This window comes from Bradyrhizobium sp. 14AA (assembly GCF_054185205.1).
Map to the genome: position 1 here is coordinate 113,311 of NZ_JAVAYM010000006.1, position 111,754 is coordinate 225,064.

The window sequence follows — 111,754 nt, forward strand, 5'->3', positions numbered from 1 at the left end:
TTCATCGCCCTGGCGACGGCCTGGCCCGAGGGCAGGCCGAGCCGCCAGCCGCGTTCGAGATTGCGCAGCGCCAGCGAGGCCGGATTGGACGCGACTTCCGGCGGCAGCTTGCGCAGCGGGTCCACCAGCGAGGAATCGATGCGGTAGGCGAACTGAAGCCTCCGCTTGTTGTCCGAATTGGTGTCGTCGTCCTCGATGCCATAGGGCCGCGTGTCGAGATCGATGAAGCGGCCCCAGTCCATCGCGCGTCCCGGACCCATCGCGCGGAATCCGGTCAGCGCATTGTGGTCGGGATTGTTCGGATCGGGGAAGATCTGCAACAGCATGTTGGCCGCATCGTTCAGCCGGTAGCCGGGGCGGATCATGGAGTGCCCGAGCCGATAGGCTGCGACCGAGAACTCGACCGGCATGAACGGATAGGTCTTCCAGTGGTAGTGAGCGAGCTTGCTGCGATCGTAGCGGCCAGCGGTCTTCAGCTCGTCCAGCACGCTGGCATGGACGATGCGCGGCAGGAAGTCGTTCAGCACGACGTATTGATAGTGGAAGCGGACGCGCTGCTGCACGTCCTCGAACGACAGGCTGTCATTGTCGTCGACCATGCGGTTGTGAAAGCGCAGCATCAGGGCCTGGAACTGCGAGACGATGCTGTTCTCGTCGTTGCGGGGATCGCCGATCAGCGCGCGGCCCTTGAAGCGCGGCAGGTCATGCGTATCCGGCACTCCGGTGCCGCTCAGCTTCTCGCCGAGGCGGAACTTGACGCCGTCATACATGTAGGGCTGATCGTTCGGCCCGCGGCCGTAGACATTGTCCAGATCGAACGACGGCGTGCGGAAGTCGACGAGCCCGTCGGGATCCTGCTGCTTGGTCAGCGAGCTGACCGGATCGAAGGTGACGTCGTGATCGATGAACTGGCCGAAATAGGTGTAGAGCGCGGGAATGCCGCTCTCCTCGGCGTCCGGTCCATCCTTCGGCGCATCGAACTTGCCCACCATCTTGTCGGCCAGCGCCGACAGATTCGCGATATTGCCGGCATCGTTCGCGCCGAATGTCGCCGGTGTGAGCTTGCGGAACATGCGGCCGAAGCGGCCTTGCGAAAGCGGCGAACGGGTTGCGTTGAGACCGCGCGGAATAACGGCGTGACGACTGCTCATCGAAATCACCTCCCTGAAAAGTCACGGTGGAAACGAATAAAGCTAAAGTTGTTCGCAATAGAATATGCATGCAAAGCTAGATCAGGGATTTGCGCGCGCCACAAGGCGCTGCTTCACACGGTGCGCGACATCGACGTTGTTCCGGAGGGGAGCGTTGCGAACAAGCTGCGGCCGGGCTTTGCAAATTCTTCCCGGAGCGATGACGGATAACATTCTCGTCATCGACGCGCGCAAGCAGCTTCGTGCCGTGTCAATTCGCCGGACTGTCGGCGAAGCGGATCGTCTTCACGCAAAAATTGTGGCGGCGCGCGCGTGATGCGCGCACGCCGCAACGTCGTCAGTAGCGCTGCTGCGAGTACGCGTAGCGCGGATTGATGCCGCAATAGGCCGACGTGCCGGACGCCGTGGCGGCGCATTGCTGGTAGCTCGCGAACTGGCAGTTGCCGGGATAGCCCCACATGCGGCCCTGCAGGCAATATCGATCGTTCGAAGGATGCGCCTGGGCCGCCGGGGATGCTACGGCGATCAGGGCTGCGAACGATGCGAGAGTGAGGATGGTGCGACGCATTTCAATCTCCTTCGAGAATAATGGTTGGGATGGTCAGCCGGGTGTTGGTTCTCCAGGGAACCCGTCTGATGCGTGGTCGTGCCTGTGTTGGTGTCGGCACGATGTCTTGCGTTCGCGACGAGGCACATCATGACGCACCCGGCGGCCCGCTATGTGATCTCGGCCACAGTTTGCGATGGGGTTCCGGCCTATCGTGAGCAGACTTGCACGCGTCGATCCCGGAGAATTACGCTTCTCTCATTCGGATCAGGTATTTTGGAGGTTCTGATGCAAAGGTCATATTTGCTGGCTGCGACAGCAGCGCTGGCGCTTCTCGTGCAAACACCGCTCGCGCTGGCCCAGACCGCGCCGGCTGCCGGTGGAACCGCGGCGCCTGCGGCGACAACCACTGCGCCGGCCGCGACAACCACAACGCCGAGCGCAACCACCGACACCTCGAGCCAGCCGACCGACTCCAAGAAGAGCGCGTCGAAGAAGCCGGCCAAGAAGAAGATGACGCGGCAGCAGGAGATCGATCATTCGGTCGACAGCGGCACCGTGCCCGCGCGCTATCGCAGTTCCGTGCCCAAGCAGTACCAGCAATATATTCCGTTCGAGAAGCAGTAGTGGATTGCACGGCGGCATGGCGCGATCGGGTGTCGCGCCGCTGTGCCAAAATACCGCCCTGGTCAGGCGGATTTTGACAACACATCCCCAGTGGCGGTCCGCGAGTGTGGTGCTAGAGTAGGCCGAGGCACCGGGGGGACGTAATGAGCGACGACGTGAAGGATGCTGGCCTTGTGGCCATGATCAGCAGCATCCTGGGAGGCAACAAGCGCGCAGACAGCGTTGCGCCGCCGCCGCTCGCCGAGGGTCCGCCGACAGCGCCGACCAATGGATTCGAATCGGTCGCGGTGGCCACCCCGGAAGCGACATCGACCAGGCCGGAGGATGCGCCCAACGCGGCGCAGGCGGCCGCGAAGCCGGTCGAGCCGCCGCCGAAGATCGTCACGACGCGGGATGGCAAACAGCTGCTGCCGGCGGAGGCGATCGCCGATCTCGTGCTCGGCGAACTCCGCAAGATCGAGGATTTTCCGGCGACCGGCGCCTCGGTCACGGTCTATGGCTACCGCCACTGGAACGCCATGATCACCTTCGCGCCGTTCTCGACCAGTTTCCAGAACGCCACGCGGTTCCGCCAGGCCATGCCGGATCTCGTCTTCAAGCTCCGTCGTTTCGTCGAACTTGAGATATAGTCCGGGGCAATCGGCGCACGGCGCCGGTCCCCGAAACAGTTCGACAGGATTTTCGAATTGAGCGTCGCCTTTACCAAGGAAGAAAGCGCCGAAACCGCGTCCGAGACGCTGTTGCCGGACCGCCCGATCTCGCCGCATCCGAACCTCGTGACGGAGGCAGGCCTGCAGGCCTTGCAGTCGCAGCTTCAAGACGCGCGCGAGGCCTATGAAGCCGCGCAAGCCATCGAGGACGTCAACGAGAAGCGCCGGCAGTCGGCGGTGCCGTTGCGTGACGCCCGCTATCTGACGGAGCGGCTGCGCACGGCGCAGGTCGTTGCCGATCCGTCCTCGACCGATAGCGTCGCCTTCGGCAGCACGGTAACCTTCAGCCGCGCCGACGGCCGCGTGCAGACCTATCGCATCGTCGGCGAGGACGAAGCCGATCCGAAGGCCGGATCGATCTCGTTCGTAGCCCCGGTCGCGAAGTCGCTGATGGGGAAGGCGGTTGGCGACGTCGTGGGTTCAGGTGCGCAGGAGATCGAGATTCTGTCGATCGCGTAGGGTGGGGCGCGTATGTCGGTCTGCTTTAGACCTGCGGAAGCTCAACTCCGGTCAGCCTGCTCAATTTTTCGATCAGTTCGTCCTGAAAAACCGGATTGGCTGCCTCTCTGGCCGGCTGCTGCTGCTGGAGATGATGCCAGTAGCGCCCGCTGACCAGGGCAGTGGGATCCTCGCTCGCCGCCAGCCAGGTCTGGGTCCGTTGTCCGGTGTCGACATCGACCGGGGCGCCCGATCCACCCATCTTCGTGCGGACCCAGCCGGGATCGACGGCGTTGCTCAGGACTTTTGGCCAGCGTCTTGCCAGCGCGAACGCCAGCGCGACGACGTGCAGCTTGCTCTCGGCGTAGGCCTTGGCCGAATCCCAGGCCCTCCTCGTCCAGTCGAGGTCGTCGAGCGAGCCCTCTCCACCCCTGTGCAATCCGCTGCTGAGATACACCAATCGGTCGGGCCGCTCGATCAGCGCCGTCAGCATGTACGGCGCAAGCGTGTTGATGGCGAGGGTTTCGGCATGTCCCTCCGGCGTCGAGCCACGGCTGAGCCGCGTGTAAACGCCGGCGTTGTGGATGACCGCATCCATGCGCCCGATCGTATTGACCTGATCTGCGATGCCTCTTGCATCTGCGGCACTTTTGAGATCGCCGACCGCGATCCCGGCGCAACGCGACGCGAACTCGCCGATTGCAGCAGCGCGATCCGCCGATCGCGCGTGCAGCACCACGCGGTGACCTTGATCAAGGAGCGATTGTGCCGCGGCCCGGCCGAGACCGTCCGTGCTGCCGGTGATGAATACGATCGCCATACGCTGCGTCTCCGGATGTTTCGGGCCGCACTCTACAGCGCCCGCGCGTCACTTCCGATACTGTTCGTCGCTCACCTTCTCCATCCAGTCCACGGTCTTGCCGCCGGAGGATTCCTGGATGGCAATATGGGTCATCGCCGTCGTCGGCGAGGCGCCATGCCAGTGCTTCAGTCCCGGCGGAAACCACACGACGTCGCCGGGCCGGATCTCCTCGACGGGGCCACCTTCGCGCTGAACCCATCCCAATCCCGCGGTGACGATCAGCGTCTGCCCGAGCGGATGCGTGTGCCAGGCGGTGCGGGCCCCCGGCTCGAAGGTGACCTGGCCCGCGGCCACCCGAGCCGGGTCAGGGGCCTGGAACAGCGGATCGATGCGCACCGTGCCAGTGAACCAGTCTTGCGGTCCCTTCTGGGAAGGCCGCGATCCGTTTCGCTTGATGTCGAGGTCCAAGTCCATGGTCATGTGAGTCTCCTGTGCTTCCGGCGCGCGCGCCTGCGCCCGGCGAGTTCCGATGGTGACGGCTGCGCCGCCAATGAGGACGCTCCTGCGCGTGATCACGGCATGTCTCCGCTCAGCGCGGTCGCTTTTCGATGACATCCTTGACGACTGGCGCTGCGGAGAACGCATTGGGCCAGCCGGCATAGAAGGCGAGGTGGCCGAGCACCTCACCGGCTTCCTCCCGCGTCAACCCGTTGTCCATCGCGCGGTTCAAATGATAGGTGATCTGCGCGACCTGACCGGTCGCGATGAGAGCGCTCACGGTGACCAGACTGCGGTCGCGTGGCGCCAGCGCCGGCCTCAGCCAGAGATCGCGGAACAGCACGTCGGTGGTGTACTGGACGAGGCTTGGCGTGATTGGCCCGAACTGCTCGCCGACGCGTGTGGCCCGCTGCTTCTCCGCGGCTTCGTCGAGCGGCAGTTGCGGTCCCGAGGCCGGCGGAAGCTGGTCGGCCCCGATCTTGCGGCTCTTGAAGACGTCGCGGGCCGCCGGGATCGCATCCATCGCGTTCGCCCAGCCGGTGTAGAAGGCGAGGTGCGTGATGATCTCCGATATCTCCGACGGCTTGACGCCGTTGTCGAGTGCGCGTGCGAGATAGTCCGGCAGCTCCACGGTCTGGTTGCGCGCGATCAGCGCCGCGATCGTGACGATGCTGCGGTCTCGCGGCGAGAGACCAGGTCGCTTCCAGAGATCGCCGATGACGAATTTTTGCGCGTAGAATTCGAGCGCAGGCGCGACGGCGCGGATGTCTTCCGATGTCGACATGGGATTTGCTCCTTTGACGGCTGCCTGGTCCGCGGCGGCCGGGCCGGCGGCGACCAGACAGAATGACAACAAGGTGGTTGCGAGCGTTCTCATTGCGGATGTCCTTCGACGGTGAACGGGTGCGCCAGCAGCCACCAGGCGACCAGCGCGGCGCAGAGCACGGTGACGGCGCTCGCGAGAAACAGGAGGTTCAGCCTCGCGCCCGTCGCGATCAATCCAAGCGCGGGGCTGGCGATCCCTTGGGCCAGGTCGAGAAAGGCGGTGTAGGCGCCCATGGCCAGGCCGCGGTTCTGCACGGGAACGCGGCGCACCGCCTCGACGCCGAAGCCGGGATAGATCAGCGAGAAGCCGAATCCGGTGAGCGCGGCGCCGGCCAGCGCCATCTCGGGTCGCGCCGCCAGCCAGATCAGGGCCTGTCCGGCGGCTTCGATCAGGGCACAGAGGAGCGCAACCCTGGCGCCGCCGATCGCATCGGCCAGATGACTGAAGAACACGCGTGCCAGAATGAAGGCGACGGCATAAGCCGTATAAGCCAGCCATCCATTGTCCCATCCCCGGCTCGCAAACAGCAAGGCGACGAACGTCGTCACCGCGCCGAAGCCGACGCTGCCGAGCGCCGATCCGACGCCCGGCACCCATACGGCGCCGAGCACCTTGGCGAACGACAAGCGCGCCTGCTGCACCGGCGCCACCGCGGGAAGCTGCACGACGAACAGCAGGGCCAGCAACGGCGCCGCAATCGTCGCGAGCGCGATCGCGGCGAAGCCGTAGGCGGCATAGAGCGCGGAGCCTGCCGGCGCACCGATGGCGAAGGCAGCGAACATCGCCGAACCGACCCAGGCGATGACCTTGCCGGTGTTGCCGCTCTCGACGAGGACCAGACCCCAGCTGACTGCGGCCGTGATGATGAAGCTCTCCGCGGCGCCGAGCAGGCCGCGGCCCAGCAGCAGAAGGGTCACCGAGGCCAGCGGAACATCAGTGAAGTCGAGCGAGAGCAGGTACAACAGGCCGGATGCCGCAGCCGCGACGAGGCCGGCGACGACACCGCGCTTCGCCCCGCGTCGATCCGAGACGTGACCGGCCCACGGCCGCGAGACCAGCGAAGCTGCGAACTGGCTGCCGGCGACCAGGCCGACCACGAACGTGCCGAACCCCAATCCGTCGTGCACGTGGAGCGGAAGCACGGGCATCGCCACGCCGATGACGAGGAAGGCGAGGAAAACCACCGCCATGATCGGCAGCAAATTCGCCGTGACGCGAAGCGAGGCGGCGGGCTGCATGGCTGTGTCAGGCATGCTGATTCAGGGCTCCCAATGGCTGCCCCGAACCTAGGACCTTCGCCGATCCGTGATTAGATGATAGATTTCGCATGCGGTTATTAGGGCTGCTAATCAATGCATCGGGACGACGCGAGCGACCTACTTGCCTTCCTGGCCGTCGCGCGGGAGCGCAACTTCACGCGCGCCGCCGCGAAGCTCGGCATGACGCAGTCCGCGCTGAGCCAGATCATCCGGAATCTGGAGGAGCGGCTCGGTGTCCGGCTGCTCAATCGAACGACGCGGAGCGTCACGCCGACCCAGGCCGGCGAGCGGCTGTTCCAGAGCATCGGCCCCAAGTTCACCGAGATGGACAGCGATCTTGCTGCACTCGGCGAGTTCCGCGAAAAGCCCGCCGGAACCGTTCGGCTGACGGCGACGGAATATGCCGCCAGCGAAATCCTGATGCCTGCGCTCGGAAAGGTCCTGCCGAAATACCCCGATATCCACGTCGAGATCATCATCGACTATGGGCTCACCAACATCGTCGCACAGCAGGTTGATGCGGGCATCCGTCCCGGCGAACTCGTCGCCAGGGACATGATCGCCGTGCGCGTCAGCCCCGATCTCCGGATGGCGGTCGTCGGGTCTCCGTCCTACTTCGCCGAACGCAAGCGACCGAAGACGCCGCAGGATCTGACCAACCACAATTGTCTCAATCTGCGCCTGCCGACGCACGGCGGCAGTCTCTATGCTTGGGAATTCGAAAAGAACGGGCGGGAGCTCAATGTGCGGGTGGAGGGCCAGCTCGTATTCAACAGCGCGGGGCTTCTCCTGGAGGGAGCGCTGAAGGGGCTCGGCCTCGCCTACCTCACCGAGGGACATGTGCAGCCTTATTTGTCCCAGGGACGTCTGGTCCGCGTGCTCTCGGATTGGTGTCCGCCGTTCTCGGGATACCATCTCTACTATGCCAGCCGGCGCCAGCCGTCTCCGGCGTTCTCGCTGCTGGTGGAGGCGCTGCGATACCGCGGCAAGTAGAACGGTCGGCCGGCGTTGAGGATTGCGTGGCAAAGAGCGCTATCGACAGGAGCAATCTCATTCGCCTAAAGCATCTGCCATGCCTTTCCGTTGTCTTGTCCTGATATCGATGGTCTCCGCTGTGTCTGCGCAACAAAGATCGATGGTTGGATGAGACGATTTCTCTCGGGAGCGTTGCCGTTCTACGCGCTGGCGGGCCTCGCCATGTGCATGTACCTCGTCATGTACAAGGCAAACCTGTTCGACCTGAACGCCGTCGTCCAAAGTGCGACCGGGTCATGGTGGTTTCCGGCCTTCATGTTCCTCTGCGTGCTGCTGGAGTCGGTGTTCCCGTATTTCGGCTATTTTCCCGGCACCGCCCTCATCCTGATGTCCGTGGCGCTCAATCCGAAGCCCGCGGATGCCCCCGTTTTCATCCTGGCGTGGCTGGCCATCATCGTTGGTGCCGTCTTGAGTTACGGACAGGCGCGCTTTTTCAGGCCGTTCTTGCAGCGGGTGGCCTCGAAAGCGGCACTGAGCCGATGTGAGTCGCTGTTCGACGCCTACGGTCCTTACGCGCGCATTGCCCTGTTCGTTCATCCCAACGCTTGCGCGATGTATTTCACGGCGCTCGGACTTCTCGGCCGGAACCTGACGCGAGAGCTCGCCTATCTCTGCGCGGGTGCAGCGGCCGCTGTGGCCATTCTGTTCGTCATCGTGACCAGGTTAGTATCGTCCGTCGGCGCCACCGACGACGGGGAGCTGCAGGTGCTGCTCGCGGCAGCGCTGGTCGCCATCGGCACCCTCGTCGGTCTCTACGCGGCCTTGCGACCGGCTCGGGCCGCCTAAACCTTGAGGTCGCGTGCGTCTGAACCGGCGCGGTCTCGCCCCTTGCTCCGTCATTGCGAGCGCAGCGAAGCAATCCCGGCTTTGTCCGCGGAGGCAGACTGGATTGCTTCGCTGCGCTCGCAATAGCAATGGGAGATCATGAAAGGTCGGACCGCTCAGCCGTGAGACATTTCCCGAATGCCAGGCTTGGGTGGATCGTCCGCGACCGGCAGCAGGAGGATGGATGGTGGGCGCACAAGGGATCGAACCTTGGACCTTTCCCGTGTGAAGGCCGAACCAGCCATTGAAGTGTAACGAGTTTTCCACCCGGGAGCGTCATTCCCCGGGTATTCCCCGGGTATCAGGCTTCTTGCCGACAACCCATCTCACAATTGGCCACCCCACGACGAACGCCGAAGCAGCGGTGCCGACGACTTGTGTCATGAGGGCGCCGAGGTCGTCCTGGCTGAAGTAGGGGTGCCTGTTGTAGAAGATGAGCACAAGGATGGTGCTGAGCGCACAGCAAAGGGCAACCAACAACCGATGAAGTTGCCCTTCCAGGTGAGCAACACGAGTCTCGAGATTTGTATTATCCACTGTCCGAAATCTCTCAAATTAACTGCGTTTGCGTTATCAGGCTCTCCTGCGCTTCTGCGCCGACTTCGGCGCCGGCAGCCGATCGGCCTGGCGCGCTTCCCAGCTCGCCTGGGTGTGATTGTAGCGGTCGGCGGAATCCGGGTCCTTCCAGCGGCCGGTCCTCGTCAGCCCGTCGCCCCGCCGACCAGAAGCGCATGGAGAAGTCGTCGGGCATGGGGCCATTGATGCCACAGAACGCAGCGAACAGCACGCGAACAAAGTCCCCGGATTTTCCCCGCGTGTTGCTGCTTGGTTCTGCCCAAAACTGCGCACAGCTGCCGAACGGTCGCGCGGCGCGGCTAGCAGAAAACCCTATGATTCAAGCTGTTTTGGTGGTGGGCGCACAAGGGATCGAACCTTGGACCTCTCCCGTGTGAACCACAATCTGTAGATCCAGCCGGGCCCCACGTGGCCATAGTTATGTCGAAATAATGCGTTTTATTACAGTGTCTTATGGCTGTTTAAGCCTCAGTGAGCCATAAGCGGCCATACTGCATTTTGTGTGCCCCTGTTGTGCCCCCTCAGATTTTTCCCTTGGGGCACAAAAATGAGGAAGGGTCCGAGCTACGGTCTCTCGGTCCCTCCTTTTTAGGGCACACAGGGAAGCTTGGAGGGCCGGTTCTGATAGGGCGCGATTTTCCCCTCGCGGGGTACACCGGGGCACAAAAGGCGGGGAAAGAGTCATGCCAGAGCCGACCAACCAGCTAACACTCACCGATGCAGTGATCCGCAACGCCACGTTGCCGCTCGGCAAGACTCAGCATTATCTCCACGACGACAAGCTGCCCGGCCTCGCCCTGCGCATGCGCGCCACCGGCGGCCGGACCTGGGTCTACCTCTTCACCAAGCCGGGGGTGAGGGGGACCCAGCGTAAGACCCTCGGCCCGTGGCCCAAGTACAATGAGAAGGCCGCGCGCAAGGCTGCCACCATCGCCGCCGGCGAGGTGGTCAAGGGCACAGACCCCAACGATGCGAAACGCGAGGCGCGACGACAACAGGCAGCCGAGAAGCAACACACCAAACTGGCGGACCTCATTGTCGAAGATGGTCCCTACCAGACGTCCTTGACCGGACGTCAGGTCGTGAACTGGAAGCCCGCCATGTCAGCATTGCGACGCGGGCTTAAGCAGCACGCCGAAAGCGGCGTGGGCGACCTGACGCGGCGGCAAATCATGGCGGCAGTCGATCGCGTCGCCAAGACCGGCAAGCGCGGCGCGGCCAGGGACCTACGCAAGCACACTCACACGTTCCTCGAATGGTGCGTCGGCGAGGGCTATGTCGATCACAATGTGCTCGCTGGCTATCGCGAGCCCAAGGAAACTCGCGCGCAGAGAGTGGGACGCCGAACGAAGGGCCGCGCGCTGAGCGATGAAGAAATCATTCAGGTCTGGCATGCATCCGGCAAGCTCGGCACTTTTGGGCTCCTGACAAGGATGTGCTTGCTCGGCGGCGCGCGCCGGAGCGAGCCGACCATCATCGAGTGGCAAAAGCACATCATGGACGACCGCATCACCTTCGATGCGGCATGGACCAAGATGGGCTTACACCACGATGTGCCGCGCACTCACCTCGTTGACGAGGTGCTCGCAGCAGCGAAACATTTCCAGCGGGCAACCTCCGACTATGTCTTCCCGTCACCGAAGACCGGCGGCCAGATGTCCGGCTTCACCAAGATGGTCAACCGCATGGTCAAGGAAGCGAGCGTCGCCAAATTCACCATGCATGACTTAAGGCGCAGCTTGCGCACCATCATGTCACGCTGTGGCTACGACAACGAAATCCAGCGGCTGTGCGTTGGGCAAAAGCCCAGCGGAATCGATCAGGTCTACAATCACGACGAACAGTGGATCATCCGCAAGATGGCGTTCGAAGCGGCTCACGACTACATTGCAGAGTTGGTTGGCGCGAAACGGGTCGGCAAGATTGTGCGCCTGCAGCGGACGAATCCGCTTGACCCGATCAAGGCCGAGCTCCTCGGCCGTCTCCGTGAGCATTATGCGGCTGAGGCGTCCTAGTGCTCTTATCGCACTTGGCTAGATAGTCCCGCACCGCATCGACACGATAGAAGGGCCACCATCGACGTAGCGCCATTTCAGCGGGTGGTTCGGATGTCTCCGCCACTGCTCAGCGCGCCGGGCGTGCGCCGGATAACCGCTGCTACTTCCAATGCTGTTAGATTAGAGCTGGCCGGTAGCGTGTCGATATCAAAGGTTGCCGGAGGCGGCATGCCGTGGTTTTTACGACGGCGTTTCACATCACGCGACATTTTCCCAATACCAGGCAATCTAAATACCTCGATCGGAGTGGTTTCGTCCTTGCCGCCCTGCCTTCGCCGGAACTATGATCGGTCCGAGGCAATGAGATCGTACCCTTCTTCGGCTAGGATGGAATGTCGGGCGCAGGCATGGCTGCTGGGTGGCTGTGGCGTACAAACAGGACGAATCGCAGTCTCGAGTGCAGGTCGGTCGGCCCAAAACTTCGCGACAGAACACCACGGCAGGATGCCGCATAACGATCGATTGTGCATCGGCTTGGGATCCGATCGCGATCTTTGCTGCGTCGGCCACTACTGTCTTAGCATTAAACTACGAATCTTACGGTCGGACGTTCGAATCGTTCCGGGCGCGCCACTTGCGAACAAAAACTGGGCATTAAAGCCTTCTTCCGGCCAATGATCCGGATTTCGGCATCATCGACTTCGACCTGGTCGATGACGGAGCGGATACGGGCGGACGAGAGATGATCCATGAAGGAAGGAAAGCGCCCTTGAAATTGGTATAGATGGAAGCTTAGGCAACTTGCCTCATGGCTAGGCCGCCGATTGCCGCGCGGATTTCGGAAGGCTTGGGCATTTCGCTGCCCATTCAGGGCCGATGAGGCCCGTAACCGAAAGAACGAGCTGGGGCGGCACGCGCATTCTTGCGACCGTGAGCGCTTTCACCAAGGCATCGGCCTGTCCGTCCGTTCCCAGGCCGTCGGCAATCAGATCGTGGATCAGAAGCTCTGCGGTGCACAGCACCGGAAGTTTGGGAAAGGAGCTTCGGCAGATCGCTCTTGCCTTCCGCTCGTCAATGAGAGCGACTCCTGATATTTCATAGGCACAAGCTATCGTGGCGGCCTCTCCGTCGTCGAGCGTAGCGGCGGTCGAACCTTCGATAAGGGATTCGTAAATCCGGAGCCCGGCAGAATGCACCGATAGCTTTCGGATAAATCCAGCATCAGCGAGTTCTAGAAGGCGGTCATAGTCGCGGTGCCCCTTTGTCGATCCGTTCGCTAACTCGGAAGATGCGTTCTCCGTCACAAAGAAGGGCCTTCCAAGTGCTTTGATGATGTCAGCAGCGCGGCCCGTCGCATTCAGATTAATGACAACACTTGCGTCGGCGACGAGTGCTATGTGCGGACTAAGGGGAAAGCTTGACGAGTTCATTCGCTTCGCCTTCTTCAGTTTCCACACCGTCAAGAAGTACTCTCACCTCGTGACGATCCAGATGGAGTAGGCGCGCGAGCTGCCCCTCACTGTATATTTCCTTCTTCGATGCCTCTCGCGCGAGCAGGGTTAGCCTGGGCGGCACAGCCCCCTGCGCGCGAGCGGAATAGGTCTTCCGGTCCGGTAAGTCGCCTAGTACCTGACGGACCTGATCGTCGGTAATCCCGCCATTGGTCGTGAACCAGTCCCAGGTGCCCTCACGCGCGAGTTTCAGCTCCTCCAGCCGCCGGACGATAGCTTCTCGTGAGACATGCAACGCGTGAGCGAGAAGGATGATGTGACGCCGCGTCAAATGAGACTGACCTGCCGTAATCTCCGCGAAACGTTGTCGGACGGTCCGGGCGGGCATCGTAAAGGAACGCTGGAAACAATTAGCGTATCGCTCCTCCCGCGACGTGAACCGCTCGTCTTCGGTAAGCACTTCCGGCTGACGCCTCGTCGAGATTAGATGCGCGGCCTCATGCGCTCCGGTTTGGTTCAGGCGTTCCGGGGGATGGTTGGAGTTGAGTAGAATGCAGGCGCCCGCCGAGTCGTCAAAGGCAAACAAGCCAGAAACCTTACCATCCAAAGGTCGCACGTAGACGCGAACGCCCAGTTGCAAGTCGAGGATGGAAACAATGTCGATGATGGAACCGGGGCCAAGTCCCAGCCAGTCTCGTAACTCCTGAGCATCCTGCTCCGCCTGTGCGCGCACGTCTCCGGGCAATATGGGGCGCTCAGGCGGATAGTTTCGGGTTCGGGTCACACCGAGCGCGTTTTCCAGCTCCAGTTCCGCGCGGACCAGGTCGTTCAATAGCCGGGTCGCCCGTTCGACCGTACTGTCTTCATTTTCTGCAAGTTTGCGGAAGCGAGGTATCATATCGAGATGAACGGCTTCGCGGCGCAACAGCGCATTGGCCGAAGTGCCGTAGATGTTCGCAAGCTTTTGAAGTTCATCGATCTGGACGCGCCGCTTGCCTTGCTCAATTGCTACAAGGGTGGTTCGCACCACGCCGATCTGCGCAGCCGCGCCTGCCTGAGTAAGCTTTGCGCTTTCACGCGCGACCCGCAGCCGCTCGCCGATTTCCACATCCGTTAGCCGTTCACCGCTCATTTACTTGCCCGCGTCCACTTCCTGACAAAGGAGCGCGCTCCCAGATCATTCACAAAGCCGTTCCACTCTGCAGCATGCCGTTCGAGCATACCTACAAGCTTTTCTTCAGCATCCTTGGCTGAGAGCCCAAGCGCCATTCCTGTCAGCACTGAGTGACGACGCACGGCTGGACGAGCGTCGTCCTCGGCCATATCTGCCATGTGATCAAGATGAAGCGTTCCTGCGATGGCGTACTGCTCGAAGGCCGCGCTCTTTCGTTGAAACTCCGGATGGATTGCTTCGGCGAAGGTAGGCGCCCGCAAGTCTTCGCAGATATATCTTCCCGGATCCTCGCACAGGCCCGCCGCGTAGACGCTCATGCGCCTTAACATGCAGGCCGCGCATACGCCACATTGAAGTTTCGTCCCGTTGAGCGTGCTCCAACGGCTATCCCTCCAGCACGATTTCGTGTCTTTCCAAGAATCACCCTCGGGCAGAGCTGCAAATGCGCGCAGCGTCTCTCCCTTAGTATTCCAGAGGCGAGGAAACTTGAATTCCACTGCATGGCCCGTGAGCGCTTTCAAGAATCGGCTCATCAGTCGCGTGAACCTGGGATGGTTGCGGTAGTCCGGATAGCCATGACTTACGGTCAGCAGCGCCGGGCCAATTGCACCTTGCCCGCTCTCGGGAACAAGAATGTCGCTTGCGTTCGTCAGATAAGCCGCAAGGCCGCTGATCAGCGCAAACTTGAAGCCGCGGCTTCTTGCCGTCGTTTCTCCGTTCGTCAGAACCGATTTAAATTTGTACGGTACTTTCGTGAAAGGCTGCAATCTTCCGTCGACAACGGGCTTGCCCGAAGCCTTAGCACCAACGCGCACGCGAACGAGTTCTTCACCAAGCGTCTTTCCGAGAAGCCCGGCCACAGCTCGCGAGTCCATGCCGTCGCTGTATGCGATAACGGCTTTCGTCGGTCGCGGGATCTGCAGGCATTCCTGCACGGGAGAGGATTCGATTTCAGCCCTTTTGACGAACTCAATCTCCCACAGATCGCCGGTCAGGAATCCCAACACTTCATGCAACGAGCCCGAAACGGAGGGATCGCTCCAGCGCATCGGGTCGTGAACGGGAATTCGTACTTCGATTTTCCGGGTCCAGCCTCGCGACGGGCGCTTGATGGCGCGATCAGAAAACTCGACCGCGGCGGCGACGACCATTGCGTCGTAAATCATCGGCTCCCATCGTGCGAACGCGTAGGATCGCAAGGCGTCGGTGCTGAATTCAAGATCACGATTGAGCTTAAGTCCGATACGGCCTTTCCGAGGGCGGCGATCCGCCTCGACCACATCAACCGCTCTCTCACTGATCTTCGGCTTGTATGACGTAATGGTCATAGTGGCGGTCCTTCATCTATCCCCGACTGGCGAGGCCGCGTGACTGACCGCTGGGAGGGCAGTTTGCTAAACGATAAGAGCTCTCGGGCGAGGCTGCCGCAGTCGAGCTGCTGTCGGGCCCCGTCCAAGCGGACCCGAACGAATCCGGCGCTGCGGGAAGAAGCCTCGCGTTGATAGTGCTCTTCAATGCCGCGAATGTGGTCGCGCGCCGCGCCTTCCAGCGCATTCGCCAAGGCAGCTTCGGTTGCGGTATCGCCGCTCATTCCGACGGCGACACTTTCAATTGCGCAGTCGATAAGTTGATGCGTCGCTGCAGCGCCATAGTGGCCTTGCCTTAGCAGCTCCAGTCTCTCGATCGTCATGTCTGGAAAGAGGGTGCCGCCACCCAGGATGTCTCGGACCTCGGCGATTGGTGCGCTCAGAATGTCCTTCTTGAGCGCATAAGGCATGCCTTCCGCAACCTGATCCGACGAGAACGCCGCTTTCGCAGCTCGCTCGGCAAGGTCCTTCCAATGTCTCCTCATGGGGAGACTTCTGTGCGGTCCATCGCTCATCATTGGCTCCGATGTCAGCATCATACGACAAAAATAATGACAATGTCAAATCCCTTTTCTGGTGAATACTTTTCGTGATCTTACAATTGAGAGATCGTTTTTCACGTGTTAAGATCAATTTTCGAAATCTAGCGGCTCCCGTGAAGAAAAATCGGGGTGGAAATTGTTTTTCAGAGGAAAAGCAGTGAGCGTTGAATTTTCAGGATCGGTGAGCGTTTTTCACGATAGGCGATTGCCTGAGCCCGCTGTCCCAGCGGGTTATGCGGCGCTTATTGGCGCTTACAAGCTCTCCGTCCCAGTACCCCGCATCCTTTCAGCCATCGGCACCAAGCACCGCATCTTTGAACAGGATGGTTGGCGCATCTACACGCCGCGCCATGCGCCTGAGGCCTCGCTTGAAGGCCACCTAACTTTTGCTCTCAAGAATGAAGGCCTCGACCTTGCCATCCTGAAGCGGCTTTTCCTCGCGGTTAGAGAAGGAGATATCGCGGAGCTTGTTCGGCAGAAGCCGACCGGAATTTACACACGCCGTATCTGGTTTCTGTACGAGTGGTTGCTTGGTCGCGAGCTGAAGCTGACGCTTACAGACAAGGTTTCATATGTCGACGCCATCGACACCGACCTCCAATTCGGAGGGGGCGGCACGAATTCTGCCCGGCATCGCGTTCGCAACAATCTTCCCGGCACTCCGGAATTTTGCCCGCTCGTCTTCAAGACGCCTGTGCTGAACCAATTCATCGCGCAGGACTGGAAGGAACGCGCGCGCGCAGTCGTAAGCGAGGTTCCGAAGGATTTGCTCGCGCGCACGGCTGCTTTCCTGCTGCTGAAAGATTCAAAGTCCAGCTACGTAATCGAAGGAGAAAGACCGCCCCAGGACCGCATTCAGAGATGGGGACGCGCCATCGGCGAGGCGGGACGTGCGCCGCTCGACGAGCAGGAATTCCTGCGCCTGCAGGGGATCGTTATCGGAGATGAGCGTTTCGTGAAGCTTGGCTTCCGTCAGGAAGGCGGCTTTGTCGGTGAGCACGACCGCGACACGCAGCGGCCTATCCCGGACCATATCAGCGCGCGGCATGAAGACATCGCCTCTCTTATGGCAGGATTGATTGCGTTCGATCACACTGCAGAAAACGAGATCGATCCCGTTATCGCAGCGGCAGTGCTCGCATTCGGTTTTGTCTATATCCATCCGTTTGAGGACGGCAACGGACGTATTCACCGCTATCTGATGCACCACGTTCTCGGGAGGCGCGGGTTCAATCCGGCTGGTGTTCATTTTCCTGTGTCGTCGGCAATTCTTGACCGGATCATGGAGTACAAGGGCGTGCTGGAAAGCTATTCCAGCAGGCTACTTCCCTGCGTTCAATGGGAAGCGACCCCAAAGAACAATGTGAAGGTTTTGAACGCCACAGGGGATTTTTACCGTTTCTTCGACGCGACCCCTCATGCAGAATTCCTGTACGAATGCGTGCGGCAGACAATCGAGCAGGACCTCCCGAACGAGACGAGCTTCCTTCGCAACTTCGATCTTTTCCGGTCCGGGGTCGAAAGCATCATCGACATGCCGGAGCGAACGCTGAACAATCTGTTTGGCTTTCTGCGGCAGAATCAAGGGAGGCTTTCAAAAAGAGCACGCGAGAACGAATTCGCCGAGCTAACCCAAGATGAAGTTGCCAAGGTTGAGCAATTGTACGCAGACTCCTTTGGCCAAAGCGGAGCCGCAAGTGACTGACGGAGTATCTTATTCAAAGATCGGAACATCCCCTCCCTCCGGCGGAGACTCGTCCCTTGAAGAATTCGATTCTTGATTGGACAAGTGATGAAACGCATCAAGATCGACAGCGTAGAGCCAGGAGATATTCTTCTTACAGCACGCCCAGGGAAGGTCAGTAAAGCCATCCGCTTCACGACCGGGGCCGTCGTATCTCACGCGATGATATGCGTCCAGCACGGTTCATTTATCGATTCGACTTCAACCGGAGTGCAGGCGCGTAATCTGCAGCGCGAACTATTTGAGGACGATGAAAAGGCGTTTCACTTCCGTCTGAAGGATGCGCCTGATCGCAAGGTGCTAGAGCAGATTGTTGACTATGCACGATCCGAAATCGGTGCACGCTATTCCAAAAGCGAAGCCGCACGATCAGTCGCTGCAGTTCGCAGGCCAAGATCAAAACGACAATTCTGCTCCCGTCTGGCAGCGCGAGTATACAAGATGGCCGGCATAGAGCTCGTGCCGGATGCGGATTACTGCTCACCGGAAGATCTGCGCATCAGCCCGCTCTTAAAAGAGCTTCCGGTCGAGTTTGAGCCTGTATCCGCCGACGAACTTGCATGGACATCCGGTCGCCCGAACCCGATCCAGGCCATGCATGACGCACAGAACGCTGTGCTGGATGCCGCGCGCTCTGTTGACCCTGAAGTAGAGAATTTCAATCATATGTATGATTTGCTCGAAAGACGCCCTGAATCTGATCAAGTGATCGCGGCTGCACTCAAGGACACTGGCTACCTCGATCTTTGGAAGATGGAAGTCGAGGAGCATCCATGGCGCTACACCCATGGGCTGATAGACCAACTTTCCACTTCGCCCGGCGCCCTGTGTGACTATTGCATAGGCACCGTACAAGAGGCCTACACTGGCGGGATTCGCTTTGCGATCAATCTCGTGCAGCTTCAGGCGATCCAGCGGCAGCATCCACGGGAGTCTTTCCGCCTTCAGATTGCACTGTTCGAAACGCTAGTGCGCAACGACCAGAGCCGTAGGGAAGTGGCTTACGGTTGGCTGCGAAAGCATTACCCCAGTTTACTTGAACAACACATGGAGCAGATCGAGCCTCATACTGAATATTGGTGGTCGTTGATCGATCGCGTCGAACCGAAGCTTGCAGCTTTATCCCGTCATGCCGTCTCCGCAGAGGGGCGTACCGATATCTGCTCCTCATGCGGAGATCATCCTGCCAATGCATACCGTGTGGTCAACGGCGCGGAGACCATGCCCGGAGTGCCATCCTTGCGTCTCTGCGATGAGTGCCTCGAAATTCGGCGTGGTATCATGGGCAACCTATTGATGCCTTTTTTTTCGAGGCTTCGAAAGACGTGATGGAAGGCGGAACTTTAACGGCGCGCCTTCTTGGTGGGCGGAGGTCTTTTTCTTGACCCAAGCGGCACATGGGAGGGGCAACGTCTTGGATCCGGCACAGCTTGTCCGGATCGAGGCTGTGCATCGCGGTTTCCTTTTCCAGCATCTATATACCGTACAATGTCTGCTATCGGCGGTCGCGTTGTCGATGGAGAGCGTTGAGGTCGAGAGCGACGAAGATGTCGAAGTGCAGTTCGATGGGCGGCGTATCTACGTCCAGGTGAAACACCGGAAAGAACCGCTCGCCTGGAACGATATCGAGGAAGCTTTGGCGCGCTTCGGAGAATTGCGCGCCGCTCACAAGCGTGGTGAGCGCTACGGAGAACCTGATTTTCTCATTGTTAGCAACGCAGCTCCCAACGGCCCTCTTGCCGCTCGGCTCAAAACGGCCGACTGGCCGGGCGATGTGCAGGTTGATTGGCCATTGGCCGATCCAGAAAAACGAATCCTTCCGGCTCCCCAATCGTCGCTTGTCGAAGCGGCGGAAGCGGCCAGCAGGATGGCCGGAGAGTTACCGTTCGCGACCCTCGCGCCGGAAACTCTAGTTTGGAAGCTGGCTGGCCTCGTATCTCTTGCGGCAACGGGAGAGGACGAGAACCTGGATCACACCTTCCGGGCTGGAGAGCTTCCCAGACTTTTTGAGCAGCTCGTAATACAGTTGCAGGACCTGCCACTGCCTCCGTCTCCCTATCGGGTGCAGGAGCAGGAGCCCAACCTGTTGACGGGAGAAAGGGTCAGGCTGATTGTTGGCTATTCGGGTGCCGGAAAAACATCGTGGCTGGCACAGTCTGCTCAACATGCGCCGGGCACTTTGATCTATCTCGATGTCGCCGATACACCCGGCGCCGCCCTTGCCAACGCCGTTGCCCGGGAAGTAGCTGGTCGGCTGTTTCAGACGGGGGGCGGCCTTGGGCAGATACTTCTGCCTGGCGCGTCCGGGCGAGAAATACTCCAGCTTTTATCCCGCCGTCTGGCGGAGCGCGGAGAGGTTGTCACAGTTGCACTCGACAACGTTCACCAATTGCCTGCTGACGACTTGATGGGGGTGGTTCAATCTGGGAGAGAGATCCGTTTTGTGCTTTTGGGGCGCCCCGAAGGCGAAGTCTCCGGTCTTGAGGCGATTCTCGGCGTCACTCGAGAGGCTCTGCTTGGATGGGCATCAGATACAGTAGCGGCGGCGGCCCATGATCAGGAGTGCCAGAGCGATGCCGCCACTTGCCAGCGGTTGATCGATCTAACCGGCGGCCTTCCGCTTTTCATTCTGAATGCAATCTCCGTTGCAAAAGCCGACTATGATGGTTCGCTAAAGCAGCTCTGTGCTGACCTTGCGCAATCGGCACACGCCCGGGAAGTCGCCCAGGATTTCATCCTCGGTCGGGTTTTTGACCGGTTGCCGAAGGCTGTGGCTGACGTTGCCGAACTGCTGAGCCTTTGCGATGCACCACTGAGGCGCACAGAAATACAGGCCTATATTTCGATGGCCGGCGGGTCCGATCAGGCTAACGCCGACCGGGCTCTTCGCCAATTGATGAGTCAGGGTCTGCTCCAGGTGTTTGCCGACGACCGGATCAAGCTACACAATGCGGCACGCGCAGTAGGCAAGGGACGATTACTTCTCCGGGGCGCTGCGAGTATAAAAGCGTCACGGGAAGCTCTTCGAGCTGTCGTACAGAAGAGCCTTTTAGAGAGCTGGCACCCGGCAAAGCTATCGCTGTTCCTCCGGCTGAGCGGAGAGGTCGGTCGCCTCGATGTTTTGGTCGAAATGGCTACAGACGAGCTCTTCCATGAAATGGGTGTCTGGCCCGAGGTTGAAGCTTTCCTCGAACACGGCGCGCTGGATGAGACTGTTCCCCCTGATCAGCGAATAAAGGCACTCGACGGACTGGCATTTGCCGACCTTAAATCTGGTTCTGATCGCGCCGCTTTATGGCTCGATCAAATGGACGCTCTGATCACAGCCCACAATCTTGGCGCTGAGGAACGGCTGCGCGTCGGCATGAAGCGAATGAACTTTCTTGCCGGTGGAGGCGACCAACGCGGCGCTATGCGTCTGGTGGCGGACCTTACGCCGATCATCAACAAACTCCCTCCCGGTCATCAGCGTGTGTTTTGGTACAATGTTGCATGCGCAGAGCTCGCATTGGGAGACGCGGAAGCTGCAGAAAAGCGTGTTCAGCCTCTAATCCGGGATTATTATGAGCTGATCGGACTGACTCCAGATAGGGTGATGGGAAATAATGCTCCCGAATTGAAGCGGATGCTTAAGAATGGGGCTAACATCGACGACATCAAGCATCTCGCGGATTCGCTCGACGTTCTCGCCAAGGCGCTTGACGCTCAGGGCCAATTTTCTCCGCTCGCAAGGATTCACGCTCTGAAATTCTACGATCTGGCACACGCCCCAGACTCCTTATTTCGGGTCGGGCAGGACCTTGTGGATCAGTTCGTACGCAATCGCGACTTCGATGGCGCACTAAACATGATGGAAACCATCGTTTTGCCCCAGCTTCGCCAGTGGAAGCTCGCTGATTATCTAATCGCTGTCCGCTCACAGTATGCCGTCGTTCTTGCTTATTGCGAACGGTTTTCCGACGCTGAGGCCGAGATGGAGCGTCTGGGGCGCTACAAGAGCGGTCTTTCCCCTCTAGCGCACAGAGAGCTCGAGAAGCAGCGGGAGCTAATCTCAACGATTCGGGAGTTTGGACCGCCACCAAAATGGGTGCCGCCTCCAGGTTTGCTTGAAGGACTTGCGCGCCGCTTTGCCAAACCGGAGCGGGAGCGGATTCGAGAGACCCCAGCGCGGGCAGCAAAGCGCCAGGTCGGACGAAATGAGCGTTGTTTCTGTGGGTCAGGTAAGAAATTCAAACATTGCCACGGTCGCGGGGACTGACGCTCGCCCTGACGTCCGGCAGGTTGACGCGGCCACGCCTGGACAGACTGACTTGGGTCAGAAGCCCATACGCATCGGACGTTTGGTAGCTCGGCCGTCCTGCTGCTGCTTAGTCGTCCGTTAAGAAGGCGAATTGAGCGGGGTGGGAGAGCCGAACGTGCGCCAGAGCAACCCGTGTGAATCGGCGCCATGGAATGACCCCGCCTAGGTCAATGCTGTCAGGGGCTTATCGTGCCGGTCGGCGTCGGGACCCCATGCCGATTCACACTCAGGCGCAGCTTGCGCACCATCATGTCGCGCTGTGGCTACGACAACGAGATTCAGCGGCTGTGTGTTGGGCAAAAGCCAAGCGGAATCGATCAGGTATACAATCACGACGAACAGTGGATCATCCGCAAGATGGCGTTCGAAGCGGCTCACGACTACATTGCGGAGTTGGTTGGCGCCAAACGGGGCGGCAAAATCGTGCGCCTGCAGCGGACGAACCCGCTTGACCCGATCAAGGCCGAGCTGCTCGGCCGTCTCCGTGAGCATTATGCGGCCGAGGAGTCCTAGTCGTCTTATCGCGCTTGGACAGATAGTCGCGCACCGCGTCGACACGATAGAGCGGGCGGCCATCGACGTAACGCCATTTCAGCGGGTGGTCCGGATGTCTCCGCCACTGCTCCAGCGCGCCGGGCGTGCGCCGGAGAACGGCCGCTGCCTCCAACGCCGTCAAATTAGAGCTCCCGGGAAGAGTATCGATATCGAACCGCGCGGGCGGCGGCATGCCACGGTTCTTGCGACCGCGCTTCGTGGGCCGGGGCGTTTCCGTGCGATCTGGCGACCCTAACGCCTCGACCCGAGTTCTCTCGTCCTTGCCGTCCATGTCTCCCACCGAACCTCGACCGGCCTGGGTAATAGGATCGCAAATCTTGCCAGCAAAAAAGAAATCTAGAGCGCCAGTGCGGCTGCTGGATGCCGTAGCGTACGAATCGGACGGACGATGCGAAGTGTCGCTCACCCTACCCGGGCAGATGAAGGGCGGGGGGGAATCAAGCGTTGCACATTAGGCAGCCGAGAGCACGCCATGGCGCATTTTGCCCCCGCGGTGTCGTTGGCAGGTCGCCCAGTCTGCCCCTACATCGGTCAGATTACTTCAAGTTCGAATTGGCCACCAGGAATTGCTAAAACAATTCAATAGTTGGGCAAATCCCCGCAATACTGCCGTCGAGAGAGTTCACGGCTGCACTAACACATAGAGTCAGCCGATGGAGAGTTGCGCCTCAACGCGGCTGTGCTAGTACGCCACTCTCGAATCGAGGGGGACTCGGCCTACCTGCGGTTCATCCTGAGCGTCCCGATCTTCAAGGGTTCGGCTGCGAGGGCGAAGGTCAGGTTACGCTGCGATGTCTTTTCATGTCCGCGCAACACCTTGATAATCGACGCGTGATCCGTGGTGAAGAGCAGTTTCTCGTCCAAGCAAGCCTCCACGTCGCCCTTCGGCCGCTTTTCCGAGACGAGACCGAAGGCCAGGATCGGGCGGATTGTCGGATGAACATTGATGCCCGGCGTGGTCGCCTGCGTTTCCCCAAGCAGAGGGTCCGTTTCCCAATACTTGTCACCGTCGAAGAAAATCATCGGCGTCACTTCCTCGAGGGTCTTGGCGTAGTAGTTGCGCTCCACATCCTGATAAATCTCCCGCATCGTTCCGCCCCCGCCGCGGCCATAAATGATGCCCGCCCGCGAATTGTTGACGAGGGCTTCCTCGCGCAAGCTGTTTTGGAAATATTTCGCGTAGTGCGTTGCGAACGGCATCGTAGGCTCCGCGCCATAGAGCCACGTCGGGATCGCCAAACTAACGGGTAGGATAGCAGGTGCTTTAGCGCGAACCTCAAGAGCCGTCTTCAACCATTTGCGTGCTTCGTCGATCGCCCCGAGCTTATCTTTTTTGATCGTCCAATCATCATTAAAGAGATCGTCGAGGAAGGGGGCTTTTGGCGCGGCGCTTATGAGCCCAATTGCTTCGTCGAGCGGCCCAACGCTGTCGAACGAGGAAAACGCCACCCCCAGATGCGCGGCCTCCATCACGCCCGGCCCGCCGCCCGTGACAAGCAGAAAATGCTGCCGGGCGAGATCGCGCGCGAGGTGGGCAATGGCTGCGTAAGCCTTGTGATTGCGCGGAAGGCTGTGGCCGCCCATGACTCCCACGAGCGGACGTTGAACCGTCTTCAGAAAGACCCGCAGCGCATCGGCGATCGCGGCGTCATGCGCGGCCTCCGCCGCGCGGATGGCCAGCGACGCCGGCAACGGTCCCCCGTCGCTGGCGAACTCACGGTAGATCGCGAAGTCTCGTGACAGCGTGAAGCCCATCGGGTCCCACGGGTTAAAGCCTCCCAACAAATCTTCGGCGGTGTAGAGCTGGTCGGGCACGGTGGCAGGCATCGCAATGCTCCGGAGGAAAATGACAAGAATATAAAGGCGGAAAGCGTCTGGACGGGCGTTATACACCTCCTGCACGTATTGCGCGAGCGGTCTATTCGTGCATGATATCCCGCCGAGCGGGGGAACGAGCGGGGGAAGCGGTCATGGTCACTCCAGTGACAATCAAAACCTATGCGAGTCCAGGCTGCGTACTTTTGACGTTCAATTGGGAGGACGGCGTCGACCATCCGGATTTTCTGGGCTTCGCCATCGAGCGTACCCCGGGTTACGGGCGCGACAGAAAACCGCAGTTCTTGTTCAACAAGCTCGATTTTGTGCCGCTTGCTGATGACGCCCGCCCGAAGGGAAGCGACCGCGCGCCGATCCAGAAATTTAACTGGTGGGATGGTGGCATCAATACCGACGACCAGGGAAAGACCTTCGAATACACCGTCATTCCGGTCCTGGGCACAGGCCCAAACGACTTGAAATTACAAAAGGGGGCTGCCGGCAAGCGAAAGGTCGCTGTGCCAAAGCCGCTCCAGGGACAGATCGCCACCTATTTCAACCGGGCTGTTGTGAGCGCGCAGAGTTTTGCCAAGCAAAAGGTCAAGCCGCTCGAGAAGCAAATGGATTGGCTGGCCAACGGCCTTCAAAATGCGATCCCGGACATCCTTGAGGAGAGCGACGCGTTCGAATGCGCCATCTACCATCTGACCGACAACCGATGGGTCATCCCCGCTTTTACCAGCTTCGAGGGGCGCGGCTCGATCGTCTATTTCGACAAGGCGGACGATTCTAAATCCCGCAGCGCGGCCCATCTGATCGCGGACGAGCGCCACAACATCTCGATCCACAAGCGCGACGCCATCTCAAAGCTGATGCACGACAAGTTCATTGTTTCTTACAAGAAGAAGCATGAGCAGGCCGTGCTGATGGGCTCGACAAATTTCACGCCCGAAGCCCAGACGGTGCAGGCTAACCTTCTCCACATCATCCATTCGCGCGAACTCGCCGCGCTCTATGCTGAGCGCGCCAACCTCCTCGCCAAAAACATCGGCAAGAAGGATATGGAGGCGCCAGCCTGGAGTGATGTAACAGACGTTGAAGATACCAAGATCCGCGTTTTCTTTCTGCCGGAACCCGGCACGCAGCGTAAATTTTTGGACACGGTCACGGAGGCTGTAAGCAAAGCCAAATCGTCGGTGTTGTTCTGTATGTTCACAGCGTCCGACAAAGCCCTCATGGAAGCCATCTTTGCCAAGGGCGATTCACCAAAGCATCTGATCTATGGCTTGTTGAACAGTATTGATGATCCCGACAAGCCGACCAAAAAGGGCGAAAAGCGAAAGCTTCCGGAGATCGCAAGCACGATCTTCCACCGCTCGCAGACGAACCCGGACACGCTTCCCTATTCGGCCTTTGGCGCCAATGCTCCGCGTGGCTTCCTGCCTGAACTGAGGACGATCGACACAACGGGGTACGACGCGTCGGTTACCAAGAGCAAGGCCAAGGCCGCAAAAAAGAAGTCGAGCGTTCCGCCGATCCATGTGCACCACAAGTTCATCGTGATCGACGGCGACACCGCGGCGCCGACCATCTACACCGGCTCTCCCAATTTCAGCAAAGCCTCAGAGAATTCCAACGACGAGAATGTCTTGGAGATAAAGGGCAATGTTGAGCTTGCTCACGCCTATGTCGCGGAATTCATGCGCCTCTACAACCACTATCGGGCTCGCGCCATTTGGAACAAGACCCATGAGAAAAAGGGAGCGAAACCGAAGCCGGGCTCTGAGGCCGACCCGCTTGTGCTCAAGCAAACGCGCGATGAGTGGGTAAAGGGTGCTTATAAGAAAGGAACGAAAGCATCGCTCGCCAGGGAGCGTGGTCTATAGGCCGAACGCCCGAAAGGGCGGCACGGTCGGCTTGCTTTCTGACTTTGCGCATTTTGATTGACGTTAAACGTATGCTGTTCGCAACCGATTAAAACCAAGCGATTGCAACCATGGCCCAGACTGCACGATCACCGGCCCTTCTCCGCCTTTCCAAACGCGATATGGTGATCACCGTCGCGCGGCTGGCTTGTCCATCCGTCAACGTCAGGAGCGTCTCATGAGAATTCACCGAATGATCGTGCTGGCCGCTCTCATCCTGCTTGATGCAGCGCAGGGTGTGCAGGCGCGCGACGTCAAGATCGCAACGTGGAATCTCGGCTGGCATCTGAGTCAGGCTGAAGCAAAGGATTGGATCCGTGATTGCAGCCAGCCTTTCGCACTCAATCCCGCCAGCGGGTTGTTCGAACCATCAACAACCGGGGCAACAAAGCCAGGCTGGGAACTCAAATGGGGGCGTAACGCAAAAATCAAATGGGACATCGCCGCAAAACCCCCGTGCGACGTCTATCAAGCGAACTTCAAGATCGTCCCGGTGACGGAAGCGGCCTATCTGAAGCGCTCTCAGCAGCTCCAAGACTTCATCGCCAGGAACCTCGATCCGGACATCATGGCGTTCCAGGAGGTGAGCGGCGCCACCGCCGTGCGCGAAGTTCTGCCGAACAACGGTGCTGATTACGAGATCTGCTCGTTTGACAATTTCAAGGTCCAGCGGCTTGCCATCGCCTGGAAGAAAAACCTCGGTACGGGCTCGGACTGCGCTGTCGTCGCGACCTTGTCCCTGCCGGATCTCGCTGCGACGGATCAGGTGCGCCCCGGGTTATCGCTGACGCTTCACATCGACGGTAGACCACTGCGGGTCATGACCGTGCATCTAAAGTCGTCTTGTGTTAGCCCGCTCGAAGATCGAGGTAAGCTTGATGGCGGCGGCGCTGCTTGCCCGATCCTCCAGCGACAGGTTCGTCCGCTCGAGGATTGGCTAGAGACAAGCTCCTCAGGCATGCCGGTCATCCTGATGGGGGATTTCAACCGCAATCTCTCGCACGAGAAAACCTCTATCGCGAAATCGGCCATCCGTTCCGACGGAAGCGACCCAGCGACATCCCTTCCAACCGGCGTTCTAGTTCGGAGCTTATACGGCGAGGTCAATGATGATGCCCCGGCTTCCAGCGCCCTTGCGCACCTGGAACCTGAATGCCCTGTCAATGCTGTCGCCAAGCAACTCTGCGAGCGCTCTAAACGGGAGCTGTTCGATCAGGATGCGCTGAAGCCGCTAACACGCGGAGATAGCCTTGGCTGCCGCAACCCGATCGGATTAGACCAAATGCTCGTGAGCTCGAGCCTTTCGGTGCCAAATCCAGCCACCAAGGTCGCCATTGGCCGCTTCGGAGGGACGCGGCCGGCCGGGCAAGGCCATCCCGATCCGTTGCTGGCTATCTCGGATCATTGTCCGTCGACGGCAACCCTGAGCTTCTAGCGTGGCAGTGACCGGATAACTTTCGACGCCCGTCTTCGACATCTCACCATCATGAAGGTACGACATGTCTTCATTCGTAATCTACGCCCTAGATGCAGCGTCGGACAGCATTCAAAAACCTCCGTGTGATCGTGTCCAGCGAGCAGGATGCGCGAAACACGGCAACGGGATTGGACGCCCTCGTGTTCAAAGATGGAGTGCCATGGAAGTATTTCGATAGTCATGGCGCATCGTTCAATATCAGCGAGGAATAAGGCGCCATACGCTGCCGCCTCAGCCCTCACAACGCTCTGGGAGACCACTCATGCCTTTAGGCGAGAACCAGACCACCGATGAAGCTCTTGATGGACAGAAGCCGGGCGACAAGGGAAGCGGCGTTTTTGCCGTTCCGGACCCTACAAGCCCCGAGCAGGGTGCATTCAAGAAAGTAATCGTGTCCGATATCACCTATCCGGATTGCGTCCAGCGCGGCCAGAACTGCATGGTCTACAAATGGCTGCCCAAGAAGCTGAGCCAAGGGACAACCGAATGTCCGACCAAGGGCGTTCTTTGCAACAAATCATGCGCGCATGATCTCTGCCTTTGCATCAATGGCACCTGTCAGTGATGCTATGTGGAGGCTCTTTCTCTTCTTTCTGATCACGTTTGTGATCTTTGCCGGTGTCGTCGGCGGCCTCCTGTACACCGCCGATCAATGGATTCCGATCGTAACGGCGCGGCTCGGCAAGACGGAGGAGGCCAACAAGCTCCTGGTCGTTCTGCCGGCTGCCATCGCGACGTTGCTCGCCGCACTTACGAGCGGCGTCAGCGCCCTGATGCAGATGGGTGCCCAGCGGGCGATGAACCGGGAGCTTGCGGCTCAAAAAGCCGCGATCGACGAGGATCTCGACCGGAAACGCAATACGCTTCTTGAACAACTCGACAACAAGAAGACGGATAACATGAAGGTTTTGGAGGATCACAAGACCTCGCTTGCCAAGGAGCTTGATGAGCATCGCGATGAGATCAGTCGTAAGCGGGCCGAGGTTGGCGAAGAGATAGAGTACCTAAAGGAAGCCCGGGACATTGCGACCTACTATCGTTTCTTTGTTGGACAGCTGCGCGTTGGAGCGTTTTCAAACAGGGAGACGAAGCCTTACCAAGCAAAGCTGGTCATCGCGCGTGACAGGCTGCCCCGGGAGAGCGATCTTTACCTGGAATGGTGCGCGTTTATGCAATGGGGCCGTCTTCTGGAAGAAAATGCCGGGAAACGAAAGTCCGCTGGACAAGTGGAAGTCTGGGAGGAGCCTCTCCCGGAGCATGGCGACCGCGAGCTTGGCGTTATTTTTGCCGACAGCGGTGAGCGCGTCCTGGCATTGATCGAAGAAGCAATTACCCAACTGCGCACGACGCGTTGAGAGAAGGGACTGCGGACACTTTCACGGTGGTCGCCAAACAACGCTATTGATCTTTGTAACGGACCACAAGCGCGTCTAAGGCGATTCAGCCTTTCTGCGTGGAGCCTTCCGCACCGTGGCGCTTGAGTTCTTGCGCTTCGTATTGTGCCTTGAGCGCCGGGTCGCTCGTCTCGCCCGCGACCGCATCCGCGTTGCTGCCATCAAGGCCCGGCGCGGCTTTAATGGCATCCCCGACGTCCTTCATCTCTGAGCCGTTGCGGATGAATGGCTTCAGATAAGCATCGAGCTTGCCCTTGCCAGGTTCTTCGAGCTCCTGCGTCAGGGCGGCGAGGTATTGATCTTTATCGGTGGCGGCCCAATCGATACCGAAGCCCGCGCGGCGTGCAAGCTCCGCATGGAGCAGCATGATCGTGCGGCCGTTGCCGTCGAGGAAGGGATGACCATAAGCAAGGTAGCCCATGACTTCGCCCGGCTTCTCCGCCATGAACGCCTTGTCCTGTCCCTTCTCAAGCGCGTAGTCGATGGCTTTGCGAATATCGTTGGGATGGGCGAAGATAACGAAGCCCTTCTTCACAAAGATATGGGACGCGTTTGCGTGGCGATCCTCTCCGGCCCACGGGAACACCGCCTCGAAGAGCGTTTTGTGCGTTTGCAGAACGTCGGCGTAGCTTAGGGATTTCTGCGCCTTGAGATGAGCCAACGCGGCATCGATACCGGTCAGGAAGGAGTTATGCAGGAGGCGCTGAACGATTTCCGGATCTTTGGCCTTGGCGACGTTGCGCAAATAGCCGCGCGTCGCAAAATCCCCGAACGGATCGAACGTCACGGGCGGTTTTCGCGCAGATAGCGCGCCTGCAGGCGCACGGCCTGGACGCGGCTTAGGATGCCCGCCCGCTGCAAGGCCACGATGGTATTTTCGACATCGTCAAACGTGACATCATCGCCGGAGAGCCGGGTGACATGTTGAGCAAACATATCGTTTGATGACACAACGACTCCCACATTATTGGCGCTCGCCAGCCCCCGGATCACACGGGCCGTAAAATGCGGGCGGTTGGAACGTGGGACAGACATCGGCTCACTCCTCAACGTCAATATAATATGCCAAGGCCTGAAAATCCATTAACTTGCGCCCTTACAAGCAAAATAAGCCTTTGAAAAGACTTGGAATCAGGCCTCCTTGAGGAATCTTGCAGCCGGCTTGGCTTAGTCTTTCCGGCCAGAATATCCGGGGAGGTTACGCACGACTGGTTCCCCGATCTGGTGCGCCGCACGAAGGAGATTCCCGCCGACGCCAAGTTCGATCCGCGCAATGCTAGCCGCCAAGTGGCAGCAATCTGGCTCGTGAACCGGGGCTTTGGGACGAGAAGCGACTTTTATAGGTTCGCCGCATGTCCATTCATATCGAACGAACCGGCGGCCCGCCCGATCTGCCCGCCGCTTTCGCGCATTTTGTCGTCCACCATCTTCGCGGGCGATCCTTGGACGACAATAAAGACGAAGAAGCCAGGCGCGGAAAGTTTCCGGACTTTGCATGCTATCGCGATCTCGTGCTGATCGAGATGAAGCATCTTGAGACCGAGCAGAATGAAAGGATCAATGAGACCTACAAAAGTCGAGTGGCCGCGAATGAGGTGCCTTTCTACTATGGAAAGAGACGGCTCGACCTCAACCAATTCAGCAACGGCAGAGAAATCGCGTCGGCTATTCTCAGCAAGCTTGCGCGAACTCTGGAAACGCATCTCAGCAAGGCGAATGATCAATTCGATGATTATCGCAAGCGCAATATCCAGAAGAATTCCCTTTCGATATGTCTGCTTCTCAACTCCCAGATTGATGAATTCAGCCCCGATGTCGTGATCTACGCCGTTCAGCAGAAATTCCGGCGGCCTGGTTCTGCAGGCCAGCGCTTTCCTCATATCGACGCGGTGGTCTACATCTCGGAAAAGCACGCGCAAAAGCTTCCTGACGGTAGAATTGCCTTCGCCATCGCGCACATCGTATGCGCGCCGGCTATCGAGCAACACTGGAAGATAGAGATCGTTGAGCGCATCCTGCAGCGCTGGTCCGAATTCAGAACCGGCAGTGCGGCCGCCTCACGCCGCCCCGACGGATTTGCGAGCGTTGTCGATGTTCCGCCCGAGATGCCGCGCCACGAAGCCTGGAAACTCGCTTATAGGCGTAATCCGCATCTGCGCCCGCTTACAAATCGGCAGTTGATGGTTCACTTCCACCGCTGTGTCGGCTTCAGCGCCTTGCTCTCCCATGGCAGTTGGACGATGCCATCGCAGGAAGAGCACTTGGGTTATGTGAGAAGTTTCGGCGATGCCATCGAAGAAATAAACCATCGTGGCATCGACTTGCGACAGTTTGCGCCCGAGGGGCTAACGCCACAGGAGCGCGCACAAGCCTATGCCGGGCTGCCCCAAGAACTCATTGACCGGCTCTCGCGCAAAGCGAAGTGACGAGGCCTTCCACTCCTTGCTCGCCACCTATTCAGGAAATTCACCCCTTTAGCAGCATTAAGCCGTCCTTAGCGGCGCCCGGGCGATAATAAGCGGAAGGGTGCGCCACTATCGCTAGCCCGCTGATTTCCATCTCGTCTGACTTTTCCGATCTCGGCGGATATCGCGCGCCGCTGCCCGATGCGGCCCCTTCCGCCGATGTCGCTTCGATGGTGCGCTACCTCGCCGGACTCAAGAACGTCTTACCCAACGCCAAACAGGCGGGCCTTGTCACGGATTGGGCCATGCGATGCCTCGTCGATATTGGGTCGATTGCCGGCCATCACGACGAGCTGAAATCCAATCCATCCTTATCGGTGCAAATATTCGAAGATTGCGCCTCGCGCACGACATGACCCAAGCCGAGCTTGGCGCCTATTTCTCGGTGACGTTCCAGCAAATCCAAAAACACGAGAAAGGCATCAATGGCATATCGGCCGCTGATCTCGCTCGGGTGCGGGAAAATAACTTTCACTCAGTTAGAAGCTAGCCAGCAGCGCCCGCATTAGTGAACAGGTGACGCAGGGGAGGGGAGCTTGAAAAGAACACCGCTCGGTAGCCGCTTCATCAAGCAGCTTATCCGCGTCAATGACCAAGTATGCTTTACTGCGCTTCAGCAATGGGAATTCACGCAGCATCTCGATCTCTTGGTCTCTGCGAGTCCAAAGGAGTTCACGACCGCCGCGTTCACGACGAACCCTTTCGCGAAGAACATCTACCGGAGACTTGGGGAGCTTTCCGAATTCGCAAAGGAGGCGGAAGGGGTTGCCTTGCAGATGGGCATTATTGCGGCCGTTGAATATGTCCTTGCCTACATGGAAGAAGTGCAGCAACTCCGCGAAGAACTGGTGACTGACCCCGGAGACCTGATCACGGATGACGCCGAGGAGGAGCAGCTGCGGCTCAAAATTACGCGGTGGCAAGGTGACGCCCCGGTCGCATGGTACTTCCGGACCGTCGGTTTTTTCCGCTTGCTGCGGAACCACTACGCGCATGTGAACGAAACACCGTCGTCTGCATTCAAGACTTACGCGCGATCGTATGGCACGCCCCTGAGCAAATTCTGGGACAATGGTGTCACGGACATCCATGGGATCGATTTTGCGACGCTTGCGACGACAACCCTCACGCCGGATCTCGCCTTTGGCGCGATGAACCTGCTGCGGATTTGCGTTCAGCATATCGACGCGATGGTCGCCGATACCGTGTCGTCCACGGCTATCGTTAAATGGATGGTGTCGCGATCGCCACCGCACGAGCGTAACCTGACAAATGAGCGGCTGTCTTTAAAGGTGACCGGCAGGCTTCGCGCTGACTGGAACGTCGAAGAGCCGTTGCCGGTTGTGATGACGCATGTGGAAGACGCTATCGCCGCCGCCGCCAGCTCATGATGGCCTGTATGGGTTGGAAACGGGGCGACATCGCGTGCGACCTCGCATAAGGCGCAGGTCCTCATTGGCGCCCCAGAGTTTTGATCTCTAAGCTGCGGCGATCGCGGTCGAATCGAGGCGCGACCAATCCCGCACGCTTCAAAGATGTGTTCATGCTGCCTGGCCTGTCGCGACCACGCGCTGGGTAACAACATTCAAGAACCCGGTGCCGTGAGGCTCGCGCGCGGTCACACACTCAATGCGAAAATGTCGGTTTTTCGAGACGAAGCCTAGAATCCATGCAAACGCGTCAAGGAAGAATGCGATACTGGCGCGCGGACAATCGTATGAAGGATACGACGTAATATCTTTTGCGGAACGTAATGGTGATCGCGAGGCTCATTGATCTCGCCCGTCGTCCTACGGCGACAAGATAGGTTGGCGTCTCCAAAAGAGCGAGCAAGCGAATACGAACTGCAACGACATCCTCCGACGGGCCTTGATGAACGAGTAGAGCCAACTCGTGAAGTCCTGCGTGAACGAGATCACAGCCGGTCATCCGGGTGTGACGTAACGGTTGGAAGGGCGAACAGCACTAATGCAGCGCCGGTCGATCCGGCGATCAGGACAACCCACATGGGCCATGGCATCTTCGAATGCGTGCTTTTGATCGGGACCTGATCCGCGGAGGGCATTATGGCCAGCGGTCATGAGTACCGCAAAAGAAGGAAGAACACATGGCTGCTCCGACCAATGCTGCAAAGTGCGGATTCTTCTTGCCAACCCGGAGCCGTCCACACATGACCCCAGTGAACACCGGCGGCTTTGGATCGCAGCGGAACTTCTCGCAAGCATGCGAGCAAGCTCGCACATCGGGAACGTCGCTCAATCCCAGCTGAGTGGGCCACCGTTTCAGCGCCTTTTCGCAGATCTCCGGAGAGCGGGGTGGGGTGATGCTTCGGGACCATCGTCGCCGTCTGGCCGGCGACGGTCAGGCTACGTCGTAGCTCGGCCAGCAGCCATCTTCCTCGAGCCGGCCGGCACGCGCCGTGCGGGTATCGTCGAGGAGCCGCTGTCCGACGTTCTTCCATGCCGAGTCCGGACCGTACAAACGCACGGCATCGGCTTTCTGAATTTCGACGATAAGCCCGTAGCGGCTGCAGGAGACACGCGCAGCACGTGCCGCCCGATTTCCGACCAGCTTAAGGAGATCGGACGATTGGCTTGTTTAGCGTCCGCGCCCCGCCGCAGTTACTGCGTCCCAATATTCGGGTGGCATCTGGTCCATCGGACCGCGCGTGGGCGTCGCAGAGCGGCAGCGTCCGCCGACGCCTGCGCGGGCCATCTTTTTCATTTGCTCTCGGGTGGGCATTCGCCAGCTTGCGGTTGAACGGTCGCCATACGGCAATAGAACAGAATAGGAACAAAAGAGTCCTAGCCCCGGACGCAGGAGGGTTGGAACCCTACATTTGCAGTCCTGAGATCGCGGCATGCTATGGCTTTCTGCAAAAACCCTAATTATAAATGGGAAATCCCACACTTAACTTGGCTTTTTATGAAGCGCAGCGATCTCAGCCACACCCTCCGGGAGACCCTGAAACGGTTGCCGCCGCCATACGATTCCCACTACGGAATCGTCCCCCCGGCTCCGCCAGAAGAGGGCGTATCGGTAGCAGGAGCCATGAAAGCCCTGGATGCCGCCCAAGCGGCCTTCGGCAAGGTCGATGCCATCGCCGCCCAGATGAAGGACCCCTACATCGTCAGCCGTGTGCTGACCAGGCGCGAGGCGGTGAGTTCGTCGTCGATCGAAGGTACCCAGAGCACCCTCGACGAACTGCTGTCCGTCGAGGAGACGGGCGACGAGGGTGCCAGGGATGAAGCGCGTCAGGTGAGAAACTACGCCGTGGCGCTCGATGGATTCATTCCGCTCGCGGCGAAGGAGGGGTATGGCGTCTTCACGATGGACCTGATCAAGGATCTCCACCGCGCAGTGATGAAGGACGATCCGGACTACAAGGACGTTCCTGGCGACCTTCGCACGCGCGTCGTGTGGATCGGCGGAAACAAGGACATAGCGTATTCGAGTTTGAACCCTCCGCCTCCCGCGGACGTTCACAGCTGCCTCGCTCAAACCGTCGACTTTCTACGGAACGAGGGAATGCAGCAGATGACTCAAGGGTTCATCACGCGCATGGCGATTGCGCACACTCATTTCGAGGCGGTCCATCCCTTCCGCGATGGCAACGGGCGCGTCGGTCGTCTCCTCCTTCCGCTCATGATGGCGGCCGAGAAGCACGTCCCGTTGTACCTCTCGCCATATATCGAGAGCAAAAAGGGTGTGTACTATGCTTCGCTCAAGGATGCTCAACAGCGGCTGGACTGGCAGCCGATCATTACGTTCATGGCTGACGCCGTGACCGGCACGGTCGACGAGCTGATCCGGACCCGTGGGGCGTTGTCCGAACTGTCCGATGTCTGGAGGGAGCGCCGCAAATTCCGCAAGGGGTCGGCGGCCGCACGCGCGCTTGACGAGCTTCACAACTATCCGGTCGTGACAGCCAAGCGGCTCGGTGAACTTCTGGACATCAGTCCTCCGCAGGTCCACCAGGCAATCGCTCAACTGGAAGAGGCGGGAATTCTGGAAGAGCGCACTGGTTACTCGCGCAATCGCGTGTACGCCGCTACCGAAGCTCTCGGCATCATTAACCGGCCGTTCGGCGAAGAGCCTCTCCTTCCCGATCAGATGGATCCGGACGAGGTGCCGGCCGGTCCCAAGGGGCCATGACCGGCATTAGATTCGTGCACCCGGCAGCCGCGCTTCCGAGCGCTCTCTGCTTTGTTCACCGAAGGCTACTCCCGCGATGGCCATGTCGAAGATGCTTCGATCGTGTCGCAGTCCCACGCTAGGCTGTCGCGGTCGAACACTAAGGCCGCGCGGACCGGTCATCGTAGTGCCGATACCAGCACCATGATGATGCCGGCGCTCATGCGCCGGTCACCCCACAAGCAGGGATGTGCCGTTGCTTCGGGGTTGGCACGCTCTCGTCCATCAGGATCTTGCGTCCGTCGGGAAGCCAAACCGCGTTCAAACTCAAGGATCTCGATGCTGCGATCGCTTCGCCGGAGTCTGCCGAAAGCGGGCCAATCGCGCTGGAGTTGCAAGCTTAACTGGAGCCTTAGAGGCGTGTTCAGGAGAACCTTGATCGGACCCATACCGTCGCGCCGGCATCATCCGCGCTCGAGGCGCCTCAGGTGACAAGCGCGGGTATCTCAACGCTCCTGTTAGCATCGCGCCGCCGCCCTAGTTAACTTGGTCCACGGGCGCGTATGAAGATTTGCGCTGAGAGCGCAGCCAACCCGGATCGGATTTCTCTGATGATGGCGATCACGTTCCTTCCGGGTGGGGTATTAGGCGCCACTGCCCAGATGTTGCGAGCGGTTAGCCGTCTCGTGCACAATCCGAGAGGTCTGAGACCTCGTCCGCAATCAGTAGTTAAACAAAAAGATTATTGCACGCTTAGTTCCGAATGTTGTACACGGGGCGAGCGGCATTCGAACGCCAGGGGATTTCACGTCCTGCTTACGTGCGGTTGCTGCGACGCAGTGCGTTTAGGCTGCGGTTTTTACTGGTTCACTGCCTGAGCTTTCAAGCGACCTTGATCGGTCAGATTTGACCAAGGTCAAGCGGTAGCTTACACCTCCGTCTTGCCGGCGGTGGGAGGGAATCGTCGGTTTTTTTGATCAAGGGATTCGAATGGCGACTTTTACGATGCATATGCGCGTCGCCTCTGACCACGCCAGCTTCTAATGTATAAGTGGATTTCTCTGGCGACGAGCGCCGACCTCGCACAGCTGCCCAATCACATCACCTCCGAGTACAATCCGGACCGGGTCGCAAAGATTCTGAGCCAGGAGATCTCGGATGCGGTGAAGGGCGTGCTCATCGAATACAATTACATCGATAAGGACTATCGCAGCACCTACTATAATTTCTACTCGAAGAAGGGGCAGTATTATCGCAGCGACTGCGTGCGGCTGCATTTTTTCGACCAGACGGTGAAGTTCGATGATGCCAATGCTGCTCTAGTCTGTCCCGATCGCGAGCTCAACGATCATTACTTCGGCTACATGGTATTGCGACCGACTGGCATTGCGACAATCGGCAGGACTGTGCTCACTCCGGACATCCGCAAGGGTGCGGGTCGTTTCATCATCACTGCCGATCATAAGGTGCATTTGCTTGGCTACAAGCTTGTGATACGCGGCTTTCCGTCGATGGACCAGCATGTCGATATTTCGGTGTGCGCGCATGCTGCTTGTTGGTCTATCCTGCGTCACTACAGCGAGCGCTACAACGTTCATCGAGAATATTTGGTCCATGAGATCACGATGATGGCGCATGAATACAATCCAGGCGGTTTGGTGCCGTCAAAAGGATTGCAGATCGCTCATGCCGAACGCGTGTTTCAAGAAGCGGGCACGTTCCCTATCCATATCGCTCGCAATGCGACGACAGGTACTCAGGACCATCCATTCTATCGGCAACTGATTGCCTACATAGAATCAGGCTTCCCTCTTTTCGCCGCGATGCATTCGCGGCGCCATGCGGTTGCGCTTGTGGGATATGAGTGGCGTCAACCGGTGAAGGGTCATTCCGGGCTCCGGTATGCTTGGGATGAAGTCGAAACGCTTGCTGTTGTCGATGACAACTATCTGCCGTACATGTCCATTCCGAAGTCGAGCGGAAGTCCCTACGCGGCGGAGGCGATTGACGCCTTTATCGTGGCGCTTCCCGAGAAGGTCTACTATCCGGCAGATGCCGTTGATCGGTTGGCTCCTGCCTTGTTAAAACTTGGTCCCGCCATTGGTCTCCCGGCCACGAACGACACCATCATCCGCTACTTCATCACCACGGGCTCCTCTTATCGCCATTTCGCGCGAGAGCATGCCTCGGAATTTGATCCGAAGCTCGTGCAGTGCATCATGACCCTGCCGTACGCCCAATTTATCTGGGTGGTGGAGTTTTCGACGGAGGAACAGTGGGCTAATGGAAGGGTTGAGGCGCGGGCGGTAATCGACGCCACCGCCAGCTTGCGCGAGCCAATGCCCCTCTGGTTGTTCCACAGCCGCACCGGTGCTCTGATTTTCGACCGCGAGAAGGTTGGCCAGACCGCTGCCGGCATGGGTGGCCTGAAACTTGCCAATACCGGTCATGCAGGGTTCTCGCGGATGGACCGCAACTTGCGACCAACTCAGACGAAATAGGCGTTATCGACGGACGAGAGGCTCGTTCTAGACTTTAGGGAGGTCACGATGGCTGACGATGCACACGACAAGACCAATGAAAGACCTGAAGTGCTTCAAGGGCTTGCGCCCGTCGATGCCAAGCTACTGCAGGAGTTCCTCAAGGAGATGGATGAGCACGTGATTCCCGACATCGTTAAAGTCGTGGAGGAGAGGCGTTTGCAAGCGGCTGAAAGCCGTCAATGGCAGCTAAAATGCTGAAAGAGCGGCTTATTTGAGTGGTTTCTTCAGCCGCTCGTAAGCCGCGCGTACGATTGCTTCCACTGCTTCTGCGGCGTCAGCATCCAAGGCCGGATCGGCGCGCAAAAGGCTAGAAATTTGGACCATGGGCTCTGGCTGGCTTGCGCGATAGGGCGCGTTGACAAAATCCGAGGGATTAAGCCCCGCCCAGGCGGAAAGCGCGGCCAAGCTGGCCGCGTCAGGACGCCGTCCCTGCGCCATCCGCGTTAGGGTCGAAGCGCTAACGCCCGTTGCTTCTGACACCTCTTTCCAGCTTACATCACGGGCTTGAACCGTTGTCTCCAGCGCTCGGTAGAAGGCATCTCCGTCAAAGCCCTTGGTATCATTGGCGTTTCTTGCGTTATCAGAAATTGCCATTTAGCAATTGACTTTCTATTTCGGTTTGCCTATCTATTGCTTAATAGCAATTGAAGTTCGAAATCGCAAGGAGAAAGCTTATGGCGATTGATATCCTTGAAACGGAAGGGTCGCGGCACAGTGACCTGGTCACGGTGAAAGTGAACGAGCGTCCGGTAAAGCTGCTGGGTCCGCACGAAATCGGCGAGCAGATCAAGATCGCCGCGATCGAGCAGGAGGTTGAAATCGACAAGCACTATCTGTTGGATCTCGTCCTCGACGATGGCACCCACCGCCGCATCGAAGACCATGAGCGAGTCGAGCTCCACGATCACATGGTGTTCGTGGCGCGCAAGCCCGAACACATTGTCGTCATCACCGTCAATGAACAGCCGGTGAGCCTCAAAGGTCACTCCGCCACCGGCACGGAGATCAAGGCCGCCGCCATTGCTCAAAGTGTGGCAATCCAGCCCAACTTTGTGTTGCAGGAGGAGCTGCCTAACGGCACCAGCCGGATCGTCGGCGACAATGATGTCGTCCATCTGCGCGAACATCTTCGGTTCACGGCGATTGCGCCGGACGACAACTCCTAGGCAGAAATTGCCATGAAGGTGGAAGTTTCTGCCGCCATCGAAGATCTAAGGAAGCAGTTTCCCGCTGCCACCCTCAACACGCGGGACGATGGGCAAGGGGGCGTATATCTAACGGTCGAACCGGTAGCGTTGAGCGACCGGTTCGTCCCGAACAAGACATGGGTGGGGTTTCATATCCCCGCGCAGTATCCTTATGCCGACATCTATCCCATGTTCATCGGTGGCGACGTCCGGCGCGCGGACGGTCAGGGCTTTGCGCCGCCGGTGACTTCGGGACACGCGTTCGAAGGAAGGCCGGCTTTGCAGATCTCCCGCCGCAACAGCATGGCCCAGAACGGCAAGCAAAAAGTTTGCGCGAAGGTGCTCAAGGTTTTGGATTTTTTGGAAAGATCGTCGTGATGTCCAAGTGCAGGCTCCACATTGCCCGTTCGGACTACGAGTTACTTTGGCATCATCTCTATCAGGAGGATGGAGATGAGCACGGAGCCATCTTGCTTGCGGGTCTGTCCGAACTCGACACGATTCCGCTCCTCACTGTTCGTGAAGTGCATCCGGCTAAGGACGGAATTGACTATGTCGCAGGCAAAATCGGTCACCGCGCTCTAACGCCCCAGTACATTCATCGGCTGATTACGCGCGCTCGCGACGAGCGGCTCGTCTATTTGGCCGTTCACAATCACGGTAGCGATCGGCAGGTCGGATTCAGCGATATCGATCTCCGATCTCATGAGCGCGGCTATCCCGCCCTGTTGCAGATCGCCAAGGGCATGCCGGTCGGCGCTCTGGTGTTGGGGCGGCGCGCCATGCAGGCAGATCTTTGGATGCCAGACGGCAGCCGTCGCGAACTCGACCAGGCGAGCGTCATTGGCATGAAGATTGATCGCCTCGCTCCCCATCTGTCGAGAAATCTGGGTTCGATGGACGACCAATATGATCGCCAGATTCGTATGTTTGGTCGCGTAGGCCAGCAGACCTTGTCGCGCGCCCACGTTGCGGTGGTCGGCCTGGGCGGCATCGGTAGCCTTCTTGTGGAGTATCTGTCGCGCCTGGGCGTCGGCCATTTCACGCTGGTTGACGACGATGCGGTTGAAGCGTCCAACCTCGCTCGGCTGATCGGAGCATCGCAATCCGATGCTGAAAATCGGACGCCCAAGGTTCAGTTGGCACGGCGCTTGATTCAGCAGGCCAACCCATCCGCGCACATCGAGCACTTCAATGCCGATGTGGCTAAAGCTTCAGTCGCGGACCGCCTCAAAGGCTGCGACTATATCTTCCTTGCGGCGGACTCAATGCGGGCACGCCTGGTCGTGAACGCGTTGGTCCATCAATATCTCATTCCAGCCGTTCAGCTGGGCTCAAAAGTCCGCGCCGATGAGCAGGGGCAGGTCATTGATGCGTTCAGTGCCATTCGCCCTCTTCGTCCAGGTGCGGGTTGCCTTTGGTGCAACCAGCTGATTGATCCTAGTCTCCTGGCCAAAGAGGCCAAGACAGATGCGGAACGAAAGGCGCAGGCTTATGGCGTTGAGGAGCCGAATCCCAGCGTTATCAGTCTTAATGCGGTCTCCGCAGGGCACGCTGTGAATGATTTTTTAATGGATTATCTGGGTCTACGCGCTGATCGGCCCTTGCATTACCAGCACATTAACGCCCTGACGGGGAGGTTGCAGTTGGTGGAACCGCGTAAAGACGCTGATTGCCCGGAATGTTCGAAAGGCGGGATGCGGTTCGCTCGAGGTGATGGCGTAGATTTGCCATGTACAGAAGGCTAGCCGAAGGATCCCCTAGCAGAGGGCGATCTGAAAACGGCGGTTCGAAACCCGTCGATCGGAGTTTTGGCAACGCTTTGGGACGAGTTCCGGGGCCATTCGTGACGTGGGGTTCAATATCTTTGCGACGGCGGACATTCCAATCACCGAGAAGGGGTTTGCCGACGTAAAGGTCATTGCGGTGACGCTCATGGCTCGCAAGGTGGCCAATCTGAAGGCGGCTCTCCTGCTTGTCGAGGCCAAGCCTCATCGTCGAATCCTGGACGATCACGGTTGCGTAGTCGATATGAGCCACAGCCGAGCCGGAGGACAGGATATTTTCGGTGCCGGCGTCGATCTCGACGCCGGCATTTCGGGCCGCCGACCTCCGAGAGATCAGCCGGAAGATGCGCCGCGAGCGCCTCAGGGACGGAACTCTCCCGCTTCCTGGGGAGTTTCGATTCCATTCCGGAGCAGGGAATCGAGCCCGGGAAGTCCGATGGAACGCCGGATCCAAGATCCCCAAATCGAGACCTACTCGTTCCACGCGCGCGTTTGCCTTGGAATTGCGATCGTCGGCTTCGTGATTTTCCTCATCGGGCTGGGCGCCTTTTAGTAGGCCGCCTCAGTGGGCGGCCTCTTGCTCTCTGAGTTTTCTCCCTACGCGCTGGAAGTCTTACCGCCGTAGGAACCGTGAGCACGCAGGAGAATCGTATGTGCAGCTTTCACACTTGGAGCTGCCCATGCGATACGTTGCGTACACGGTCGATTTATATGGCGTTGCTCGCGCAGTTTATGAAATCGATGCCCCGACGGACAAAGACGCGCAGGCTCGTGCCGAGAAATTCTTAGAGACGCATCCTGCTGTAGAGGTGTGGGAGGGGCCGCGCAGAGTCGCACGGCTCGTTCGTGTGCGCGAGTCTGGTGGACAGGAAGATCAGGGCCGCGGAACGCGCGCGAACTAGTGTGGAAGAGCGCGAGCGCCGGTTCACGCTGGCGGGCCTAAGGGTCTGTACTTTTCTGCAAACTCTGTGTCGGGGTAGTGCATGACAGCCGCAATCTCAAGCCACTGGACGGCCTCGGTGAAGGTTCGGACCCGTGTCTCCGCGGCGAAGCCGTTCAGGTCGTCACCCAATAAGACCCGAAGAAGCCCGCATCCCAGAACGTGGCGATCGTGAAATTGATCTCGCTGTCGTAGAGATCTTGGAGCACGCGAGCAGTGGGGTCACTCAGCTCTGCCACGGCCTTGTGCATCTTCCTGCTCCATGGCCTCGACAAGTTCTTCGTCGTCGAGGACGTCCATAAGGTCGTTGATGGTTTTCTGGCAGTCTCGGGGGCCGGGCATCGACATAGCGGACTGGGCTTGCTTAACCGCCTCGGTAACGCGATCCGGCGGCATGCCGGTGCTCTACACTTACCCGCCGAGAAAACGCAGCTAAAAGCGGCCCGTTCCTTTGCTCAGTCCTTTGAAGGAGCTGGCGCGAAGCAATCCCTCAGAGGTGATGTCCCGGTACTCGACCTCCGCATAGAACGTCGGTTCGACCCAGGTGGCCTTGGGCTTCTTGATCGGCTTCGTCAGCTTCGCCTTCGGGCTGACTACGGTTTCCAGCGCCTTGCGGATCTTGCCGGAGGTCGTTCGGTCCCAGCCCGTCCCGACCTTACCCATGTAGACCAGGTTCTTTCCTTCCTTCTTGCCTAGGTACAGGGCTGCGACGCCCGAGGGATCTTTGATGAACCCGACCACGGGGAATTTCTCGCGCTGGACGGTTTTGATTTTCTGCCAGGTATCGACGCGGTCAGACCGGTACGGCGCATCGACGCGCTTAGAGATGATTCCCTCGTAGTTCAGCCGGCCGGCGGCCTCGAACAGCGCTTGTCCGTCTCCTTCGTGGTGCTCGCTGTAGAGAACCGGCGGATCTAGCATGTCGATCAGCTCTTTCAGTCGCTCCTTACGATAGAGCTGAGGCTTGCTCCGAAGGTCCTCGCCGTTGTGGAAGAGGAGGTCGAAGCCATAGCACAGCATCCGGTCTTGACGGCCCTTGGCGAGGTCGGCTTGCAGCCGGTCTTGACGGCCCTTGGCGAGGTCGGCTTGCAGCTCGGAGAAGTTGGTACGGCCGTCGTGGACGACGACAATCTCACCGTCGAAGATGCTCTCGCTGCGGAGCTTGAAGGAGCCGGCGATGCCGGAGAACCGCTTGGTCCAGTCGTGGCCGTTCCGGGTGAAGATCTTGGCCGCGCCGCGGTGCACATGGACTTGAGCCCGGTAGCCGTCGTATTTGATTTCGTGAATCCAGTCGCCGCCCGTTGGGGCCTTCATCTTCAGTGTTGCGAGCTGGGGTTTAATGAACCCCGGCATCGCCGCCTTGATACGCTTCGCCACTTACGCAACTCACAAAAAGGCCGCCGCTGGGGGCCAACGGCGGGCAGTATACTTGACTAATCCCACGTGTCTTTAACTTCAAAAGCCCGTCAGCGTTCCTAATAGGCCATCGACGCGGTGCAACTCTAGATTCGTAGTCTCACGCCGATCTGCGTGCGACACTGATGCATATTCGCGTTTCGGAGGGGAAGCCCGATGCGCCTAGCATTGCCTTATCTGGGAATTAGTCTATGCGCGTCGCTGGCTGCGTGGATGTCGGTCATGCTGCTTCACTGACGCGGCAGCAGATCCGCGCTCGGTGTCAGCAGCCGCACATAAGTGCCGCTTTCGTGCAGTTCTAGCCAACCCTTTTCCACGGCGTATCTGATGCCAGCACCGAACTCACTGCCGCTGCCCTTCAGCGTGAACAGGAAGGGTGCGTTGATCTTCTCGATGTGGATGTGCCCGTCCTGGACGGGCTCGACGCTTGCGCATAGTTGAACGAGCTTACGCGCCGCGGCTTCTGAATCGGCGTAGGGACGCTCTGTCGCAAACTTGGTCATGATCCTTCTAACGCTCCTCGGTCGGGTGCACCCATTTATAGGGAGTGATCTGCCTTGTCTCCGTTAGCTTGATCATGCGGGCAGGCGGAGCGTAACGGGTCGTGCGGCACGACCGGCATTAAGCTTCCAGCTTCCAGAGCGGTGTATCTTTAGGCCGGCGGATGGCATCAAGCGGAAGACTGGCACGCGTCTTACAGCGAGTGCACTCGACCTCTAGCCAAGTAAGCCCGCCGTTGAGACATTGGCCGATTGTCGGGGAGGGTTGGGCAGGGCCGTCGTAACCTTCCATCCGAATCGACCAAGCTTCGGCCTCCGCCCGGTCTGCCTCGCGAGCGGCCTGCTGGGCACGCTCGCGGGCTCCCTGGGCGTTGATTTTCGCGCCCATAATCTGGCCGCCCCAAATGATCTCTCGCGACTTTGTGCCCATGGAGAATAGATTCCCGAGGAATTCGAGCACGGCTTCGAGGGTATGACCTCAGATCCAGTCTCGCTAAATGAGCTATTGAAGGCCCGGGAGGACTTGATCGCCGAGGTATCTGGAAAGATGCCGAAGGAGCATCGGGAATTTCTGATCGGATTCAAGCTCGGGAAGCCAGATTGGGCTCTGTTGGGCGTCGATGGAGCGGCAGAGCTTCCCGCAGTCCGATGGAAGCAGATCAATCTTGATAAGCTGCGTGCCGCAGATCGCGAAAAGCTTGTGACTCAGTTGATCGCAGTGCTTAAGTGACTGCATTGTGGTGCATTCGGGCCGTAAGCGGACGGGCATCCAGTAGGGCTGTGGAGTAGTCTCGGTCGCTATAGGATAAAGCGGGAGCCCTCATCGTATGGGTCGATGGACGATCAGTCGTGAACGAGGAGCAGATTTTATCTATGCGCTTCCATAGCAAGCCGCAGCGTCTTGGGAATGCGCTGCGCTCTTCCGCCTGCGACAAACGCCACACGCACACGCGCCATAACTAGGAGATCGCTTCCGCGCCTGCACTCCTGTAGCAAGTCAATTGACGCGCCCCTCACCTCTTGTGGGAGCGTGACGACGTCAAGGACGTCGTCCAAGACCGCCGGCTTTAGAAAATCGATTGTCATCGAACGGACGACGAAGGCAAAGCCGGGCGCATCGTTCCGAGCTTCTTCGAGCAGCGCTTGCTGATTGGTTCCGAGCAGGCGCAAGTAATTCGTTCTGCCGCGCTCCATGAACCGCAAAAAATTTGCGTGATAAACAATTTGGCCGGAATCTGTATCTTCAAAATAGACCCGGACCTGCATGTGATGGCGTCCGCCGCGAATTTGGCCGTCAAGAGTGGCTGTCACGGTGCGGTTCCTCTGCTGCGCTTCAGGAATCATTGTCTTGCACAGAGGCGCTTTTCTGAGCAAGCGGCAAAAATCTCGAGCTTGGCTCCTGCAGTCGGAAGCTCAGCGCCGCCACATGAATGCCGGCATGCACTGCGCGCGGTATCGATGACGTCGCTAGTCGGTCAGATAGGTTAAATGCTGGTTACGGTTCGTACTGACTTATTTTAGCCCGCAAAATTCCGGTCGACGAAGCGGCGGCGAAGCTGCTGAGAAAGCGGACACTCACCAATCTGTATAACGAGCCCGACGTCGCGAACGCCTATGCTGATCTGGATGCGGCAGTCGCCGCCGCGTACGGCTGGGCGGCTGATATCCCCGAGGAAGAGGCGCTCGCGCGCTTGTTCGCGCTCAACCGACAACGAGCCGCATCATAGGTCGCCGCCTTGTTGCCCGCGAATGGTCAAGAGCGCGCCTGAATTGGTTAGCGAATTGTCAATCGGTAGTCGGCAGGCTTGCCGTCAAGCGCCGCCTGATCAACCCCCAGCCCAAAGGCAGCGCCAGTGGTGGCCGGCGGCCGTGACGCCGCCGGCCATTCCGCTCCGAAATCAAGCTAGAGGCTCAGCCCTAGGCCTGCATAAGGATGCCGTCGAGCGCGTCCGCAAACGTGCCGACAAGGACCTGATGAGGCCGTGATACTAGGGCGCTCCCGGCAGGCGGTATACGGCCGTGTTCAGCGCTTCCATAAGCAACGAGGGCGGTCCAGCCGAAAGAGCGGCGGAACTTTCACGCAGTGGTCGAACATCTGAGCCTCAGTGCATATCGAGTGCGCGAGCGTGGCGCCACGGACGCACCAAGCACTTCGCGCCGTGCCGAGTACCGGCACTTTCGGCTCCGCCGCGCGGTCGGCTCCGGCGATAGTCAACGTCGTCAGACCGTTAAGAAACCGTTACTTCCGGCGGGATTTGCTAGACGGCTAGCTTAAGCTGGTCTTGATGTGGAGATGCTATTCAAGGCGAGCCATGGAACGACGGATTGCAAGACGTCAGAGGGTGTTCAAGGCGGGCAGGCTGACATTCGCCGGCACCACTGTCGATTGCACCGTTCGCAACTTGTCCAGCGAGGGCGCTCTAATTGAACTGCCAACGTCGGAAGGCGTGCCGCATGAATTGATACTCAGCCTGCTAACTCACGGGCTCAATTTCAATTGTTTTGTGGTCTGGCGCGACAACAATCGTTTGGGCGTCGTATTCGGCCCCTCAGTTGTCCAAACTCAGCACATCAGCGCTACTGGATGAAAGATCATCAACCGGGTCGATGGGAGCATACGCTGCGCAGGGACGGCCAACTCGCCTCACTCGTAACGATCGAAGATACCGCTCTGACCGGCCGCGCTCTCTGCCAGCTTGTCCCACTCCGCGGCGAGACGCAACCAACCTTCCTTGTCTCCGTCGCTCTCAGCTTGAGCTGCTAGACGACGGCATTCTTCGGCTTTGCTCTTGAACCGATCGGCGTCCGATTGGGACACGGCATCTCCTATCCTTCCGTAACTTGCAACGATCGATAGGCGCTCCGTTCTTTACGCAGCGTGGAACAACTCAGCCCCGATCTTAGTTTTTGTCCCGGTTCCCGTGGAGTTGCATATGCGTCAATCACCGTCGATTGTGCCGCTCGACCGGCTGGACCGTGACGTCTATCTTGTGCTCGAAGATTTTGGTGCGCGGGCCGGGTGCACATGGCGCGAGACAGACGAACAAGATACTGACCTTGAAACGGTCCTACATCACCTTTTCTCCGGGCAGTACACCTATCCCGTTCGGATCGTGGCGTTCAACGCGATCGAAGGATGGTCTCGGGACGCGACGTCGGACGTGGCCGATGCAGTCGCTCAACGTGCAGCTGACACGATGCCGAGATTTCGTCTGCACTGCACGCTTTCATCGAGGCAAACGCGACCAAGCGGTTCGACCTACAACTTACGTTACCGCTTCGCGGGGCGGCCTAACGCGCAAGGGTCGCGCCGCTGACCAATCAATGCATCAACGGCGGCGGCTGGGGACAGGCCGCTCCGTGAGAATGAGATAGAGGCACGCGGCGACCAGCAATGCGATCAAGACGGTATTTGCGTTCGCTCGATGCATGGGCTCTGGCATCTCAGTCCGAGGACCCCTATGGGCTTAGGTGACGGGGCGACGGGCGGGGCCGCGTCGCTTTCTGAGCCAACCGCGCTCCGGCGCCTTCCGTTGCTTGCCGTCGCGGCCGGTGCGCTTTTCAACTGCGCCATGTGGCGCAGTTGTCTTCCGTGTGCGCCGGACGGTGTTGCTACTGACCCCGATCTCAGCCGCAATAGCTCGGTCCGACTTCTCCGGGTTCGCCGCGATTGCCGCTTCCGCACGCTTCCCGGCTGCAAGGTAGCGCGCCGCAACCGAAAGACCTTGTGACATTCAAAGCGACCGCGATGTTGGCGCGACGGACCGAACATTTCGCGCAGCACTCTGAAGCTGTCGCTTCCGATCCGACGAACACAGCGCAGATTTACATCGGACAGATCGCGTATGTCGCCAACCGTTCTAAGGCCTTCATTCGTCAAAGCCCTAAGCAGTCTGATCGGTAAACCGATCTGCTCTAGGAGAGCATCGTCGGGAAGTTGAACAAGCAATTCTGACATCCAAAAATTCTCTTGTCGCGCACAGTTCACAACCGCGCACAATCATTCCGGCATTTGCGCGAAGGCTCTTCCGCTTGTTCTGCTAGTACGACCTCGTTGTTTTCGAAAGCGCTGCAACCGAGCGTAAACCGCTTGGCGCGTGCGACCTAACTGCTCGCCTACTTCGTCAGCTGTGGTGCCCCTGCCAAAGAGCGAGAGCAATCGAGCCTCCTCCTCGGGCAGCCAAGGTCTAGAAATGCGGCTGTTCGTCATCACAAGGCCTATCAAGGGCGATGCGGCGCCGGCCGCCGGGCCTTATCGGGGATGCGCGGAGGCGTTACCCGCGCCGGCGCCGGCAATCGGCTGGGCCCAGGCAAACAATTACCGCGCGTCATCCACGCGGCTAGCCGGGTAGCTTTGCCGGATGGCCGGCAGGACGCGATCCATGCTCCGATAATAATCTCGAACGGTTGAGAAATGATTTCCGACATTTCCCGGCGGGGCTGGCCTCAAGATTTTGCGTCGCCGGCCCGTACGATGCCGGGGAACGTGCGGAGCCAACGGTAACACGTCTGAAACCGATCGCGACTAGTCTCGTCATAGCGCTTCGAAGCGCGATACGCATGGGCATGAGGAGCCCGCTCCCCGTTGGTGAGCGGGCTTCCTCTTTTGATCGACAGAGATGCGCGTTAACAAGATCACGTGGGATAAGATCGGCCGGGTGACCGAGCCGGGCCGCTACAGGTGCTTTTTCGGCTATCTGACCGTTACGTCAGACGACATCGAAGTGTGGGAACGCTACCCCGAGGCCACATTCACTCTGATCGCGATCCCCACGACGGAGCAATCAATCGGCGAAGATTATCGCCTCGGGATATTTGACATCGGCGGTCCTGAGCAGGAATAGGCGGATCGCCGCCGGGCTTTACGCCGCAATTTTTGTCGAACTCGCGCGCCTCTCCAAAGCGGCGATCGTCGAAAGGAGGTTGTCGCGTCGCGCTCGCAGGGTTTTTGCGAGCAAGGGGTATGTCGGCTGCCGCGTGTCGAACACACCGGCCTTCGCCTCTTCTTCGAGGATATCGGAATTCATAAGCTCAACGCGCCACAAAAGGTCGGCGATGAGCGCGCTAAGCCGTAGTTCTCCGGTGATACCGGCGTGGGACACTTCCTGCATCGTTTGCCTCATCCTGAAACAGGCCTTCGCTAAAGTCCGCCCTTGCCTTCGATCAGAGCAACGGACGTGCCAAGGCAGCGTTTATCAGGCCACCATCAAACCTCCATCGCTAGACACGCGCCAAGGCGCTCGGCGCCGATCTAGACCGCATGGACAAGGGCGCCGAACTTGATGGCCGTGATGCCGAGGCCGCTAGCGCTTGTTCCAGAATTAACCCGCCACCGCGACATCAAGCTTAATTCCAGACGTTGATTGCAGCGAAACTGCGGAGCGCTAGCTTCTCATGATCGGACATTGCCCTTAGTCCGGGTCCCCAGTGGCGAAGCCGTCACGCCATTATATTCAGACCTCGAAACTCTCGACCTCATTGAGATGCGTCGCCAACTCGCGGCCCTACGTTCGCAACACTCGGACAATCTTGTAATTGCGTCGCTCTTGAACCGCTTCTTGCGAAGGTGGCATTTCTGACGGAGCCAACAGACCTTGCGCACGAGCAATATCTCCGATCGGAATTAGAAAGAACGCTGATGAAGGTCGAAGAGATCAGTGCACGGACTAAACCTGATTGAGCCGCACTTCCACGCGCGTTGACGCAACCTCCCGAGACAACTTTAACAATCAGATCGCGTTGCTGCTTCGTGCAACCAGCTCGATGCTTGATACAGTTGGCGAGCGCGCCGATGTATCATGTAACCAGCTTCTTCGAGCGTAGGAGCCGCCGTGCCCAGAAGCCCATCAGCAAGCCTAGTAGGCCCGGCGCACCACGTGATGCAACCGAGGCTGTTTCGGCGATATCCTGTTGGCAATCGCGAGCACCGACATTTCCTCAGTTTCGAGCGTGATCTTCTGGGCAAGCATAACGTCACCAGCCGCCAAGGGACGTTTTGGAACGAAACACCACCCGACCTTAGGCTGCCCTTCTTCATCGAGCTCCAAAACATTGCTCATAGTGCCTTGGTGAATTCGATACCGTCGGCCAGTGTGAGAACCAGTGACTTCGAAATGACCTTCGGCATCAAATTGAGCGCGCTGATCTGGAAACAACCATTCTCGCAAAAGATGACGCGCACGCGCTTCCGGGCCATTTTGCTCGTTGAAGCTCCGATAAAGCGCGCGGAGGGCACGCAAACGCGCACCACTGGCGACGCCGCTGCGTCTGAATAAAAACACCTTCCGTGCTGCGACCGTTCTAGCCGCCGACCAAGCGCGGATAGAACAGCGTTTCCTCCACTGTTGGATCAAATGACCGTATCACCTTGAGATCGCCGGCCGCTGTCCGAGTAGCAGCGGTAAATCCTTGGCCGGATAGCTTCTTGAAGCGCTGCTCAGCCTCGGCCAGCTGCTTGGGGTCGTCTTGCTCAAAAAAATGTCTGCTGTCGCCTGTGTGGTCCATCACGATCTGGGTAACCATGGAAGAGAACTCCGCTTCCTAGCCTCTGATGAGGAAGAAACCTCGCGCCGCCGGATAGTGTTCCTAAAATTCGGTGTGCCTTCCCAGCGATCAGCCGTCGGTCTGGTGACGCTCGAAATCGACGAAAACCTGATCCGCCGCGATCTGACGCCGGCCCAGCGCGCGAAGCTGATCGCGAAGCGCAAGGCCGCTTATGAGGCGGTGCACGGCCCCGCGAAGGCGGTTGGAGATCGGGCGTCCGCCGCTAAGCAAGGCCGGGCCGGGCGGGAGCATCCGCCAAGTTGGCGGTTGCTTCATTCACCGCCGACACCGCCGCCAAGACCGGGAAGCCGGAAAGATCGATCCAACGCGACGCTACTCTCCGTCCTGTAACGGAAGAAAACGGCCAGGGTAGTCAGAACGCCTGGCCGTTTTTTCGTCAGAGCAATACATTATGCGAAGTATCAGGTGGATGCTGCTCTATGGGAGGCGATCTAAGCCGCCCTGCCTCGCATCTACGTTGTCCGATTCCTGGTGGGTCTCTGATGAGGTCGTTTTGATTATCAGCAGACAATCGAGAACGCTCATCGATGTCGTTGGCGCACCCGCCACAAATCGAACGTCTGGCCTTTGCCTTCGGAGGGCAACTGTCAGTCGCGCCGACGATCTTTTAGCCATGGCGTGCTACGGAAGGGCATAGATAAATCTACACCTCGTTCACGCTTTAGCCGTCCAGCGACCCAATGAAAGTAATCCGCTGGGCTTCTGTTGCGACATCGGCAAATCAGTGTTTTCAGGCATCGTCTATCACGCCAATTATCTGCGCTACATGGAGCGTGGCCGGACCAATCATCTCAGGCTGATGGGCGCCGAGCAGCAGGCGCTGTTCGACCAGGTGGAGACGGAAGGCGCCGGCTTTGCCTTCGTCGTGCGCTCGATGCATCTGGATTTCATGAGGCCCGCGCGAATGGACGACGTGCTCGACGTCGTGACGTGGCCGATCGCGGTGAAGGGCGCCTCCATCATGCTGGCGCAGGAGGTGCGGCGCGGCGAGGAGGTGCTGGTGAAGGCCGAGGTGCGCGTCGCCTTCATCAGCGGCGGCCGTGCGCAGCCGATCCCGAAATCGATCCGCACGCTGATGAAGGCCGATCTGATTTCGTGATCGCCCGATTGGGGGTCGCCACTCGACTCCGCGGCATGCCGGCGTAGATTGCCGCTCCCGCCAACCGATGAGGCCATCATGTCGCGCCCGCCGCTTCCCCCCTTCACCCGAGAGACCGCCGCGCAAAAGGCGCGCATGGCCGAGGACGCCTGGAATTCGCGCGATCCGGTGCGCGTCTCGCTCGCCTATACCGAGGACAGCCGCTGGCGTAACCGCTCCGAGGTGTTTCAGGGCCGCGAGGCCATCGTCGCCTTCCTCACCCGCAAATGGGAGAAGGAGCAGGACTACCGCCTGATCAAGGATCTCTGGGCCTTCGACGGCAACCGCATCGCGGTGCGCTTCCAGTACGAATGGCACGATGCCGGCGGCCAATGGTATCGCTCCTACGGCAACGAGCAGTGGGAGTTCGACGAGCACGGCTTGATGCGGCGGCGCGAGGCGTCGATCAACGACATCATGATTGCGGAGAAGGATCGGCGGTTTCACTGGGCCGCGCCGGGGCCGCGGCCGGCGGATGTGCCGGGGCTGGGAAGCGATCCGTTCTAGAATCTCTTAGGCACGACGCTTCTTCACCCTCTCCCCCTGTGGGAGAGGGTGGCTCGCCGCGGAGCGGCGAGACGGGTGAGGGGTATCTCTCCGCGCGTCCAGTCTCATTTGAATTCGTGAAGACAACCCCTCATCCGGCGCCGTAGCCGAAGCTTCGCTTCGGCGGTCTTAAGAACGGCGGCCGGAGGCTCCCGCAAGGGGAGAAGGGTGAGTAACGCGCGGAGATGCCTCGCGAGCAACAACGTCATCACCGCCGCGTCAGAAATCTTGCGATCACGCAGCGATCTCGATCGCCCCTTTCCCACAAGGGAGAAGGGGAGGCGATGAGGAGAATAGTGCGCAACCGTTGGAACGGCGCAGTTTCCTATTCGTTCCTCAGAGTGTCTATCTGAGGAGGAAGAAAATGAGGACAATCATTGTTGCCGTTTCTGCCATCGCCCTCATGGGGGCCGCGCCGGCCGTGTATGCGCAAGGTGTCTCAAGCAGTACGCCAGGTCAGGAGATGCAAACCAAGGCGTCTAAGAAAGGGCACGCGGGACATAAGATGCACCACGCCATGGCTTCTAAGAAGAGCCATCCCGGCGCGTCCACTTCTGCTCCCGGTCAAACCACCGGCATGAGCACGAAGCGGAGCTACTGACGAGCCTCTCCCGGTTGCCCAATAGCAGGAGCCGCCGCTCCCTGAGCGATCGGCGCAGTGCGCGGTATCAATGACAGTCGGCCCACCTGTGCGCGACAGCGTGGGAAGAAGGGAAGAGCGCCGTGCGGCGGTGCGGCGCGGATCAAGAAGACGCTTGGCGGCGCGCCAGAAACCGCGTGATCGCTCCACCCAGCTTCGCGTTGTCCAGCGGCTGAGCGAGCGAATCTTTCGCCGTCGCCACGACATCGTCCGGCGCCTTGCCGTCGCGCAGAGCGCAGCACACTTCCGCAAACTCCAGGTCGAACTCCGGATGCGGCTGCACGGTCAGCGTGGCGCCGTTGGCGTAGAGCAGGCCGGCATGCGGGGTGAATTCCGAGGAGAGGATCGTGAGCGCATCATCAGGCGGTTCGATCACCTGATCCTGGTGTGAGGCGGCGATGGCGACGGCTTCGCCGTCGACGACGCCGTTCTCCGGCAACACCTGATAGACGTGCCGGCCGATGCCCCAGCCCTTTTCCGACTTGCGCACAGTGCCGCCGAGCGCCTGTGCGATCAGCTGATGACCGAAGCAGACGCCGACCATCGGCGTCTTGTTGGCGTAAGCCGTGCGCACGAAATCTTCCAGCGGCGCGATCCAGTCGAGGCCGTCATAGACGCCGGCTGCCGCGCCGGTGATAAGCACGGCCTCGAGCCCGCGTGGATCGGGAAGCGTATCGCCGTTCGGGATGCTGACGACCTCCACCGTGGCCGTTGGATCCTCGGCGCGGACCATGCGCTCGAACATGTCCGGGAACGAGCCGTGGCGCTGGCGATATTTTTGCGGGACCTGTCCGGTCTCGATGATGGTGATGCGTGCCATGTGCCCCCCAGGTGAAAGGTTGCGAAGCTCAGTCGCTTTCTGCCCCATGTTGCTGGTGTGGCGCTGTGCCCTCCAGCAGCGTGCTCTCCTTGCGGACCTCGTTGAGAAACGCCTTGGCCAGGCGCGATAGCGGCTCGGCTTCCGACCATAGCATGTAGGCGACCGCATGCGTCGTCGGGGTGAACGGCCGCACGACGAGGCCGTGGCCACCGTTCTGGCGCGGCGAGAAGGGGTCGACCACGGCGGCGCCGACGCCGGCGGCGGCGAGCACACAGGCCGTGTTGCAGTAGCGCACCTCGACGGTCGGCTGGAACGGTGCGCCGGCGCGGGCAAAGCTGTCGCGCACGGCTTCGCCGAGCCGCGTGCCGCGCTCGAGCCCGATGAAGGGCAGACCGGAGAGATCCGCGGCCGAGATCACCGGCTTGCCTGCGAGCGGGTGCTGCGGCGGCAGCACGCAAACCATCTCGCCGGTGTGCACGACCTCATGTGCGATGCCGGGATGATGCGTCAGGCCGAGCGCGAAGCCGAGCTCGGCGACGCGGCTGAGCACACCTTCGATGATGCCCTCGTAACGCCGCACGTCGAAGAACACGCGCGTCTCCGGGCGGCGGCGCAGGAAGCCCGACAATGCGGAGGGGATGATGCTGTAGGCGAGCGGCGGCGTCGCCACGATGGCGAGATGCCCGGAGCGGTTCTCGCGCAGATCGCGCACGCGGTTCTCGAGCTTGGCGTGCAGTGCGAAGATCGCCTCGCTCTCCTTGTACAGCGCCATCGCTTCGGCGGTCGGAAACAGCCGGTTGTTCACGCGCTCGAACAGGGCAAAGCCTGCCTGCGCCTCCATCGTCTTCAGCGCATTGCTGACGGCGGGCTGGGACAGCGCCAGCTCGTCCGCCGCCGCCACCGTGGTGCGATGGCGGATGACGGCACGCAGGATCTCGAGCTGACGCAGGTTCATATCACTGCCAATTATACTCTGGGCCAAAAGATCATAGCAGAACGAATTGATTTTGCAGCCCCGCTTCCGCGTAATGGCAACGGATTTGCACGTCGCATCAAAGGGTTCATTCGCCCATTGAGGCAGCACTGCGCACAGATTGGAGGCAATCTTGGTTCGTGTCCTTCGCGCCGCCGCCGCACAGATGGGGCCGACGCAAAAAGCCGATACGCGCGAGCATACACTGGCGCGGATGCTGGCATTGCTGGAGGAGGCCGCAGACCGCGGCGCCAGCCTCGTGGTGTTTCCGGAGCTCGCCTTCACCACCTTCTTTCCGCGCTGGCTGCTCGAAGGCGAGGCGCTCGACCATTATTTCGAGCGTGGCATGCCGAACCCGGCGGTGGCGAAGTTGTTCGACCGCGCGCGGGCGCTGCGGGTCGGCTTCTATGTCGGCTATGCCGAGCAGACGCCGGACGGCCGCCGCTATAATTGCGCGATCCTGGTCGATCGCGACGGCGAGATCCTCGGGCGCTATCGCAAGGTGCATCTGCCTGGATCGGTCGAGCCGCGGGAGGGCGCACGCTACCAGCAGCTCGAGAAGCGCTATTTCGAATATGGCGATCTCGGCTTTCCCGCCTTCCGCGCCGGATCGGCCTGGGCCCATGCCATCATGGGCATGATGATCTGCAACGACCGCCGCTGGCCGGAATCCTGGCGCGTGCTCGGTCTGCAAGGCGTCGAGCTCGTCTGCATCGGCTACAATTCGGCGGCCTACGATCCCAATGGTGGCACCACCGAAGACGGCGCCCTGCGCACCTTCCATTCGACGCTGGTGACGCAGGCCAACGCCTACATGAACGCGACCTGGGCGATCTCCGTGGCGAAGGCGGGTGAGGAGGACGGCTCCGGGCTGATCGGCGGCTCCTGCATCGTCGATCCCAACGGCCGCATCGTCGCGCAGGCGCAAACGCTTGCCGACGAGGTGATCGTCGCCGACGTCGATCTCGATCTCTGCCGCCAGGGCAAGGACAAGATGTTCAACTTCGCTGCCCACCGGCGGCCGGAGCAATACAGGGTGATCACCGAACGCGCCGGCGTCATCGAGCCGGCCGTTCTCGACGCGGACTGATTTCAAACGGCCGGTCGCGGCGCCAGCCAAAGGAGCTGACATGACACGCCTCTCGCATTTCATCGCGCTAGCAACGCTGGCAGCCGCGACGTCGGCCCACGCGGCCGAGCTTCCGGCGGAGATCAAGCAGGCGGGCACGCTGAAGCTCACGGTCAACTCCACCTATGCGCCGATGGAATATCGCGATCCCGCGACCAATGAGCTGGTCGGGCTCGACATCGATCTCGCCAATGAGCTTGCGAAGCGGCTCGGCGGCCTGAAGATCGTCTGGAGCGAGACGCCGTTTGCGGAACTTATCCCTTCGCTTCAGACCAAACGCGCCGACTTTATCATCAGCGGCATCCAGGATCGCAGCTCGCGGCGTGAGACGGCGGATTTCGTCGATTATCTGACCACTGGTCCGCAATTCTTCGTGCTGACCGAGAGCGCGGCGAAGGTCGCCACCGATCTCTGCGGCAAGAAGGTCGGCACCACGCGCAGCACCGCATTTCCGCTCGAGATCGAGAAATGGAGCAAGCAGCACTGTGAGGCGGCCGGTAAGCCCGCCATTCAGTATGTGCCCGGCGAGAATTCGATCGACGTCCGCAATCAGCTCAAGCAGGGCCGCATCGACGCCGCGGTCCAGGGCAGTGAGACCTTGCCCTATGCGCAGGCGCAGGAAGCCGGCAAGTACCGTGTCATCGGCGAGCAATTGTCCACGGGCTATCAGGGCATCATGTTCCGCAAGGACGACGCAGCCTTGCGCGAGGTGGTGACGGAGAAGCTCACCGCCATGATCGCCGACGGTTCTTACAAGGCCGTTCTCGACAAATGGGGCCTCGGCGCCAACGCGGTTGCCCAGCCCATGCTGAACGCGGCGCCGCAATGAAGCCGGCACCGGCACTCGCGGAAGGTTTCCCTGATCTGTCGGGGATGCGGATCGCGCGCGAGCCGCACTGGTTCCGCTGGCTCAGCGCGGCGCTGATCATTCTGGTGCTCGCGGCCATTGCGCGCGCGTTTGCGAACGGCCAGATCGAATGGTCCTATGTCAGCCGCTTCCTGACCGCAAAGGTCATCCTCGAAGGCATCGTCAACACCATGGTGATGGCGGTGCTGGCGATGGCGCTCGGCATTGTCCTCGGTGTTGTCGTCGCGATCATGCGGCTGTCGCCCAATCCGGTTCTGAAGACGGTGGCCGCCGGCTACACTTGGCTGTTCCGGGGCACGCCGCTGATCCTGCAGCTGCTGCTGTGGTTCAACCTCGCGCTGGTGTTCCCGACCATCGGCATTCCCGGCCTGTGGAGCGCGCGCGCCGTCGAAATCATGACGCCGTTCCTCGCGGCGCTGCTCGGGCTCGGCATCAACCAGGGTGCCTACACGTCGGAAGTCATGCGTGCCGGCATGCTGTCGGTCGACATCGGGCAGTATGAGGCGGCGCAGGCGATCGGCATGGGGCGGCTGCGCGCGCTGCGGCGGATCGTGCTGCCGCAGGCGATGCGCGTGGTGATTCCGCCGCTCGGCAACGAGTTCATCGGCATGGTGAAGGCGACCTCGCTTGCGAGCGTCATCCAGTATCCGGAATTGCTGCACAACGCCGAAAACATCTACTACGCCAATTCCCGCGTGATCGAGCTCCTGATCGTCGCCGGGCTCTGGTACCTGCTCGTGGTCTCGATCCTGACGCCGCTCCAGATGCTGCTCGAACGCCGTTTTGCACGCGGCACATTGCGGCTGGCACGATGACAAAACCCCTCGTCGCGATTCGCTCCGTCAGCAAGAGCTTTGGCGAGTTCCAGGCTCTCAGAGGCGTCTCGCTCGACGTCTGGCCCGGCGAGGTGATGTGCCTGATCGGCGCCTCCGGCTCGGGCAAGACCACGCTGCTCCGCTGCATCAACCAACTGGCCATGATCGATGCCGGCGGCATCTGGCTCGACGGCGAACTGCTTGGCGTGCGCGAGCAGGGCGGACGGCTGCATCGGCTCAGCGAGCGCGAGATCGGGCGGCAGCGGCTGAAGACCGGCATGGTGTTTCAGCGCTTCAACCTGTTTCCGCACAAGACTGCGCTGGAAAACATCACCGAGGGCCCGACCCAGGTTCAGGGGCGTAAAGCCGATGAGGTGCGCGCCGAGGCGCTCGAATTGCTCCGGCGCGTCGGACTGTCCGCCAAGGCGGACTGGTATCCCGCGCAACTCTCCGGCGGCCAGCAGCAGCGCGTCGCCATCGCTCGCGCGCTCGCGATGAAGCCGATGCTGATGCTGTTCGACGAACCGACCAGCGCGCTCGATCCGGAGCTTGTCGGCGAGGTGCTCGCCGTCATGAAGGAACTCGCGAAGAGCGGCATGACCATGATGGTGGTGACGCATGAGCTCGGCTTCGCCCGCGAGGTCGCCGACCGCGTCGTCTACATGGATCAGGGCGCGATCGTCGAGCAGGGGCGCGCCTCGGAGGTGTTGGGCGCGCCGCGCGAGGAGCGCACCAAGGCATTTCTTTCGGCAGTGATCTGAATTAGGGGGCATGTTGATGAAGAGACTTCTGGTTGCCGCGGCGTTCCTGGGTGCCATGAGTGCATCGGTGATGGCGATCGAATTGCCGGCGGAGATCGCCAAGCGCGGCAGCATCAAGGTCGCGCTGGTGCCGAATTATCCGCCGATGGAATTCCGGGATCCCGCCACCAACGCGTTGTCTGGTTTCGACATCGATCTCGGCGAAGCCATCGGCCGCAAGCTCGGCGTCAAGATCGAATGGCAGGAAACCAGCTTTGCCGAGTTCATGCCGTCGATTTCGACGGGGCGGGTGGATGCCATCCTGTCCGGCTTCACCGACTATGCGAGCCGGCACGAGATCGCGTCCTTCGTCGATTATCTGCGCAGCGGTCCCAAATTCTTCGTGCAGCAGTCCCGTGCGTCCGAGTTCAAGGACATGGCCGCGCTCTGCGGCAAGAAGGTCGGCGCCAGCCGCCGGACCATGTTTCCGGCGGAGATCGACAAGTGGAGCCAGAAGAACTGCGGCAGCAATCCGATCCAGTTCGCCGGCACCGACGGCTCGGCCGATGCGCGTAACCAGCTCAGGCAGGGCCGTATCGACGCCGCCGTGCAGGGTAACGAGACGCTGCCCTATCTGATGGACCTCGAGCCGGGCACCTATGCGCCGGTCGGCGATCCCTTCGCGACGCAGTTCACGGGCATCGCGCTGCCGGTCAAGGAAAAGGCACTTCAGCAGGCCATTCTGGAAGCGGTCGATGCGTTGATCGCGGACGGCACCTATCGCACCCTGCTTGCCAAATGGAAACTGAACGACAACGGACTGGAAAAGGCGACCATCAATGCTGGACAGTAAGGCACTTCAGAGCATCCCGCTCGTCCCGGCCAACACCGCAGATCCCGCGCCGGAATATCCCTGGCCGAAATCCTATACGTCCGCGATGTTCCTGTCCTTCGACGTCGACGCGGAGAGCGCGTGGACCAGCAAGGATGCGGTGCATGCGCAGCGGCTCATCACCATGAGCTATGGCGGCTTTGAGGCGCGCGTCGGTACGCCGAAACTTCTGGAATTGCTCGACCAGCTCGATCTCAAGGCGACCTTCTTCGTCACGGGATGGTCGGTCGACGCGCATCCGGCGATGGCCGAATCGATTCTGAAGGCCGGCCACGAGATCGGCCATCACGGTTATCACCATCTGCTGCCTGATCCCGGCGATCCCTGGATCGAGGAGGAGCTGGAGCGCGGCTTCGAGGCGCTGAAGCGCCGGCTCGGCGTCAGGCCGATCGGCTATCGCGCGCCCTACGGCGAATTCACCGAGGAGCTGCGTGTCGCGCTGGTGCGTCACGGCATCGTCTATACCTCCTCGTTCCGCGATGACGTCAGGCCCTATCGCCATCGCCTCGCCGACGGCAAGCCCGGCACGATCGAGCTGCCGGTGACCGCGAGCTATGACGACTGGATGCACGGCCTCTCGGCGCGCTTCAGCCCGCGCTCGATCTTCCCCAAGGAGCACGTGCTGTCGATCTGGAAGGACGAACTGGATGAGGTCCGCGACTGGGGCGCGATGGTGACGACGGTGCTGCATCCGCAATGCAGCGGCCGTCCGATGCGGCTGCGGCTGCTGCGCGAGTTCCTGACCTATGCGAAGTCGTGCCCGGATGTCTGGATCACGACCGGCGAGAAGATCGCGGACAACTTCCTGCGCCACGAGGCGGCCAACCGCTAGGCACCGCCATGACCCGCATCCTCGTCATCAACCCGAACTCCTCCGCCTCTGTGACGGCCGCGATCGACGACGCGGTCGCGCCGCTGCGGATCGCCGGCGGGCCTGACATCGAGGTTGTCGGCCTTGCCGAGGGGCCGCCGGGCATCAGCACGCAACGCGATGCCGATAGCGTGGTCATGCCGCTGGTGAATCGTGTGTCGCGCGACAAGGCCGATGCCTTCGTGCTCGCCTGCTTCAGCGATCCCGGCCTGCATGCGGTGCGCGAGGCAGCGGGCGGGCGCCCGGTGATGGGCATCGCCGAATGCGGCATCTTTCGTGCGCTGATGCTGGGTGAGCGTTTCGGCATCATCGCGCTGTCGCCGTCGAGCATTCGCCGCCAGCAGCGCATGGTTCGGGTGATGGGCGTCGACAGCCGCTATGCGGGAAGCTGGTCTGTCGGTGCGAGCGCAGCCGAGACGGCGGGCGCTGACATTCGCGGACGGTTGATCGAAGCCGGCCGCGTGCTGGTGACGCAATCTCGTGCGGATGTCGTGGTGATGGGCTGCGCCGGCATGGCCTCGCACCGCGCGGCGATCGCGGATGCGACTGGAGTCCCTGTCATTGAGCCGGCGCAGCAGGCGGTCGCTGCCGCGATCGGCGCGGTCTTGTTGAACACGTAAATCCATTCAGGAGCTTCTCGTAATGCCCATCTCGCGCCGCTCGCTCCTCAAGGCCGCCGCCGCAGTGCCGGCGCTGTCGCTGCCGGGCATCGTACGTGCTGAATCTCAATCCACACTGCGCTTCATTCCCGTCATCGACCTCGCCTTCGTCGATCCCATCTACTCGACCGCGCAGGTGTCGCGGAACCATGGCTTCATGGTCTACGACACACTCTACGGCATGAGCTCGTCGCTCCAGGTCTCGCCGCAGATGCTGTCGGGCCATGCGATCTCCGGTGACCAGCTCCAGTGGGACCTCAGCCTGCGCGACGGCCTGTTCTGGCACGACGGCGAGCGTGTGCTCGCGCGCGACTGCGTGGCCAGCATTCGCCGCTGGGCCGCGCGCGACGGCTTTGGCGGCGAGCTGATGGAGGCAACCGCCGAGCTGTCGGCGGCCGACGACCGCACCATCCGCTTCCGTCTCAAGCGTCCGTTCCCGCTGCTGCCGCAGGCGCTCGGCAAGGCCGCGATCAATGCCTGCTTCATGATGCCGGAGCGGCTGGCGAGCCAGGATCCGTTCAAGCCGCTGACCGAAGTGATCGGCAGCGGCCCGTTCCGCTATCTCGCCGACGAACGCGTGCAGGGCGCGCGCAACGCCTACGCCAAGTTCGATCGCTATCAGCCGCGCACCGACGGCAAGCCGGATTGGACCGCTGGGCCGAAGATCGTGCATTACGATCGCGTCGTCTGGACGACCACGCCCGATGCCGGCACCGGCGTCGCCGCGCTCCAGACCGGCGAGCAGGACTGGCAGGAGACCACGCCGCACGATTTGCTGCCGATCCTCAAGGCCGCCGGTGACATCGAGACGCGCGTCCTCGATCCCCGTGGCTATGCCTGCATGCTGCGCCTCAATCATTTGCAGCCGCCGTTCGACAATCCCGCCGTTCGCCGCGCGCTGCTGGGTGCGATCGACCAGTCCGCGTTCATGACGGCGGTCGCGGGCACTGATCCGGCGTTCCAGGTCTCCCCGATCGGCTACTTCGCGCCTGATACCCCGATGGCAAGTGAGGTCGGGCTCGACGTGTTCCGTGGACCGCGCGACTACGCCAAGGTCAAGGCCGACCTCAAGGCCGCGGGCTACAATGGCGAGAAGATCGTGCTGCTCGTCCCCACCAACTCGCTGGCGCAAAAACCGCTCGGCGAGATCGCCGTCGACTCGCTACGCAAGGCCGGCATGAACGTCGAATATGCCGGGCTCGATTTCGCCGTCGTGCTGCAGCGCCAGTTGAAGAAAGACCCGATCGGGCAGGGCGGCTGGAGCGCCGCGGTCGGTAACTGGCAGGGCATCGACTGGCTCAATCCCGCCGGCAACACCAACATCCGCGGCGAAGGCAAGGTTGCCGGCTGGTATGCGAGCGAGAAGATGGCGGGCTTGCGCAGCCAGTGGCTGGCGGCCTCCGCGCTCGCCGAGCAGCAGCGCATCTGCCGCGAGATCCAGGCAGTCGCGTTCGAGGAAATCCCCTATATTCCGATCGGCCTGTACAAGCAGCCGACCGCCTATCGCAAGGCCATCACCGGCATTCTCGACGGCACCGCCGTGTTCTGGAACGTACGCCCCGCATGAGCACCATCGCAATCTTCGGCAGCTATGTGCTGTCACGGAAAGACGGCGCGCAGGATGTGCTGCGCGACCACTGGGTCCTGGTCGAAGGCAAGAGGATCGCCGCGGTCACGCGCGACAAGCCGCGTGCGGACGAGGTCTATGACCGCCCCGGCCGCTTCGTGCTGCCGGGCCTGTTGAACCTGCACAATCACTGCTTCTCCGAAGCGGTAGCGCGCAGCCACACCGAGGACGGCAACGGCCGCAAGAACAACCAGAGCATTGTCTATACGGTGCTGTTGCCGCTCACCAAGCGCGGCGCCGATATCTTGTCGGCGGAAGAACGTCTCGCGGTGGCGCGGCTCGGTATCCTCCAGCTCCTCAAGGGCGGCGCCACGACGGTCATGGAGCCGTTCCGCAATTCGATTCCGGAAATGTTCGATGCGGCGGAAGAGATGGGCATCCGCTTCTACGGCGCGCCCTATCTGTTCTCGACGTCGGACGCCAAGGCTGGTGCCGATGGCGTGGTGCGCTATTCCGGCGACGACGGCACCGCCGACATGGCGACATGGGATGCGCTCTATCAGCGCTGGAATAATCGCGGCGATGGCCGCATCAGCCTCGCCATGAGCCCGCATGCCACCGACACCTGCGGTCCCGATCTTCTGAAGGCCTGCGCCACGCGGGCGCGCGAACTCGGCGTTCCCATCACGACGCACATGGCGCAGAGCCGCGCCGAGGTCGAGACCATCGGCAAGCGCTATGGCGGCCGCACGCCGGCGCAATATCTGGACTGGCTCGGCCTGCTGGCGCCCGATCTGATGGCGGCGCACTGCATGTTCAGCAGCGACGACGATCTCAAGCTGATGGCTGCGCGCGGCATGACCGTGCTGAACTGCCCGCGCGTGTTCGCGCGTGCCGGCGTCACCGCGGCTTTCAGCCGCTTCGCGGAGCACGGCGTCCGCACCGTGGTCGGCACCGACGGCTACAACATGGACCTGCTCGGCGAGCTCAATGCGGCCTCGCTCATTTCCAAGATCACCTCGGCGCGTCCCGACGTCGCCAACTCGCCCGAGCTGATCGAGGCGAACACGGCCGTGGCCGCCGACGTCATCAAGCGGCCCGATCTCGGCCGCATCGAGCCCGGTGCGACCGCCGATCTCACAGTGGTCGATCTCACCCATCCGCATCTCCAGCCACTGTTCGATCCCCGCCGCGCGCTGATCGCGCTCGCCAACCGCGCTAATATCGATCAGGTCATGGTCGACGGCCGCATGCTGGTCGACGCCGGCCGCTATCTCGGCGCCGACGAAGCGGCGATCACGGCGGCGGGTTCGGCCGCGATCGGCAAGATCTGGGACCTGCCGGAGGCGCAGGCCGCGTTCAACGGCTAGCTGTCAAACTCGGCAAGCGCCTTGCGCATGGTCTCGACCAGATCCAGCGCCACCGGCGAAGGGCTGCGCTGCGCTGGGAACACGGCGGAGAATTCGAAGTCGATGCGCGGCAGGAAGCGGCGCGCGACCACGCCGCGGGTGGAGAATTCCCTCGCGGTGAAAGGGTCGCAGATTGCGACGCCAAGTCCTGATGACACCATGCCGCACATGATCTCCGACAGCGTGGTCTCCACCCTGAGCACGCGGCGGACATCGTGCCGGTGAAAGACCTGATCGACGAGGTGACGGCTCGATGATCCCGCCGACAGCGAGATGAACGTCTCGCCTTCGAAATCGCGCGGCTCCAACACTTCTTTTTCCGTGAGGCGATGACCGGTCGGCAGCACCGCGACACGCGCGGGCGCCGGCAGCTTCTGGCTCGGCAAGCCGGAATGGGCGATCGGCACCTCGGCAAATCCGATGTCGCACTGGTTGTTCAGTACCCAGTCGACCACGATCGGCGAGATCACGCCGAAGAAAGCGAGGTTGAGGTTCGGCCGCTCCTTCAGGAAGTGCCCGGCCAGGCGCGGCAAATAGCCGTTCGCAAGCGCCGGCAGCGCCGCGATACGCAGCGAGCCGGTGCGGCGGCTGCGGATTTCCTCGGCCGCCGCCGTGATGCGTTCGAGGCCGATGAAGGAGCGTTCGACCTCGGTATAGAGCGCCATTGCCGCGGCGGTCGGCACGAGGCCTGTGCCGCGCCGCTCGAACAGCGTCATCTTCAGCAGCGCCTGGAGATCGCGCAGCAGCCGGCTTACCGCCGGCTGCGTGACCACCATCAGCTTCGCGGCCTCCGTGACGCTGCCGGTCAGCATCATCGCGCGGAAGGCCTCGACTTGCCGCGAATTGATCCGCGCCATTGCAAATTCATCCATAACATTTAGGCATATAGATGGTGCCATTATTCATTGGACGATGGAAGTATAGGTTGCGATCTTTTTGATCAGGACTGGAGACAGCCCGCTTTTTCGGCAGATTGGAGGGGTTCAAACCTCCGAATCGCGCCAAAATCCGCTGAGCAGGGGCCGGAGCCCTGCCTGGAGGCGGGATTGACGCGGAAGGAAATGCGGAAGGGGCTTCAGCCAGCGAGACTCGTCGGCACGTCACCTCATTCCGGTATGGAGATCGGACCACATGAAGACTTTTCGCCTTCTGACAGCGGTCAGCATCGCAGCGCTCTTCGCCGCCACGTCGGCCGCTTCGGCCCAGCAAAAGACGCTCTATGTCGCCGGCTACGGCGGCTCGTTCGAGAAGACGATCCGCGACGAGGTGATCCCGACCTTCGAGAAGGAGAACGGGGTCAAGGTCGAATACGTCGCCGGCAATTCCACCGACACGCTGGCGAAGCTGCAGGCGCAGAAGGGTAACCAGCAGATCGACGTCGCCATCGTCGACGATGGCCCGATGTACCAGGCGATCCAGCTCGGCTTCTGCGGCAAGCTCGAAGGCCTGCCGGCCGCCGGTCTCTACGACACCGCGCGCTTCAAGGACGATCGCGCCGTCGCGATCGGCATCGTCGCCACCGGGCTGATGTACAACACCAAGGTGTTTGCCGAGAAAGGCTGGGCGGCGCCGACCTCGTGGAACGATCTCAAGGACACGAAATACGCCAAGCAGCTCGTGATCCCGCCGATCAACAACACCTACGGTCTCGAAGCGCTGGTGATGCTGTCGAAGATGAATGGCGGCGGCGAGTCCAATGTCGACTCCGGCTTCAAGATCTTCAAGGAGCAGATCAATCCGAACGTGCTGGCCTATGAGCCGTCGCCGGGCAAGATGACCGAGCTGTTCCAGTCCGGCCAGGCCGTGATCGCGGTGTGGGGCACGGGCCGCGTGCAGAGCTTTGCCAACACCGGCTTCCCCGTCGACTTCGTCTATCCGAAGGAAGGCGCCGCGACGCTGCTGACCACGGCGTGTCCGATCACCAAGCCGAACGCCTCGCCGCTGGCGTCCAGCTTCGTCAAGATGCTGCTTGATCCAAAAATCCAGCTCGTGATGCTGAAGGACTACGGCTACGGCCCGGTGCTGAAATCGCTGGTGATCCCGCCGGAGCTCGGCAAGATGGCGCCGATCGGCGAGCGCGCGGCAAAGCTCTATAATCCGGACTGGACCGTCATCAACGAGAAGCGCGAGGAGTGGACCAAGCGCTGGAATCGCGAGGTCGAACGCTGATCTGATCGTTGGTAACGGAGACAGCGCATGGCCTATCTCGAGCTTGATCGGGTCGCCAAGCAGTTCGGTGCGCAGACTGTGGTCGATGACTTCAGTCTGTCGGTGGGGAAGGGGGAGTTCATCTCCTTCCTCGGTCCCTCCGGCTGCGGCAAGACCACGACCCTCCAGATGATCGCGGGCTTCCTCGATCCCTCGCGCGGCGCGATCCGCCTCGAGGGCAAGGACCTGACCGCGATCCATCCGGCGAAACGTGGCCTCGGCATCGTGTTCCAGAGCTACGCGCTGTTTCCGCACATGACCGCGGCGGAGAACGTCGCCTTTGGCCTCGAGATGCGTAGCGTGCCGCGTACCGAGCGGGCCGAACGCGTTCGTGCCGCGCTCGCGATGGTCGGTCTGGCCGGTTTCGAGGACCGTCATCCCCGCCGCATGTCTGGAGGCCAGCAGCAGCGCGTGGCGCTGGCGCGTGCGCTGGTGATCAAGCCGAGCGTGCTGCTGCTCGACGAGCCGCTGTCGAACCTCGACGCAAAGCTGCGCGAGGAGATGCAGATCGAGCTGCGTCAGATCCAGCGCACCATCGGCACCACCACGATCCTGGTCACCCACGACCAGAACGAGGCGATGTCGCTGTCGGACCGCATCGTGGTGATGAGCCAGGGCAAGATCGAGCAGATCGGCACGCCGCAAGAGACCTACGAGAAGCCAGCCTCGGCCTTCGTCTCGCAATTCCTCGGCAAGACCAATGATTTTGCCGGGACGATCGACCGGACCGTTACGCCCACGCAACTCGTGGCGGGCTCCTGGAGTGCGCCGGCGCCGGCGGGGCTCAGCGGCCCCGTCACCGTCAGCATTCGCCCTGAACGGATCGGCTTTGGCGATGCCGGCCTCAGCGCAAAGATCGTCACCCGCATCTTCCAGGGCAATCACTGGCTGTTTCAGTGCGACAGCGAATGCGGCCCGGCGATCGTGATCCGCCAGAATGACGGCAAGGCGCAGCCGGCCGAAGGCGAGGCGGTTCGCCTGACCTGGCGATCCGAGGACATGAGCGTGCGTGCGAGGGCTGTCGCATGAGCGCGGCCGCCGAGGAGCGTAGCGCACGTGCGCCGTGGGCGCTGACGGCGCCGGCCTTGATGCTGTTCGTCGGCGTGCTGCTGATCCCGCTCGCGATGACGGTGATGCTGTCGTTCCACGACTGGGGCCAGTACAAGGGCATCGAGCCGGTCTTCATCCTCAAGAACTGGCACGAGATCGCGACCGATCCCTATTATGCCGAGATGTTCTGGCGGACGTTTCGCATCGCGATCCTGACCACGCTGCTCACCGCACTTTTAGGAGCGCCCGAAGCCTACATCCTCAACCGCATGAGTGGCCGCTGGAAGAGCTTCTTCCTGCTGGTCATTCTCGGACCGCTGCTGATCTCCGTCGTGGCGCGCACGCTCGGCTGGGCGCTGCTGTTCGGCGGCAACAACGGCCTCGTCAACAAGCTCCTGATGTCGATCGGCGCGATCCGCTCTCCTATCCCCTTCATGTTCACCGAAACCGGCATGGTGATCGCGCTCGCGCATGTGATGATGCCGTTCATGGTGCTGTCGGTGTGGGCGGCGCTGCAGCGCCTCGATCCGCAGATCGAGAATGCCGCGATGTCGCTCGGCGCCGGACCCGTGACCATCATCCGCCGCATCATCATGCCGCAGATCATGCCGGGCGTGCTGTCCGGCGCGATCATCGTGTTCTCGCTCTCGGCCAGCGCCTTTGCGACGCCCGCGATCATCGGCGGCCGCCGGCTCAAGGTCGCGGCGACGCTCGCCTATGACGAGTTTCTCAACACGCTGAATTGGCCGCTCGGTGCCGCAGTCGCGACGCTCTTGCTGGTCGCGCTGGTGCTGATCGTCGTCGGCAGCAACGCGCTGATCGAGCGCCGCTATGCGGAGGTGTTCCGATGAGACGGAACGGCCCGCTCGCGCTGATCTTCCACGCCGTCTTCGTCATCGTGATGGTGGCGCCGATCCTGGTGGTCTGCCTCGTCGCCTTCACGCCCGAAGGCTTCCTGTCGCTGCCGACCAACGGCTTCTCGCTGCGCTGGTTCAGGACGATCGCGAACTACCCCGAATTCATCCACGCCTTCTGGGTCAGCCTTGGGCTCGGCGCGCTGTCCTCCTTCGTGGCGCTCCTGTTCGCGGTGCCGGTCGCGCTCGCGATCGCGCGCTATCGCTTCCGCGGCCGCGATGCGCTCGCGGCGCTGTTCCTGTCGCCGCTGATGATCCCGCATGTCGTGCTCGGCATCGCCTTCCTGCGCTTCTTCACCTCGGCCGGCCTCGGCGGCAGCTTTGCAGCGCTGATCATCGCGCATGTCATCATCGTGTTTCCGTTCGCGCTGCGGCTGACCTTGGCGGCGGCGACCGGGATGGATCGCACGGTCGAGATGGCAGCAGTCTCGCTCGGCGCCGGCGGCTGGACGCTGTTCCGCCGCGTGACGCTGCCGCTGATCCTGCCCGGTGTCATCAGCGGCTGGGCGCTCGCCTTCATCCAGTCCTTCGACGATCTCACCATGACCGTCTTCCTTGCGGCGCCTGGCACCGAGACGTTGCCGGTGCGCATGTTCCTTTATATCCAGGACAACATCGATCCGCTGGTGACGTCAGTCTCGGCCTGCGTGATCGCTGTTACCATGACCGCCCTCATTCTGCTCGACCGCTTCTACGGGCTCGACCGCGTACTCGCCGGCAAGGGCGATACGGGACGATAGGAGAACCCATGTCAGGGGAATACGATGTCGCCGTCGTCGGCGGCGGATTGCTCGGCTCTGCCATTGCCTGGGGCCTCGGCCGGCTCGGCAAGCGCGTGGCCGTGCTCGACGAAGGCGACATTACCAAGCGCGCCTCGCGCGCGAACTTTGCGCTGGTCTGGGTGCAGAGCAAGGGGCTCGGCATGCCCGCCTATACGATCTGGACCGTGCAGGCGTCGCAGGCGTGGGGCCGGCTTGCCTCCGAGCTGAAGCAGCAGACTGGCCTCGACGTCAGCCTCCAGCAGAACGGCGGCTTCCATCTCACGCTCGGCGATGACGAATTCGGCCAGCGCACCGAACTCGTCAAGCGCATGCACAATCAGACTGGTGCTGCCGATTACAGGATGGAGATGCTGTCTGCGTCCGAGGTGAAGAAGTCGCTGCCGCTGATCGGGCCGGAAGTCTCCGGCGGCAGCTTTTGTCCGCTCGACGGCCACGTCAATTCGCTGCGCACGTTCCGCGCCTTCCACACCGGCTTCAGGGCGTTCGGCATCGACTATCTTCCGGAGCGCCCGGTCTCGGCGATCAGCAAGAGTGGCGGCGAGTTTCGCCTGGCCACGCCGAAGGGCGAGCTGCGCGCCGCCAAAATCGTGCTCACCGCCGGCAATGCCAACCAGACGCTGGCGCCGATGGTCGGTCTCTACGCGCCGATGGGCCCGACCCGCGGCCAGATCGTGGTGACCGAACGCACCATGCCGTTCCTGCCGCATCCGCTGACCACGATCCGCCAGACCGACGAGGGTACGGTGATGATCGGCGACAGCAAGGAGGACGAGCTGGACGATCGCACACTGAAGCCTTCGATCAGCGGCGTGATGGCCGATCGCGCCCAGCGCATGTTCCCGCATCTGTCGCGGCTCAACGTGGTCAGGAGCTGGGCCGGCATCCGCGTCATGCCGCAGGACGGCTTTCCGATCTATGACCAATCGGAGACGCATCCCGGCGCCTTCGTCGCCTGCTGCCATTCCGGCGTGACCCTGGCTTCCAACCACGCTTTCGAGATCGCGCGCATGGTTGCGCAAGGCGCGCTCGAGCCCGAGCTGGTCGGCGCGTTCTCCGCCAGCCGTTTTGGCGACGCGGGCGCGGCGAACAACAGCGGCTATTAGAAATATCAAGGAGCCAAGAGGCATCCCATGTTTAAGCGATCCGAACAGGACAAGCGACCGCAGGTACAGATCTTCGTCGACGGCGTTGCGGTCGCGGCGCGCCAGGGTGACACCGTTTCCGCCGCGCTGCTGGCATCCGATCAGGACGCACGCCGTTCCACCGCGGTGAGCGGCGCGCCGCGTCTTCCCTATTGCATGATGGGCGTGTGTTTCGACTGCCTCCTCACCATCGACGGCGTCGGCAATCGCCAGGGCTGCCTCGTACCTGTTGCCGAGGGCATGCAGGTCGAGATTCAGAAGGGCAAGCGGGAGATCGGAAGATGACTGTGGCTCCCAAGCGCGAAGATTATGATGTCGTGGTGATTGGCGCCGGGCCTGCCGGCCTCGCTGCCGCCGCGACCTCCGCTGAAGCCGGCCTGTCGACGCTTCTGCTCGACGAGAACATCGGCCCCGGCGGCCAGGTGTTCCGCGCTATCGCCTCTACACCGGTGACTGACCGCAACCAGCTTGGCGCCGACTATTGGGTCGGTGCCGATCTCGTGCAGGCGCTGCGTGCGAGCAATGCCGAGGTCATCCACCGCGCCACGGTCTGGAGCCTCGACCGCAATCTCGACATCGCCGTTTCGATCGGCGGCGCATCCGCTTTCGTCAAGGCGAAGCGTGTGATCCTTGCGACCGGCGCGCTGGAGCGGCCGTTCCCGATTCCCGGCTGGACCCTGCCGGGCGTGATGACCGCGGGCGCGGCGCAGACCATGCTGAAATCCTCGGCGCTGGTGCCTGACGGACGCACGGTGATCGCGGGGCAGGGGCCGCTGCTCTGGCTGCTCGCCGCGCAGATCCTGCGTCTCGGCGGCCGCATCGATCGCATCCTCGACACCACCGTACGCGGCAATTATTTCGCCGCCCTTCCTCACGCCTTCGCTTTCCTGACCTCGCCCTATTTCGCCAAGGGCCTGTCGATGATGCGCGAGGTGAAGGCCAAGGTGCAGGTCGTCTCCGGCGTCACGGAGCTTGCGGCGGCCGGCGACGGTCAGCTCGCCAGCGTGAGCTATGTCGCCGGAGGCAAGCGCGAGACGATTCCCACCGACCTGTTGCTGCTGCATCAGGGCGTCGTACCCAACGTCAATCTGGCGATGGCGGCCGGAGTCGAGCATCGTTGGGACGATCTGCAATTGTGCTGGTCGCCTGTGCTGGACGCGAGCGGCAATTCGTCGGTCGCCGGCATCGCGATCGCCGGCGACGGCGCCGGCATTGGCGGTGCCAATGCCGCCGTGGTGCGTGGGCGCATCGCGGCCCGCGCGGCTGTGGATGTGTTGGCGCCGTCAGCTGCAACGAAGCTCGCATCGACGGCAACGCTCCGTGCCGATCTTGCCAAGGCCGAGCGTGGCCGCGTCTTCCTCGACACGCTGTTTCGCCCGGCGCCGCAGTTCCGTATTCCCGCGGGCGATACCATCGTCTGCCGCTGCGAAGAGGTCACCGCGAAGGACGTTCTGGATTCCGTCGCGATCGGCGCGACCGGGCCCAACCAGCTCAAGGCCTATCGCCGCACCGGCATGGGCCCGTGCCAGGGCCGTCTCTGCGGTCTCACCGTGACCGAGCTGATGGCGCAGGCGCGTGGTAAGTCTCCGCAGGAGATCGGCTATTACCGGCTGCGCGCGCCCGTGAAGCCGATCACGCTCGCCGAGCTTGCCGCCGTCCCGAAGAGCGAGGCCGACGTCAAGGCGGTGGTGCGCGGATGACCCGAAACGTGGATGCGATCGTCGTCGGCGGCGGCATCCACGGATGCTCGACCGCGCTGCATCTGTGCCTCGCCGGCCTGAAGCCGGTGCTGATCGAGAAGGACTATGCCGGTCGCCACGCTTCCGGCGTCAATGCCGGCGGCGTCCGCCAGCTCGCACGGCACATCCCCGAAATCCCGCTCTCGATCCGCTCGATGGGAATCTGGGAAAAGATTTCAGATCTTCTCGATGACGATTGCAGCTTCGAAAGCTACGGCCAAGTGCTGGTCGCGGAGAACGAGGAGGAGCTCGCCGTCTGCCGCGCGCGCGTCGACGAGCTCAATGCGCTCGGATTCACCCATGAAGAGTTGATCGACGGGACGGAACTACGGCGTCTCGTGCCGGCGGTCGCCGACTCCTGCCCAGGCGGCGTGGTCTCGCGCCGTGACGGCGCGGCCAATCCGGCGCAGACGACGACGGCGTTCCGGCGCAAGGCCGCACAGCTTGGCGCGACCGTGCGCGAGGGCGTCGCCGCCTCCAACATCCGCTACAGCGACGGCCTCTGGTATGTCGACGTCGGCACTGAGACCTTCGCCGCGCCGGTGCTCGTCAATGCCGCTGGCGCCTGGGCCGGCAAGATCGCGGCTGCGCTCGGCGAACCCGTTCCGGTCGAGACGGTCGCGCCGATGCTGATGATCACCTCGCGCGTGCCGCACTTCATCGATCCCGTCGTGATCCTGCGTGGGCGAAAACTGTCCTTCAAGCAGTTCAAGAACGGCACGGTGCTGATCGGCGGCGGCCATCTGGCAACGCCGTACCAGGACCGCAACGAGACGGTGCTGGACTGGAAGAGCCTTGCGACCAGCGCGCAGACCGTGTTCGAGCTGTTTCCGGTGATGCGCAGCGCGACCATCGTCCGCGCCTGGGCCGGCATCGAGGCCAAGATGAAGGACGATATCCCGGTGTTCGGGCCGAGCAGCCGCCACAAGGGCCTCTATCACCAGTTCGGCTTCTCGCTGCACGGCTTCCAGCTCGGACCGGGCGCTGGCGCCGTCATGGCGGAGCTGATCGTCAACGGCGGCACGCAAACCCGAATCGGCGGTCTCGGCATCGACCGCTTCCATCCTTCCACGCTCTCACAATGAGGACATCATGAGCATCACCCGCAGCATCCGCACGCCCATTCAGCACCGCGCCGTCGAAGCCAACGGCTTCGTCTTCATCGGCGGCACCATCGCCGACGACACCTCGGGCTCGATGGGCGATCAGACCCGCAACATTCTCGGCAAGATCGCCGGCTATCTGAAGGAGGCCGGCACCGACAAGTCGCGCGTCGTCAGCGCCTCGATCTTCGTCACGGACCTCTCCAAGAAGAAAGAGATGGACCCGGTCTGGACCGAGTTCTTCGGCGACAATCTGCCGACCCGCGCCACCGTCGGCGTCGCCGATCTCGGCGGCGCGCTGATCGAGGTGGTAGTCACCGCGCTCAAGGGCTGATCAGGCCAGCCGAAGAGGGACGTCAGCGCTCGACGCGCTGTCGTCTCCCAGCCGCCTTGATCTCGCCCCTCGATGGAACTACTTAGAGAGTCCATCAATCAGGATATTCGCAGCCATGGATTTTACCCCGACCGCAAAGCTCATCCGCCTTGCCCACGGGGAATTCCATGCCTGCTTCAATCATCCTGTCGAACCTGTCGCTGTCCACGCCTGACGGCCGTTCTCTTCTCTCCAACATCGACCTGACATTCGCGGCTGAGCGGATTGGTCTCGTCGGCCGCAACGGCGTCGGGAAGACGACCCTGCTTGCGTCGATCCTGGGGGAGCATGTTCCCCAGTCCGGGCGCGTTCTGGTCAACGGCACCATCGGCCTGCTGCGCCAGGGCGTGCAGGTCCAGGCCGGCGCGACCGTGGCCGATCTGTTCGGCGTGCGGCCGGCGCTTGAGCTGCTTCGCCGCGCCGAGCGGGGCGATGCCTCTGCCGACGACATCGCCACGATCGACTGGACGCTCGAAGCGCGACTGTCGGCCGCCCTTGCGCGACTCGGGTTCGATCCTTCTCCAGATACTGAATTGTCCTGCCTGTCCGGCGGCCAGATCACGCGGGTTCGTCTCGCCGCGCTGGTGTTCGCCGGGCCCGATTTCCTGCTGCTGGACGAGCCCACCAACAATCTCGACCGGGACGGACGCCAGGCCATGACCGATCTCCTCGCCGCTTGGCGCGGCGGCGCGATCGTCGTCAGCCACGACCGGGGCCTGCTTGAAACCATGAATGCGATCGTCGAGCTGACATCGCTCGGGGCAACGCGATACGGCGGCAATTGGACCGCTTACCGCGAGCAGAAGGCCGTCGAGCTCGCGGCCGTCAGGTACGGCCTCGCGCATGCGGAGAAACGTCTGTCCGAAATCGACGGCAAGGCGCAGGAGGTCGCGGAGAAGAAAGCGCGCAAGGACAGTGGCGGCCGGAAGAAGCGCGCCAAGGGCGACATGCCGCGCATCCTCGCCGGTGCGCGCAAGGATCGCAGCGAGGACAGCGGCGGCAAGGCCGCGCAAAGCGCTGAACGGCGGCGTGCGGAAGCGCTCGAGGCCGTCGATACGGCGCGCCGGCGTATCGAGATTCTCCAGCCGCTGTCGGTCAAGCTGCCTGCGACTGGCCTGCCGGCGGGCAGGGAGGTGCTTTGGCTCGACGGGGTCAGCGCCGGCTATCAACCGGACCGCCCGGTCTTGTGCGATCTGTCGCTCACGATCGTCGGGCCGGAGCGCGTCGCGCTGGTCGGGCCCAACGGCTCAGGCAAGACGACGCTGCTGAAACTCATCGCGGGCGAACTGCGACCTCTTTCGGGCACCGTGCGGGTCAGGCCGGACTTCGTGCTGTTCGACCAGAAGGTCAGCCTGCTCGATCCCTCGATCTCGATCCTGGAGAATTTCGGGCGTCTCAATCCGAAGGCGGGCGCGAACGAATGCCATGCGGCACTGGCGCGCTTCATGTTTCGCGCCGATGCGGCCTTGCAAGACGTCGGAAACCTGAGCGGCGGGCAGATGTTTCGCGCCGGGCTCGCTTGCGTGCTGGGCGGCTCAGCGCCGCCATCCCTGCTGATCCTGGACGAGCCGACCAATCATCTCGACATCGAGTCCATCGAAGCCGTCGAAGCAGGCCTGAGGGCCTATGACGGCGCGCTTCTCGTCGTCAGTCATGACGAGGCGTTCCTGCAGGCGATCGGGATCACGCGACGGATCGATCTCGTCGTCCCGGCGCGGCAGGTAAATGGCGGGATCAGCTGATCCCGCCTCGCGGTCCGGTTATGGCAGTGATTTTCAAAAACCCGACGCCCTGCCCCCAGCGCGTCGGGTGGAATGAATGAGTATCAATCAGTGATCCCAACGCTGCTGTTGTGACTCCTGCCGCAGCAATTTTCTACTCCGGGAAACTACCGCGTCGAAGCGCGCGTGGCGTTAAGTGCTCCCGCCCGGTTCGAGCGCCTCGCCGATCTCCAGCGGATGCGCCATGGTCTGGTGCAGCGCGTCGCGGTCGAGCTCGCCTTCGGAGATGCTGATGACGACGCAGGCTACACCATTGCCGATCAGATTGGTCAGCGCGCGGCACTCGCTCATGAACTTGTCGATGCCGACCAGGATCGCGATCGACTGGATCGGGATATCGGGCACGATCGACAGCGTCGCGGCGAGCGTGATGAACCCGGCGCCGGTCACGCCCGATGCGCCCTTCGAGGTGATCATGGCGATGCCGAGAATCCCGAGCTCCTGCCAGATGGTCAGATGGGTGTTGGTTGCCTGCGCCAAAAACAGCGTCGCCAGCGTCATGTAGATGTTGGTGCCGTCGAGGTTGAAGCTGTAGCCGGTCGGGATCACGAGCCCGACCACAGAGCGCGAGGCGCCTAGATGCTCCATCTTCTGGATCATCTGCGGTAACACCGTCTCCGACGACGAGGTGCCGAGCACGATCAGCAACTCGTCCTTGATATAGGCGATGAAACGCAGGATCGAGAAGCCGGCGAGCCGCGCGATCGCGCCCAGCACGATCAGCACGAACAGCATGCTGGTCAGATAGAACGTGCCGATCAGGGCAGCGAGGTTGAGCAGCGAGCCGAGGCCGTAGGCGCCGACGGTGAAGGCCATTGCACCGAACGCGCCGATCGGCGCCACGCGCACGATGATGCGGATGATGCCGAAGAACATCTTTGCGGCCTTGTCGATCGCCTCCGCAATGGGCTCGCCGGCCTTGCCGAGGAAGGCGATGGAGAAGCCCGACAGGATCGAGATCAAGAGCACCTGGAGCAGGTCGCCACGCGCGATCGCGCCAAGATAGCTGTCGGGAATGATCGCCATCAGATGGGCGACGATGCCCTCTTCCTTGGCCTTGGTGACGTAGGTCGCGACCGACTTCGGATCGATCGTGGCCGGGTCGATGTTGAAACCGTGCCCGGGCTGGAGAATCTCGCCGACCAGCAGGCCGACCGCGAGCGCGACGGTCGAGACCGTCTCGAAATAGATCAGCGACTTCAGCCCGACCCGGCCGACGCGCTTGAGATCGCCCATCGAGGAGATGCCGTGCACCACGGTGCAGAAGATCACCGGCGCGATCATCATCTTGATCAGCGAGATGAAGCCGTCGCCGAGCGGCTTCAGCTCCTTGCCGAGATCGGGATAGAAATAGCCGATGAGCACGCCGAGCACGATCGCGATCAGCACCTGGACGTAGAGGATCTTGTACCAGGGCTGGTGCCGGCGGCGAATGGCTGGCTGGATCGCGACTTGTGTCATAGACTGAGCCCCGGAACGCATTGATCTTGCTTGACTTGCATCATGTGATGGCCGCCGCAGAAGCGACAATCACATTTTTGTCGGATCGCACGAAGATCGATCGCTGCACCGCAATTGGGGGGAACATGTCGACTGCAACAGGCTCCGGCGAGCAGACACAGGGCTATTTTCCTCGTTGGACACTCAAGACCTCGGGCGTGATCATGCCGGAGGAACGGCTGTCATGGGGCCAGACCGTCGTCTCCGGTCTCCAGCATTGCATCGCAATGTCGGGCTCGACGATCATCGCGCCGCTGCTGATGGGGTTCGATCCCAATGTTGCGGTGCTGTTCTCCGGCATCGGCACGCTGATCTTCTTCGTCATCGTTGCGGGGCGCGTGCCGAGCTATCTCGGTTCGAGCTTCGCATTCATCGCCGTCGTCATCGCCGCCACCGGCTATGCTGGGCAGGGGCCGAACCCGAACCTGTCGGTTGCGCTCGGCGGCATCGTCGGTGCCGGCGTGCTGTACGGCCTGATTTCGCTGATCGTGATGTGGTCCGGTGTGGGCTGGATCGAAAGGCTACTGCCGCCCGCCGTCACCGGCGCCGTGGTCGCCGCGATCGGCCTCAATCTCGCGCCCGTCGCGGTCAAGGCGGTGAGCGCCGGCGCGTTCGATACCTGGATCGGGCTCGCGACCGTCCTGATCATCGGCGTGGTTGCCGTTGCAGCTCCAGGCCTGTGGCGGCGCCTGCCGATCATCCTCGGCGCGGTCGGCGGATATCTTCTGTACCTGCTGTTCACGAATGGCCTCGGCTTCGGCAAGCCGATCGACTTCGCGCAACTCTCGGCCGCGCCGTGGCTTGGTCTGCCGAGCTTCACGACGCCGACCTTTCAGGCCGATGCGATTGTCCTGATCGCGCCGGTTGCGGTCATTCTCGTTGCCGAGAACCTCGGTCACATCAAGGCCGTCGGCGCCATGACCGGCCGAAGCCTCGATGCCTATCTCGGCCGCGCTTTGTTCGCAGACAGCCTCGCGACCATCGTGGCGGCTTGCGGCGGTGGCACCGGTGTCACCACCTATGCCGAGAATATCGGCGTCATGGCAGCGACGAAGGTCTATTCGACGCTGCTGTTTGCGTTCGCGGCCGTTGTGTCGATCCTGCTCGGCTTCTCGCCGAAATTCGGCGCGCTGATCCTGTCGATCCCGGGTCCCGTCATCGGTGGCCTCTCGATCGTGCTGTTCGGGTTGATCGCGGCGATGGCTGGCCGGATCTGGGTCGAGAACAAGGTCGACTTCGCCAACCCTGCGAACCTCATCACCGTCGCCGTGGCGCTGACCGCAGGCGCCGGCGACCTCACGCTCAAATTCGGCGCATTCACGATCGGCGGCATCGGCACCGCAACCTTCGGCGCCATCATCCTGTATCAGATCCTGACCTCGCCGCTGGCGCGGCGCGCGGAATGAATCCCAGCGATGCGCTGAAGAGATGGAACAAAATGCCGGTTCCATCCATGATGAGACATTCCGGAGAGAACCCATGCCGCAAACCGATCGCTCGACTTCCTTTCCCTCGCGCCTCGTTGGTCAATACGCGCTGGTGACCGGCGCCTCACAAGGCATCGGCCGTGCCGCTGCCGTCAGGCTCGCCCAGGAAGGCGCGACAGTTGCCATCAATTATTTCGATCATCCTGGAAGGGCCGAGGAGACGCTCGCGCTCGCGCGCACCGCTTCGGGCGATCGCGGTCATGGCAAGCTCGATCACATCATCGTCAAGGCCGATGTCGGCAATGAGCGGGACATCGCCGCGATGTTCGAGACGATTTTGGCGCGCTGGAAGCGCCTCGACTGTCTCGTCAACAATGCCGGCTTCCAGCGGGAATCGCCGAGCGATACGCTCGACGTCGAAACCTATCGCCGCATCATCGACGTCAATCTGAACGGCGCCGTGCTCTGTGCACAGAAGGCGCTGGCGCACTTCGTCGCGCGCGGCGGAGGCGGCAGCATCATCAATTGCTCCAGCGTGCACCAGATCATCCCGAAACCGGGCTATCTCGCTTATTCGGTCAGCAAGGGCGGCATGGCCAATCTGACGCGCACGCTGGCGCTCGAATTCGCCAGCCAGGGCATTCGCGTCAATGCGGTCGGTCCCGGCGCGATCGACACGCCGATCAACGCGGCCTGGACCGGCGATCCGGAGAAGCGCGGCGTCGTCACGAGCCACATCCCCATGGGACGCGTCGGCGCGCCGGAAGAGATCGCCGCCGTGTTCGCCTTCCTCGCCTCCGATGATGCGAGCTACATCACGGGGCAGACCCTCTACGCCTGCGGAGGCCTGACGTTATTCCCCGAATTCCGCGAGAACTGGGCGAGCTAGGACGCGGCACGGCAGTGATCTGGCAAAATCCGCCTGCGCAGACTACATCTGCGCCATGGCAAACGCTCCGCTGGCAGGCTCCCCGCTCCAGGATTTCGTCGGCCGGCACGAACGCCTGTTCGTGCTGACCGGCGCAGGCTGCAGCACCAATTCGGGCATTCCCGACTATCGCGATAGCCACGGCAATTGGAAGCGGACCCAGCCGGTCAACTTCCAGGCCTTCATGTCGGAGGACCATACGCGCCGGCGCTATTGGGCGCGCAGCCTGATCGGCTGGCGGCGGTTCGGCCAGGCCCGTCCGAACGACGCGCACCACGCGCTCGCTCGCCTGGAGGCGGATGGGCGTTGCGGAATGCTGCTGACCCAGAATGTCGACCGGCTGCATCAGTCTGCCGGCCATCGGCAGGTCATCGACCTGCATGGCCGGCTCGATCTCGTCCGCTGCATGGGCTGCGGCCAAAAGACGCCGCGGAGCGAATTCCAGGATACGCTTGGCCGCGCCAATGCGGAATGGCTCAGCCTTGACGCCGCCGATGCGCCCGATGGCGATGCCGATCTGGAGCGCGCCGATTTCTCGTCGTTCAGGGTGCCTCCTTGCGAAGCCTGCGGCGGCATCCTCAAGCCCGACGTCGTGTTCTTCGGCGAGAACGTCCCGCGCGACATCGTTGCCGCCGCGCAGGATCATCTGGCGCAGGCCGACGCCATGCTGATCGTCGGCTCGTCGCTGATGGTCTATTCCGGCTTTCGCTTCGTGCAGTCGGCCGCGCAGCGCAACATTCCGATCGCCGCGGTCAATCTCGGACGCACCCGCGCCGACGATCTCCTGACGCTCAAGGTCGAGGAGCGCTGCGAGGCGGCGCTTGCATTCCTGCTCTGATCGCGCAGGCGGCGAACACGTCTTGCCTATTGCATAGGTGCCAAGCAGAATAGCGGGGTGCGGTGTTGTCCTCGCCGTCCATGGCATGGAAATTGCTGCGCTTTTGACCCCAGTCTTGACGATCAGCACGGAGAATTTGGAATGCTTGAGGGAGCCGAGGTACGGCTTGCCGTCGATATCGGTGGCACGTTCACCGACATCGTGCTGGACGTGGGGTCGGATCGCAAGACGCGCAAGCTGCTGACGACGCCGCAACGGCCAGAGCAGGCGGTGCTGGACGGGATGCGCCTCATTCTCGCGGACGCGCGTGCGCATATCAGCGACATCGACGTCTTCATTCACGGCACCACGCTCGCGACCAATGCCATCATCGAGCGGCGCGGCGCCAGGACCGCACTGATCGCGACGGAGGGCTTCCGCGACGTGCTCGATATCGGCACCGAGAGCCGCTACGACCAGTATGATCTCGGCATCGACAAGCCCAGGCCGCTGGCGCCGCGCAGTCTGCGCTTCACCGTGCCCGAGCGCATCGACGCGCATGGGGCCGTTCGTCTCCCGCTGGATGAAGCGGCAGTGCGAGCGCTCGCGCCAAGATTGCGCGAGCTGAAGGTCGAGAGCGTCGCGATCGCGTTCTTGCACTCCTATGCCAATCCCGAGCATGAGCGGCGCACGGCTGCGATCCTCGGTGAGGAGATGCCCGGAATCTCCGTAACCGTGTCCTCTGCCGTGTGTCCTGAAATCCGCGAGTATGAGCGCACATCGACCGCAGTTGCCAACGCGTATGTGCAGCCCTTGATCGATGGTTACCTCGCGCGCATGTCCGATGCCTTGCAGGTCGAGCAGTATCGCGGCGCGATCTATCTCGTCACCTCCGGCGGCGGCGTGACCTCGATCGAGACGGCGCGGCGTTTTCCGGTGCGTCTCGTTGAATCCGGTCCCGCCGGCGGCGCCATTTTCGCGGCGCAGATCGCGGCACGATTAGGAGAGAGCAAGGTGCTGTCCTTCGACATGGGCGGCACCACCGCAAAGATCTGCCTGATCGAAAAATACCAGCCCGAGACCTCGCGCGTGTTCGAGGTCGATCGCGCGGCCCGTTTCCTCAAGGGCTCCGGCCTGCCGGTGCGCATCCCCGTGATCGAGATGGTCGAGATCGGCGCCGGCGGCGGCTCGATCGCGCATGTCGATGCGATGAAGCGCGTCACCGTCGGCCCCGAAAGCGCCTCGTCGGAGCCGGGGCCCGCCTGCTACGGCCGCGGCGGCCAGCGTCCGGCCGTGACGGATGCGGACGTTGCGCTCGGCATGATCGATCCCGACGCGTTTGCCGGCGGCACGATCAAGCTCGACCTCGAGCTTTCGAAGCAGGCGCTGCTGCGCGATGTCGGCGAGCCGCTCGGCCTGTCGGCGGAGACCGCGGCCTATGCCGTGCACGAAGTCGTTTGCGAGAACATGGCGAGCGCGGCGCGCGTGCATGCGGTCGAGCGCGGCGAGATCGTCGGCCAGCACACGCTGATCGCCTTCGGCGGCGCCGCGCCGCTGCATGCGGCGCGCGTTGCCGAGAAGATCGGCGTCTCCCGCGTGATCGTGCCGTCGAATGCCGGCGTCGGCTCGGCGGTCGGATTCCTCGCCGCGCCCATCGCCTATGAACTGGTGCGCAGCCGCCACGTCCGGCTCGACGATTTCGACACCGAGGCGGTCTCGGACCTGCTGCAGGAGATGGTGACCGAGGCGCGCGCCCTGGTCGAGCCCGGCGCTGCCGGTGCGCCGGTGCGCGAGCGCCGTGCCGCCTTCATGCGCTATGTCGGCCAAGGCCACGAAATCACGGTCGAGCTGCCGAACCGGCGGCTGACGTCGGCCGATCTCGCCGGCCTGCGCCAGAAGTTCGAGGCGGATTATTCCGCGATGTTCGAGCGGCCGATTCCGGGCGCTGCGATCGAGGTATTGAGCTGGTCGGTGCTCGCGACCACCGAGGCGCGCAATCCGCCCACCGTCGCTTCCGTCGCGCGCAAGCCCGCCGGAAAGGCCGTCGGCAGCCGCAAGTTCTTCGACGGCCGCGCGGGCGAAGTGATCGAGATCCCGCTCTATCGCCGCGAGGACATGGCACCCGGCGCGACCATCGCGGGACCCGCGGTCATCGCCGAGGACGAGACCTCCACCTTCGTCTCCACCAGTTTTGACGCCCATATCGACGGTGCCGGCAGCATCGTCATGGAACGGAAGGCAGCCTGATCATGAGCAAGGCAAATGGCGCGAGCCTGATCGACCTTCAGATCATGTGGCACCGGCTGATCGCCGTGGTCGAGGAGCAGGCACAGGTGCTGCTCCGCACCGCCTTCAGCCCGATCGTGCGCGAATGCGGCGACCTCTCGGCCGGCGTGTTCGACCTCAAGGGACGGATGCTGGCGCAGGCGGTGACCGGCACGCCCGGCCACGTCAACTCGATGGCGGAATCGGTCAAGCACTTCATCAACTACTTCCCGCTCGAGACGATGAAGGAGGGCGATGCCTACATCACCAACGATCCCTGGATGGGCACCGGCCATCTCAACGACTTCGTGGTGACCACGCCCTGCTTCAAGGATGGCAAGGTCGTCGCGCTGTTCTCCTGCACCAGCCATCTCATGGACATCGGCGGCATCGGCTTCGGGCCCGATGCCACCGACGTGTTCATGGAGGGGCTCTACATCCCCATGCTGAAGCTGATCGACCAGGGCGTCGTCAACGAGACGCTGATGGCGATGATCCGCACCAACACGCGCCTGCCGATCGACACCGAAGGCGACACCTATTCGCTGGCCGGCTGCAACGACGTCGGCTGCGAGCGGCTGGTCGAGATGATGACCGAGTTCGGCATCGACACGCTCGACGAGCTCGGCGACTACATCTGCGACCGCTCGCGCGAGGCGGTGCTGGCCGAGATCGCAAAGCTGCCGAAGGGCAGCTGGCGCAACACCATGGTCGTCGACGGCTACGACGCGCCGGTCACGCTAGCCGCGACGCTGACGATTTCGGACGAGGGCATTCACGTCGATTTCGACGGCACGTCCGCGGCCTCCAAGTTCGGCATCAACGTGCCCTTGTCCTACACCACGGCCTACACCGTGTTCGGCCTCGGCTGCGTCGTCGCCTCGCAGATCCCGAACAATGCCGGCTCGCTCTCGCCGCTGACGGTGTCGGCGCCGGCGGGCGCAATCCTCAATGCGCCGAAGCCGGCGCCGGTCGCCTCGCGCCACATCATCGGCCAGATGCTGCCCGACGTCGTGTTCGGCTGCCTGCGCCAGATCATTCCCGAGCGCGTGCCGGCGGAAGGCACCTCCTGCCTGTGGAATCTCAATGTGCGCGGCCAGACCCGTTCCGGCGTCGGCGGCAATTATGGGTTCTCGATGGCGGTCACGAGCAACGGCGGCACCGGTGCGCGCTTCGGCAAGGATGGGTTGTCGGCGACCGCTTATCCCAGCGGCGTGCGCGGCACGCCGGTCGAGATCGCGGAGACACAGACGCCGCTGATCTTCTGGCGCAAGGAGCTGCGTCCGGATTCCGGCGGCGCAGGGCGCACCCGCGGTGGCCTTGGCCAGATCATCGAGGTTGGCAGCGGTGTCGACGCGCCGTTCGACATTCTGGCCGCGTTCGACCGCATCGATCATCCGCCGCGCGGCCGCGACGGGGGCCAGAACGGCGAGGCGGGCTATGTCGGTCTGAAGTCCGGAAAGAAGCTGCGCGGCAAGGGCTTTCAGCAGGTGCCGCCGGATGATCGCCTCGTGGTCCTGACGCCCGGCGGTGCCGGCATCGGTGCGCCCACGATGCGCGATCGCGCCGCGGTCAAGGACGACATCGAAAGTGGCCTCGTGTCTTCAGAGAACGCAGTCGAGGTTTATGGGTACGCGCGTTGATGCATCAGCGCGTTTGGTAAACGGAGGGGCTCAAATGATCACGCGACGGAACTTCACCGCGGGCGCAGCGACGCTGCTCGCCGCAGGCGTCTCCACCCGCGCGCGGGCGGCGACGACAAGCTGGGACATGTCGACGGTCTGGCCCGACGGCAACTTCCACACCCAGAACGCGATGGCCTTCGCCGAGGAGGTGAAGAAGCAGACCGGCGGCTCGGTCGCCATCACCGTGAAGGCCGGCGGCCAGCTCGGCTTCAAGGGGCCCGAGCACCTGCGCGCCGTGCGCGACGGCCTCGTGCCGCTCGCCGACGTCCTCAACATCCAGCAGGTCGGCGACGAACCCTTCATGGGCGTCGAGAGCATTCCCTTCCTCTGCAGCTCGATGGACGAGCTCAAGGTGCTGCACAAATATGTGCGGCCCGAATACGAGAAGGTCGCCGCGCGCAACAACCAGAAGATCCTCTATATCGTGCCGTGGCCGACCCAATATCTGCATCTCAAGACCAAGGTCGCCGACGTCGACGGCCTGAAGAACATCAAGATCCGCGTGCCCGACAAGAACGCCGTCGACATGCTGGCCGTTGTCGGCATGGCACCGGTGATGATCCCGTGGGGCGAGACGATTCCCGCCCTGGCGTCGGGCGCCGTCTCGGGCGTCTCCACCTCGGCGGTGTCGGGCGTCGACGGCAAGTTCTGGGAGTTCCTGAAATACATCTACCCGACCAACCATGTCTGGTCGTCGCAGATGCTCACCGTCAATCTCGACTCCTGGAAAGCACTTCCGGCTGATCAGCAGAAGCTCGTCACGGACATCGCAGCGAAGATGGAGCCGGGCTTCTGGGCGAATTCGCTCAAGGCCGACGTCGACAGCCTCAACCGCCTCAAGGAAGGCGGCATGGAGGTGGTGCCGGTCTCGGACGCGATGATGACGGACATCCGCGGCAAGACCGCGCCGCAGCTCGACGCCTTCCTCAAGCGCGTGCCGGCGGCCGACAAGCCGGTGCGGGCCTATCTCGCCGAAATGAAGCGCTGAGGACGCGGCTGTGACAAGCGTCCTTCCCGCGGCTCCGCAAAGTCTCAACGCAGCGGCGCCGGCGCCGCTGCGCATCCTGCTCGACGGCATCGACCGTCTCGGCCGGCTCGACGGCTGGATCGGCGGCGGCTGCCTGCTGACGCTGACACTGTTGATGTTGTGCGAGGTCGCAACCCGCTTCCTCTCGAACTTCCTGCCGTTCTTTCCGCCGACCATCTCGATCGCCTGGGAATATTCTTCGTATCTGATGGCGGCGTCCTTCACCTTCGGCGCCGCCATGACCCTGCGCGTCGGCGGCCACATCCGTGTCGTGCTGCTGCTGAAGAACGTGCCAGCGCCGATGCAGCGCGCGCTCGAAATCCTCTCGGCGGCGGGGGGCTTCGCCTTCATGGCGTTCCTGACCTCGGCGATGGCGAAGTTCGCTTTCGGCGCCTATGTGCGCGGCCAGGTCTCGACCTCGAGCGATACGCCGCTGTGGTTTCCGGAAGCCGTCGTCACCTTCGGCATGCTGCTGCTCACGCTCCAGTTCCTGGCGCGCGCGATCCAGGCCGTGCTCGGACTGCCGCTGGAGGATCACCGCATGAAGGCCTCGCCCGTCGAATGATCGCCTTGCCCCCCATCGGATTCAAGATCGCATGACCATCGAAGTCGTCGCCCTGTTCGCGATCCTGTTTGCGCTGCTGGCGTGCGGCGTCTGGATCGGCCTCACCCTCGCGCTGACAGCCACATTGCTGCTCGCGATGTTCCGCTCGATCCCGCTCGACAAGCTGCTCCCGCAATACGCCTGGAACATCCTGACCACGCAGGAGCTGCTGGCGCTGCCGCTCTTCATCCTGATGGGCGAGCTGTTGTTTCGTACCCGGCTGTCGCGCTCGCTGTTCCAGGGGCTGGCGCCCTGGGCCGGGCTTCTGCCAGGCCGCCTGCTGCATGTGAACGTGATCGGCTGCACCATCTTCGCGGCGATCTCGGGCTCGTCGGCCGCGACCACGCAGGTGATCGGTCGCATGTCGCTGAACGAGCTGCTGCGCCGCGGCTATTCCCGCGACGTCGCGATCGGCTCGCTCGCCGGTGCCGGCACGCTCGGCTTCCTGATCCCGCCGTCCAACATCATGATCATCTACGGCGTGCTCGGCGATGTTTCCATTCTCAAGCTCTTCACGGCCGGCGTGCTGCCCGGACTGCTCTTGGCCGCCACCTTCATGGGCTGGGTCATGCTGCACACGACGCTCAAGCCCGCGATGGTGCCGGAGACGGAAGCCAAACTCTCGCAGGTGCCCTGGGGCGAGCGCTTTGCTGCGCTGAAGGATCTCGCGCCGGCGCTGTTCCTGATCGCCTGCGTGCTTGGCTCGATGTATGGCGGGCTTGCGACGCCGTCGGAAGCCGCGGCCGTCGGCGTGCTCGGCGCCGGGCTGGTTGCCTGGGCGCAGGGCTCGATGTCGCAGCAGGTGATGCGCGACGTGCTGATCGGATCGGTCGTGACCTGCTCGATGATCGCGCTGATCGTGCTCGGCGCCTCGATCCTCGGCAATGCGGCGGCGTTCCTCGGCATCCCGCAGGCTGTCGCCGCCTTCGTCAAGGGGCTCGGCCTGTCGCCGTTCATGCTGATCGTGGTGCTGATCATCTTCTATCTCATCCTCGGCTGCTTCCTCGATGGCTTCTCGATGATCGTGATGACGCTGCCGATCGTGCTGCCGATCGTGAAGGGCGCCGGCTTCGACGAGATCTGGTTCGGCATCTTCCTCGTGCTCGCGGTCGAGATGGCGCAGATCACGCCGCCCGTCGGCTTCAACCTGTTCGTCATCCAGGGCCTGACCGATGACGGCCTCGGCTACATCGCGCGCGTCACGATGCCGTATTTGATGATCATGGTCGGCTTCGTGCTGCTGCTGACGCTCTGGCCCGGCATCGTCACGATCCTGCCGCGGGTGCTGTACGGGTAACCGCGGCTTCGCTTCGCGATTTCCCGGCAGAGATCAAACGGTCAGCGCCGCTGTCGTTTCAATTCGCCTTGCGCGTCAAATTCGCCCGCCGCGCGCATTCCCTCCTTGCACTCCTCGTGATCCGTCGTACGCTGTGACGGCGAGCAGAAGTGCAACAGCAATCACTCCAGTGAACGTAGCTCCTTTGGCGACATGCGCCGAGAGAGGAGGATACCTGTTGGCAGCTCAGGTCCGACGGAGGACGATCGACGCGTACTGAACTGCAAACACCCCTCGCAACGGCGCTTACGAGACGCAATCAACAAACACAAAAGCGGGAGGAAGTGCATATGAGGAAGCAGTGGCTCAGCTCAGGCTTGCCTGTTCTCGCCGTTGCGACACTTGCAGTGTCGGCGGTGTTGGCTCAAGCCGTGGACACGGCCCGGATCGAGGCCGCCGGTCAGAACGATTGGCTCACCTATCACGGTTCCTACAAATCCCATCACTACAGCCCGCTCGCGCAGATCAATGCGAACAATGTCGGCAATCTGGGCGTCGCCTGGATGCACATTCCAGGGCGATCGACGCGCGGCCTGCAGTCAATGCCGCTCGCGGCCGACGGCGTGCTCTATTACTCGGGTTCCTACAGCCGGGTCTTTGCACTGAACGGTGCGACGGGCGAAGTCATCTGGTCGTTCTTTCCGGAGCTGGATGAGGTGCTCATCAGCCGGCAGACGCACTCTCCCTACAACCGCGGCGTAGCGCTGGGTGAAGGCAAGGTCTTCGTCGGCACGATGGATGGTCGCCTCTTCGGGCTCGATGCGAAGACGGGAAAGGTGCTCTGGGAGACCAGGCTGATCGACTCGCAGAAGCTCACGGTCGGCTTCACCGGCGCGCCGCTTTACGCGAAGGGGAGCGTGATCATCGGCTCGCAAGGCGGCGAATGGCCGGGTCGAGGCCCGATCTTCGCCGTCGATGCCACCACCGGAAAGAAGAAGTGGGAGTTCCTGACGGTCGCAGGCACCGACGATGCCATGAAAACCTGGGGCAACGATTCCTGGCGCACCGGCGGGGGCGGCGGCTGGATGCCGGGGACCTACGATTCCGAGACCAACACCATCCTGTGGGGCACCGCGAACCCGGCGCCGCTCTATGATTGGTCGGGCGCGGATTACAAGACGCAAGGCGCGCGCCCCGGCGACAACCTCTATACGAGTTCGGTGATCGGTCTCGACATCGAGACCGGCAAGCTGAAGTTCTACCATCAGGAGCTGCCGCACGACGCCTGGGACTTCGACAGCGCCGTCGGCGAGTTCGTGATGCTCGAGCGTGACGGCCAGAAATACGTGGTTCATCCGAACAAGGGCGGCTTCGTCTTCGTCTACGACCGCAATCTCGGCGTGAAGAACGTCTGGCGGCTGGTCGAGAACATCAACTTCGTCAAGGATATCGATCCCAAGACCGGCGCGCTGATCGGCCGTCGCGATTTCTCTGCAGGGAAAGTCACTGAACCACCGCTGTGTCCGTTCATCGGCGGCGGCGTCAGTTGGAACTCCGGCTCGTACAGCCCGAAGACCGGTCTCTACTACAAGATCGGCCAGGAATGGTGCATGACGCTGGATGTCCAGAAGACGACGCCGGTCACCGCGCCGCAAGTCCAGCTCAACATCGGGGCCGACTTCAAGATGGCGCCGCCTCCGGGCGGCGAGATCTATGGACACCTCGACGCGCGCGATCCCATAACGGGCGCGAAGAAATGGGAGGTTCGCTATCCCGAGCCGCCGCTTGGGAGCGTGCTGTCGACCGCGGGCAATCTCGTTTTCGTACCCGACTCCCGCGGCGTCCTTCACGCCTACGATGCCGAGACCGGCGCCGAGCTCTGGAAGCACAACAATGGCACCGGCCACCAGGGCGGCATCGTCAGCTACTCCGCCGGCGGCAAGCAGTATATCGCCGTCGCCGCAGGCTTTGGCGGGATGCTGGCGGACGAATATGCGCCAAACTTCGGTGGCGTCTACAAGAGCATGCCGCGTGACGACGGCGCGCTCGTCGTCTTCAGCCTGAAATAGTCTGCGGCACACCTCGACCGGGGTCGGGCGCAAGCTCGCGCCCCGGCCGATCGAAGCGGCCGCGCGTGATTCAGGATGGAGCGGACGTAGTGAGATTGCATCTGAGAATGATTCCGGCGGGGCTGGGCGCCTCGCTGCTATGCGCCGCGATGGCTCAAGCTCAATCCGCCACGCCCGCGCCCGACAATGCGACGCTCGAGGTCGAGCAGGTGTTCGCGGGGACCTGCGGCTTCTGTCACTCCGACGGTGGCCGCGCGCCGGGCAAGGGGCCGCAACTGATGAACTCGCCGCGCGACGACGACTTTATCCGCAGCCGCATCAAGCACGGCAAGCAAGGGGCCATGCCGGCATTCGACGGCGCCTTCACCGACGCCCAGATCGAGCAGATCGTCAAATACATCCGCGCCTTGAAACCGCGCGAGGGCTGAATCGCCAAGACGAACCGCCAAGGCCCGATCCATCCAAAAGAGAACGCGGAATGAAGGCCTTTGTCCCGCTCATCGTCGTTGCCGCCATCGGTCTGTCGGGACCGGCGCCGGCGCGTACCCTGGAGGCGATCCGCTCGAGTGGCGTGATCGGGCTGTGCGCACATCCCAACTCGCTTCCCTTTGCGCGCAAGGCCGGCGATCCGCCCGGCTTTCAGGTCGAGCTGGGTCAGGTGCTGGCACGCGAGCTCGGTGTCGCGCTGAGGCTCGACTGGATCATCACGCAGTATCAGATGCGCAGCGCCGGCTGCGACATCGTTCTGGACGTCATCGCCGACCGCGAAGCGCAAGGCGAAACCCGCCTGCGGATCTCGAAACCGTACTATCGCACGGGCGTCGCGCTCGCGGTGCCGTCGTCCAGCACGCTGACCTCGTTCAGGAGCCTCAACGAGGCGACCCGGGTGGGCGTACAGGTTGGATCGGTCGCGGCCATGATCATCGGTCAACGGCGCGTGCCGACATCGACCTTCGGCTTCGAGAGCGACAGCCTCGATGCCGTGTCGAACCATGAGATCGATGCCGCCGCGGTCACCCCCACGGCGGCGAGCTATTTCAATCTGACGCATCCCGACAAGGCGCTCCGGATCCTGGATCGCGACGAGAGCGTGGCTGATCTCAACTGGAATGTCGCCGTCGGCATGATCCGCCCGGATGATGCGTTGCGCGACGCCATCGACGCGGCGGTGGAACGGCTGCGCAGCGACGGCACGATCGACCGGATCTACGGTCGCTATGGGATCGTGCTGCAAGCGCCGAGATAGTCGAATTGCAGGCAACGACGACGCCGTCCCGGACGCGCCGGGACGACGTCTTGTTTCCGACGCGTCTTCGCTCGGAAACGCGTCTAGGCCGCCGCCTTCTTCCGCGCGAGCTCGGCTTTGTACAGCTCGAACTCCTCCGCGATCGCCTTCGCGACTGACGACCGTTGGCGCAGGCGCTCGTAATAGGCCTTCACGTTCGGCCATTTCGCAAGCTCGATCGGCGGCGTCGCCATGGTCCAGTTGATGACGGTGACGAGATAGGCATCGGCCACGCTGAAATGGTCGAGCAGGAAGTCGCGCCCCTTCAGATAGTTGTCGAGATAGTCGAGCCGCGACAGGTTCTTCTCCAGCGCATAGGCCTTGGTCTCCTGCGGCGCCTTGCGGTCGAGCAGGGGGATGAAGAGGCCCTTGTGCAGCTCGGTGCCGATGAAGCACAGCCATTGGTGCAGCCGCGTGCGGTCGATGCCTTGCGCCGCGCCGAGGCCGGATTGCGGGAAGCGGTCGGCGACGTATTGCAGGATCGCTGCATTCTCCGTCAGCACCACGCCCTCGTCGGTACGCAGCGTCGGCACCAGGCCGATCGGGTTGACGGCGCGGAAGTCGGAGCCGTCGTTCAGCACGGTCTTGGTCGGCGGATCGACTTCGAGATAATTCGCCTCGGCGCCCGCTTCATACAGCGCGACGCGGGTCGCCATCGAACAGGCGAGCGGCGAGAAATAAAGATCCATCTTGGGCCTCCTTGGGCAATTCTCTTGAGGTTTCGCTCAATCTGGCCAGATTGATTTTTGTACTGTCTTGCATAATATAAGGTCGGTCAAGGATTATTTTGCGAAATGGTACAAAAATCAAAGCCGCCAGCTGCTGCCAATGAACCGAAGCGCCGGGGCCGTCCGCGCGCCTATGAGCCCGATGTCGCGCTCGGCAAGGCGCTCGACCTGTTCCGCAGGCAGGGCTTTGCCGCGACCTCGCTCGACGATTTGAGCGAGGCGACCGGCATGAACCGGCCGAGTCTCTACGGCGCCTTCGGCGACAAGCGCGAACTCTACATCAAGAGCTATCAGCGCTACCGCGAGGAAGCGCGCGCATCGATGGTGGAGATCTTTCGCCAGGAGATGCCGGTGCGCCAGCGGCTGGAGCGCATCTTCGCCTCCGCGCTCAACATCTATCTCTCCGGCGAGACCGGCCCGCGCGGCTGCTTCACGGTGGTGACCGCGGCATCCGAGGCGGTGAGCGATCCCGAGATCCGCGCCATGGTGCTCGACGGCCTCACCGAGCTCGACAAGGCATTTGCCAGCTGCTTCCGCCGCGCCAGGGAGAACGGCGAACTGCCCGAGAGCGCCGATCCCACCGTGCTGGCGCAGCTCGCCTCCGCCACCGTCCACACCATCGCCATCCGCTCGCGCACCCGCGTCCCGCGCAAGGAACTCGAGGCGATCGTGAAGGGCGCGATTGATGTGATGGTGGGGGCCAAGAACTAAAGCTGTCGTCCTGGACAAGCGCAGCTCCCGACAACGCGTAGCGTCGTCTGGAGCGGAGCGCAGATCCAGGACCCATAGCCACCGAATGTCGTTTGGCGAAGATTCGTGGTTGCCGGCTTAGCGCCGCAACTTCTCCCTGGGCTAATGGGTCCTGGCTCCCGTGCGCAATTGCGCACTAGGCTAGGACGACACCGAGGATTTGGCGCTATCTCGCGCCCCGCTTACGCCGCGCGGATCTGCGCCAGGAAACGGTCCACCTCGTCCCGCAGCCGTTGCGACTGCTTCGACAGCTCGATCGCCGAACCCAGCACTTCCTCGGCCGCCGTTCCTGTCGCAGCGATGCCGTCGGTGACGCCCGCGATGTTCTGCGAGACTTCGCCGGTGCGGGCGGCGGCCTGCTGAACGTTCTGCGCGATCTCCTGCGTTGCCGTGCCCTGCTGGCCGACGGCGGCGGCGATCGCGGCGGAGATTTCGTCGACTTGCTGGATCGTCGCGCAAATCGACTGGATGCCGTCCACCGCGCCGGATGTCTCGCCCTGCACGGCCGTGACCTGCGCGCCGATTTCTTCCGTCGCTTTCGCGGTCTGGGTTGCCAGCGCCTTCACTTCTGACGCCACCACGGCAAAGCCGCGGCCGGCTTCGCCCGCGCGCGCCGCTTCGATGGTCGCGTTGAGGGCGAGCAGGTTGGTTTGTCCGGCGATGCCGTTGATGAAGGAGACGACGTCGCCGATCTTTTGCGCGGCATCGGCCAGGCTCTGCACGCGTGCGTTCGACTGCCGTCCGTCGCTCGCGGCTTTGCCGACCACCTCGGTGGCGTGCGCAAGGCGACGGCCGATCTCGGTCATCGACGAGGACAGTTCTTCCGCGGCGGCCGCGACCGTCTGCACGTTCTCCGAGGCCAGCGCCGAGGCCGACGACACCGTGCGGGTCTGCTCGCGCGATTTCGCGACGATGGCCGACATCGAGCGCGCCGTATGCTCCATCTCGACCGCGGCCGCGGACACCGTGGTGACGACGTCGCGGATGCTGGCTTCGAAATTGTCGGCGAGCGCGGCGAAGGCGCGACGCTTCTCCGCCTCGGACTGCGCCTTGGCCTCGAGCTGATCGGCCTGGAGCTTGCCAAAGTTCACCGCATTGTCGCGGAATACGGCGACCGCCTTCACCATCGCGCCGACTTCGTCGTTCGCCCTGCTGGTGGGCACTTCAACGTCGAGCCGCCCGTCAGCGAGCTCGCGCATGACATTCGTGATCGACAGGATCGGCCGCGAGATGCTGCGGGCGATGAGATAGCCGACGATCCCGGCCAGCACGAGCCCGAGCGCCGCAATTCCGATCGCGAGCATCCAGGCGCGGTCGGCAGAAGCCTCGTAATCGGCATTGTCCATCACCAGCTCGACCGCGCCGAGCGGCTTGCCGGAAAAATCCTTGATCGGTCCGAGCAGTGCGGCGACCGGCGTGGAGTCGAGCTTGGCCTGCCGCACCGTGACATCGCCGCCGGTGGCGCGGCCGTAATCAACAGCGTCGAAGAAGCTCTTGCCCTTCAGCGTACCGCCGAACAGCTTGAAGCCCGAGCCGTCCGCGAGATGGAAGGCAACATCGACATGGCGGTTGGCCTTGAAGTCGTCGAGGAAGGACTGGCCGAAAGTCAGGCCGAATTCCACCGAGCCGAGATGCTTATCCCCCTGCGCGATTGGCACCACGCCGCGAATCCCGAGCCCGGCCACGCCGCCTTCGAGCCCGACCACGACCTTGCGGTCCTGGTTGGCGACGACGACGGTCTTGCGGAAGCCGGAGAGGTCGTCGCCGAACTTCGCCGGCTGATGCACGCGCAGGAATGACGTCGCGGGCGGCGTATGGAACTGAAACTGCTCGACGCCATATTCCGATTTGGTGGCGGCAAAGACCGGCCCGAACAGGCCCACCAAGGCATTGCGGTCCTGCTTCGCCATCGCGTCCTGCGTCGCCGGCATCGCGGCCACCACCGTGCTCATGGCGGCGGCACGGCGGGACTCTTCGGCGATCCGCGACAGCAGCGCATCGTAATGGCTGCGCAGCTCGCGCTGGTCGGCGCGGTCGATGATCCCCGCAATGATCCACATCGCGCCGAGCACGGCAAACAGCGCGGTCGCCGCCGCCGTCACCGCCAGCGCAACCGTGATCCGCATCCTGAGGCCGAGGCTCGCCCGCATGTCCGACTCGTTCTTTGAGCGTTGGTTAAGAACGCCTATCAAATTCCCGCTAAGAGAGGGTGAACGGGGCGGGGGAGCGGGGTGGTTGTAGGAGAGGTGCGAGTGAAACGGTGGGCGCGTGCCAAAAACTCCGATGTCGTCCTGGCGAAAGCCAGGACCCATAACCACCGGACGCAGTTTGGCGAAGACTCGTGGTTGCCACCTCGCACCACGACTGCTCCCTGGGTAATGGGTCCTGGCTTTCGCCAGGACGACACCGGGGATGGAGCGCCTCAGTACCCCCGCGCACGATCCACCACATTCTCCAGCGCGCCGCCGGCCTCGAACCGCGCGATCTGCTCGGCGACATAGGCCGAGATCGCATCCGCGTCGGTGTCGGCGGCATTGTGCGGGGTCAGCAGCACCTTCGGGTGGGTCCAGAAGCGGCTGTCGGCTGGCTGCGGTTCCTGCACGAAGACGTCGAGCGAGACGGCGCCCAGCGTGCCGTCGTCGAGGCAGGCCAGGATGTCCGCCTCGTTCTGAAGGCCGCCGCGGCCGGCATTGATCAGCACGGGCGCGCCGAACGGACCCTTGCGGTTGAGCTTGGTGAAGACGTCGCGGTTGAGGATGCCGTTCGTGTCAGGCGTCAGCGGCAGCAGTGAGACGAGGATGTCGGTCGCGCGCAGGAACGCATCCATCCCGGCGGCGCCGTGGAAGCATTCGATGCCTTCGATGCTGCGCGGGCTGCGGCTCCAGCCGACCACGCGGAAACCGAGCCGGCGCAGCACCTCGGCCGCGTCGGCCCCGAGCGTGCCCAGTCCCATGATTCCGACGGTGACGGCGCTCGCCGGCCACTGATATTTCGGCTCCCAGCGTTTTGCGCGCTGCGAGTCGCGCAGGTAAAGCTCCTGGCGGTGGTGCATCAGCACGTGCTGCACGACGTACTCGGTCATGCGGCCGGTCAGGTCGGGCACCGCCACGCGGACCAGCGGCACGCCGGGCAGGCTCTTGTCCGCCATCAGCGCGTCGACACCCGCGCCCAGATTGAAGATCGCACGCAGATTGGGGAATGCGCCGAGGTCGCCCGGCACCGGCTTCCACACCGCGGCGTAGTGGACCTCGGCCGGATCGATCCCGGAATCCGGCAGCAGCACCACGCGGCGGCCGCCGCAGACAGCGTCGAACCGTGCCTTCCAGCGCTCGGGCAGCCAGTTCTGCTGGGTGCTGTTGATCAGGACGGCCAGTATGCCCGCGGTCATTCGAAGTGCCTCATAAGGTTCCGTTTTTGGTGCCCCTCCTTGGCACGATCTGCCGGATTTTTCTTGCAAAATCTTTCCGCAGCCCTGTCGGGGCGGGGCATAGTGGATCGTCTTCAAAACAAGAGTTCGGGGAAGGTGCTGCCCATGCTTTATGCGATCCTTTGCTATCACGATGAAGACTTCGTCGGCTCCTGGAGCAAGGACCAGGACGAGGCCGTGATGAAGAAGCTCGCCGTGGTGCAGGAGAAGCTCACCCAGCAGGGCCGGCTCGGCCCGGTGGCGCGGCTGCTGCCGACGACCGCGGCGGCGACGCTGCGCAAGGAAGATCCGCCGCTGGTGCTCGACGGTCCCTATGCCGAGACCAAGGAGCAGCTGCTCGGCTTCTACATCGTCGACTGCAAGAATCTGGACGATGCGCTCGATGTCGCGCGCGATCTCGGCGCAGCCAATCCCGGCGGCGCCTATGAGGTGCGTCCCGTCGGCGTGTTCCGGCCCGGAGGAATTTCGGCGTGAGCGACACCGACACCGCCTGGATCGAGACCGCGCTGACCTCGGCGCGACCCCAGGCGGTCGGCGCGCTGTTGCGCTATTTCCGCGATCTCGATACAGCCGAGGAGGCATTTCAGAATGCCTGCCTGCGTGCGCTCAAGACCTGGCCGCAGAACGGGCCGCCGCGCGATCCCGCGGCCTGGCTGATCATGGTCGGCCGCAACGTCGCGATCGACGAGGTGCGCCGCACGCGCAAGCAGCAACCGCTGCCGGAGGACGACCAGGCGATCTCCGATCTCGACGACGCCGAGGGCGCGCTCGCCGAGCGGCTCGATGGCTCCCACTACCGCGACGATATCTTGCGGCTGATGTTCATCTGCTGCCACCCGCAGCTGCCGGCGACGCAGCAGATCGCGCTGGCGCTGCGCATCGTCTCCGGCCTCACGGTGAAGCAGATCGCGCGCGCCTTTCTGGTCTCTGACGCTGCGATGGAGCAGCGCATCACCCGCGCCAAGGCGAAAGTCGCGGAGGCGGGGACGCCGTTCGAGGCGCCGGGCGCGATCGAGCGCTCCGAGCGGCTCGCCGGCGTCGCCGCGATGATTTACCTGATCTTCAACGAGGGGTATTCGGCGAGCGGCGACACCGCCGAGATCAGGAAGCCGCTCTGCGAGGAGGCGATCCGGCTGGCGCGGCTGCTGCTGCGGCTGTTCCAGAGCGAGCCGGAGATCATGGGGCTCGCGGCGCTCCTGCTGTTGCAGCATGCGCGCAGCGCCGCGCGCTTTGCCGAAGACGGCTCGCTCATCCTGCTGGAAGACCAGGACCGCTCGCTGTGGAACGGCACCATGATCGCGGAAGGCCTCGCTTTGATCGACAAGGCGATGCGCCATCGCCGCAGCGGGCCCTATCAGATCCAGGCCGCCATCGCCGCGCTGCACGCGCGCGCTTCGGCGCCGGAGGAGACCGACTGGGCCCAGATCGACCTGCTCTATGGCGCGCTGGAACTGATGCAGCCCTCGCCGGTGGTGACGCTTAACCGGGCCGTCGCGGTCTCCAAGGTGCGTGGGCCGCAAGCCGCGCTCGAGCTGATCGAGCCGCTGGCGCCTAAACTCGCCAATTACTTCCATTTCTACGGTGTGCGCGGCGCCTTCCTGATGCAGCTTGGCCGCAACGACGAAGCCCGAATCGCCTTCGACCGCGCCATCGCGCTTGCCAACACGTCCGCGGAGGCCGCCCACATCCGCATGCACATCGATCGCCTGATCCGCGACAGCCAGCCGAAGCAGGGTGGCAACGGAGGCGCGAAGCAGAGTGCGAAGGCGAAGTAGGGCCATCTGTCATTCCGGGGCACCCGAAGGGTGAATTATGGTGCGCGATTGCGCACCTGAGAATCTCGAGATTCCCCGGTGCGCAATTGCGCACCTGAGGTCTGGTCCTTCGGACCATCCCGGAATGACGATCGAAAATTTCATTTCGTCAATTGTCGGCCCGGGCCCATCCCCTTCGTCTTAACTCCGTATCCAGGGAGTCATTCATGCTGAAAGCCATTGCCGTCATCGCCATCGTGCTTGCCGTTGGAATTGTGGGCGTCCTCGCCTTCGCCCTGACGAAACCCGACACCTTTCGCGTCGAGCGGAGCCTCGCGGTGAAGGCGCCGGCCGCAGCGATCTATCCACTCGTTTCCGATTTCCACTTCTGGACCGGCTGGTCGCCCTATGAGAACCGCGATCCCGCCATGAAGCGCACCTATGGCGGAGCCGCGGCAGGCAAGGGCGCGACCTACGCCTGGGACGGCAACAACAATGTCGGCGCCGGCCACATGGAGATCCTCGAGGCGAATGCGGCCTCAAAGCTCCGCATCAAGCTCGATTTCGAGCGGCCGTTCGAAGGCCACAACACCGCCGAATTCACCTTTGTGCCGCAAGGTGATGCCACACTGGTCACTTGGGCAATGCACGGTCCGGCCCCGTTCATGTCCAAGATCATGCAGGTGTTCATCAACATGGACAGCATGATCGGCAAGGATTTCGAAGCCGGTCTCGCCAGCCTGAAGAAGCTGACGGAGAAGTAGCGGTTCCGCTGCCCAAGGAAATGAAAAAGGAAATAAGACGGAAAGTGAAGAGGAGAGAAACGATGCTCAATCCCTATCTGTTCTATCAGGACACCTGCGAAGCGGCGTTCAACTATTACGCCAAGGTTCTCGGCGGCAAGATCGACACCATGATGCGCGTTTCCGACGCGCCGCCGGACATGCCGGGCGCACCGGGCCGCGAAAAGACCGTCATGCATGCGCGGATGTCGCTGCCCGGCGGCAGCGTGTTGATGGCCTCCGACGTGCCGGCCGAGCATTTCCACAAGCCGCAAGGATTTTCGATCTCGTTCACGGTCACGGACCCCGCGGACGGCGAGCGCAAGTTCAACGCGCTCGCAGACGGCGGCACCGTCACCATGCCCTTCAGCAAGACGTTCTGGGCCAAGGGCTTCGGCATGTGCGTCGACAAGTTCGGCATTCCCTGGATGGTGAACTGCCCGGCGGAAGGGACGTGACGGGCGCGACCGTCTGACGCACCGACTGGCGTTCCCTCTCCCCTTCGTTGCGGGAGAGGGATGCGCATGAGGCCATCACATCCTGCGCCGATCGGCCGTTTGCTCTCTCACCGGATCGATCCGGTCACGTCCTCAGCTGGCGGGGACGACTGAACGCAGCGCGGGCAGATCACGAGCTTCGCGCCGAGCTGTCTGTCATTCTCCGCTTCGATTTCGTCATGAACCGCCCACCATGCCTCGGAATACGGGCGCAAGGTGCCGAGCACTTTTTCCCGCTCCTGATTGCGCTCGCTCGCGGCAGGTGCCTGATTCGGCGCGGGGGGCTTTGTGACAGACAGACGGTTCGGCGACTTGCTCAGGGCTCTGTTCGGATCTTTGCCGAGTCCGTCCCATGCGATCGGACGGCGTTCCTGCGCAGGCGCGACCGCGCATCCGATGAGCGCTGCGCAAAAAGTGAGCAAGAAAAGGCAGTGTCGCATCATGCCGGACCCTTGGTGCGGTACGCGACACGCAAAAATCCACGCGGGAAGATTCGCATCGCGTCGGTCAAATGGAACTTAAGGGAAACGACATGGCCGGCTCGGCTGAATATGACTCCCGCTCTCGCATCACATTGCGAGAGCAGTGAGGCCGCTTCGTGAAAATGATGCGGACTGCATCGCACAACAATTGGCGCAAGATTAGGCTGTGAACTGCGCGTCAAAATCGCTAATCATTTATTCATAAATTCTACAAAATGGGGCGGGCGGACTTGGAAGGGGAGCGACCGATGGCGGCGGCGCTACAGATCAACTTTGCACTTTGGGGTATGCTCATCTGCGCGAGCATGGAAGTGGCGCAGATGATCCAGTGGGTCTTTTAGACCGACCAAGCGCGTGACCGGCGCATTTTGACCGGCGCGGTTGCTTGCTAGCTCACGAGCAGTGCGATGAGCGTAAAGCTGACGCTCGCGATCACGATCATCGAGACGATGTAGTAGCGCGGTCGCGCCATCCGTGAGTTCGGCGGTCTCCGCAGTCGCAGCGGTTCGCTCATGTTCCAGGCGGGCTTCGGCGGCGCGCGCGCCGCCTCCGTGCCCGAGCCGACGTACTTCACATAGAGCTCGAGCAGCCGCAGCTCGGACGGCAGGTCCATCAGGCCCTCGCGATCACGCCGCGACAGCACTTCGAATTCGACGGTTTCTTCGGAGCTCAGTCGGCCAAGGACGATTCGTCCCTGGTCCGACAGGCGGTAGCGAAAATCAATGGGCTGCATGGCATGCGAGTCGTTTGAAAATGACTGATCTCGAAAAAAGCGGAACCATCCTGGTCTGCGACCATTGCCGGGATTGTGACGACCCGCGGCCGTCGCGACCCCCGGAGCAGCCTCACTCTGCAGGCGACCATCATAGCCGGTCGAGAAAGGTCGGGAACCGCGTAAATTGGGCAGGCATTGCGAAGCGGTTGAGCGGATTCACGATCCGCAGAGCCGGAATGTCGCGAAACTGCCTATTCGTCGGACAGCGGGCGGATGGATCGCCGTCAGATGCTGCCGGCGGTCGAAACCTCACCGGCAGCGCGGATAGATCGCGGCGAGATCGCGCCCCTTCAGCAACAGCAGGCGCGAGCTGAGACCGCCGCGGCGGCTGATCCAGTCGCGCACCGGACCGGGATAAGCGGCAAGCACCGCGTCGGATGCCTCCGGCTCGGCATAGAAGCGTCCGCGCCGGTCCACCGAGCGCGCCGCATGGAAGCCGAGCACGGCGCGCTTGGTGACGCAGATGCGGTCGCCCGGCACGATGCTCAGCACCAGCGTGCAGGCGGACAGGCAGGGTCCGTCGATCACCACGCGATCGCCGGTCTCGCGCACCTTCTCGAACAGGTCGAGGAACGGCCCGACCTGTCCGCCGGGCGACTGGATGATGCGGATCTCGGCTCTCGCCGGTGTCGCTGCAAGCAACGCGGCCGCAAGCATCGTGATGGTGACGAAAGCGGTGCGTTGCATGGAGACTCCTACCCGTTCCGCCTTTGCCCGCGCAGCGTCGGCAGGCCGATACCCGCCGCATCGAACCCGCCATCAACGGCCAAAATTTGACCGGTGATGTAGCTCGATCGTTCCGAGCAGAGGAAGTAGATCGCCTCCGCGAGTTCCTCTTCGAGGCCGTAGCGGTTGAGCGGAATGGCGTCGTGATAGTCCGCGCGGATCTCCCTGGTGTGCACCTGCTTCGCCATCGCGGTGTCGACCGGCCCCGGCGCGACGGCATTGACACGGATGTTGAGCGAGGCGAGCTCGACCGCGAGCTGCTTGGTGAGGTGCGCGAGCCCCGCTTTGCTGGTGCCGTAGGCCGAGCGCAACGTCGAGGCGCGTACCGCCGAGATCGAGGTGATGTTGACGATGGCGCCGCCATCGCTGTCGCGCATCAATGGCACTGCGGCCTTGGTGCAGAGGAAAGGGCCGGTGAGGTTGACCTCGAGCACGCGGCGCCAGTCGGCATCCGACGTCTCCATCAGCGGCGCGAACACCGCAATGCCGGCATTGTTGATGAGCGCATCGAGCCGGCCGAACCGCCGCTCGACCGCCGTCATCGCGGCGCCGACCGCGATCGCGTCCGAGACGTCGCAGGTCAGCGCCAGCGTCATCTCGCCTTGGTCGATCTCCGCGACGGCGCGGCCAAGCAATTCGCCCTCGATGTCGAGCAGCGCCACGCGCCAGCCCTCGGCGAGAAACTTCCTGGCGGTCGCCAGCCCGATGCCGCGCGCGGCTCCGGTGACGAGGGCGACTTTTTGCGGGGCTTGCGGCATGGGCTGGTTTGTCCTTCTGGCGGAAACGAAAGCCGCAGGGGCGGCTCAGCGCCTTTTACTTCGCTTTCGTCCTGGCAAGAAGAGCGCTCGACAGCCTATCTCCGTCATCCCCGCGCAACCGCTTCGCGGGCGCGGGGATGACGGGGATAATGATGGAGCGAGAGCCTACGCCAGCTCCGCCGATGCGCGCTGCATGTTGGCCGACATGTCCGCCGTCACGATGGTCTGCTCCTCGACCGCGGCGGCGGTGGAGGCGATGAACTCGTTGACGCCGGCGATCGCGGCCTTGATCGCGGTCAGGGAGTTCGCGACGTCGCCGGAGATGGTGTTCAGCGCGCCGATTTCGGTCGTGATCGTATCGGTTGCCTGCTTGGCCTGGCCGGCGAGGTTCTTCACTTCGGAGGCGACCACGGCAAAGCCCCGGCCGGCTTCGCCCGCGCGGGCCGATTCGATCGTGGCGTTGAGCGCGAGCAGATTGATCTGGCTGGTGATGCCGGAGATCATCTCGACGATGCCGGTCATGGCCTGCGCGGCCGCGGTCAGTTTCTGGGCCTGGAGGTCGGCGGATTCGACCCTGGTCGTCGCGGCCTTGGACGTCTCGCGCGACTTCGCCATGGTCTCGGAAATCTCGCGGATCGAGGCGGTCATCTCTTCGCTGCCGGCGGCGACCGCCTCGATCAGCCCGCGCGCATTGTCGGCCTTCTTGCGCCCGATCGCCTGCGCGGTGATGTCGGTGGCGTATTTCACCACCTTGTACGGCTTGCCGTTGAGGTCGAAGATCGGGTTGTAGGACGCCTGGATCCAGATCTCGCGGCCGCCCTTGGCGATGCGCTTGTATTCGGCGGCCTGGTATTGGCCGCGATTGAGCGTCTCCCAGAACTCGCGGTAGGCGGCCGAATTCTTCTCGTTCGGCTCGACGAACATGGAGTGGTGCTGCCCCTTGATCTCGGCCAGCGAATAGCCCAACGCCTTCAAAAAGTTCTCGTTGGCGGTGCGGATCGTGCCGTCCATGTTGAACTCGATGACGGCCTGCGATTTCTGGATCGCGGCGAGCTGGCCGTCATTGTCGGCCGCCTTCATCTTCTGCGCGGTGACGTCGGTCGCGAATTTCACCACCTTGAACGGCTTGCCGGTCTCGTCGAGGATCGGGTTGTAGGTCGCCAGAATCCAGATTTCCTTGGCCCCCTTGCCGAGCCGCTTGTATTCGGCGGCCTCGAACTCGCCGCGGTTCAGCTTGGCCCAGAACGCGGCATAGGCCGCGCTCGCGCGGTCCTCCGATGTCACGAACATGCTGTGATGCTTGCCCTTGATCTCGTCGAGCGAATAACCCATCGCGCCGAGGAAATTCTCGTTGGCGGTGACGATGGTGCCGTCCATGTCGAACTCGATCACCGCCTGTGCGCGATTGATCGCGGCGATCTTGCCGGAATCCTCCATGGTCTTGATCTTGTACGCCGTGATGTCGGTGGCGAACTTGATGAATCTGACCACCTTGCCGCTCTTGTCGCGCAGCGGCGCGTAGGAGGCGTGGACCCAGACTTCCTTCCCGCCCTTGCCGAAACGCTTGTATTGCGTGGTCTGGAACTCGCCGCGGTTCAGGCTGGCCCAGAAATCGCGATAGCGGGCGCTCTCGCGCTCGGCCGGGCCGACGAAGATGCTGTGATGCCGGCCCTTGATCTCGGCGAGCGTGTAGCCGCTCATCTTGAGGAGGTTCTCGTTGGCGTCGAGGATGGTGCCGTCGAGACCGAACTCGATCACGGCCTGCGATCGATCGATGGCCTCGACCTCGGCCAATGCGTGCTGGATTTTGGCTTTGCTGCTGAAATTGAACACGTGATGCTCCGCGCGATGATCCGGCTGCGGATCGGCGAAATTGCCGACCGTCTCGCTCACTAAAAAGTTGCATGGCCGCGTTGAGCAACTGTAAACCGTTGCATAAACCTGCATTAGCTACGTATTTCCGCGTGTGATGGAGCATGTTGCTCTGCTCGCGCGCATTCCGGTCCCATATGCACGGCTGAGTTCATACGGACGCTGCATGCGCACCGTATCTATACGGGATCAGCAATCGGAATTTTTGCGCGCGACGCAAATCGACTCCGGCTGATGTCGGCGCAGCCGCGCCGGCACCGTCTTTCATCAGGATTTTCTTCTCTCGGAGACGATCGATGCCTGACGATAATAATGAGCGCGTGATCCGGAACCTGTTTGCCGCCTATCTCGCCAATGACCGCCAACGGGTGAGTGATGCGCTCGCCGACGATTTCCGCTTCACGAGCCCGTTCGACGACGAGCTCGACAAGGCGACCTATTTCGAGCGCTGCTGGACGGATACCGGCTGGATCGCGCGTCATGAGATCGAGCGGATCTTCGTCCGTGGCGAAGAAGCCTTCGTCACCTATTGCTGTCTGGCGACAGATGGCAGGAGCTTTCGTAACACCGAGTTCTTCACCCTGGCCGGGGGCAAGGTCTGCCGCATCGAGGTCTATTTCGGCGCAGCCCGGCAGGACGGTCGTTTCCTGCCGCAGCCGCGCTAGCGCCGCGCGATAACCTCCCGAATTATTTTTCTGGCGTTGTCGGTTCGGGAGGTTCCCGCTCGTCTTGCAGGTGAGGGCGGGCGGCTCTGGCGCCTGCCCGATGGTGAAAGCAAGGACCCGCCATGCGATTCATGATGCTGATGATCCCGCTCGGCTACGAGACCGCGCCGCCGGACGTTCAACTCGACCCCGAACGCGTCGCGGCCATGATGCGCTACAACGAGGCGCTGAAGGATGCCGGCGTGCTGATCACGCTCGACGGCCTGCATCCGCCGTCGATGGGCGCGCGCGTCTCGTTGCGGCCGGCGAGCCGCTTGTGACCGACGGCCCCTTCGCCGAGGCCAAGGAAGTCCTTGGCGGGTACTGGATGATCGAGGTTGCCTCGCGCGCCGAGGCGATCGCCTGGGCCAAGCGGTGCCCGGCCTCGCCGAACGAGATCATCGAGATTCGCCAGGTGCAGGAGATGAGCGACTTTCCGCCTGACGTGCAGGCGGCCGCCGCCGGCTTCAGCGACCTGAAGACGTAGCAGAAAGGACCCGCGGAAAATTTCGCGGCTTCGACCATCCATCAACAAGGAGAGAACCGATGAGCACCGATACCTATCTCGCCGTTTTCCTCGGCAGCAAGACCAGCCCGAAATGGGCCGCGTGGAACGCGATGTCCGAGACTGAGCGCAAGGCGAAGGAGCAGGAGGGCATGGCGGCCTGGAAGGGCTGGGTCGAGAAGCATCAAGGCGCGATCCAGGCCATGGGCGGCCCGCTCGGCAAGACCAAGAAGGTCGATGGCAAAGGCGTCGCCGATATCGCCAACGAGATGGGCGCCTTCACCGTGGTCCGCGCCGCGTCCCATGAAGCGGCGGCCAAAATGTTCGAGAACCACCCGCACTTCGCGATCTTCCCCGGCGAACGCGTCGAGATCATGCCGGTCTTGCCGATCCCCGGCGGTTAGACCTTCGGACGTCGTCCGGGACCTGCGGGAAATACGGGTTAATCAAATCCTGCCCGCGCTAGTGACCTTCACGGCCGGCTCATGTAAAGGTCGTTCACATGAGCTGGCGCAAGGAGCAGCGCCGCGCCGAGCGCGGCTATCACCACGGCAATCTGAAGGAAGCCTTGTTGCAGGCCGCTCTCGGGCTGATCGCCGAGAAGGGCGCGGCCGGCTTCACCTTCGCCGATGCCGCGCGCATGGCCGGCGTCAGTGCTGCGGCGCCTTACCGGCATTTCCGCGACCGCGACGAGCTGTTGTCCTCGATCGCCCAGCGCGGCTTCGAGCAGTTCGAGCAGCGCCTGACCGCGGCCTGGGATGACGGGCGGCCCGATACGGTCACCGCCTTCGAGCGTGTCGGCAAGGCCTATCTCGCCTTCGCGCGGGAAGAGCCCGCCTTCTACAACGCGATGTTCGAGTCGGGCGTCCCGGTCGATGCCAATCCGGCGCTCCAGGCCGCGAGCGAACGTGCCTTCAACATCATTCGCGCAGCCGCCGAGCGGCTTGCGGCGCTCGCACCTCCGGGCACGCCGCGGCCGCCGGCGATGATGATGGCGCTGCACATCTGGTCGATGGCGCATGGCGTGGCCTCGCTGTTCTCCCGCGGCGACGCCGCGCGACGCAAATTGCCGATGTCGCCGGACGAGCTGTTAGAGGCCGAGGTGCTGATCTATCTGCGCGGTCTCGGCTTCCCGACCGACCGCCGTCCGCCTGCGAAAAGCGCCGAGCCGCCGCCGGTGCCACCGGAGGTCCCCTCCGGTTCTGGCGTGCCCCCCGGTGGTCCCTGGGGCAAGCCGAAATAAAGTTGCGCAAATAATTCCGAGACCCTGTCAGGCCGCCAGCTTGACAAAATCGCCGGATGGTCTAGCTATGTAAATGTTATTTACATTCACAACGGCGCTGATGCCGTGATGGAGATGGGAAATGGCCTACACCGCTGATGTCAATCGCTGGCGCGGCCCCTCGGACCAACAGCAACAGTACGAGCGCCCCCACATGCTCGATACGCCATGGCATCCCGGCTGGATCGCCGTGACCATCCTCGGCTTCATCATCTGGTGGCCGATCGGACTTGCCCTTCTCTTTTTCACACTCGGGAGCAGAAGAATGTCGTGCTGGAGCAATCAGGATCGCTGGCAGAGCAAGATGGAGCGGATGCAGTACAAGATGGACCGCATGCGCGGCCGCATGGAGCGCCGCGGTTTCGGCTTCGGCTTCGGCCCGCCCTCGAGCGGCAACCGCGCCTTCGACGAGTACCGCACCGAGACACTGCAACGGCTCGAGGAAGAGCAGGTCGAGTTCAAGAACTTCCTCGACCGTCTGCGTCACGCCAAGGACAAGGAAGAGTTCGACCAGTTCATGGCCCAGCACAAGACGCGCCCGACCCCGCCGCCGACCGACCAGCCGCAAGGTTGATCTGAAGGCTGATCTAAGGTTCGCACATCTCAAAGCCTTCAGGCGCATGCCCCCAAAGTCCTGATGGCCCCGAAGCCGCCCGCCTGCGTAACCCGCAGGTGGGCGGTTTGGTTTTGGCGGGCTCTTGTTTTCGCCACACGCCTCAATCCTCGTCATGCCCGGGCAGAAGCGCGTCTTCGCGCTTCTGCCCGGCCATGACGGGGGCTTCCAGAACCGGCGCGCGGTTCACCGACACTAAGGCGTATGGACCTCTACACCCGCCTGCTGCTTGGCCTGACCGCGTTTGCGGTGTTGGGCTATGTCGGCCTCGTCTATGGCAGCTGCGCAGCCGATCCCGATTGCCATTTTCGTCCCTGTCCCGGTGGGCGCGCCTTTTGCGGCGTGGTCCATGCTCATGGGCAGGTGCCATAGAACCCGATTCCCGCGAGCCTCGACTAAGCCCTGAGCGCGCGTTTTCCGCGTGCATCGACGGGCAAGGCCATGACGAACGCCGAACGCAAGCAGATCAACCAGGACACTGCGCTGCTTGAGCGCGCGTCGACGCTGTTCGATCGGTTTGGGGATTATGTTCCGCTGACGATCGCGTTCCTCAATCATTGGCCGACCGAGATCAAGTTCTACCCCGAATTCGTGGTCGGCAATGCCTGGAAGGTCTTTCTCAGCTTCGGCCTCTATCAACTCGCCGCGTTCGCGCTCAGGCGAGCGGTCAAGTTTGCCAAGTCGGACCTCGCCCCATGATCCTGCTCCGCGATTTCGCGCTTTATGTCCTGCCGGTCCTCGTCGCAGGTGGCGGCTGGCTGTATGCGCTCAACCTGCGCAAGCGGGCGCGGTCAGGCCGCGTCCCCGAGAGGCGTTACGTCCCGCCGGCATCACTGGCGCCTTGATCCGGACCGCCTATATTCGCAAGCGCAGGCGGAGGGGCGACAATGGCGGAAGCTGCGATCATGGCGAGCGACAGCCTCTGGCGGAGGCTTCGCAGCGAGGCGGAGAGCGCCGCTGCCGCCGACCCCGTGTTCGGCAAGGCGCTCGCCGGCGCCATTCTCGCTCATGACGATTTTGCCGCGGCCCTTGCCGATCTGATCGGCCAGCGGCTTGGCAGCGGTGCCACTGAACCCGCGCGCTTCACGTCCTTTGCCCGCGATGCCTTTCGCAGCCAGCCGGATCTGATCGAGACCGCCAGCCGCGACTTGCAGGCCATCGCACTCCGCGATCCCGCCATCGCCGAGCTGCTGCCGCCCTTGCTGCATTACAAGGGCTATGTCGCACTGCAGGCCTGGCGCGTCTCGCACTGGCTCTGGCATTGCGGTCAGATTGATGCGGCGTTGCTGTTCCAGAACGAAGCCTCGAACACCTTGCAGGTCAGCATTCATCCGGCGGCCAGCATCGGCTCGTCCGTCTATCTCGACCACGCCACGGGCATCGTGATCGGCGCCAATGTGGTGATCGGCGACGACGTCACCATCCTCCAGAACGTCAGCATCGGCCGTCATAGCGATCTGCCGACGCGCTCACCGCGCATCGGCCGCGGCGTCTATATCGGCGGCGGCGCGACCATTCTCGGCGACATCAGCATCGGTGATTTCGCAAAGATCGGCGCCGATACGCTTCTGACATCGGACGTTCCCGCGGGCTGCACCGCGGTCGGCAATCCCGCGCGGTTGATCAACTGCCCCGAGCCCGCCTCCGCGGCTTGAAGCGTCATCACTCCATCAGGCTGCGCGGCGGTGGCTCTCGCCGCCATGATGCGGCGTGACCGGCTCCGAGCTGGTCTGGTCCGGCGCGTCCAGCACCGCGACGTGATGACGGTAGACCATCTCCCAGCCCTTCCATCCCGTGAACAGCAGGATGCCGACCACGATCAGGGACAGCACCACGCCCCATGGTTTGATCGCAGCCTCCGCGCCCTGCGCGTAGCGCAGACAGAAATTGATCAGGGCCAGCACGACCGCCGCCAGATTGCCGACCATGTGGTACCAGGCATCGTTGAGCCGGCGAATGCGGGGCTCATTGAGGAAGTCGGTAAAGCCGGCCGCGGCGGCCACGAGCGCCATGACGATGCCGGCGCCGATCAGCCAGATCGCGGCCCTGGCCCAGAAACCGTCGCCGGTGCCGATGAAGGCCAGATCGGCGATGGGGGCGCCGACCAGGAACGCCACGGGGAACGGGATGATCATGGGGTGGAGCGGATGATCGCCGAGGGCGGCGGTCGTCTTGGGGTTGATGCTCATGGCAAAGCCTCGCCGAAAGTGATTTTCGGGACAATTTTTGGGGCGAGGGGAGGTTCCTCCGGTCGCACGGCGGAACTCTCGTGCCCTGGATGCAGCGCGGCGTCCCTTTGACGATACTGCTGAGCCGGTGCCCATCTCGCCGCAGGTCGCGCAGTGCTCCCGTAAGGTGGGCAAGGCGACTTGTCCGCCATAGCTCGAAGAGCGACGGCGGAAGCGTGCCAACCGCGACCGCATCTACAGAAGCGGTGGGCACGGCGCTTCGCGCCTTTGCCCACCCTGCGAGGCCTCTCAATACCCGTCCGCCAGCCCGCTATTGCGGCGCGGATCGTTCGCACCGTAGTAACGATTGTTGCCGACCTGTTTGCCGTCAAGCGACGGCGCGCCGACGATGATGACCGCGAGATGGTTCGCAGGTTGCGGCGGCCCGAATTTGTGGCCCATGCCCTCCAGAATCTTGCGCGTGTCCGGCGACAGCGCGTAGTTCTCGACATTGGTCAGGTCAGGCAGCCACTGCTGGTGGATGCGCGGCATGTCGACGGCTTCCTGCGCGTTCATGCCGTAGTCGATGGCGTTGATCATGGTTTGCAGCACGGCCGTGATGATGCGGCTGCCGCCGGGCGTGCCCACCACCATCACCGGCTTGCCGTCCTTGCTGACGATGGTCGGGCTCATCGAGGAGAGCGGCCGCTTGCCGGGCGCGATGGCGTTGGCCTCACCCTGCACCAGCCCATACAGGTTCGGAACGCCAACCTTGGCGGTGAAGTCATCCATTTCATCATTGAGCAGCACGCCGGTCTTTGCCGCCGTCACCTTGGCGCCGAACCAGTCGTTCAGCGTGTAGGTGACGGACACCGCGTTGCCGTCCTTGTCCGCGATTGAATAATGCGTGGTGTTGCTGCCCTCGTGCGGCGCGACGCCCGGCTTGACGTCCTTGGAGACGCCGGCCTTGTTCGGGTCGATCACGGCGCGGATCTTGGCCGCGTAGGCCTTGTCGAGCAGGCGGTCGAGCGGATTCTTCACGAAGTCGGGATCGCCGAGATAGCTGTTGCGGTCCACGTAAGCGTGCCGCATCGCTTCGATCTGCACGTGCATGGCAGCTGCGGAGTGATAGCCCAGCTCCTTGAGCGGATAGCCTTCCAGGATATTCAGGATTTCGCAGATGATGACGCCGCCCGAACTCGGCGGCGGCGCGGAAACCACGTGATAGCCGCGATAGTCGCATTCGACAGGTGCGAGCTCGCGCGTCTTGTAGCCGTCGAGGTCGTCCTGGGTCAGCAGGCCTTTGCCGGCCTGGCTGGATGCCACGATGGCGCTGCCGACCCAACCCTTGTAGAAGCCGTCGGTGCCCTTGCTGCTGATCTCGCGCAGGGTTTTCGCCAGCTCGGATTGCACCAGCCGGTCGCCCACGCCGAATGGCTGGCCGTTGTTGAGGAAGATGGCGCTGGATGCCGGGTCGTCCTTGAAATCGTCGGTTGCCGTGCGCAGCAGGTCGATGTCGCCCTGGTCGAGCGCAAATCCCTGTTCGGCGAGCTGGATCGCGGGAGCGAGCAGGTCGGCGCGCTTCATGGTGCCGTATTTTTCGCGCGCATATTCCATACCCGAGACGGACCCCGGCACGCCCACGGCCAGATGCCCCTTGGTCGAGATGCCCTTGATGACGTTGCCGTCCTTGTCGAGATACATATTGGCCGTCGCTCCCTTGGGAGCCGTCTCGCGGAAATCGAGGAAGCTCTTGCGGCCGTCGGCGAGCTGAATCGTCATGAAGCCGCCACCGCCGAGATTGCCGGCCGCCGGATAGACGACGGCAAGGGCATAACCTACGGCCACAGCAGCATCGACGGCATTGCCGCCGCGCTTGAGCACCTCAACGCCCACCTGTGTCGCCAGATGCTGCGCGGACACCACCATACCGTTTTCCGCGGCGACCGGCGCAACCGATGCCGCGCGCGCGGGGCTGAATGTGACGAGGCAGATCGATACGACCGCGGCGGTCATCCACCGCACATTTGTTTGTGGTTTCGGCATGGGGAGTTCCTCAGGCTGGCCGGTGATGTCGGCACGTTGTTGTCCGCGAACGGACCCTATCAGCTCGCGCCCACCGACGGAGCATTAGGACGTGGTGACGCGCGATGTTGGCCAAGGCGCACACTGCGCTCCCTCCCCCTTGCGGGAGAGGGCGGGGGAGAGGGGGGCCCAGGAAACGGTGCGTCCGTCGTCGCGCTTTGAGACGCCTTATGGAGAGAACCCCCGTGTGGCACCCCTCTCCCTAACCCTCCCCCGCAAGGGGGGAGGGAACCGTCCTTGCTCAGAGCTGGCAGTTTCCGCCTCCAGCAACGCCGCGCAGTTGCCATCCCCCTGCACGGACTACCGTTCCCGCAGCCAAATTCGCTGCCGGTAACCCCGCATTAACCATCGGCGGGCTCTGGTAAGTGCGGACAGGCGTGCCCGGAGCCCGAAGTCAAGGCCTGGGGTCTAGGCCCCTTAGTTTTGACATCTTGGCAGGGAATGCAGGCGGCCGGCTTTGGACGAGCCCTGCACCCCAGATAGACAAGGCTTTGAGCGGGCTTGCCGGCCGCGCGGTTTGCGCGGCGGTTGGGGAACCGGCGGTCATTTGCTGGCCGGGAGATGAGGTTTAGAGATCGCCTTGAGAGGATACTGCTTATGAATCCGGCCGACGTGGCTCAGTCAGCCCTCCCGGTTGCCGCTTCCGCGGACGTGTCGCTGATCGCGCTGTTCTGGCAGGCTCACTGGATCGTGAAAGCGGTGATGCTGGGACTGCTGTCCTGCTCGGTCTGGGTCTGGGCGATCGCCATCGACAAGATCTTCCTGTTCGCCCGCACCCGCCGCTCCATGGACCGTTTCGAGCAGGCGTTCTGGTCCGGCGAGTCGATCGAGGAGCTCTATCGCACGCTTTCGGCCAAGCCGACGCATTCCATGGCGGCCTGCTTCGTCGCGGCGATGCGCGAGTGGAAGCGCTCGTTCGAGAGCCACGCCCGCTCGGTCGCGGGCCTCCAGATGCGCATCGACAAGGTCATGAACGTCTCGATCGCCCGCGAGGTCGAGCGGCTGGAACGCCGCCTTCTGGTGCTCGCCACCGTCGGTTCCGCCGGCCCCTTCGTCGGCCTGTTCGGCACGGTCTGGGGCATCATGTCGAGCTTCCAGTCGATCGCGGCGTCGAAAAATACCTCCCTGGCGGTGGTGGCCCCCGGCATCGCGGAGGCGCTGTTTGCGACCGCGGTCGGCCTTATCGCTGCCATTCCTGCCACTATTTTCTACAATAAGTTCACCTCCGAGGTGAACCGGCAGGCCCAGCGGCTCGAGGGCTTCGCCGATGAATTTTCAGCCATTCTGTCCCGCCAGATCGACGAGCGGGGCTGACGGACGGCATGTATAGTGTGAAGGGCAATTTGGGCACGCGATCATGGCCATGAACGTTGCGAGTTCGTCCGGAGGCGGCGGGCGCCGTGGCCGGCGCAAACCCGTCGTGGCCGAGATCAACGTCACGCCGATGGTGGACGTGATGCTGGTGCTGCTCATCATTTTCATGGTGTCGGCGCCGATGCTGACGGTCGGCGTGCCGCTCGACCTGCCGCAGACCCAGGCCAAGAGCCTCGAAAACAACGACCAGAAGCCGATCCAGATGTCGGTCGACATCAAGGGCAAGGTGTTCATCAACGACGCCGAGATCGCGATCAACGAGCTGGTGCCGAAGCTGAAGGCGATCACGGACGCCCGCGGCGGGCTCGAGGAGCGCATCTATCTGCGCGCCGACAAGAAGGCGGATTACGGCACGGTGGCCAAGGTGATGGGCCTGCTGTCCGGCGCCGGATTCAAGAAGCTCGCCCTCGTCACGGAAGCGGATCAGGGGTCCTAAACCGGTGAAGGTGAACGTCGACAAGACACTCGTTGCGTCGATTGCCCTCCATGTCCTCGTGCTGGGGTGGGGCCTCGTCACCTTTAGCAGCAAGGCCTTCGTCGCGGAGGAGTCGCTTCCGGTCGACATCATCTCCAGCGATCAGCTCGCGCAGATGATGTCGGGGCAGAAGACCGGCGACAAGAAAGAGCCGAAGCCCAAGGTCGAGAAGATCGCGGAGGCCAAGCCCGAGGAAGACGCGGTCGGCAAGGTCACCGAGAAGAAAGAGCTGATCAAGACCAACTCGACGCCCGAGCCGCCGCCAAAGCCCGTCGAAAAACCGGTCGAGAAGAAGCCCGAGCCGCCCAAGCCCGTCGCCGAGGCGAAGCCGAAGGAAGAGCCGAAGCCGCAGGAAAAGAAGCCTGATCCGGCCAAGGAAGATCC

113 protein-coding genes and 4 pseudogenes (2 of these 117 running past the window's edge) are annotated in these 111,754 nt (G+C 62.2%); 80 read left to right on the plus strand and 37 right to left on the minus strand.

Annotated features, from left to right (window positions below; translation table 11 throughout):
• Positions 1 to 1,151, minus strand: partial view of a peroxidase family protein gene (locus RAD15_RS13715; RefSeq protein ID WP_458178198.1) — the 5' portion only. 388 nt of this gene lie to the left of the window's left edge; the window shows 1,151 of its 1,539 coding nt (coding positions 1–1,151); its start codon is at positions 1,149 to 1,151; the stop codon falls past the left edge of the window.
• A gap of 337 nt (positions 1,152 to 1,488) precedes the next feature.
• Entirely contained in the window at positions 1,489 to 1,719 is a 231-nt protein-coding gene (locus RAD15_RS13720; RefSeq protein WP_458178200.1) for a DUF3551 domain-containing protein, read from the minus strand.
• 267 nt (positions 1,720 to 1,986) lie between these two features.
• Between RAD15_RS13720 and RAD15_RS13725 the strand changes: the two genes are divergently transcribed.
• From RAD15_RS13725 to greA, 3 genes are all read left to right on the plus strand, one after another.
• Positions 1,987 to 2,325, plus strand: coding sequence for a hypothetical protein (locus tag RAD15_RS13725; protein ID WP_458178202.1), 339 nt, complete (start codon positions 1,987 to 1,989; stop codon positions 2,323 to 2,325).
• 143 nt (positions 2,326 to 2,468) lie between these two features.
• On the plus strand, positions 2,469 to 2,954 hold the full coding sequence (locus RAD15_RS13730) for a hypothetical protein (protein WP_458178204.1): 486 nt from the start codon (positions 2,469 to 2,471) through the stop codon (positions 2,952 to 2,954).
• Positions 2,955 to 3,011: 57 nt separating this feature from the next.
• Positions 3,012 to 3,494 carry a transcription elongation factor GreA gene (gene greA, locus RAD15_RS13735; RefSeq protein WP_458178206.1) on the plus strand — a complete coding sequence of 161 codons (483 nt, stop codon included), beginning with the start codon at positions 3,012 to 3,014 and terminating at the stop codon, positions 3,492 to 3,494.
• 25 nt (positions 3,495 to 3,519) lie between these two features.
• On the opposite strand, the gene RAD15_RS13740 is transcribed toward greA, so the two are convergent.
• From RAD15_RS13740 to RAD15_RS13755, 4 genes are all read right to left on the minus strand, one after another.
• On the minus strand, positions 3,520 to 4,293 hold the full coding sequence (locus RAD15_RS13740) for an SDR family NAD(P)-dependent oxidoreductase (protein WP_458178208.1): 774 nt from the start codon (positions 4,291 to 4,293) through the stop codon (positions 3,520 to 3,522).
• 48 nt (positions 4,294 to 4,341) lie between these two features.
• Positions 4,342 to 4,755, minus strand: a complete 414-nt coding sequence (locus RAD15_RS13745; RefSeq protein WP_458178210.1) for a (R)-mandelonitrile lyase — start codon at positions 4,753 to 4,755, stop codon at positions 4,342 to 4,344.
• Between the two features lie 109 nt (positions 4,756 to 4,864).
• Positions 4,865 to 5,650, minus strand: a complete 786-nt coding sequence (locus RAD15_RS13750; RefSeq protein WP_458178212.1) for a carboxymuconolactone decarboxylase family protein — start codon at positions 5,648 to 5,650, stop codon at positions 4,865 to 4,867.
• A complete protein-coding gene (locus RAD15_RS13755) occupies positions 5,647 to 6,852 on the minus strand; it encodes an arabinose transporter (protein ID WP_458178214.1) in 1,206 nt (401 codons plus the stop codon). The genes RAD15_RS13750 and RAD15_RS13755 overlap by 4 nt, the downstream gene beginning before the upstream one ends.
• A gap of 99 nt (positions 6,853 to 6,951) precedes the next feature.
• Here RAD15_RS13755 and RAD15_RS13760 point away from each other — a divergent pair, with 99 nt between their 5' ends.
• From RAD15_RS13760 to RAD15_RS13770, 3 genes are all read left to right on the plus strand, one after another.
• Positions 6,952 to 7,851, plus strand: a complete 900-nt coding sequence (locus RAD15_RS13760) for a LysR family transcriptional regulator (protein WP_458178216.1) — start codon at positions 6,952 to 6,954, stop codon at positions 7,849 to 7,851.
• Between the two features lie 150 nt (positions 7,852 to 8,001).
• A complete protein-coding gene (locus RAD15_RS13765; protein WP_458178218.1) occupies positions 8,002 to 8,679 on the plus strand; it encodes a hypothetical protein in 678 nt (225 codons plus the stop codon).
• A 1,298-nt stretch (positions 8,680 to 9,977) separates the two neighbouring features.
• On the plus strand, positions 9,978 to 11,309 hold the full coding sequence (locus RAD15_RS13770; protein WP_458178220.1) for a tyrosine-type recombinase/integrase: 1,332 nt from the start codon (positions 9,978 to 9,980) through the stop codon (positions 11,307 to 11,309).
• 794 nt (positions 11,310 to 12,103) lie between these two features.
• On the opposite strand, the gene RAD15_RS13775 is transcribed toward RAD15_RS13770, so the two are convergent.
• Genes RAD15_RS13775 through RAD15_RS13790 form a run of 4 tightly spaced genes read right to left on the minus strand, consistent with a single transcriptional unit; the run spans position 12,104 to position 15,768 of the window.
• Positions 12,104 to 12,754, minus strand: a complete 651-nt coding sequence (locus RAD15_RS13775) for a hypothetical protein (protein WP_458178222.1) — start codon at positions 12,752 to 12,754, stop codon at positions 12,104 to 12,106.
• On the minus strand, positions 12,696 to 13,874 hold the full coding sequence (locus RAD15_RS13780) for an ImmA/IrrE family metallo-endopeptidase (RefSeq protein ID WP_458178224.1): 1,179 nt from the start codon (positions 13,872 to 13,874) through the stop codon (positions 12,696 to 12,698). The genes RAD15_RS13775 and RAD15_RS13780 overlap by 59 nt, the downstream gene beginning before the upstream one ends.
• Positions 13,871 to 15,244 carry a 7-cyano-7-deazaguanine synthase gene (locus tag RAD15_RS13785; RefSeq protein ID WP_458178226.1) on the minus strand — a complete coding sequence of 458 codons (1,374 nt, stop codon included), beginning with the start codon at positions 15,242 to 15,244 and terminating at the stop codon, positions 13,871 to 13,873. Before RAD15_RS13785 ends, RAD15_RS13780 begins: the two co-directional genes overlap by 4 nt.
• Positions 15,241 to 15,768 carry a hypothetical protein gene (locus RAD15_RS13790; protein ID WP_458178228.1) on the minus strand — a complete coding sequence of 176 codons (528 nt, stop codon included), beginning with the start codon at positions 15,766 to 15,768 and terminating at the stop codon, positions 15,241 to 15,243. Before RAD15_RS13790 ends, RAD15_RS13785 begins: the two co-directional genes overlap by 4 nt.
• Before the next feature lie 214 nt (positions 15,769 to 15,982).
• Here RAD15_RS13790 and RAD15_RS13795 point away from each other — a divergent pair, with 214 nt between their 5' ends.
• From RAD15_RS13795 to RAD15_RS13810, 4 genes and pseudogenes are all read left to right on the plus strand, one after another.
• Entirely contained in the window at positions 15,983 to 17,530 is a 1,548-nt protein-coding gene (locus RAD15_RS13795; RefSeq protein WP_458178230.1) for a Fic family protein, read from the plus strand.
• 87 nt (positions 17,531 to 17,617) lie between these two features.
• A complete protein-coding gene (locus tag RAD15_RS13800; protein WP_458178232.1) occupies positions 17,618 to 18,898 on the plus strand; it encodes a YiiX/YebB-like N1pC/P60 family cysteine hydrolase in 1,281 nt (426 codons plus the stop codon).
• 85 nt (positions 18,899 to 18,983) lie between these two features.
• Positions 18,984 to 21,827, plus strand: a complete 2,844-nt coding sequence (locus tag RAD15_RS13805; RefSeq protein ID WP_458178234.1) for an SEC-C metal-binding domain-containing protein — start codon at positions 18,984 to 18,986, stop codon at positions 21,825 to 21,827.
• 264 nt (positions 21,828 to 22,091) lie between these two features.
• Positions 22,092 to 22,382: pseudogene (locus RAD15_RS13810) on the plus strand (tyrosine-type recombinase/integrase); the annotation flags it as partial.
• A 759-nt stretch (positions 22,383 to 23,141) separates the two neighbouring features.
• On the opposite strand, the gene RAD15_RS13815 reads toward RAD15_RS13810, so the two are convergent.
• Positions 23,142 to 24,251 carry an SLOG cluster 4 domain-containing protein gene (locus RAD15_RS13815; protein ID WP_458178236.1) on the minus strand — a complete coding sequence of 370 codons (1,110 nt, stop codon included), beginning with the start codon at positions 24,249 to 24,251 and terminating at the stop codon, positions 23,142 to 23,144.
• A gap of 143 nt (positions 24,252 to 24,394) precedes the next feature.
• On the opposite strand from RAD15_RS13815, the gene RAD15_RS13820 reads away from it, so the two are divergent.
• The 4 genes from RAD15_RS13820 to RAD15_RS13835 all read left to right on the plus strand — a co-directional run bounded on the left by RAD15_RS13820 (position 24,395) and on the right by RAD15_RS13835 (position 28,996).
• On the plus strand, positions 24,395 to 26,125 hold the full coding sequence (locus tag RAD15_RS13820) for a phospholipase D-like domain-containing protein (protein ID WP_458178238.1): 1,731 nt from the start codon (positions 24,395 to 24,397) through the stop codon (positions 26,123 to 26,125).
• Positions 26,126 to 26,357: 232 nt separating this feature from the next.
• On the plus strand, positions 26,358 to 27,599 hold the full coding sequence (locus RAD15_RS13825) for an endonuclease/exonuclease/phosphatase family protein (protein ID WP_458178240.1): 1,242 nt from the start codon (positions 26,358 to 26,360) through the stop codon (positions 27,597 to 27,599).
• A gap of 304 nt (positions 27,600 to 27,903) precedes the next feature.
• Positions 27,904 to 28,206 (plus strand): hypothetical protein, encoded by a 303-nt coding sequence (locus RAD15_RS13830; protein WP_458178242.1) that lies wholly within the window; start codon positions 27,904 to 27,906, stop codon positions 28,204 to 28,206.
• A complete protein-coding gene (locus RAD15_RS13835; protein ID WP_458178244.1) occupies positions 28,169 to 28,996 on the plus strand; it encodes a hypothetical protein in 828 nt (275 codons plus the stop codon). The genes RAD15_RS13830 and RAD15_RS13835 overlap by 38 nt, the downstream gene beginning before the upstream one ends.
• A gap of 85 nt (positions 28,997 to 29,081) precedes the next feature.
• Here the strand turns inward: RAD15_RS13835 and RAD15_RS13840 are convergent, their stop codons facing one another.
• Positions 29,082 to 29,822, minus strand: a complete 741-nt coding sequence (locus RAD15_RS13840; protein WP_458178246.1) for a Fic/DOC family protein — start codon at positions 29,820 to 29,822, stop codon at positions 29,082 to 29,084.
• Entirely contained in the window at positions 29,819 to 30,070 is a 252-nt protein-coding gene (locus tag RAD15_RS13845) for a hypothetical protein (protein ID WP_458178248.1), read from the minus strand. Before RAD15_RS13845 ends, RAD15_RS13840 begins: the two co-directional genes overlap by 4 nt.
• Before the next feature lie 317 nt (positions 30,071 to 30,387).
• Between RAD15_RS13845 and RAD15_RS13850 the strand changes: the two genes are divergently transcribed.
• The 7 genes from RAD15_RS13850 to RAD15_RS13880 all read left to right on the plus strand — a co-directional run bounded on the left by RAD15_RS13850 (position 30,388) and on the right by RAD15_RS13880 (position 38,375).
• Positions 30,388 to 31,461, plus strand: a complete 1,074-nt coding sequence (locus tag RAD15_RS13850; protein ID WP_458178252.1) for a hypothetical protein — start codon at positions 30,388 to 30,390, stop codon at positions 31,459 to 31,461.
• A 209-nt stretch (positions 31,462 to 31,670) separates the two neighbouring features.
• Complete coding sequence (locus RAD15_RS13855; RefSeq protein ID WP_458178253.1) at positions 31,671 to 31,856, plus strand: hypothetical protein; 186 nt, start codon at positions 31,671 to 31,673, stop codon at positions 31,854 to 31,856.
• Positions 31,853 to 31,990, plus strand: a complete 138-nt coding sequence (locus RAD15_RS13860) for a hypothetical protein (RefSeq protein WP_458178255.1) — start codon at positions 31,853 to 31,855, stop codon at positions 31,988 to 31,990. Before RAD15_RS13855 ends, RAD15_RS13860 begins: the two co-directional genes overlap by 4 nt.
• A gap of 46 nt (positions 31,991 to 32,036) precedes the next feature.
• The gene (locus tag RAD15_RS13865; protein WP_458178257.1) at positions 32,037 to 32,891 is read left to right on the plus strand and encodes a hypothetical protein; all 855 of its coding nucleotides are present in this window, start codon (positions 32,037 to 32,039) and stop codon (positions 32,889 to 32,891) included.
• A 1,660-nt stretch (positions 32,892 to 34,551) separates the two neighbouring features.
• Positions 34,552 to 35,655, plus strand: a complete 1,104-nt coding sequence (locus RAD15_RS13870; RefSeq protein WP_458178259.1) for a Fic family protein — start codon at positions 34,552 to 34,554, stop codon at positions 35,653 to 35,655.
• A gap of 1,022 nt (positions 35,656 to 36,677) precedes the next feature.
• Positions 36,678 to 38,135, plus strand: a complete 1,458-nt coding sequence (locus RAD15_RS13875) for a hypothetical protein (RefSeq protein WP_458178261.1) — start codon at positions 36,678 to 36,680, stop codon at positions 38,133 to 38,135.
• 48 nt (positions 38,136 to 38,183) lie between these two features.
• Positions 38,184 to 38,375, plus strand: a complete 192-nt coding sequence (locus tag RAD15_RS13880) for a hypothetical protein (RefSeq protein ID WP_458178263.1) — start codon at positions 38,184 to 38,186, stop codon at positions 38,373 to 38,375.
• Between the two features lie 9 nt (positions 38,376 to 38,384).
• On the opposite strand, the gene RAD15_RS13885 is transcribed toward RAD15_RS13880, so the two are convergent.
• Positions 38,385 to 38,771, minus strand: a complete 387-nt coding sequence (locus RAD15_RS13885; RefSeq protein ID WP_458178265.1) for a helix-turn-helix domain-containing protein — start codon at positions 38,769 to 38,771, stop codon at positions 38,385 to 38,387.
• A gap of 80 nt (positions 38,772 to 38,851) precedes the next feature.
• Between RAD15_RS13885 and RAD15_RS13890 the strand changes: the two genes are divergently transcribed.
• The 4 genes from RAD15_RS13890 (at position 38,852) to RAD15_RS13905 (ending at position 41,704) form a co-directional block, all read left to right on the plus strand.
• Positions 38,852 to 39,343 (plus strand): multiubiquitin domain-containing protein, encoded by a 492-nt coding sequence (locus RAD15_RS13890; protein ID WP_458178267.1) that lies wholly within the window; start codon positions 38,852 to 38,854, stop codon positions 39,341 to 39,343.
• Positions 39,344 to 39,355: 12 nt separating this feature from the next.
• A complete protein-coding gene (locus RAD15_RS13895; protein ID WP_458178269.1) occupies positions 39,356 to 39,742 on the plus strand; it encodes a hypothetical protein in 387 nt (128 codons plus the stop codon).
• On the plus strand, positions 39,694 to 41,112 hold the full coding sequence (locus RAD15_RS13900; RefSeq protein ID WP_458178271.1) for a HesA/MoeB/ThiF family protein: 1,419 nt from the start codon (positions 39,694 to 39,696) through the stop codon (positions 41,110 to 41,112). Before RAD15_RS13895 ends, RAD15_RS13900 begins: the two co-directional genes overlap by 49 nt.
• Before the next feature lie 103 nt (positions 41,113 to 41,215).
• Positions 41,216 to 41,704 (plus strand): hypothetical protein, encoded by a 489-nt coding sequence (locus tag RAD15_RS13905; RefSeq protein ID WP_458178273.1) that lies wholly within the window; start codon positions 41,216 to 41,218, stop codon positions 41,702 to 41,704.
• A 503-nt stretch (positions 41,705 to 42,207) separates the two neighbouring features.
• On the opposite strand, the gene RAD15_RS13910 is transcribed toward RAD15_RS13905, so the two are convergent.
• From RAD15_RS13910 to RAD15_RS13925, 4 genes and pseudogenes are all read right to left on the minus strand, one after another.
• Positions 42,208 to 42,342, minus strand: coding sequence for a hypothetical protein (locus RAD15_RS13910; RefSeq protein WP_458178275.1), 135 nt, complete (start codon positions 42,340 to 42,342; stop codon positions 42,208 to 42,210).
• Positions 42,343 to 42,523: 181 nt separating this feature from the next.
• Positions 42,524 to 43,468: a non-homologous end-joining DNA ligase gene (ligD, locus tag RAD15_RS13915; RefSeq protein ID WP_458178277.1), complete on the minus strand. Its 945-nt coding sequence runs from the start codon at positions 43,466 to 43,468 to the stop codon at positions 42,524 to 42,526.
• Positions 43,469 to 43,737: 269 nt separating this feature from the next.
• Positions 43,738 to 44,010 (minus strand): hypothetical protein, encoded by a 273-nt coding sequence (locus RAD15_RS13920; protein WP_458178279.1) that lies wholly within the window; start codon positions 44,008 to 44,010, stop codon positions 43,738 to 43,740.
• 7 nt (positions 44,011 to 44,017) lie between these two features.
• A pseudogene (locus RAD15_RS13925) lies at positions 44,018 to 44,437 on the minus strand (hypothetical protein).
• Positions 44,438 to 44,530: 93 nt separating this feature from the next.
• On the opposite strand from RAD15_RS13925, the gene RAD15_RS13930 reads away from it, so the two are divergent.
• Positions 44,531 to 44,737 carry a hypothetical protein gene (locus tag RAD15_RS13930; protein WP_458178281.1) on the plus strand — a complete coding sequence of 69 codons (207 nt, stop codon included), beginning with the start codon at positions 44,531 to 44,533 and terminating at the stop codon, positions 44,735 to 44,737.
• Positions 44,738 to 44,874: 137 nt separating this feature from the next.
• On the opposite strand, the gene ybgC is transcribed toward RAD15_RS13930, so the two are convergent.
• Entirely contained in the window at positions 44,875 to 45,318 is a 444-nt protein-coding gene (gene ybgC / locus RAD15_RS13935; RefSeq protein ID WP_270162892.1) for a tol-pal system-associated acyl-CoA thioesterase, read from the minus strand.
• Positions 45,319 to 46,319: 1,001 nt separating this feature from the next.
• Between ybgC and RAD15_RS13940 the strand changes: the two genes are divergently transcribed.
• Positions 46,320 to 46,595 carry a PilZ domain-containing protein gene (locus RAD15_RS13940; protein ID WP_458178284.1) on the plus strand — a complete coding sequence of 92 codons (276 nt, stop codon included), beginning with the start codon at positions 46,320 to 46,322 and terminating at the stop codon, positions 46,593 to 46,595.
• A gap of 56 nt (positions 46,596 to 46,651) precedes the next feature.
• Here the strand turns inward: RAD15_RS13940 and RAD15_RS13945 are convergent, their stop codons facing one another.
• A complete protein-coding gene (locus tag RAD15_RS13945) occupies positions 46,652 to 46,825 on the minus strand; it encodes a hypothetical protein (RefSeq protein ID WP_458178286.1) in 174 nt (57 codons plus the stop codon).
• A 115-nt stretch (positions 46,826 to 46,940) separates the two neighbouring features.
• Between RAD15_RS13945 and RAD15_RS13950 the strand changes: the two are divergent.
• Positions 46,941 to 47,302, plus strand: a pseudogene (locus tag RAD15_RS13950) (hypothetical protein).
• A gap of 1,324 nt (positions 47,303 to 48,626) precedes the next feature.
• On the plus strand, positions 48,627 to 48,851 hold the full coding sequence (locus RAD15_RS13955; protein ID WP_270162874.1) for a hypothetical protein: 225 nt from the start codon (positions 48,627 to 48,629) through the stop codon (positions 48,849 to 48,851).
• A gap of 18 nt (positions 48,852 to 48,869) precedes the next feature.
• On the opposite strand, the gene RAD15_RS13960 is transcribed toward RAD15_RS13955, so the two are convergent.
• From RAD15_RS13960 to RAD15_RS13970, 3 genes are all read right to left on the minus strand, one after another.
• The gene (locus tag RAD15_RS13960; protein WP_458178288.1) at positions 48,870 to 49,118 is read right to left on the minus strand and encodes a hypothetical protein; all 249 of its coding nucleotides are present in this window, start codon (positions 49,116 to 49,118) and stop codon (positions 48,870 to 48,872) included.
• A 744-nt stretch (positions 49,119 to 49,862) separates the two neighbouring features.
• Positions 49,863 to 50,288 (minus strand): hypothetical protein, encoded by a 426-nt coding sequence (locus RAD15_RS13965; RefSeq protein WP_458178290.1) that lies wholly within the window; start codon positions 50,286 to 50,288, stop codon positions 49,863 to 49,865.
• 19 nt (positions 50,289 to 50,307) lie between these two features.
• Entirely contained in the window at positions 50,308 to 50,529 is a 222-nt protein-coding gene (locus RAD15_RS13970; protein WP_270162872.1) for a hypothetical protein, read from the minus strand.
• Positions 50,530 to 50,634: 105 nt separating this feature from the next.
• On the opposite strand from RAD15_RS13970, the gene RAD15_RS13975 reads away from it, so the two are divergent.
• From RAD15_RS13975 to RAD15_RS13990, 4 genes are all read left to right on the plus strand, one after another.
• Positions 50,635 to 50,901, plus strand: a complete 267-nt coding sequence (locus tag RAD15_RS13975) for a hypothetical protein (RefSeq protein WP_458178292.1) — start codon at positions 50,635 to 50,637, stop codon at positions 50,899 to 50,901.
• Positions 50,902 to 51,265: 364 nt separating this feature from the next.
• Entirely contained in the window at positions 51,266 to 51,670 is a 405-nt protein-coding gene (locus RAD15_RS13980) for a YbgC/FadM family acyl-CoA thioesterase (RefSeq protein ID WP_458178579.1), read from the plus strand.
• A gap of 78 nt (positions 51,671 to 51,748) precedes the next feature.
• Entirely contained in the window at positions 51,749 to 52,216 is a 468-nt protein-coding gene (locus tag RAD15_RS13985) for a nuclear transport factor 2 family protein (protein WP_458178294.1), read from the plus strand.
• A gap of 403 nt (positions 52,217 to 52,619) precedes the next feature.
• A complete protein-coding gene (locus tag RAD15_RS13990; protein ID WP_458178296.1) occupies positions 52,620 to 52,856 on the plus strand; it encodes a hypothetical protein in 237 nt (78 codons plus the stop codon).
• A gap of 142 nt (positions 52,857 to 52,998) precedes the next feature.
• On the opposite strand, the gene RAD15_RS13995 is transcribed toward RAD15_RS13990, so the two are convergent.
• On the minus strand, positions 52,999 to 53,715 hold the full coding sequence (locus tag RAD15_RS13995) for a type 1 glutamine amidotransferase (protein WP_458178298.1): 717 nt from the start codon (positions 53,713 to 53,715) through the stop codon (positions 52,999 to 53,001).
• A gap of 28 nt (positions 53,716 to 53,743) precedes the next feature.
• Positions 53,744 to 54,670, minus strand: a complete 927-nt coding sequence (locus RAD15_RS14000; protein ID WP_458178300.1) for a LysR substrate-binding domain-containing protein — start codon at positions 54,668 to 54,670, stop codon at positions 53,744 to 53,746.
• 151 nt (positions 54,671 to 54,821) lie between these two features.
• Between RAD15_RS14000 and RAD15_RS14005 the strand changes: the two genes are divergently transcribed.
• The 9 genes from RAD15_RS14005 to RAD15_RS14045 are packed head-to-tail and all read left to right on the plus strand — an operon-like array spanning position 54,822 to position 63,599.
• Entirely contained in the window at positions 54,822 to 55,778 is a 957-nt protein-coding gene (locus tag RAD15_RS14005) for an N-carbamoyl-D-amino-acid hydrolase (RefSeq protein ID WP_458178302.1), read from the plus strand.
• 40 nt (positions 55,779 to 55,818) lie between these two features.
• Complete coding sequence (locus RAD15_RS14010; protein WP_458178304.1) at positions 55,819 to 56,646, plus strand: ABC transporter substrate-binding protein; 828 nt, start codon at positions 55,819 to 55,821, stop codon at positions 56,644 to 56,646.
• Positions 56,643 to 57,500 carry an amino acid ABC transporter permease gene (locus RAD15_RS14015; RefSeq protein WP_458178306.1) on the plus strand — a complete coding sequence of 286 codons (858 nt, stop codon included), beginning with the start codon at positions 56,643 to 56,645 and terminating at the stop codon, positions 57,498 to 57,500. Before RAD15_RS14010 ends, RAD15_RS14015 begins: the two co-directional genes overlap by 4 nt.
• A complete protein-coding gene (locus RAD15_RS14020) occupies positions 57,497 to 58,261 on the plus strand; it encodes an amino acid ABC transporter ATP-binding protein (RefSeq protein ID WP_458178308.1) in 765 nt (254 codons plus the stop codon). Before RAD15_RS14015 ends, RAD15_RS14020 begins: the two co-directional genes overlap by 4 nt.
• 16 nt (positions 58,262 to 58,277) lie before the next feature.
• On the plus strand, positions 58,278 to 59,093 hold the full coding sequence (locus RAD15_RS14025; RefSeq protein WP_458178310.1) for an ABC transporter substrate-binding protein: 816 nt from the start codon (positions 58,278 to 58,280) through the stop codon (positions 59,091 to 59,093).
• Positions 59,080 to 59,964: a polysaccharide deacetylase family protein gene (locus RAD15_RS14030; protein ID WP_458178312.1), complete on the plus strand. Its 885-nt coding sequence runs from the start codon at positions 59,080 to 59,082 to the stop codon at positions 59,962 to 59,964. Before RAD15_RS14025 ends, RAD15_RS14030 begins: the two co-directional genes overlap by 14 nt.
• An 8-nt stretch (positions 59,965 to 59,972) precedes the next feature.
• Positions 59,973 to 60,623, plus strand: a complete 651-nt coding sequence (locus RAD15_RS14035) for an aspartate/glutamate racemase family protein (RefSeq protein WP_458178314.1) — start codon at positions 59,973 to 59,975, stop codon at positions 60,621 to 60,623.
• Between the two features lie 22 nt (positions 60,624 to 60,645).
• Positions 60,646 to 62,229, plus strand: a complete 1,584-nt coding sequence (locus tag RAD15_RS14040; protein WP_458178316.1) for an ABC transporter substrate-binding protein — start codon at positions 60,646 to 60,648, stop codon at positions 62,227 to 62,229.
• A complete protein-coding gene (locus tag RAD15_RS14045; RefSeq protein ID WP_458178318.1) occupies positions 62,226 to 63,599 on the plus strand; it encodes an amidohydrolase family protein in 1,374 nt (457 codons plus the stop codon). Before RAD15_RS14040 ends, RAD15_RS14045 begins: the two co-directional genes overlap by 4 nt.
• Here RAD15_RS14045 and RAD15_RS14050 read toward each other — a convergent pair.
• Entirely contained in the window at positions 63,596 to 64,495 is a 900-nt protein-coding gene (locus RAD15_RS14050; RefSeq protein ID WP_458178320.1) for a LysR substrate-binding domain-containing protein, read from the minus strand. The two genes, RAD15_RS14045 and RAD15_RS14050, sit on opposite strands and share 4 nt — an antisense overlap.
• A gap of 274 nt (positions 64,496 to 64,769) precedes the next feature.
• Here RAD15_RS14050 and RAD15_RS14055 point away from each other — a divergent pair, with 274 nt between their 5' ends.
• From RAD15_RS14055 to RAD15_RS14100, 10 genes are all read left to right on the plus strand, one after another.
• On the plus strand, positions 64,770 to 65,807 hold the full coding sequence (locus tag RAD15_RS14055; RefSeq protein WP_458178322.1) for an ABC transporter substrate-binding protein: 1,038 nt from the start codon (positions 64,770 to 64,772) through the stop codon (positions 65,805 to 65,807).
• Positions 65,808 to 65,834: 27 nt separating this feature from the next.
• On the plus strand, positions 65,835 to 66,875 hold the full coding sequence (locus RAD15_RS14060; protein WP_458178324.1) for an ABC transporter ATP-binding protein: 1,041 nt from the start codon (positions 65,835 to 65,837) through the stop codon (positions 66,873 to 66,875).
• Positions 66,872 to 67,747, plus strand: a complete 876-nt coding sequence (locus RAD15_RS14065; RefSeq protein ID WP_458178326.1) for an ABC transporter permease — start codon at positions 66,872 to 66,874, stop codon at positions 67,745 to 67,747. Before RAD15_RS14060 ends, RAD15_RS14065 begins: the two co-directional genes overlap by 4 nt.
• Complete coding sequence (locus RAD15_RS14070) at positions 67,744 to 68,550, plus strand: ABC transporter permease (protein ID WP_458178328.1); 807 nt, start codon at positions 67,744 to 67,746, stop codon at positions 68,548 to 68,550. Before RAD15_RS14065 ends, RAD15_RS14070 begins: the two co-directional genes overlap by 4 nt.
• A gap of 8 nt (positions 68,551 to 68,558) precedes the next feature.
• Positions 68,559 to 69,695: an NAD(P)/FAD-dependent oxidoreductase gene (locus RAD15_RS14075; protein WP_458178330.1), complete on the plus strand. Its 1,137-nt coding sequence runs from the start codon at positions 68,559 to 68,561 to the stop codon at positions 69,693 to 69,695.
• A 27-nt stretch (positions 69,696 to 69,722) separates the two neighbouring features.
• Positions 69,723 to 70,019, plus strand: coding sequence for a (2Fe-2S)-binding protein (locus RAD15_RS14080; RefSeq protein WP_458178332.1), 297 nt, complete (start codon positions 69,723 to 69,725; stop codon positions 70,017 to 70,019).
• On the plus strand, positions 70,016 to 71,434 hold the full coding sequence (locus tag RAD15_RS14085; RefSeq protein ID WP_458178334.1) for an FAD-dependent oxidoreductase: 1,419 nt from the start codon (positions 70,016 to 70,018) through the stop codon (positions 71,432 to 71,434). Before RAD15_RS14080 ends, RAD15_RS14085 begins: the two co-directional genes overlap by 4 nt.
• Complete coding sequence (locus RAD15_RS14090; RefSeq protein WP_458178336.1) at positions 71,431 to 72,558, plus strand: NAD(P)/FAD-dependent oxidoreductase; 1,128 nt, start codon at positions 71,431 to 71,433, stop codon at positions 72,556 to 72,558. The genes RAD15_RS14085 and RAD15_RS14090 overlap by 4 nt, the downstream gene beginning before the upstream one ends.
• Positions 72,559 to 72,565: 7 nt before the next feature.
• Positions 72,566 to 72,910 (plus strand): RidA family protein, encoded by a 345-nt coding sequence (locus RAD15_RS14095; RefSeq protein WP_458178338.1) that lies wholly within the window; start codon positions 72,566 to 72,568, stop codon positions 72,908 to 72,910.
• A gap of 167 nt (positions 72,911 to 73,077) precedes the next feature.
• Positions 73,078 to 74,691: an ABC-F family ATP-binding cassette domain-containing protein gene (locus RAD15_RS14100; protein WP_458178340.1), complete on the plus strand. Its 1,614-nt coding sequence runs from the start codon at positions 73,078 to 73,080 to the stop codon at positions 74,689 to 74,691.
• A 171-nt stretch (positions 74,692 to 74,862) separates the two neighbouring features.
• Here the strand turns inward: RAD15_RS14100 and RAD15_RS14105 are convergent, their stop codons facing one another.
• On the minus strand, positions 74,863 to 76,191 hold the full coding sequence (locus RAD15_RS14105; RefSeq protein WP_458178342.1) for a dicarboxylate/amino acid:cation symporter: 1,329 nt from the start codon (positions 76,189 to 76,191) through the stop codon (positions 74,863 to 74,865).
• A 125-nt stretch (positions 76,192 to 76,316) separates the two neighbouring features.
• Between RAD15_RS14105 and RAD15_RS14110 the strand changes: the two genes are divergently transcribed.
• The 11 genes from RAD15_RS14110 (at position 76,317) to RAD15_RS14160 (ending at position 89,574) form a co-directional block, all read left to right on the plus strand.
• Positions 76,317 to 77,636, plus strand: coding sequence for a solute carrier family 23 protein (locus RAD15_RS14110; protein ID WP_458178344.1), 1,320 nt, complete (start codon positions 76,317 to 76,319; stop codon positions 77,634 to 77,636).
• 73 nt (positions 77,637 to 77,709) lie between these two features.
• Positions 77,710 to 78,546, plus strand: a complete 837-nt coding sequence (locus tag RAD15_RS14115; RefSeq protein WP_458178346.1) for an SDR family oxidoreductase — start codon at positions 77,710 to 77,712, stop codon at positions 78,544 to 78,546.
• A gap of 55 nt (positions 78,547 to 78,601) precedes the next feature.
• Entirely contained in the window at positions 78,602 to 79,423 is an 822-nt protein-coding gene (locus RAD15_RS14120) for an NAD-dependent protein deacetylase (protein ID WP_458178348.1), read from the plus strand.
• A gap of 141 nt (positions 79,424 to 79,564) precedes the next feature.
• Complete coding sequence (locus RAD15_RS14125; protein WP_458178350.1) at positions 79,565 to 81,649, plus strand: hydantoinase/oxoprolinase family protein; 2,085 nt, start codon at positions 79,565 to 79,567, stop codon at positions 81,647 to 81,649.
• A 2-nt stretch (positions 81,650 to 81,651) separates the two neighbouring features.
• Entirely contained in the window at positions 81,652 to 83,310 is a 1,659-nt protein-coding gene (locus tag RAD15_RS14130; RefSeq protein ID WP_458178352.1) for a hydantoinase B/oxoprolinase family protein, read from the plus strand.
• Positions 83,311 to 83,344: 34 nt separating this feature from the next.
• A complete protein-coding gene (locus RAD15_RS14135; RefSeq protein ID WP_458178354.1) occupies positions 83,345 to 84,340 on the plus strand; it encodes a TRAP transporter substrate-binding protein in 996 nt (331 codons plus the stop codon).
• A gap of 10 nt (positions 84,341 to 84,350) precedes the next feature.
• Complete coding sequence (locus RAD15_RS14140; RefSeq protein WP_458178356.1) at positions 84,351 to 84,944, plus strand: TRAP transporter small permease subunit; 594 nt, start codon at positions 84,351 to 84,353, stop codon at positions 84,942 to 84,944.
• Between the two features lie 31 nt (positions 84,945 to 84,975).
• The gene (locus RAD15_RS14145) at positions 84,976 to 86,280 is read left to right on the plus strand and encodes a TRAP transporter large permease (RefSeq protein ID WP_458178358.1); all 1,305 of its coding nucleotides are present in this window, start codon (positions 84,976 to 84,978) and stop codon (positions 86,278 to 86,280) included.
• A 329-nt stretch (positions 86,281 to 86,609) separates the two neighbouring features.
• A complete protein-coding gene (locus RAD15_RS14150) occupies positions 86,610 to 88,328 on the plus strand; it encodes an outer membrane protein assembly factor BamB family protein (protein WP_458178360.1) in 1,719 nt (572 codons plus the stop codon).
• An 89-nt stretch (positions 88,329 to 88,417) separates the two neighbouring features.
• Entirely contained in the window at positions 88,418 to 88,756 is a 339-nt protein-coding gene (locus RAD15_RS14155; protein WP_458178362.1) for a c-type cytochrome, read from the plus strand.
• Positions 88,757 to 88,806: 50 nt separating this feature from the next.
• A complete protein-coding gene (locus tag RAD15_RS14160; RefSeq protein WP_458178364.1) occupies positions 88,807 to 89,574 on the plus strand; it encodes a substrate-binding periplasmic protein in 768 nt (255 codons plus the stop codon).
• 83 nt (positions 89,575 to 89,657) lie between these two features.
• Here the strand turns inward: RAD15_RS14160 and RAD15_RS14165 are convergent, their stop codons facing one another.
• The gene (locus RAD15_RS14165; protein WP_458178366.1) at positions 89,658 to 90,302 is read right to left on the minus strand and encodes a glutathione binding-like protein; all 645 of its coding nucleotides are present in this window, start codon (positions 90,300 to 90,302) and stop codon (positions 89,658 to 89,660) included.
• Between the two features lie 105 nt (positions 90,303 to 90,407).
• Here RAD15_RS14165 and RAD15_RS14170 point away from each other — a divergent pair, with 105 nt between their 5' ends.
• Positions 90,408 to 91,052: a TetR/AcrR family transcriptional regulator gene (locus tag RAD15_RS14170; RefSeq protein WP_458178368.1), complete on the plus strand. Its 645-nt coding sequence runs from the start codon at positions 90,408 to 90,410 to the stop codon at positions 91,050 to 91,052.
• A 221-nt stretch (positions 91,053 to 91,273) separates the two neighbouring features.
• On the opposite strand, the gene RAD15_RS14175 is transcribed toward RAD15_RS14170, so the two are convergent.
• Both RAD15_RS14175 and RAD15_RS14180 read right to left on the minus strand, forming a co-directional pair.
• Positions 91,274 to 93,241, minus strand: coding sequence for a cache domain-containing protein (locus RAD15_RS14175; protein WP_458178370.1), 1,968 nt, complete (start codon positions 93,239 to 93,241; stop codon positions 91,274 to 91,276).
• Positions 93,242 to 93,513: 272 nt separating this feature from the next.
• Positions 93,514 to 94,479, minus strand: a complete 966-nt coding sequence (locus RAD15_RS14180) for a 2-hydroxyacid dehydrogenase (RefSeq protein ID WP_458178372.1) — start codon at positions 94,477 to 94,479, stop codon at positions 93,514 to 93,516.
• 144 nt (positions 94,480 to 94,623) lie between these two features.
• On the opposite strand from RAD15_RS14180, the gene RAD15_RS14185 reads away from it, so the two are divergent.
• From RAD15_RS14185 to RAD15_RS14200, 4 genes are all read left to right on the plus strand, one after another.
• The gene (locus RAD15_RS14185; RefSeq protein ID WP_092293391.1) at positions 94,624 to 94,992 is read left to right on the plus strand and encodes a YciI family protein; all 369 of its coding nucleotides are present in this window, start codon (positions 94,624 to 94,626) and stop codon (positions 94,990 to 94,992) included.
• Positions 94,989 to 96,293, plus strand: a complete 1,305-nt coding sequence (locus RAD15_RS14190) for an RNA polymerase sigma factor (protein ID WP_458178374.1) — start codon at positions 94,989 to 94,991, stop codon at positions 96,291 to 96,293. The genes RAD15_RS14185 and RAD15_RS14190 overlap by 4 nt, the downstream gene beginning before the upstream one ends.
• A gap of 206 nt (positions 96,294 to 96,499) precedes the next feature.
• Positions 96,500 to 97,036: an SRPBCC family protein gene (locus tag RAD15_RS14195; RefSeq protein ID WP_458178376.1), complete on the plus strand. Its 537-nt coding sequence runs from the start codon at positions 96,500 to 96,502 to the stop codon at positions 97,034 to 97,036.
• A gap of 62 nt (positions 97,037 to 97,098) precedes the next feature.
• On the plus strand, positions 97,099 to 97,512 hold the full coding sequence (locus RAD15_RS14200) for a VOC family protein (protein ID WP_458178378.1): 414 nt from the start codon (positions 97,099 to 97,101) through the stop codon (positions 97,510 to 97,512).
• A 107-nt stretch (positions 97,513 to 97,619) separates the two neighbouring features.
• Here the strand turns inward: RAD15_RS14200 and RAD15_RS14205 are convergent, their stop codons facing one another.
• The 5 genes from RAD15_RS14205 to RAD15_RS14225 all read right to left on the minus strand — a co-directional run bounded on the left by RAD15_RS14205 (position 97,620) and on the right by RAD15_RS14225 (position 102,125).
• Entirely contained in the window at positions 97,620 to 97,994 is a 375-nt protein-coding gene (locus tag RAD15_RS14205) for a hypothetical protein (RefSeq protein ID WP_458178380.1), read from the minus strand.
• Between the two features lie 427 nt (positions 97,995 to 98,421).
• Positions 98,422 to 98,766: a hypothetical protein gene (locus tag RAD15_RS14210; protein WP_458178382.1), complete on the minus strand. Its 345-nt coding sequence runs from the start codon at positions 98,764 to 98,766 to the stop codon at positions 98,422 to 98,424.
• 291 nt (positions 98,767 to 99,057) lie between these two features.
• Positions 99,058 to 99,495 carry a hypothetical protein gene (locus RAD15_RS14215; RefSeq protein ID WP_458178384.1) on the minus strand — a complete coding sequence of 146 codons (438 nt, stop codon included), beginning with the start codon at positions 99,493 to 99,495 and terminating at the stop codon, positions 99,058 to 99,060.
• An 8-nt stretch (positions 99,496 to 99,503) separates the two neighbouring features.
• Positions 99,504 to 100,292 (minus strand): SDR family NAD(P)-dependent oxidoreductase, encoded by a 789-nt coding sequence (locus tag RAD15_RS14220; protein ID WP_458178386.1) that lies wholly within the window; start codon positions 100,290 to 100,292, stop codon positions 99,504 to 99,506.
• A gap of 165 nt (positions 100,293 to 100,457) precedes the next feature.
• A complete protein-coding gene (locus RAD15_RS14225) occupies positions 100,458 to 102,125 on the minus strand; it encodes a methyl-accepting chemotaxis protein (protein ID WP_458178581.1) in 1,668 nt (555 codons plus the stop codon).
• Positions 102,126 to 102,460: 335 nt separating this feature from the next.
• Between RAD15_RS14225 and RAD15_RS14230 the strand changes: the two genes are divergently transcribed.
• From RAD15_RS14230 to RAD15_RS14270, 9 genes and pseudogenes are all read left to right on the plus strand, one after another.
• On the plus strand, positions 102,461 to 102,829 hold the full coding sequence (locus RAD15_RS14230; protein WP_458178388.1) for a nuclear transport factor 2 family protein: 369 nt from the start codon (positions 102,461 to 102,463) through the stop codon (positions 102,827 to 102,829).
• Positions 102,830 to 102,951: 122 nt separating this feature from the next.
• Positions 102,952 to 103,355 (plus strand): annotated as a pseudogene (locus tag RAD15_RS14235) (YciI family protein).
• 59 nt (positions 103,356 to 103,414) lie between these two features.
• Positions 103,415 to 103,777, plus strand: coding sequence for a hypothetical protein (locus RAD15_RS14240; RefSeq protein ID WP_458178390.1), 363 nt, complete (start codon positions 103,415 to 103,417; stop codon positions 103,775 to 103,777).
• 98 nt (positions 103,778 to 103,875) lie between these two features.
• Positions 103,876 to 104,616, plus strand: a complete 741-nt coding sequence (locus tag RAD15_RS14245; RefSeq protein WP_458178392.1) for a TetR/AcrR family transcriptional regulator — start codon at positions 103,876 to 103,878, stop codon at positions 104,614 to 104,616.
• A 121-nt stretch (positions 104,617 to 104,737) separates the two neighbouring features.
• Positions 104,738 to 105,229, plus strand: coding sequence for a DUF2852 domain-containing protein (locus tag RAD15_RS14250; protein WP_458178394.1), 492 nt, complete (start codon positions 104,738 to 104,740; stop codon positions 105,227 to 105,229).
• Positions 105,230 to 105,472: 243 nt separating this feature from the next.
• Complete coding sequence (locus RAD15_RS14255; protein ID WP_458178396.1) at positions 105,473 to 105,640, plus strand: hypothetical protein; 168 nt, start codon at positions 105,473 to 105,475, stop codon at positions 105,638 to 105,640.
• Between the two features lie 69 nt (positions 105,641 to 105,709).
• The gene (locus tag RAD15_RS14260) at positions 105,710 to 105,967 is read left to right on the plus strand and encodes a hypothetical protein (RefSeq protein ID WP_458178398.1); all 258 of its coding nucleotides are present in this window, start codon (positions 105,710 to 105,712) and stop codon (positions 105,965 to 105,967) included.
• A complete protein-coding gene (locus RAD15_RS14265; RefSeq protein ID WP_458178400.1) occupies positions 105,964 to 106,113 on the plus strand; it encodes a hypothetical protein in 150 nt (49 codons plus the stop codon). Before RAD15_RS14260 ends, RAD15_RS14265 begins: the two co-directional genes overlap by 4 nt.
• 42 nt (positions 106,114 to 106,155) lie before the next feature.
• Positions 106,156 to 106,923 carry a serine O-acetyltransferase gene (locus tag RAD15_RS14270; RefSeq protein ID WP_458178402.1) on the plus strand — a complete coding sequence of 256 codons (768 nt, stop codon included), beginning with the start codon at positions 106,156 to 106,158 and terminating at the stop codon, positions 106,921 to 106,923.
• 15 nt (positions 106,924 to 106,938) lie between these two features.
• Here the strand turns inward: RAD15_RS14270 and RAD15_RS14275 are convergent, their stop codons facing one another.
• Together RAD15_RS14275 and ggt are read right to left on the minus strand one after the other, a co-directional pair.
• A complete protein-coding gene (locus RAD15_RS14275; protein WP_458178404.1) occupies positions 106,939 to 107,457 on the minus strand; it encodes a DUF2231 domain-containing protein in 519 nt (172 codons plus the stop codon).
• Between the two features lie 288 nt (positions 107,458 to 107,745).
• Complete coding sequence (gene ggt, locus RAD15_RS14280; protein ID WP_458178406.1) at positions 107,746 to 109,482, minus strand: gamma-glutamyltransferase; 1,737 nt, start codon at positions 109,480 to 109,482, stop codon at positions 107,746 to 107,748.
• A gap of 636 nt (positions 109,483 to 110,118) precedes the next feature.
• Here ggt and tolQ point away from each other — a divergent pair.
• The 3 genes in view from tolQ to RAD15_RS14295 are tightly spaced (at most 43 nt apart) and all read left to right on the plus strand, a layout consistent with a single transcriptional unit that may run on beyond the window.
• On the plus strand, positions 110,119 to 110,835 hold the full coding sequence (gene tolQ, locus RAD15_RS14285) for a protein TolQ (RefSeq protein ID WP_018641591.1): 717 nt from the start codon (positions 110,119 to 110,121) through the stop codon (positions 110,833 to 110,835).
• A 43-nt stretch (positions 110,836 to 110,878) separates the two neighbouring features.
• Positions 110,879 to 111,331 carry a protein TolR gene (gene tolR / locus RAD15_RS14290; RefSeq protein ID WP_254116152.1) on the plus strand — a complete coding sequence of 151 codons (453 nt, stop codon included), beginning with the start codon at positions 110,879 to 110,881 and terminating at the stop codon, positions 111,329 to 111,331.
• A 4-nt stretch (positions 111,332 to 111,335) separates the two neighbouring features.
• On the plus strand, positions 111,336 to 111,754 hold the start of the coding sequence (locus tag RAD15_RS14295) for a protein TolA (protein WP_458178408.1). It continues 538 nt past the right edge of the window; the window shows 419 of its 957 coding nt (coding positions 1–419); the start codon lies at positions 111,336 to 111,338; the stop codon falls past the right edge of the window.

Bases quoted from the DNA above. Each gene is read 5' to 3' on its own strand.
- RAD15_RS13720 (WP_458178200.1), bottom strand. From the start codon at position 1,719: ATGCGTCGCACCATCCTCACTCTCGCATCGTTCGCAGCCCTGATCGCC.
- RAD15_RS13870 (WP_458178259.1), top strand. From the start codon at position 34,552: ATGAAAGCCCTGGATGCCGCCCAAGCGGCCTTCGGCAAGGTCGATGCC.
- RAD15_RS14065 (WP_458178326.1), top strand. From the start codon at position 66,872: ATGAGCGCGGCCGCCGAGGAGCGTAGCGCACGTGCGCCGTGGGCGCTG.
- RAD15_RS14070 (WP_458178328.1), top strand. From the start codon at position 67,744: ATGAGACGGAACGGCCCGCTCGCGCTGATCTTCCACGCCGTCTTCGTC.
- RAD15_RS14015 (WP_458178306.1), top strand. From the start codon at position 56,643: ATGAAGCCGGCACCGGCACTCGCGGAAGGTTTCCCTGATCTGTCGGGG.
- RAD15_RS14175 (WP_458178370.1), bottom strand. From the start codon at position 93,241: ATGCGGGCGAGCCTCGGCCTCAGGATGCGGATCACGGTTGCGCTGGCG.
- RAD15_RS14110 (WP_458178344.1), top strand. From the start codon at position 76,317: ATGTCGACTGCAACAGGCTCCGGCGAGCAGACACAGGGCTATTTTCCT.
- tolQ (WP_018641591.1), top strand. From the start codon at position 110,119: ATGAATCCGGCCGACGTGGCTCAGTCAGCCCTCCCGGTTGCCGCTTCC.
- RAD15_RS13995 (WP_458178298.1), bottom strand. From the start codon at position 53,715: ATGGCACGCATCACCATCATCGAGACCGGACAGGTCCCGCAAAAATAT.
- RAD15_RS13760 (WP_458178216.1), top strand. From the start codon at position 6,952: ATGCATCGGGACGACGCGAGCGACCTACTTGCCTTCCTGGCCGTCGCG.
- RAD15_RS14180 (WP_458178372.1), bottom strand. From the start codon at position 94,479: ATGACCGCGGGCATACTGGCCGTCCTGATCAACAGCACCCAGCAGAAC.
- RAD15_RS14050 (WP_458178320.1), bottom strand. From the start codon at position 64,495: ATGGCGCGGATCAATTCGCGGCAAGTCGAGGCCTTCCGCGCGATGATG.
- RAD15_RS14195 (WP_458178376.1), top strand. From the start codon at position 96,500: ATGCTGAAAGCCATTGCCGTCATCGCCATCGTGCTTGCCGTTGGAATT.
- RAD15_RS13740 (WP_458178208.1), bottom strand. From the start codon at position 4,293: ATGGCGATCGTATTCATCACCGGCAGCACGGACGGTCTCGGCCGGGCC.
- RAD15_RS14275 (WP_458178404.1), bottom strand. From the start codon at position 107,457: ATGAGCATCAACCCCAAGACGACCGCCGCCCTCGGCGATCATCCGCTC.
- RAD15_RS14130 (WP_458178352.1), top strand. From the start codon at position 81,652: ATGAGCAAGGCAAATGGCGCGAGCCTGATCGACCTTCAGATCATGTGG.
- RAD15_RS13990 (WP_458178296.1), top strand. From the start codon at position 52,620: ATGAGGACAATCATTGTTGCCGTTTCTGCCATCGCCCTCATGGGGGCC.
- RAD15_RS13970 (WP_270162872.1), bottom strand. From the start codon at position 50,529: ATGGTTACCCAGATCGTGATGGACCACACAGGCGACAGCAGACATTTT.
- RAD15_RS13780 (WP_458178224.1), bottom strand. From the start codon at position 13,874: ATGAGCGGTGAACGGCTAACGGATGTGGAAATCGGCGAGCGGCTGCGG.
- RAD15_RS14020 (WP_458178308.1), top strand. From the start codon at position 57,497: ATGACAAAACCCCTCGTCGCGATTCGCTCCGTCAGCAAGAGCTTTGGC.
- RAD15_RS13755 (WP_458178214.1), bottom strand. From the start codon at position 6,852: ATGCCTGACACAGCCATGCAGCCCGCCGCCTCGCTTCGCGTCACGGCG.
- RAD15_RS13800 (WP_458178232.1), top strand. From the start codon at position 17,618: ATGAAACGCATCAAGATCGACAGCGTAGAGCCAGGAGATATTCTTCTT.
- RAD15_RS13850 (WP_458178252.1), top strand. From the start codon at position 30,388: ATGTCCATTCATATCGAACGAACCGGCGGCCCGCCCGATCTGCCCGCC.
- RAD15_RS13730 (WP_458178204.1), top strand. From the start codon at position 2,469: ATGAGCGACGACGTGAAGGATGCTGGCCTTGTGGCCATGATCAGCAGC.
- ggt (WP_458178406.1), bottom strand. From the start codon at position 109,482: ATGCCGAAACCACAAACAAATGTGCGGTGGATGACCGCCGCGGTCGTA.
- RAD15_RS14135 (WP_458178354.1), top strand. From the start codon at position 83,345: ATGATCACGCGACGGAACTTCACCGCGGGCGCAGCGACGCTGCTCGCC.
- RAD15_RS14260 (WP_458178398.1), top strand. From the start codon at position 105,710: ATGACGAACGCCGAACGCAAGCAGATCAACCAGGACACTGCGCTGCTT.
- RAD15_RS14105 (WP_458178342.1), bottom strand. From the start codon at position 76,191: ATGACACAAGTCGCGATCCAGCCAGCCATTCGCCGCCGGCACCAGCCC.
- RAD15_RS13895 (WP_458178269.1), top strand. From the start codon at position 39,356: ATGAAGGTGGAAGTTTCTGCCGCCATCGAAGATCTAAGGAAGCAGTTT.
- RAD15_RS13880 (WP_458178263.1), top strand. From the start codon at position 38,184: ATGGCTGACGATGCACACGACAAGACCAATGAAAGACCTGAAGTGCTT.
- RAD15_RS14075 (WP_458178330.1), top strand. From the start codon at position 68,559: ATGTCAGGGGAATACGATGTCGCCGTCGTCGGCGGCGGATTGCTCGGC.
- RAD15_RS14205 (WP_458178380.1), bottom strand. From the start codon at position 97,994: ATGATGCGACACTGCCTTTTCTTGCTCACTTTTTGCGCAGCGCTCATC.
- RAD15_RS13765 (WP_458178218.1), top strand. From the start codon at position 8,002: ATGAGACGATTTCTCTCGGGAGCGTTGCCGTTCTACGCGCTGGCGGGC.
- RAD15_RS13890 (WP_458178267.1), top strand. From the start codon at position 38,852: ATGGCGATTGATATCCTTGAAACGGAAGGGTCGCGGCACAGTGACCTG.
- RAD15_RS14055 (WP_458178322.1), top strand. From the start codon at position 64,770: ATGAAGACTTTTCGCCTTCTGACAGCGGTCAGCATCGCAGCGCTCTTC.
- RAD15_RS14035 (WP_458178314.1), top strand. From the start codon at position 59,973: ATGACCCGCATCCTCGTCATCAACCCGAACTCCTCCGCCTCTGTGACG.
- RAD15_RS14000 (WP_458178300.1), bottom strand. From the start codon at position 54,670: ATGAACCTGCGTCAGCTCGAGATCCTGCGTGCCGTCATCCGCCATCGC.
- RAD15_RS13785 (WP_458178226.1), bottom strand. From the start codon at position 15,244: ATGACCATTACGTCATACAAGCCGAAGATCAGTGAGAGAGCGGTTGAT.
- RAD15_RS14010 (WP_458178304.1), top strand. From the start codon at position 55,819: ATGACACGCCTCTCGCATTTCATCGCGCTAGCAACGCTGGCAGCCGCG.
- RAD15_RS13960 (WP_458178288.1), bottom strand. From the start codon at position 49,118: ATGCAGGAAGTGTCCCACGCCGGTATCACCGGAGAACTACGGCTTAGC.
- RAD15_RS13860 (WP_458178255.1), top strand. From the start codon at position 31,853: ATGACCCAAGCCGAGCTTGGCGCCTATTTCTCGGTGACGTTCCAGCAA.
- RAD15_RS13885 (WP_458178265.1), bottom strand. From the start codon at position 38,771: ATGGCAATTTCTGATAACGCAAGAAACGCCAATGATACCAAGGGCTTT.
- RAD15_RS14080 (WP_458178332.1), top strand. From the start codon at position 69,723: ATGTTTAAGCGATCCGAACAGGACAAGCGACCGCAGGTACAGATCTTC.
- RAD15_RS14085 (WP_458178334.1), top strand. From the start codon at position 70,016: ATGACTGTGGCTCCCAAGCGCGAAGATTATGATGTCGTGGTGATTGGC.
- RAD15_RS13770 (WP_458178220.1), top strand. From the start codon at position 9,978: ATGCCAGAGCCGACCAACCAGCTAACACTCACCGATGCAGTGATCCGC.
- RAD15_RS13855 (WP_458178253.1), top strand. From the start codon at position 31,671: ATGGTGCGCTACCTCGCCGGACTCAAGAACGTCTTACCCAACGCCAAA.
- RAD15_RS14095 (WP_458178338.1), top strand. From the start codon at position 72,566: ATGAGCATCACCCGCAGCATCCGCACGCCCATTCAGCACCGCGCCGTC.
- RAD15_RS14115 (WP_458178346.1), top strand. From the start codon at position 77,710: ATGCCGCAAACCGATCGCTCGACTTCCTTTCCCTCGCGCCTCGTTGGT.
- RAD15_RS14210 (WP_458178382.1), bottom strand. From the start codon at position 98,766: ATGCAGCCCATTGATTTTCGCTACCGCCTGTCGGACCAGGGACGAATC.
- RAD15_RS14165 (WP_458178366.1), bottom strand. From the start codon at position 90,302: ATGGATCTTTATTTCTCGCCGCTCGCCTGTTCGATGGCGACCCGCGTC.
- RAD15_RS13790 (WP_458178228.1), bottom strand. From the start codon at position 15,768: ATGAGGAGACATTGGAAGGACCTTGCCGAGCGAGCTGCGAAAGCGGCG.
- RAD15_RS13825 (WP_458178240.1), top strand. From the start codon at position 26,358: ATGATCGTGCTGGCCGCTCTCATCCTGCTTGATGCAGCGCAGGGTGTG.
- tolR (WP_254116152.1), top strand. From the start codon at position 110,879: ATGGCCATGAACGTTGCGAGTTCGTCCGGAGGCGGCGGGCGCCGTGGC.
- RAD15_RS13745 (WP_458178210.1), bottom strand. From the start codon at position 4,755: ATGACCATGGACTTGGACCTCGACATCAAGCGAAACGGATCGCGGCCT.
- RAD15_RS14215 (WP_458178384.1), bottom strand. From the start codon at position 99,495: ATGCAACGCACCGCTTTCGTCACCATCACGATGCTTGCGGCCGCGTTG.
- RAD15_RS14200 (WP_458178378.1), top strand. From the start codon at position 97,099: ATGCTCAATCCCTATCTGTTCTATCAGGACACCTGCGAAGCGGCGTTC.
- RAD15_RS14220 (WP_458178386.1), bottom strand. From the start codon at position 100,292: ATGCCGCAAGCCCCGCAAAAAGTCGCCCTCGTCACCGGAGCCGCGCGC.
- RAD15_RS14270 (WP_458178402.1), top strand. From the start codon at position 106,156: ATGGCGGAAGCTGCGATCATGGCGAGCGACAGCCTCTGGCGGAGGCTT.
- RAD15_RS13830 (WP_458178242.1), top strand. From the start codon at position 27,904: ATGCCTTTAGGCGAGAACCAGACCACCGATGAAGCTCTTGATGGACAG.
- RAD15_RS13985 (WP_458178294.1), top strand. From the start codon at position 51,749: ATGTCGCGCCCGCCGCTTCCCCCCTTCACCCGAGAGACCGCCGCGCAA.
- RAD15_RS13750 (WP_458178212.1), bottom strand. From the start codon at position 5,650: ATGAGAACGCTCGCAACCACCTTGTTGTCATTCTGTCTGGTCGCCGCC.
- RAD15_RS14125 (WP_458178350.1), top strand. From the start codon at position 79,565: ATGCTTGAGGGAGCCGAGGTACGGCTTGCCGTCGATATCGGTGGCACG.
- RAD15_RS14170 (WP_458178368.1), top strand. From the start codon at position 90,408: ATGGTACAAAAATCAAAGCCGCCAGCTGCTGCCAATGAACCGAAGCGC.
- RAD15_RS13920 (WP_458178279.1), bottom strand. From the start codon at position 44,010: ATGACCAAGTTTGCGACAGAGCGTCCCTACGCCGATTCAGAAGCCGCG.
- RAD15_RS14100 (WP_458178340.1), top strand. From the start codon at position 73,078: ATGCCTGCTTCAATCATCCTGTCGAACCTGTCGCTGTCCACGCCTGAC.
- RAD15_RS14145 (WP_458178358.1), top strand. From the start codon at position 84,976: ATGACCATCGAAGTCGTCGCCCTGTTCGCGATCCTGTTTGCGCTGCTG.
- RAD15_RS14240 (WP_458178390.1), top strand. From the start codon at position 103,415: ATGAGCACCGATACCTATCTCGCCGTTTTCCTCGGCAGCAAGACCAGC.
- RAD15_RS14030 (WP_458178312.1), top strand. From the start codon at position 59,080: ATGCTGGACAGTAAGGCACTTCAGAGCATCCCGCTCGTCCCGGCCAAC.
- RAD15_RS14160 (WP_458178364.1), top strand. From the start codon at position 88,807: ATGAAGGCCTTTGTCCCGCTCATCGTCGTTGCCGCCATCGGTCTGTCG.
- RAD15_RS14060 (WP_458178324.1), top strand. From the start codon at position 65,835: ATGGCCTATCTCGAGCTTGATCGGGTCGCCAAGCAGTTCGGTGCGCAG.
- RAD15_RS14255 (WP_458178396.1), top strand. From the start codon at position 105,473: ATGGACCTCTACACCCGCCTGCTGCTTGGCCTGACCGCGTTTGCGGTG.
- RAD15_RS14045 (WP_458178318.1), top strand. From the start codon at position 62,226: ATGAGCACCATCGCAATCTTCGGCAGCTATGTGCTGTCACGGAAAGAC.
- RAD15_RS14150 (WP_458178360.1), top strand. From the start codon at position 86,610: ATGAGGAAGCAGTGGCTCAGCTCAGGCTTGCCTGTTCTCGCCGTTGCG.
- RAD15_RS14120 (WP_458178348.1), top strand. From the start codon at position 78,602: ATGGCAAACGCTCCGCTGGCAGGCTCCCCGCTCCAGGATTTCGTCGGC.
- RAD15_RS13910 (WP_458178275.1), bottom strand. From the start codon at position 42,342: ATGCACAAGGCCGTGGCAGAGCTGAGTGACCCCACTGCTCGCGTGCTC.
- RAD15_RS13820 (WP_458178238.1), top strand. From the start codon at position 24,395: ATGGTCACTCCAGTGACAATCAAAACCTATGCGAGTCCAGGCTGCGTA.
- RAD15_RS14265 (WP_458178400.1), top strand. From the start codon at position 105,964: ATGATCCTGCTCCGCGATTTCGCGCTTTATGTCCTGCCGGTCCTCGTC.
- RAD15_RS13835 (WP_458178244.1), top strand. From the start codon at position 28,169: ATGATCTCTGCCTTTGCATCAATGGCACCTGTCAGTGATGCTATGTGG.
- RAD15_RS14185 (WP_092293391.1), top strand. From the start codon at position 94,624: ATGCTTTATGCGATCCTTTGCTATCACGATGAAGACTTCGTCGGCTCC.
- RAD15_RS14025 (WP_458178310.1), top strand. From the start codon at position 58,278: ATGAAGAGACTTCTGGTTGCCGCGGCGTTCCTGGGTGCCATGAGTGCA.
- RAD15_RS13815 (WP_458178236.1), bottom strand. From the start codon at position 24,251: ATGCCTGCCACCGTGCCCGACCAGCTCTACACCGCCGAAGATTTGTTG.
- RAD15_RS13845 (WP_458178248.1), bottom strand. From the start codon at position 30,070: ATGTCTGTCCCACGTTCCAACCGCCCGCATTTTACGGCCCGTGTGATC.
- RAD15_RS14090 (WP_458178336.1), top strand. From the start codon at position 71,431: ATGACCCGAAACGTGGATGCGATCGTCGTCGGCGGCGGCATCCACGGA.
- RAD15_RS13955 (WP_270162874.1), top strand. From the start codon at position 48,627: ATGCGCGTTAACAAGATCACGTGGGATAAGATCGGCCGGGTGACCGAG.
- RAD15_RS14230 (WP_458178388.1), top strand. From the start codon at position 102,461: ATGCCTGACGATAATAATGAGCGCGTGATCCGGAACCTGTTTGCCGCC.
- RAD15_RS14040 (WP_458178316.1), top strand. From the start codon at position 60,646: ATGCCCATCTCGCGCCGCTCGCTCCTCAAGGCCGCCGCCGCAGTGCCG.
- RAD15_RS14245 (WP_458178392.1), top strand. From the start codon at position 103,876: ATGAGCTGGCGCAAGGAGCAGCGCCGCGCCGAGCGCGGCTATCACCAC.
- RAD15_RS14250 (WP_458178394.1), top strand. From the start codon at position 104,738: ATGGCCTACACCGCTGATGTCAATCGCTGGCGCGGCCCCTCGGACCAA.
- RAD15_RS13725 (WP_458178202.1), top strand. From the start codon at position 1,987: ATGCAAAGGTCATATTTGCTGGCTGCGACAGCAGCGCTGGCGCTTCTC.
- RAD15_RS13875 (WP_458178261.1), top strand. From the start codon at position 36,678: ATGTATAAGTGGATTTCTCTGGCGACGAGCGCCGACCTCGCACAGCTG.
- RAD15_RS13940 (WP_458178284.1), top strand. From the start codon at position 46,320: ATGGAACGACGGATTGCAAGACGTCAGAGGGTGTTCAAGGCGGGCAGG.